General features: G+C 60.3%; 94 protein-coding genes and 2 riboswitches (2 of these 96 only partly in view). Of the genes, 61 read left to right on the top strand and 33 right to left on the bottom strand.

Annotated elements, in window-relative coordinates:
* Window positions 1-447, top strand: the 3' portion of a protein-coding gene (locus AC1RAC_RS02550; protein WP_492616104.1) for a GNAT family N-acetyltransferase. 36 nt of this gene lie to the left of the window's left edge; only the last 447 of its 483 coding nucleotides appear in the window; its start codon lies off the left edge, out of view; it ends in the stop codon at window positions 445-447.
* On the opposite strand, the gene AC1RAC_RS02545 is transcribed toward AC1RAC_RS02550, so the two are convergent.
* Both AC1RAC_RS02545 and AC1RAC_RS02540 read right to left on the bottom strand, forming a co-directional pair.
* The gene (locus AC1RAC_RS02545; protein ID WP_236454447.1) at window positions 431-919 is read right to left on the bottom strand and encodes an HIT family protein; all 489 of its coding nucleotides are present in this window, start codon (window positions 917-919) and stop codon (window positions 431-433) included. The genes AC1RAC_RS02550 and AC1RAC_RS02545 overlap by 17 nt on opposite strands.
* Window positions 920-1,153: 234 nt before the next feature.
* Window positions 1,154-1,672 (bottom strand): Hcp family type VI secretion system effector, encoded by a 519-nt coding sequence (locus tag AC1RAC_RS02540; RefSeq protein WP_034126109.1) that lies wholly within the window; start codon window positions 1,670-1,672, stop codon window positions 1,154-1,156.
* Between the two features lie 469 nt (window positions 1,673-2,141).
* Here AC1RAC_RS02540 and tssA point away from each other — a divergent pair, with 469 nt between their 5' ends.
* The 15 genes from tssA to AC1RAC_RS02465 all read left to right on the top strand — a co-directional run bounded on the left by tssA (window position 2,142) and on the right by AC1RAC_RS02465 (window position 19,480).
* On the top strand, window positions 2,142-3,683 hold the full coding sequence (gene tssA, locus AC1RAC_RS02535) for a type VI secretion system protein TssA (protein ID WP_197900905.1): 1,542 nt from the start codon (window positions 2,142-2,144) through the stop codon (window positions 3,681-3,683).
* Between the two features lie 25 nt (window positions 3,684-3,708).
* Complete coding sequence (gene tssB / locus AC1RAC_RS02530) at window positions 3,709-4,218, top strand: type VI secretion system contractile sheath small subunit (RefSeq protein ID WP_054898526.1); 510 nt, start codon at window positions 3,709-3,711, stop codon at window positions 4,216-4,218.
* Window positions 4,219-4,233: 15 nt separating this feature from the next.
* On the top strand, window positions 4,234-5,712 hold the full coding sequence (gene tssC / locus AC1RAC_RS02525) for a type VI secretion system contractile sheath large subunit (protein ID WP_096144286.1): 1,479 nt from the start codon (window positions 4,234-4,236) through the stop codon (window positions 5,710-5,712).
* Window positions 5,713-5,726: 14 nt separating this feature from the next.
* On the top strand, window positions 5,727-6,128 hold the full coding sequence (tssE, locus tag AC1RAC_RS02520; RefSeq protein ID WP_054898539.1) for a type VI secretion system baseplate subunit TssE: 402 nt from the start codon (window positions 5,727-5,729) through the stop codon (window positions 6,126-6,128).
* On the top strand, window positions 6,118-7,905 hold the full coding sequence (tssF, locus tag AC1RAC_RS02515; protein ID WP_198862093.1) for a type VI secretion system baseplate subunit TssF: 1,788 nt from the start codon (window positions 6,118-6,120) through the stop codon (window positions 7,903-7,905). Before tssE ends, tssF begins: the two co-directional genes overlap by 11 nt.
* Complete coding sequence (tssG, locus tag AC1RAC_RS02510) at window positions 7,869-8,894, top strand: type VI secretion system baseplate subunit TssG (RefSeq protein WP_054898529.1); 1,026 nt, start codon at window positions 7,869-7,871, stop codon at window positions 8,892-8,894. The genes tssF and tssG overlap by 37 nt, the downstream gene beginning before the upstream one ends.
* A gap of 83 nt (window positions 8,895-8,977) precedes the next feature.
* The gene (locus tag AC1RAC_RS02505; protein WP_054898530.1) at window positions 8,978-10,507 is read left to right on the top strand and encodes a sigma-54-dependent Fis family transcriptional regulator; all 1,530 of its coding nucleotides are present in this window, start codon (window positions 8,978-8,980) and stop codon (window positions 10,505-10,507) included.
* A 35-nt stretch (window positions 10,508-10,542) separates the two neighbouring features.
* A complete protein-coding gene (locus tag AC1RAC_RS02500; protein ID WP_034126102.1) occupies window positions 10,543-10,674 on the top strand; it encodes a hypothetical protein in 132 nt (43 codons plus the stop codon).
* A 10-nt stretch (window positions 10,675-10,684) separates the two neighbouring features.
* Window positions 10,685-11,878, top strand: coding sequence for a type VI secretion system-associated FHA domain protein TagH (gene tagH / locus AC1RAC_RS02495; RefSeq protein ID WP_492616103.1), 1,194 nt, complete (start codon window positions 10,685-10,687; stop codon window positions 11,876-11,878).
* A gap of 5 nt (window positions 11,879-11,883) precedes the next feature.
* On the top strand, window positions 11,884-12,369 hold the full coding sequence (gene tssJ / locus AC1RAC_RS02490; RefSeq protein WP_034126100.1) for a type VI secretion system lipoprotein TssJ: 486 nt from the start codon (window positions 11,884-11,886) through the stop codon (window positions 12,367-12,369).
* A gap of 1 nt (window position 12,370) precedes the next feature.
* Window positions 12,371-13,699: a type VI secretion system baseplate subunit TssK gene (gene tssK / locus AC1RAC_RS02485; RefSeq protein WP_492616102.1), complete on the top strand. Its 1,329-nt coding sequence runs from the start codon at window positions 12,371-12,373 to the stop codon at window positions 13,697-13,699.
* 5 nt (window positions 13,700-13,704) lie between these two features.
* The gene (icmH, locus tag AC1RAC_RS02480; protein WP_054898533.1) at window positions 13,705-14,565 is read left to right on the top strand and encodes a type IVB secretion system protein IcmH/DotU; all 861 of its coding nucleotides are present in this window, start codon (window positions 13,705-13,707) and stop codon (window positions 14,563-14,565) included.
* A gap of 15 nt (window positions 14,566-14,580) precedes the next feature.
* Entirely contained in the window at window positions 14,581-17,916 is a 3,336-nt protein-coding gene (gene tssM, locus AC1RAC_RS02475; protein WP_492616101.1) for a type VI secretion system membrane subunit TssM, read from the top strand.
* 2 nt (window positions 17,917-17,918) lie between these two features.
* Window positions 17,919-18,641, top strand: coding sequence for a PP2C family protein-serine/threonine phosphatase (locus AC1RAC_RS02470; protein ID WP_492616100.1), 723 nt, complete (start codon window positions 17,919-17,921; stop codon window positions 18,639-18,641).
* Entirely contained in the window at window positions 18,638-19,480 is an 843-nt protein-coding gene (locus AC1RAC_RS02465; protein WP_080757681.1) for a serine/threonine-protein kinase, read from the top strand. Before AC1RAC_RS02470 ends, AC1RAC_RS02465 begins: the two co-directional genes overlap by 4 nt.
* 8 nt (window positions 19,481-19,488) lie before the next feature.
* On the opposite strand, the gene AC1RAC_RS02460 is transcribed toward AC1RAC_RS02465, so the two are convergent.
* Both AC1RAC_RS02460 and AC1RAC_RS02455 read right to left on the bottom strand, forming a co-directional pair.
* Window positions 19,489-19,818 carry a DUF6388 family protein gene (locus tag AC1RAC_RS02460; RefSeq protein WP_054898536.1) on the bottom strand — a complete coding sequence of 110 codons (330 nt, stop codon included), beginning with the start codon at window positions 19,816-19,818 and terminating at the stop codon, window positions 19,489-19,491.
* 11 nt (window positions 19,819-19,829) lie between these two features.
* Entirely contained in the window at window positions 19,830-20,084 is a 255-nt protein-coding gene (locus AC1RAC_RS02455; protein ID WP_230032401.1) for a hypothetical protein, read from the bottom strand.
* Between the two features lie 344 nt (window positions 20,085-20,428).
* Between AC1RAC_RS02455 and AC1RAC_RS02450 the strand changes: the two genes are divergently transcribed.
* From AC1RAC_RS02450 to AC1RAC_RS02405, 10 genes are all read left to right on the top strand, one after another.
* Window positions 20,429-22,498: an EAL domain-containing protein gene (locus AC1RAC_RS02450; protein ID WP_034126092.1), complete on the top strand. Its 2,070-nt coding sequence runs from the start codon at window positions 20,429-20,431 to the stop codon at window positions 22,496-22,498.
* Window positions 22,499-22,897: 399 nt separating this feature from the next.
* Complete coding sequence (locus AC1RAC_RS02445) at window positions 22,898-23,893, top strand: HOASN domain-containing protein (RefSeq protein WP_054898538.1); 996 nt, start codon at window positions 22,898-22,900, stop codon at window positions 23,891-23,893.
* Between the two features lie 39 nt (window positions 23,894-23,932).
* Window positions 23,933-24,919: an HOASN domain-containing protein gene (locus AC1RAC_RS02440; RefSeq protein ID WP_060764836.1), complete on the top strand. Its 987-nt coding sequence runs from the start codon at window positions 23,933-23,935 to the stop codon at window positions 24,917-24,919.
* Window positions 24,920-24,948: 29 nt separating this feature from the next.
* Window positions 24,949-26,382: an adenylosuccinate lyase gene (gene purB / locus AC1RAC_RS02435; RefSeq protein ID WP_054920866.1), complete on the top strand. Its 1,434-nt coding sequence runs from the start codon at window positions 24,949-24,951 to the stop codon at window positions 26,380-26,382.
* Complete coding sequence (locus tag AC1RAC_RS02430) at window positions 26,382-27,830, top strand: class-II fumarase/aspartase family protein (RefSeq protein WP_492616099.1); 1,449 nt, start codon at window positions 26,382-26,384, stop codon at window positions 27,828-27,830. Before purB ends, AC1RAC_RS02430 begins: the two co-directional genes overlap by 1 nt.
* A 38-nt stretch (window positions 27,831-27,868) precedes the next feature.
* Window positions 27,869-28,942: a class I SAM-dependent methyltransferase gene (locus AC1RAC_RS02425; RefSeq protein WP_014718237.1), complete on the top strand. Its 1,074-nt coding sequence runs from the start codon at window positions 27,869-27,871 to the stop codon at window positions 28,940-28,942.
* 110 nt (window positions 28,943-29,052) lie between these two features.
* A complete protein-coding gene (locus AC1RAC_RS02420) occupies window positions 29,053-29,382 on the top strand; it encodes a hypothetical protein (RefSeq protein ID WP_003191756.1) in 330 nt (109 codons plus the stop codon).
* Between the two features lie 96 nt (window positions 29,383-29,478).
* Entirely contained in the window at window positions 29,479-29,925 is a 447-nt protein-coding gene (locus AC1RAC_RS02415) for a GNAT family N-acetyltransferase (protein WP_034126087.1), read from the top strand.
* Between the two features lie 4 nt (window positions 29,926-29,929).
* Window positions 29,930-30,190 (top strand): hypothetical protein, encoded by a 261-nt coding sequence (locus tag AC1RAC_RS02410; RefSeq protein WP_034126086.1) that lies wholly within the window; start codon window positions 29,930-29,932, stop codon window positions 30,188-30,190.
* 401 nt (window positions 30,191-30,591) lie between these two features.
* Entirely contained in the window at window positions 30,592-30,840 is a 249-nt protein-coding gene (locus AC1RAC_RS02405; RefSeq protein WP_072448397.1) for a DUF1652 domain-containing protein, read from the top strand.
* A 15-nt stretch (window positions 30,841-30,855) separates the two neighbouring features.
* Here the strand turns inward: AC1RAC_RS02405 and AC1RAC_RS02400 are convergent, their stop codons facing one another.
* Entirely contained in the window at window positions 30,856-31,218 is a 363-nt protein-coding gene (locus AC1RAC_RS02400) for an NUDIX hydrolase (RefSeq protein ID WP_060764832.1), read from the bottom strand.
* A 126-nt stretch (window positions 31,219-31,344) separates the two neighbouring features.
* On the opposite strand from AC1RAC_RS02400, the gene AC1RAC_RS02395 reads away from it, so the two are divergent.
* From AC1RAC_RS02395 to AC1RAC_RS02385, 3 genes are all read left to right on the top strand, one after another.
* Window positions 31,345-32,322 carry a Gfo/Idh/MocA family protein gene (locus tag AC1RAC_RS02395; protein WP_054920858.1) on the top strand — a complete coding sequence of 326 codons (978 nt, stop codon included), beginning with the start codon at window positions 31,345-31,347 and terminating at the stop codon, window positions 32,320-32,322.
* 45 nt (window positions 32,323-32,367) lie between these two features.
* Entirely contained in the window at window positions 32,368-32,997 is a 630-nt protein-coding gene (locus tag AC1RAC_RS02390) for a ribonuclease T2 (RefSeq protein ID WP_259284398.1), read from the top strand.
* A 589-nt stretch (window positions 32,998-33,586) separates the two neighbouring features.
* On the top strand, window positions 33,587-34,174 hold the full coding sequence (locus AC1RAC_RS02385; protein ID WP_054920851.1) for a LysE family translocator: 588 nt from the start codon (window positions 33,587-33,589) through the stop codon (window positions 34,172-34,174).
* On the opposite strand, the gene AC1RAC_RS02380 is transcribed toward AC1RAC_RS02385, so the two are convergent.
* The 8 genes from AC1RAC_RS02380 to gloB all read right to left on the bottom strand — a co-directional run bounded on the left by AC1RAC_RS02380 (window position 34,116) and on the right by gloB (window position 44,904).
* Window positions 34,116-35,009, bottom strand: a complete 894-nt coding sequence (locus AC1RAC_RS02380; protein ID WP_054920849.1) for an AraC family transcriptional regulator — start codon at window positions 35,007-35,009, stop codon at window positions 34,116-34,118. The genes AC1RAC_RS02385 and AC1RAC_RS02380 overlap by 59 nt on opposite strands.
* Window positions 35,010-35,044: 35 nt before the next feature.
* On the bottom strand, window positions 35,045-36,646 hold the full coding sequence (locus AC1RAC_RS02375; protein WP_014718252.1) for an ABC transporter ATP-binding protein: 1,602 nt from the start codon (window positions 36,644-36,646) through the stop codon (window positions 35,045-35,047).
* Between the two features lies 1 nt (window position 36,647).
* Window positions 36,648-37,667 (bottom strand): ABC transporter permease, encoded by a 1,020-nt coding sequence (locus AC1RAC_RS02370; protein WP_003190688.1) that lies wholly within the window; start codon window positions 37,665-37,667, stop codon window positions 36,648-36,650.
* A 1-nt stretch (window position 37,668) separates the two neighbouring features.
* Window positions 37,669-38,742 carry a microcin C ABC transporter permease YejB gene (locus AC1RAC_RS02365; RefSeq protein ID WP_034126078.1) on the bottom strand — a complete coding sequence of 358 codons (1,074 nt, stop codon included), beginning with the start codon at window positions 38,740-38,742 and terminating at the stop codon, window positions 37,669-37,671.
* The gene (locus AC1RAC_RS02360; RefSeq protein WP_054920846.1) at window positions 38,743-40,575 is read right to left on the bottom strand and encodes an extracellular solute-binding protein; all 1,833 of its coding nucleotides are present in this window, start codon (window positions 40,573-40,575) and stop codon (window positions 38,743-38,745) included.
* A complete protein-coding gene (locus AC1RAC_RS02355) occupies window positions 40,572-42,401 on the bottom strand; it encodes an extracellular solute-binding protein (RefSeq protein WP_492616098.1) in 1,830 nt (609 codons plus the stop codon). The genes AC1RAC_RS02360 and AC1RAC_RS02355 overlap by 4 nt, the downstream gene beginning before the upstream one ends.
* A 236-nt stretch (window positions 42,402-42,637) precedes the next feature.
* Entirely contained in the window at window positions 42,638-44,038 is a 1,401-nt protein-coding gene (locus AC1RAC_RS02350) for a transglycosylase SLT domain-containing protein (RefSeq protein WP_020301567.1), read from the bottom strand.
* A 98-nt stretch (window positions 44,039-44,136) separates the two neighbouring features.
* Window positions 44,137-44,904 (bottom strand): hydroxyacylglutathione hydrolase, encoded by a 768-nt coding sequence (gloB, locus tag AC1RAC_RS02345; RefSeq protein WP_054920841.1) that lies wholly within the window; start codon window positions 44,902-44,904, stop codon window positions 44,137-44,139.
* Between the two features lie 65 nt (window positions 44,905-44,969).
* Between gloB and AC1RAC_RS02340 the strand changes: the two genes are divergently transcribed.
* Entirely contained in the window at window positions 44,970-45,728 is a 759-nt protein-coding gene (locus tag AC1RAC_RS02340) for a class I SAM-dependent methyltransferase (protein WP_034126074.1), read from the top strand.
* A gap of 31 nt (window positions 45,729-45,759) precedes the next feature.
* Window positions 45,760-46,212, top strand: coding sequence for a ribonuclease HI (gene rnhA / locus AC1RAC_RS02335; RefSeq protein WP_003173571.1), 453 nt, complete (start codon window positions 45,760-45,762; stop codon window positions 46,210-46,212).
* 135 nt (window positions 46,213-46,347) lie between these two features.
* On the opposite strand, the gene AC1RAC_RS02330 is transcribed toward rnhA, so the two are convergent.
* A complete protein-coding gene (locus AC1RAC_RS02330) occupies window positions 46,348-46,653 on the bottom strand; it encodes a DUF2388 domain-containing protein (RefSeq protein WP_060764695.1) in 306 nt (101 codons plus the stop codon).
* Between the two features lie 202 nt (window positions 46,654-46,855).
* Here AC1RAC_RS02330 and dnaQ point away from each other — a divergent pair, with 202 nt between their 5' ends.
* The 3 genes from dnaQ (at window position 46,856) to AC1RAC_RS02315 (ending at window position 51,048) form a co-directional block, all read left to right on the top strand.
* Window positions 46,856-47,596, top strand: coding sequence for a DNA polymerase III subunit epsilon (gene dnaQ / locus AC1RAC_RS02325; RefSeq protein ID WP_164919366.1), 741 nt, complete (start codon window positions 46,856-46,858; stop codon window positions 47,594-47,596).
* A gap of 606 nt (window positions 47,597-48,202) precedes the next feature.
* The gene (locus AC1RAC_RS02320) at window positions 48,203-50,458 is read left to right on the top strand and encodes an Orn/Lys/Arg family decarboxylase (RefSeq protein ID WP_054897499.1); all 2,256 of its coding nucleotides are present in this window, start codon (window positions 48,203-48,205) and stop codon (window positions 50,456-50,458) included.
* 20 nt (window positions 50,459-50,478) lie between these two features.
* Window positions 50,479-51,048 carry a GNAT family N-acetyltransferase gene (locus AC1RAC_RS02315; protein WP_019820276.1) on the top strand — a complete coding sequence of 190 codons (570 nt, stop codon included), beginning with the start codon at window positions 50,479-50,481 and terminating at the stop codon, window positions 51,046-51,048.
* Between the two features lie 99 nt (window positions 51,049-51,147).
* On the opposite strand, the gene AC1RAC_RS02310 is transcribed toward AC1RAC_RS02315, so the two are convergent.
* The gene (locus tag AC1RAC_RS02310; RefSeq protein ID WP_492616097.1) at window positions 51,148-52,056 is read right to left on the bottom strand and encodes a LysR substrate-binding domain-containing protein; all 909 of its coding nucleotides are present in this window, start codon (window positions 52,054-52,056) and stop codon (window positions 51,148-51,150) included.
* A gap of 183 nt (window positions 52,057-52,239) precedes the next feature.
* Between AC1RAC_RS02310 and AC1RAC_RS02305 the strand changes: the two genes are divergently transcribed.
* Window positions 52,240-52,578, top strand: coding sequence for a hypothetical protein (locus tag AC1RAC_RS02305; RefSeq protein ID WP_060772654.1), 339 nt, complete (start codon window positions 52,240-52,242; stop codon window positions 52,576-52,578).
* 49 nt (window positions 52,579-52,627) lie between these two features.
* Here the strand turns inward: AC1RAC_RS02305 and AC1RAC_RS02300 are convergent, their stop codons facing one another.
* A complete protein-coding gene (locus AC1RAC_RS02300) occupies window positions 52,628-52,864 on the bottom strand; it encodes a hypothetical protein (RefSeq protein WP_054897503.1) in 237 nt (78 codons plus the stop codon).
* Between the two features lie 227 nt (window positions 52,865-53,091).
* Between AC1RAC_RS02300 and AC1RAC_RS02295 the strand changes: the two genes are divergently transcribed.
* On the top strand, window positions 53,092-53,649 hold the full coding sequence (locus AC1RAC_RS02295; RefSeq protein ID WP_003190705.1) for an NADPH-dependent FMN reductase: 558 nt from the start codon (window positions 53,092-53,094) through the stop codon (window positions 53,647-53,649).
* Window positions 53,650-53,772: 123 nt separating this feature from the next.
* Here the strand turns inward: AC1RAC_RS02295 and poxB are convergent, their stop codons facing one another.
* The 7 genes from poxB to metH all read right to left on the bottom strand — a co-directional run bounded on the left by poxB (window position 53,773) and on the right by metH (window position 68,651).
* Window positions 53,773-55,497 carry a ubiquinone-dependent pyruvate dehydrogenase gene (poxB, locus tag AC1RAC_RS02290; protein WP_054897504.1) on the bottom strand — a complete coding sequence of 575 codons (1,725 nt, stop codon included), beginning with the start codon at window positions 55,495-55,497 and terminating at the stop codon, window positions 53,773-53,775.
* Window positions 55,498-55,575: 78 nt separating this feature from the next.
* Window positions 55,576-56,808 (bottom strand): NADH:flavin oxidoreductase/NADH oxidase family protein, encoded by a 1,233-nt coding sequence (locus tag AC1RAC_RS02285; RefSeq protein ID WP_034126069.1) that lies wholly within the window; start codon window positions 56,806-56,808, stop codon window positions 55,576-55,578.
* Window positions 56,809-57,025: 217 nt separating this feature from the next.
* Window positions 57,026-57,520, bottom strand: a complete 495-nt coding sequence (locus AC1RAC_RS02280) for a DUF934 domain-containing protein (protein ID WP_003190711.1) — start codon at window positions 57,518-57,520, stop codon at window positions 57,026-57,028.
* Entirely contained in the window at window positions 57,504-59,162 is a 1,659-nt protein-coding gene (locus AC1RAC_RS02275) for a nitrite/sulfite reductase (protein WP_003190712.1), read from the bottom strand. Before AC1RAC_RS02275 ends, AC1RAC_RS02280 begins: the two co-directional genes overlap by 17 nt.
* A 524-nt stretch (window positions 59,163-59,686) precedes the next feature.
* A complete protein-coding gene (locus tag AC1RAC_RS02270; RefSeq protein ID WP_034126066.1) occupies window positions 59,687-59,905 on the bottom strand; it encodes a DUF2970 domain-containing protein in 219 nt (72 codons plus the stop codon).
* Between the two features lie 52 nt (window positions 59,906-59,957).
* Entirely contained in the window at window positions 59,958-64,802 is a 4,845-nt protein-coding gene (locus AC1RAC_RS02265; RefSeq protein WP_492616096.1) for a dermonecrotic toxin domain-containing protein, read from the bottom strand.
* Between the two features lie 138 nt (window positions 64,803-64,940).
* Entirely contained in the window at window positions 64,941-68,651 is a 3,711-nt protein-coding gene (gene metH / locus AC1RAC_RS02260; RefSeq protein WP_181125337.1) for a methionine synthase, read from the bottom strand.
* A gap of 167 nt (window positions 68,652-68,818) precedes the next feature.
* Between metH and AC1RAC_RS02255 the strand changes: the two genes are divergently transcribed.
* Together AC1RAC_RS02255 and AC1RAC_RS02250 are read left to right on the top strand one after the other, a co-directional pair.
* Window positions 68,819-71,110, top strand: coding sequence for a fatty acid cis/trans isomerase (locus AC1RAC_RS02255; protein WP_236280128.1), 2,292 nt, complete (start codon window positions 68,819-68,821; stop codon window positions 71,108-71,110).
* An 82-nt stretch (window positions 71,111-71,192) separates the two neighbouring features.
* Complete coding sequence (locus AC1RAC_RS02250) at window positions 71,193-72,215, top strand: acyltransferase family protein (protein WP_054897511.1); 1,023 nt, start codon at window positions 71,193-71,195, stop codon at window positions 72,213-72,215.
* A gap of 17 nt (window positions 72,216-72,232) precedes the next feature.
* Here AC1RAC_RS02250 and AC1RAC_RS02245 read toward each other — a convergent pair whose 3' ends face one another.
* Complete coding sequence (locus tag AC1RAC_RS02245; protein ID WP_371262631.1) at window positions 72,233-73,039, bottom strand: SET domain-containing protein; 807 nt, start codon at window positions 73,037-73,039, stop codon at window positions 72,233-72,235.
* Between the two features lie 3,759 nt (window positions 73,040-76,798).
* Between AC1RAC_RS02245 and nfuA the strand changes: the two genes are divergently transcribed.
* A complete protein-coding gene (gene nfuA, locus AC1RAC_RS02240; RefSeq protein WP_003190728.1) occupies window positions 76,799-77,383 on the top strand; it encodes a Fe-S biogenesis protein NfuA in 585 nt (194 codons plus the stop codon).
* 191 nt (window positions 77,384-77,574) lie between these two features.
* Here the strand turns inward: nfuA and cobM are convergent, their stop codons facing one another.
* From cobM to AC1RAC_RS02220, 4 genes are all read right to left on the bottom strand, one after another.
* Complete coding sequence (cobM, locus tag AC1RAC_RS02235) at window positions 77,575-78,321, bottom strand: precorrin-4 C(11)-methyltransferase (protein ID WP_096144266.1); 747 nt, start codon at window positions 78,319-78,321, stop codon at window positions 77,575-77,577.
* Between the two features lie 70 nt (window positions 78,322-78,391).
* Window positions 78,392-78,784 (bottom strand): cobalamin biosynthesis protein, encoded by a 393-nt coding sequence (locus AC1RAC_RS02230; protein ID WP_034126059.1) that lies wholly within the window; start codon window positions 78,782-78,784, stop codon window positions 78,392-78,394.
* The gene (locus AC1RAC_RS02225) at window positions 78,781-79,485 is read right to left on the bottom strand and encodes a CbtA family protein (protein ID WP_054897515.1); all 705 of its coding nucleotides are present in this window, start codon (window positions 79,483-79,485) and stop codon (window positions 78,781-78,783) included. Before AC1RAC_RS02225 ends, AC1RAC_RS02230 begins: the two co-directional genes overlap by 4 nt.
* A gap of 11 nt (window positions 79,486-79,496) precedes the next feature.
* Entirely contained in the window at window positions 79,497-79,685 is a 189-nt protein-coding gene (locus AC1RAC_RS02220; protein ID WP_003190735.1) for a CbtB domain-containing protein, read from the bottom strand.
* Window positions 79,686-79,782: 97 nt separating this feature from the next.
* Window positions 79,783-79,995, bottom strand: a riboswitch (cobalamin riboswitch).
* 41 nt (window positions 79,996-80,036) lie between these two features.
* Window positions 80,037-80,236: riboswitch (cobalamin riboswitch) on the top strand.
* A gap of 93 nt (window positions 80,237-80,329) precedes the next feature.
* On the opposite strand from AC1RAC_RS02220, the gene cobW reads away from it, so the two are divergent.
* The 4 genes from cobW to AC1RAC_RS02200 all read left to right on the top strand — a co-directional run bounded on the left by cobW (window position 80,330) and on the right by AC1RAC_RS02200 (window position 86,969).
* Window positions 80,330-81,391, top strand: coding sequence for a cobalamin biosynthesis protein CobW (cobW, locus tag AC1RAC_RS02215; RefSeq protein WP_054920821.1), 1,062 nt, complete (start codon window positions 80,330-80,332; stop codon window positions 81,389-81,391).
* A 2-nt stretch (window positions 81,392-81,393) separates the two neighbouring features.
* Window positions 81,394-85,155: a cobaltochelatase subunit CobN gene (gene cobN / locus AC1RAC_RS02210; RefSeq protein WP_492616095.1), complete on the top strand. Its 3,762-nt coding sequence runs from the start codon at window positions 81,394-81,396 to the stop codon at window positions 85,153-85,155.
* 153 nt (window positions 85,156-85,308) lie between these two features.
* Window positions 85,309-86,313: a magnesium chelatase ATPase subunit I gene (locus tag AC1RAC_RS02205; RefSeq protein ID WP_492616094.1), complete on the top strand. Its 1,005-nt coding sequence runs from the start codon at window positions 85,309-85,311 to the stop codon at window positions 86,311-86,313.
* Between the two features lie 53 nt (window positions 86,314-86,366).
* Window positions 86,367-86,969: a vWA domain-containing protein gene (locus AC1RAC_RS02200; protein WP_492616093.1), complete on the top strand. Its 603-nt coding sequence runs from the start codon at window positions 86,367-86,369 to the stop codon at window positions 86,967-86,969.
* Window positions 86,970-87,137: 168 nt separating this feature from the next.
* Here the strand turns inward: AC1RAC_RS02200 and AC1RAC_RS02195 are convergent, their stop codons facing one another.
* Complete coding sequence (locus AC1RAC_RS02195) at window positions 87,138-88,085, bottom strand: DUF1853 family protein (RefSeq protein ID WP_492616092.1); 948 nt, start codon at window positions 88,083-88,085, stop codon at window positions 87,138-87,140.
* Window positions 88,086-88,229: 144 nt separating this feature from the next.
* On the opposite strand from AC1RAC_RS02195, the gene AC1RAC_RS02190 reads away from it, so the two are divergent.
* From AC1RAC_RS02190 to pepN, 6 genes are read left to right on the top strand one after another with little or no spacing between them, the layout of a single operon-like run.
* Entirely contained in the window at window positions 88,230-89,120 is an 891-nt protein-coding gene (locus tag AC1RAC_RS02190; protein WP_003217892.1) for an NAD(+) kinase, read from the top strand.
* Window positions 89,117-90,091, top strand: coding sequence for a metallophosphoesterase (locus AC1RAC_RS02185; RefSeq protein ID WP_161793215.1), 975 nt, complete (start codon window positions 89,117-89,119; stop codon window positions 90,089-90,091). Before AC1RAC_RS02190 ends, AC1RAC_RS02185 begins: the two co-directional genes overlap by 4 nt.
* Window positions 90,088-90,957: a rhomboid family intramembrane serine protease gene (locus tag AC1RAC_RS02180; protein WP_072448435.1), complete on the top strand. Its 870-nt coding sequence runs from the start codon at window positions 90,088-90,090 to the stop codon at window positions 90,955-90,957. The genes AC1RAC_RS02185 and AC1RAC_RS02180 overlap by 4 nt, the downstream gene beginning before the upstream one ends.
* 14 nt (window positions 90,958-90,971) lie before the next feature.
* Complete coding sequence (locus AC1RAC_RS02175) at window positions 90,972-91,232, top strand: YeaC family protein (RefSeq protein WP_005788688.1); 261 nt, start codon at window positions 90,972-90,974, stop codon at window positions 91,230-91,232.
* Window positions 91,229-92,059: a DUF2797 domain-containing protein gene (locus AC1RAC_RS02170; RefSeq protein WP_003190752.1), complete on the top strand. Its 831-nt coding sequence runs from the start codon at window positions 91,229-91,231 to the stop codon at window positions 92,057-92,059. Before AC1RAC_RS02175 ends, AC1RAC_RS02170 begins: the two co-directional genes overlap by 4 nt.
* 13 nt (window positions 92,060-92,072) lie before the next feature.
* A complete protein-coding gene (pepN, locus tag AC1RAC_RS02165) occupies window positions 92,073-94,730 on the top strand; it encodes an aminopeptidase N (RefSeq protein WP_492616091.1) in 2,658 nt (885 codons plus the stop codon).
* 137 nt (window positions 94,731-94,867) lie between these two features.
* On the opposite strand, the gene AC1RAC_RS02160 is transcribed toward pepN, so the two are convergent.
* Genes AC1RAC_RS02160 through AC1RAC_RS02150 form a run of 3 tightly spaced genes read right to left on the bottom strand, consistent with a single transcriptional unit; the run spans window position 94,868 to window position 98,151 of the window.
* Window positions 94,868-95,710: a metal-dependent hydrolase gene (locus tag AC1RAC_RS02160; protein ID WP_034126050.1), complete on the bottom strand. Its 843-nt coding sequence runs from the start codon at window positions 95,708-95,710 to the stop codon at window positions 94,868-94,870.
* Between the two features lie 15 nt (window positions 95,711-95,725).
* Entirely contained in the window at window positions 95,726-96,616 is an 891-nt protein-coding gene (locus AC1RAC_RS02155; protein ID WP_492616090.1) for an SDR family NAD(P)-dependent oxidoreductase, read from the bottom strand.
* Window positions 96,613-98,151 carry a flavin-containing monooxygenase gene (locus AC1RAC_RS02150; protein ID WP_492616089.1) on the bottom strand — a complete coding sequence of 513 codons (1,539 nt, stop codon included), beginning with the start codon at window positions 98,149-98,151 and terminating at the stop codon, window positions 96,613-96,615. Before AC1RAC_RS02150 ends, AC1RAC_RS02155 begins: the two co-directional genes overlap by 4 nt.
* Window positions 98,152-98,437: 286 nt before the next feature.
* Here AC1RAC_RS02150 and AC1RAC_RS02145 point away from each other — a divergent pair, with 286 nt between their 5' ends.
* The 10 genes from AC1RAC_RS02145 to AC1RAC_RS02100 all read left to right on the top strand — a co-directional run bounded on the left by AC1RAC_RS02145 (window position 98,438) and on the right by AC1RAC_RS02100 (window position 112,071).
* Complete coding sequence (locus tag AC1RAC_RS02145; protein WP_054897524.1) at window positions 98,438-99,436, top strand: alpha/beta fold hydrolase; 999 nt, start codon at window positions 98,438-98,440, stop codon at window positions 99,434-99,436.
* Between the two features lie 307 nt (window positions 99,437-99,743).
* Window positions 99,744-101,024 carry an alkane 1-monooxygenase gene (locus AC1RAC_RS02140; protein ID WP_072448440.1) on the top strand — a complete coding sequence of 427 codons (1,281 nt, stop codon included), beginning with the start codon at window positions 99,744-99,746 and terminating at the stop codon, window positions 101,022-101,024.
* Window positions 101,025-101,149: 125 nt separating this feature from the next.
* Entirely contained in the window at window positions 101,150-101,644 is a 495-nt protein-coding gene (praA, locus tag AC1RAC_RS02135; protein ID WP_014718292.1) for an alkane oxidation protein activator PraA, read from the top strand.
* Window positions 101,645-101,778: 134 nt separating this feature from the next.
* Window positions 101,779-102,264, top strand: coding sequence for an alkane oxidation protein activator PraB (gene praB / locus AC1RAC_RS02130; RefSeq protein ID WP_014718293.1), 486 nt, complete (start codon window positions 101,779-101,781; stop codon window positions 102,262-102,264).
* A gap of 142 nt (window positions 102,265-102,406) precedes the next feature.
* Complete coding sequence (locus AC1RAC_RS02125) at window positions 102,407-103,852, top strand: outer membrane protein transport protein (protein ID WP_492616088.1); 1,446 nt, start codon at window positions 102,407-102,409, stop codon at window positions 103,850-103,852.
* A gap of 213 nt (window positions 103,853-104,065) precedes the next feature.
* Window positions 104,066-106,576: an acyl-CoA dehydrogenase gene (locus AC1RAC_RS02120; protein ID WP_492616087.1), complete on the top strand. Its 2,511-nt coding sequence runs from the start codon at window positions 104,066-104,068 to the stop codon at window positions 106,574-106,576.
* Between the two features lie 227 nt (window positions 106,577-106,803).
* On the top strand, window positions 106,804-108,147 hold the full coding sequence (locus AC1RAC_RS02115; protein ID WP_127880603.1) for a 3-oxoacyl-ACP reductase: 1,344 nt from the start codon (window positions 106,804-106,806) through the stop codon (window positions 108,145-108,147).
* A 3-nt stretch (window positions 108,148-108,150) separates the two neighbouring features.
* A complete protein-coding gene (locus AC1RAC_RS02110) occupies window positions 108,151-109,041 on the top strand; it encodes a MaoC/PaaZ C-terminal domain-containing protein (protein ID WP_492616086.1) in 891 nt (296 codons plus the stop codon).
* Window positions 109,038-110,336: an acetyl-CoA C-acetyltransferase gene (locus AC1RAC_RS02105; RefSeq protein WP_492616085.1), complete on the top strand. Its 1,299-nt coding sequence runs from the start codon at window positions 109,038-109,040 to the stop codon at window positions 110,334-110,336. Before AC1RAC_RS02110 ends, AC1RAC_RS02105 begins: the two co-directional genes overlap by 4 nt.
* A 31-nt stretch (window positions 110,337-110,367) precedes the next feature.
* The gene (locus AC1RAC_RS02100; RefSeq protein ID WP_440841744.1) at window positions 110,368-112,071 is read left to right on the top strand and encodes an AMP-binding protein; all 1,704 of its coding nucleotides are present in this window, start codon (window positions 110,368-110,370) and stop codon (window positions 112,069-112,071) included.
* 113 nt (window positions 112,072-112,184) lie between these two features.
* Here AC1RAC_RS02100 and AC1RAC_RS02095 read toward each other — a convergent pair whose 3' ends face one another.
* Window positions 112,185-113,300: a Gfo/Idh/MocA family protein gene (locus AC1RAC_RS02095; protein ID WP_440841746.1), complete on the bottom strand. Its 1,116-nt coding sequence runs from the start codon at window positions 113,298-113,300 to the stop codon at window positions 112,185-112,187.
* 440 nt (window positions 113,301-113,740) lie between these two features.
* On the opposite strand from AC1RAC_RS02095, the gene AC1RAC_RS02090 reads away from it, so the two are divergent.
* Complete coding sequence (locus AC1RAC_RS02090) at window positions 113,741-114,778, top strand: WD40/YVTN/BNR-like repeat-containing protein (protein ID WP_492616109.1); 1,038 nt, start codon at window positions 113,741-113,743, stop codon at window positions 114,776-114,778.
* Between the two features lie 18 nt (window positions 114,779-114,796).
* Window positions 114,797-115,343 carry the beginning of an efflux RND transporter permease subunit gene (locus tag AC1RAC_RS02085; protein WP_057974813.1) on the top strand. It continues 1,829 nt past the right edge of the window, so only the first 547 of its 2,376 coding nucleotides appear in the window; its start codon is at window positions 114,797-114,799; the stop codon falls past the right edge of the window.

Here is a 115,343-nt window from a genome sequence, read left to right as displayed (position 1 = left end):
GAGCGTGCGTTCGAGATTCGACGCGAGGCCATTCGCGGCCAATGCATTGGCGCCTACAGCGCTGAGCAAATGGTGCTCTGGACCCGAGGTCACGCCAGCGATGGCTACAGCGTGTTGATGGAAAAACAGTTCTACATGGGCTGGCTGAATGACGAGCCTGTCGCCACCGGTATGCTCGATCTTGCCGACGGTGAAATAGGGGCCTTGTTTGTATTGCCTGCTTACATGGGGCAAGGCCTTGGCAAGGCAATGCTTGCTCATCTGGAAGGCGTGGCACGCCAGCAAGCGATTGAACAGGTTGTGCTGGATGCGACCTTGAATGCGGTAAGTTTTTATAGAGCGTGCGGGTATGTAGGCGATGAGCAAGCGGTGTATCGCTCTCCGTCCGGGTTGGTGCTGGCGTGTGTGCCGATGGTGAAGCGGCTGCGGGTTATGAGCCCCGCTTGAATGCAGCGCGCAATTGCTCGATCACCTGCGCCACCCCTGGCCCTTGAACCTGCGGCGGGGTTAGGCTCTCGCCAAACTCTCGCCATACAAACAGGGTCAGTTCAGCGCCATCGGTCAGGGGTTCGAGGGGCGGCGTACCGAAAGCGTACAGCGAGCGGTAGCGTTCGTCCTGCCAGAACGCTCGCTCCACCCAGTCATAGACAGGAATGAAGTGAAAGTGCAGCGGGAAACCCGGCATATGTCCGTAGCGGCTGATATATAGCCACTTCGGCTGGAGCTGGGCTTGCATCACTCGTTGGATGTTGGCGAGCAAACCGCCCATTTCGGCCAGTGCGGCTTCTGGCATGTCAGCGAGGGAGTCAACCGGTACCTTGGCGCCAAGCATCAGGTAGCCCGGCAGCTTCGACGCCAGGTGGTGGTTGAGCTGCCAGTGCTCGGTCTGGTGAAGGATGAAGGCCGGGTCGATGTGCATACGCGCGCGTCCGTGTGGGCGGGAGCGCCAGGATAACAAAACTGCGGGCTTGCTCGCGAAGGCGGCCTGATAGCCGACCAGATGTCAGATCAGACCGCGTACATATCCGTTATTCAGGTAACGGCCACCTAGGGTTCCGCAATGGCGGCGGCTCACTTTGCAAAAGCGGCAAATCAAGCAAAACGCTCTTGCCCCACTACTCGGCACCTCGTTAGCGGGGCCCTATCGCCCTGCTTAGCCGCCGGCCACTGGACTGCGCCAGTCGTCCGAACCGGACGTCCCGGCGACCTCGTGAGTCCAGATGATCTTGCGATAGCTGAAGTGCACGTCCTCCAGATGGGTGAAGTGGGCGTTGTCGGGGTCCTGGCAGTTGGGCATGCGCGATTGGATGTCCACGATGGTCGCGCCTTCCAGTTCAATGGTGAAGTAGTGCTCCAGGGTCCCGGAGGAAGAGTTGCGCAGCCATTCCAGCCGGCAGGACACTTCTTCGCCGGTAGTCAGGGCGCTGAACAGCAAGGGTGAGGATTTATCGAAAACCTTGCTGATCATCAGCGGTTTGTGCACGCGCTGACCGGTTGGCTGGCCGGATTGCGGGTCGCGAGGAATGATCACCTGGTGGGCAAATGCTTGTACCAGTATCTGGTCCTCATGACCTTCCTGATAAATGCTGCCTACCGAGTCCTGAGTAAATGTGCCTGCCGTAATCAAACCTTGTTTGACACCGGTGATGGAGAGATACGCGGGTGTTGGCATGACGGGTTTCCTTGCCTGATTGAGTAGGTATTGCCGAACAGCAAAAGCGCTGAAGGGGCAGAGGCCTATAACAAGAAGCGTGCCTGAAAGTATGAAAGCCAATGAAATAAAGACCAAGGCGGCTCTGTGTTCGTTTGTTCAGAGCTTATTGTCGAGCGGTAGGTGGATTTCAGCGCTATTAGTTTCACGCCTGCGCGCACTTAGTTGCTCATGCCCTATAAGTTGTAAATGCGCGGCTGTCGGAGATAAAGCGTGGTTTTTTCCGATGAAGAGGTGCGCAAATAGTTGCGCATTCCTTTATTTGTTGGGTGTGTAGGACGTTTCTTAAGTTCCGTTCCGTTACTTGCTGATTGTTTTTGTCGTGGCTAAGGTTCACTCACTTCGATGAGTTTTGAATGGAAGTTCAAGGGCGTTTCGACAATGGCGTTAAGTCCTCCTATTTACCTCGGACGGATGTGTGCAACTCAAAATGGCTTATTCAGAAGAACTTTATGTTCATTACCGCAAGCTTGCACGGACAGCATGTTGCTCAAGCAGTTTTGTTGGTAGTGACGTGCGTTTTTCGAGCGAGTTTGAAGCGCTGGAGGCCGAGCTTGGCAAAGCCCAGTCTATCCATGTTGCGGGCCAGCCGGATTGGCAGAAGGTCAGCGAAATCAGCGAGCATTTGCTGCGTGATCACTCCAAGGATCTACGCGTCGCCGTCTGGTTGGTCTGGGCCCTGTATCAACGTGATTCATTTGCCGGATTGCTGGCCGGTCTCGGTTTGCTGCGTGACCTGTGTGAACTCTATTGGGAGCAGGTTTACCCTGGCAAGCTACGAACCCGTGCTGCGGCGTTTGGCTGGCTGGTGTCGCGCCTTGAGCAAGCATTTGCACTCAACCCGTCGCTCAGCGATCAACGGCCTTTATTCCAGGCCCTGTTGGAACACCTGGCATGTCTCGACCAGCTATGGGGCGAACAACTTGGAAGCGATGCACCTTTGCTGCTGCCGATTCGCCGGCAATTGTCGGAGCGCTTGGCGCAGGGTGTATCCGAACCTGGCGGTGTCGCGAACGTCATTGCCCAGGTCAAGCAGACGACCCAGTTGCTGAGTCCCGGGCAACCGATCAACAACGAAAAAGACGCGCACAGACTGCTGCGCACTTTACAGGAGCAGGCCCGCCCGTTATGTGCCTGGTGGTTGCGCCAGGACGCAACCGACCTGCGTGCCTTGCGCCTGGGTCGAACCTTGGCGTGGTTGATGCTCGTCAATTATCCCGACGCCAACAGTGAGCGAGTAACGGCGTTGCGCCCGTTGGTCGCGGACAAGCGCAAGCGCTATCAAGAGCGTCTCAGCCAAGGCCATCACGCCGATCTGTTGCCTGAGCTTGAGGTAAGCCTGGCGGGTGCGTTGTTCTGGTTGGATGGTTTGCGCATGGTCTGGGAGTGCCTGGACGCCTTGCATGCAAACCTGGCCATGACTGAACTGGAGATGCATTTGGCTCTGCTGCTGCAGCGCCTGCCGCACCTGCCTGAATATCGGTTCAACGACGGCACCCCCTTTGCCGACCCTGCGACAGGTGAGTGGATCGCGCTGCATGTGATGCGTCACGTGCACAAGCCCGAGCCCTCCCATGTTGTCGCCGACAGTCACACGCAGCCCTGGGAGACCACATTGCAAGCGGTGATGCCTTGCCTGCGAAAGGACGGCCTCAAGGCAGCAGTGGCCGTACTCAAGCAAGGGCTGCAGGCGGCGTGCGGTGATCGAGCGCGCTTTCATTGGCGCCTGGCGCTGGCCAGGTTGTGCGTGGCGGCTGGCAAGCATGAGCTGGCCAGGCTTCAGCTGGAAGAACTCGACCTTCAATTACAGCGCACAGGTCTGGAAAGTTGGGAGCCGGCGCTGACCTTGCAAGTCGGCAAGCTTCTGTACCGCTGCTATGAGCTGTTGCCACAAACCCAGCCCATATGCGACTGCAAAGACGCACTGCATCGCAGGTTGTGCCATTTCGATCTTGAAGCAGTACTTGAATAGCGCCTCATCAAAAAGGAAAAGCACCATGGCCAAAGACGGTTCGGTAGCCCCCAAGGAACGTATCAATATTACTTTCAAACCCGCTGTCGGTGGGGCCCAGGAAGAAGTCGAACTGCCGTTGAAGCTGCTGGTGCTGGGAGATTTTTCCCAGCGTGCGGACCATCGCAAACTCGAGGATCGCAAGCCCATCGGTATCGACAAGCACACCTTTGACGAGGTGTTGGCCAAGCAAGCCTTGAGCCTGACGCTGAGCGTACCCAATCGCCTGCAGGATACCGCTGATGTGGAGGAGTTGCCGATCCAGGTGCAGATCAACGTCATGAGGGACTTCAACCCCGCAAACCTGGTCGAGCAGATCCCGGCGTTGCAAAAGCTGATGGCATTGCGTGAAGCCCTGGTGGCGCTCAAGGGGCCGCTGGGGAACACGCCGAACTTTCGCAAGGCTATCGAGCAGGCATTGGCCAATGACGACTCCCGCGCTCGAGTCCTGGCCGAACTGGGGCTGGACAGCCCTCAAGCATTGCCGTTTCAGTAAAGGGACACTGACACCATGAACACGATTGAACACAGCTCGAAACTCGTACAAACCACCGAAACCTGCAGCATCCTCGATAACATCATTGCCCAGACCTTGCTCAGTGCCGACGACGAGGCTTACGGCATCGCCAAGCGCGGCGTGTCGGCGTTCATTGCAGAGCTGGTGAAGCCACATAACTGTGATGAGCCGGTAAAGAAACACCTGGTCGACCGCATGATTGCCGAGATCGATACCAAGCTCAGCCAGCAAATGGATGAAATCCTGCACCATCCGGACTTCCAGGCACTGGAGGCTTCATGGCGAGGCTTGCAGTTGCTGGTCGAGCGCACCAATTTTCGCGAAAACATCAAGATCGAGCTCTTGAATGTCTCGCGCCAGGACCTCCTGGACGACTTCGAAGACTCATCGGAGATCACCCAGTCCGGGCTTTACAAACATGTCTACAGCGCTGAATACGGCCAGTTCGGCGGACAGCCGGTGGGCGCAATCATTGCCAACTACTTTCTCTCGCCCAACGCACCCGACGTGAAGCTGATGCAGTACGCATCCAGCGTCGCCAGCATGGCCCACGCGCCTTTTATCGCCGCTGCCGGGCCCGGGTTCTTCGGTTTGGAAAGTTTCACCGGGCTGCCGGACCTGAAGGATCTGCGAGATCATTTCGAAGGTCCGCAATTTGCCAAGTGGCAAAGTTTCCGGCAGAGCGAAGACGCCCGTTATATGGGCCTTACCGTACCGCGCTTTCTGTTGCGTACCCCGTATGACCCCCTTGAGTATCCAGTCAAGACCTTTGCCTACCAGGAGAATGTGGTTAATAGCCACGAGCATTACTTGTGGGGCAATACCGCGTATGCCTTTGCCACCCGCCTGACCGACAGCTTTGCGCGATTTCGCTGGTGCCCGAACATTATCGGCCCGCAAAGCGGCGGAGCGGTCGAGGACCTCCCGCTGCATCACTTCCAGAGCATGGGCGAGATCGAAACCAAAATTCCTACCGAGGTGCTGGTATCGGACCGACGCGAATACGAGTTGGCACAAGAAGGTTTCATCGCCTTGACCATGCGCAAAGGCAGCGATAACGCGGCGTTCTTTTCCGCCAGCTCCGTGCAGAAGCCAAAATCCTTTGGTATCAGTGAGGAGGGCAGGGCCGCAGAGCTGAATTACCGGCTGGGCACCCAATTGCCTTACATGATGGTAGTCAACCGCTTGGCGCACTACCTCAAAGTGCTGCAGCGCGAGCAGTTGGGCGCATGGAAAGAGCGCACAGACCTGGAGCTGGAACTCAACAAGTGGATTCGCCAGTACGTGGCGGACCAGGAAAATCCTAGTGCCGAGGTACGTGGGCGGCGCCCGTTGCGAGCTGCACGCATTGTCGTCAGTGATGTCGATGGCGAACCTGGCTGGTACCGGGTCAACCTGACTGTGCGCCCGCATTTCAAGTACATGGGGGCAGATTTCACTTTGTCCCTGGTCGGTAAGCTGGATAAAGAATGAGCAGAGGCTACGGCATGCCAGAGCACGGCAGCCTTTTCGAACGCCTCGAATGCGGTGCGTCGCCCCCGGAGGGCGGGGCGGCGTCCATTGCTGCCCATCTGGGGAAAATGCTCAGCACTCGCGCGGGCAGTGTCAAGACATTGCCTGATTATGGGCTGCCGGACCTCAATGACATGCGGCTTAGCTTGCATGAGTCCTTGAGCCAGTCGCGTCTACATATCGAGCGCTTTATCCAGGCCTATGAACCGCGGTTGACGAATGCACGTGTCAGGCTGTTGCCGGGGGCGCGTGAATCCCTGGAGTTGGCGTTTGCCATCGAGGCTGAGCGGGCCATTGACGGCATCCTGCAGCCCGTGGTGTTCCACGCCCGCCTCACGGATGCCGGGCGGGTTGAGGTTTTTACCGATGACGCTTGACCGATATTTTCAAAGCGAACTCAGTGCCCTGCGCCAACTGGGCAGGCGTTTTTCAGAGCGCAATCCCGCCCTGGCGCCGTTTCTCGCCGAGGCTGGCCAGGACCCGGATGTCGAACGCTTGCTGGAGGGTTTTGCCTTTTTGACCGCGCGCCTGCGCCAGAAGCTGGATGACGAACTGCCGGAGTTGACGCATTCGTTGATGCACTTGCTCTGGCCTCATTACATGCGGCCGATACCGGCCTTCAGCATCCTGCAATTCGATCCGTTGAAACGCGCTGGTCCCGGTGTTCGAGTGGGTCGGGACACCGCCGTGGAAAGCGCCACCATCCACGGCGAGCGTTGCCGGTTCCGTACATGTTACGCCACCGATGTCATGCCCCTGCAACTCAGTGGCCTGGAATACCGGAGCCAGGGCGAAGGGGCCCGTCTGGATTTGCACCTGAGCATGAGTGTCGCAGGTAACTTCAGCGAGTTGGCATTTGATTCACTGCGCTTGCACCTGGCCGGAGATCCTTATGTCAGTCAGGGCCTGTATCTGAACCTGTTGCGTCATCTCGATGGGATCTGCCTGCTGTTACTGGATCACGACGGTATGCCGATCATCGCCAGCGATGGCATGCCCGTGATGCTACGGCTTGCTGCTGACCAGGTTCGGCCGGTGGGATTCTCCAAGGAGCAGGCGTTGATTCCTTATCCGCAGAATGCCCTGGGGGGTTATCGACACCTGCAGGAGTACTTTGCTTTTCCCGAGAAGTACCTGTTTGTCGACGTTGAAGGTCTGAGTGTGCTGCACACGCTGTCTCACGAGCTGCTCCGGCAGGCGCATGGCATGGTAATGCGCTTTGAACATCGCACTTACGGCCGTGAACCTCAGCGTCCCACCCTGGACAACATAAAGTTGTATTGCACGCCCATCGTCAACCTGTTCAAGCAGGATGCGATTCCTATTCGCCTGGATGGAAAGCAGGATGAGTACCTCTTGGTGCCCGGGGAATATACGCCGGGTAATGCCAGCGTCTTTTCCGTGGATCAGGTCACTGGGTGGCGCCCCGGTGGCTTGGGCTATCAAACCTACGTGCCGTTCGAGTCGTTTGAGCATGACTGCGACACTGAGCCCCTGGCGGCACCGCCCAGCTACAGCATTCGCCAACGCTCGTCGGTTCAACATGCCGGGCTCGATACCTGGATGGGGTTTGGCAACCGCCGCGAACGGGGCCATGAAACCTTGTCGGTCGAACTGACCTGTACTAATTGCAACCTGCCGCGCCAACTGCGTGCGGGTGATATCAATCTGCCCGGTGAGCAGACGCCGGAGTCGTTGACGTTCCGCAACATCACCGCGCCAACGGCGAGCTTCGCACCACCACTGGACCAAGACTATCTGTGGAAGCTCATCAGCAACATGTCGCTCAACTATTTGTCGTTGACCGATATCAATGCCTTGAAAGTGATTCTGGAGTCCTACGATTTGTCGCGTTATTACGATCGCCAGGCCCTGAAGGTCAGCCAGAAAAGACTGGGCGCCTTGCTCTCCATCCGCCAAGAGCCAGTGGATCGCCTGCACCGCGGGCTGCCCATCCGAGGCGTGCGGATCGATCTGACGGTCGATTCCCAGGGCTTTGTTGGCCAGGGCGACCTGTTTGTATTCGCTTGCGTTCTAAATGAGTTTTTTGCGCTTTATGCCAGCCTCAATTCGTATCACGAGTTGCGGGTCATCAGCACACAAGGAGACGTGTATCTATGGCCATCCCAGATGGGACAGCAACCCCAGCTCTGACTCAACTTTGTCGCGTTATCCGTGAGTTCACGTTGTTTCAGGCGGTTCTGCAGGTTATCGAGCATTTGCGCGAGGCCCATCCGCTTTTAGATGACGACGCGCTGTACGACCAGTTGGAGTTCCAGGCCAACCCTGGTCTCGGGTTTGCCGCGCACGATATTGACCGGGTGGAGTTCTTTATGGAACAGGGCCAATTGCGCGCACGCCTGCGTCTGAATGTGTTGGGGTTATTCGGTGCGGGGTCACCACTGCCCGCGTTTTATGGTGAGCAGGCATTCGCCGAGCGCTCGGGTGGCAACCCGACTCGGGATTTCCTCGACCTGTTCCACCATCGGCTGCACCGGCTGATGCTGCCGATCTGGCGCAAGTACCGCTATCGGGCGTGTTTCCGGGCAGGTGCCAACGATAGGTTTTCCGAGCAGATGTTTGCCTTGATAGGGCTGGGCGCAGCTGCGATACGGGGCGTTTGCCAAGTCGATTGCAAGCGCTTGCTGCCTTACCTTGGCTTGCTGAGTTTACGGGTGCATTCGGCGGCGTTGATCGAGTCGGTCCTGCGTTACTACTTCATGCACGAGGCGTTGTTTCTAGAGCAATGGGTTGCACGTACGGTCGAGGTCTGCCAGACGCAGCGCAATCATCTGGGGCGGGCCAATAGTGCTCTTGGCGATGACCTGGTTCTGGGGCACCGCATCGCTGACCGCAGTGGCAAGTTCAGGGTGCATGTCCGGGCGCTGTGCTGGGAGCGTTTCCACGATTTTCTGCCCACCGGAAGTGCCTACCAACCACTGCGTTCGCTGGTGCGCCTGACCCTGCGGGACCCCTTGGACTACGACCTGAGCCTGATGTTGGCGCAGGGCCAGATCAAGGCCTTGCATATTGGTGAGAACACAGTTTGCCGCCTGGGCTGGACCACTTGGCTGGCGCATGAACAGGCCGATGGCGTGGTCACGCTGACCCACAATTCATCAGGGATTAATGACCATGACTAATGCGGACCTGCAACAACTGATCGGCGCGCTGTCGGCAAGACCGACACAGTGCTGGCCCTGGCGTGTTTCGACGAGTGCAGCCCATGACCGATAACCTGCTTGGTAAAGAGGCCGACCCGCTGGTTTATGTCGACGCGCTGTCTGCCTGTTTCACACGCTTGGGGTTCGAGCGCGATGAACATTCGTTACTTGAAGGATGCGTTACCGGGGCGGCACGGCTGAGCCAGTGTGAGCTCAGCCAATTGTATCTGCTGGACGAAGTGACCGGCCGGCTTGAACTGACCGCTCAACATATGGCCCAGATACCATCGCTCTCCGTTGCGCCTGCGTGTCCCGATCAGTCCCACCAAGGGCTGCTGCACGCAACCTTGAACCAGGGCTCCGTCCTGAGTCTGGAGGATGTGCAAGACAGTGGGTATGACACCCGCTTCCTCCCGGCAATGGCGATACCCTGGCGTGCGCTATTGATCGTGCCGCTGCTCAGCCGATGCAAACGTATGACCGGTGTGCTGGTCTTCGCCCGCCAGCAGTCGGTCCAGTTGCGAGTCTACGCCTCATCCTTGGGGCATTTGGGCAGCTTCGCCTTGAATCAGTTACTCGCACTGCGCGATATCCAGCCCATCGTTGGCACAAAGCGCAGATGCGACAAACCGTTGGCTGGAACATATGGCTTGATTGGCACCAGTGCGGCAATGGAGCAGGCGTGCCGGCTGATCAGTAAAGTGCTGCACACGTCTTATACCGTGCTGCTGCACGGTGAGACCGGCACTGGCAAGGAAGTGGTGGCCCGCGCCATCCATGCCGCCGGGCCGCGCAAGGCCAAGGCCTTTGTCGTGCAGAACTGCGCAGCGTTCCCGGAAGGGTTGCTTGAAAGCGAACTGTTCGGCTACCGAAAAGGCGCGTTCACTGGCGCCGAGCGCAATCACGCGGGGCTGTTCGACGCTGCGCATGGCGGTACGTTGCTGCTGGATGAGATCGGCGATATGCCGCTGTCACTGCAAGCCAAGTTGCTGCGGGTATTGCAGGAGGGCGAGGTTCGCCCACTGGGCGCCAGTGCAGCCCATAAGGTTGATGTCCGCATCATTGCTGCCACCCATCGCGACCTCGCGGCGATGGTTGCCGAGGGGCGCTTTCGCGAGGATCTCTATTATCGGCTTGCTCAGTTTCCCATCACTCTACCGGCCCTGCGCGAGCGAGACGGCGATGTACAGCAACTGGCGCGCTATTTCACGGACAAGGTTTGCGAAGCGCTGGAAAGGTCACCTGTCGATTGGTCGAATACCGCCCTTGATCAACTTTCCAGCCACAGCTTCCCCGGCAACATACGCGAGCTCAAATGCCTGGTGGAGCGCGCCGTGCTGTTGTGTGACGACAGCGTGATCCGACCGGAGCATCTGGCGCTGCCAATGACACTGACGCCAGCCGCTACCGATGAAGCGACCCTGCGCCAGCGCATGGAGCGAGTGGAGCGCACGTTTTTGCTCGATTGCCTGCACAAGAATCGCGGTAATCGCACCCGTACGGCACGGGAGCTAGGGGTTGCCCGGCGTACGCTGCTCTACCGTCTTGCCCGCTTGAACATTCCCTTTGGCGATGCCAGGGAAGAACGCTGAATGACGCACCTTATTTTCACTATGGGAGAAAGCCGATGCCTGATCGTCCATGGCACATCGTCGTGCTTGTACTGTTTTTGCTGGGTGGCTGTAACGCCAACTATGTATTCGATGACGCTGAGTACCATCCTGTGGGTGATCCACAGGCGATCACTCGTGGCCGCTGAATGGAGGGTCATGAAGATGCAGCTTGTGTTTGAGATCTGCGCGCCCGAGAGCGAAAAGAACGTGCCCCTGGACCGCAAAGTGTTTGACGTGAGTGGTGGCGTGATCGGCCGCGGCTCGGAATGTGATTGGGTAATACCTGACGCCAGCCGCGTGCTCTCCAGCCACCATGGACTGGTCGCCTACCGCGAGGGCCGCTATTTCCTCACGGATATCAGCCGCAACGGAATCAGGGTGGCAGGGAGTCATGAGCGCCTGCGCAAGGGGCACGCGCGATTGATCAGTGATGGCGAAGTGTTCGAGCTGGGAGCGTTGGCGATACGTGCGCGCTTGCTGGAGCCACCGCAACCTGCTGGCGGCCTGCAGGCCGCCTCGGCAGTAACGATCCCTGAAGACGCCTTCCTCTCGCTGGGCCCTTCGCATCAGTTGGACGTTGATTGCCGTATGCATGCCTTTTCGCAGGATCTGGAGGCATTGAACGAGTCCGCCGATGAGCAGCAAGTGTGGACGGATCGCTACGGGGCTGACCGGGAGCACGTGGTCTTCCCACGTCGGGAAGAACCCGCGGTAGAGGTTGCTACGGTACAGGCGGCGATGACTGTGCCGACTGATGAAGAGTTCTGGCCACAATTTGCAGCAGCCTTGGGCCTGGACCTGAATACGCTCGATCAACCGGGTCGGCAAGCACTGGCGATCAAGGTGGCGCGCTTATTTCGCCTGACGATCGAAGGGTTGCAACAAAGTTTGCGCACCCGTGACGAATTGAATAACGAGTTGGATACAGCGCCGTTCGGCAGCCATGGTGTGGGCCTTAATCCCTTGAAAGCGTGTAGCGACATCGATGCTGCGGTAGCTGCGATGTTGGATATAAGTGCGTTAGGCCAGATGCCCGCTGTACGGGCTATCACCCAGGCTCACCGGGAACTGCAAGCGCATCAGGTCGCAATGTTGGCCGCCTGTCGAAGCACCTTGCGCAACGCCCGTGCGGCCTTTGAGCCCAGCTATCTGTTGGGATGCTTCGAGTCCTCGGGCAAGTCGGTCGGGTTTTTCTCGGATGGTGGGCATTGGCGTGCGTACCAGCGTCATTACCAGCGTCTGGTGGCGCAAGAGCGATTGAATGATCGTCCTTTGGGGGGCGACTTCGCCAAGGCCTATGAGGAGCAGGTGCGCCTGATCTCCAGCCTGCATATTGATTTTCCAGGATAATGCTCATGTACCGAGTCACCCTTGCTTTGCTGTTGCTCATGTTCGGGCTATTGACAGGTTGCAGCGCCGCCTCGCCTTTTTCTAAGCTGACCAAGCTAGACATGGCGCTGACCGCCAGTGAACTCGTCAACCCGGATCTGCATGGCCGCCCCTCGCCAGTTGTGGTGCAGTTGATTGAACTGCGCCAGGGCGTCGCTTTTGAACATGCCGACTTCTTCGGTCTGTATGGCAATGCGCAGCAGACGCTGTCCAAGGACTGGGTAAACAGCGACGAACTTGAATTGCGCCCTGGGGACCGCCTGGGGCTCAAGCTTCGTATCGGACCTGACAGTCGTTTCGTGGGGGTGCTGGCGGCTTATCGAGACCTGCCCAATGTCCAGTGGCGGCTACTGATCCCGCTGACCGTGCAACAACGTAACCGTGCTGATCTGGTATTGGATCAGACCGGTATACGCGTTGCTGGCTCACTCGCCGGCCTGGAGGCGCAGTGACATGCAGGCTCAGAAAGTTATCTGGCAAGAAGGCATGCTGTTGCGGCCACAGCACTTGCAGCACAACGACCGTTATTATCATCAACAACTCACCCAGACGCGCTTGTTGGGCAGTGATACCTGGGGCTTGCTCACGCTGGAACTCAATTTGCAGTACCTCAAGCTGGGCAAGCTGGTGGTCAACCAGGCCAGCGGCGTTTTGCCGGACGGTAGCCTGTTTGAGTTGAGCCCCGGCATGGAACCTCTGGTGTTGCAGGTACCCACCGACACGGGCAGACAAGGCGTTTTCCTGGCGCTCCCGTTGGCCAGTGGCAGTCACCTTGAAGTTCGCCAGCCAGGACAGAGTGATGTGCTGGCACGCTACGTCAGCTGCGAAGTGGAAGTGGGAGATGCCAATGCGGGTGTGGATACGCGTTGCCGGATCAACTGCGCACGTCCCGACTTACGTCTTCTGTTGGGCGAACACCCGCATGACGAGCACTTCGTCAAACTCAAGATCGCCCAGGTACTGGACGCCACCGACGAGGGGGGAGTGAACCTGGATACAACGTTCATCCCTACGTTCATTTTCGTGCAGGAGCATGGGTACGTGGCGTCGTGTCTCAAGAAGGTGATCGGCTTGCTTGTCAGCAGGGGCGATGCCATCGCTGCACGTATTCGTGGCGAGAGCACGACCGCAGGCACACAAATCGCTGACTTCCTGATGCTGCAAGTAATCAATCGTACCGAGCTGGAGCTACGCCACTGCGTGAGCCAGGCCCGGGTGCGGCCCGAAGCAGTGTTCCGTGCGCTGGTGTCGCTGCTCGGTGAGTTATCAACGTTCGCCAGTGACAGTAAGCGTGCGCAGTTGAACGTTCATTACCAACACGGTGATCAGGGCGCCAGTTTTCGTGGGCTGATGGAGCAGGTGCGCTTGGTGCTGTCTGTGGTGTTGGAGCAACAGGCGATCAAGTTGGCTTTGCAGCCGCGCCAATATGGCGTCCTGGTATGCCCAGTCAGCGAGTTGAAATTGCTTGGTACGGCCACCTTCATTTTGGCGGCCACTGCGCAGTGTGAGGCGCAGGAACTGCGCCAGCGTCTGCCGGCACACCTGAAAGTCGCGCCGGTTGAGCGCATACGTGAATTGGTCAACCTGCACTTGGCCGGTATCAAGGTCACGTCGTTGCCAGTGGCGCCGCGACAGATTCCATTTCACGCCGGCAAGACCTACTTCATGCTCGATATGAGCGCTCGTGATATCGCACAACTGGAGCAGTCAGGTGGTTTCGCTTTCCACGTAGGAGGTGAGTTCACCGGGCTTGAACTTGACTTCTGGGCCATCAGGAATTGAACGCCATGGAAAGTGAATGCACTCAAGATGAAAAAACCGTCTTGCTTGACCGGGAAAGTCATGGGCCTGCCCAAGGACCATTAACGGACTTCCCGTCGCCGCCGCGTTATGAGCAGTTGGAAGATCGGATGATCTACGCCGGCCTCAGGCTCGATACGCAAAGCTTCCAGGTTGGGCTCAACCCTATAGTCGACGCAGCCTGGGCGGTATTGTCCGAGGTTGTAGGGCTCAGGCGCTGCTCTGGCCGTGAAAGTTGGGACACGCTCAACGAGCGGTTGTCGTTGGCTGTCAATCAATTTGAAACCCACGCTTTGCAGGGCGGCGTGGAAAGCAGCCAGATAATATCGGCGCGTTATGTGTTGTGCAGTGTGATTGACGAGGCGGTCTTGATAACTCCGTGGGGGGCGCAGAGCGAGTGGTCGAAAAAGAGCCTGTTGAGCCGCTTTCATAACGAAACCTTCGGGGGCGAAAAAGTTTTCCAACTGCTGGAGCGGCTGTCGCGCGACCCCCTCAAGCACCTGGCGATGCTGGAGCTTTTGTACCTGTGTCTATCTTTGGGGTTCGAGGGCAAATACCGGGTCATGGAGCGGGGCGCGTCACAACTTGAGGCTGTTCGTGATGCCTTGTATCGCCAGATCAGGCATGTACGTGGGGAACCGCTGAAGGCGCCGCTACTGCCTGCCATACAGGGGAAGGACCCGCACAAGCGGATCCGTGTCATTCCCGTCACTTGGTGTGTGGCATTCACCCTGAGCTGTTTGTTGGCTCTGTATACAGGATTTGCCTGGGTACTGAGCAAGGAGCGATCGAATGCACTGCAACCCCTTCAATTCTCGGCGTCGGACCTGATTCGTACGCCCTTGTAAACGCTGGAGCAATGAATGAGCGCATTCTTCAAGAGGATGGGCGCCGTGCTGGGCAGGGTTTGGGTTTGGAGCCTTCTGCTGGCGCTTTCCTGTGCGGCACTCGTGTGGTTTTTAGGGCCGCTGTTGGCAGTGGATGACTATCGTATCTGGCAGGGGACGACTGCTCGCCTGCTTACCATCAGCATCGTGTTTTTACTGTGGGGGCTGGTGATAGCGCTTACGGATACTGGTAGTGCTACCAGGCGCCAAAGGCCCCCGCGTCAGCAGCCGTTGAAGTGGGTCGAGGATGAGCGCCGTCAGGTAAGCGTTCGATTCAAAAACGCTGTGCATCTGCTGAAAACATCCAGCCATTATGGCGTGCATAACGCACGGTGGCGCCATGATCTGCCGTGGTACCTGTTGATCGGCGAGCCGGGCAGTGGCAAAACGCAGTTACTGGCTGCCGCCGGCTTGCCGTTGGCGCTCGACCCTGCCCAAGGGCGACCAATGGGCAGTAGCACTCATTGTGAATGGTACTTTGCCGCCGCAGGCATACTCGTCGACACGCCGGGGCGCTACCTTACCCAGCCTGACAGCTCAGTGGATGCCGCAGGTTGGGCAACCCTGCTCAATCTGCTCAGATGGCGGCGCCGAGTGCGTCCGCTGAATGGTGTAGTGGTGACGCTGTCGGTCGACACGTTGTTGAGCATCAACGAGTACGACCTGGATCATCACGCACGCCGTGTGCACTCACGTTTGCAGGAGATTCAGCAGACGTTGCATGTGGATGTGCCGATCTACCTGGTTTTGACCCAGGCCGATCGGTTGTCGGGATTCGCTGAGTTCTTCGACCTGCCCCACGCAGAGAGTGCTGACAGCTTGCTTGGGCAGCACTTGGACGCCCATGTCGAGGATACTGACACTACGCAGGTTCGCCGGGCGGTCGAGCGATTGTTACAGCGCTTGAATAGTGAGCTGATCGGGCGATTGCACCAGGAGCGCAATGTCGAGCGCCGGGGGCTGATGCTGGGATTCCCCCAGCAGGTGGCACGAATAGGTGAACGCGTGAATCTGTTCGCTGAAATGGCGTTTTCCTCTCATCGCTACCAACCCATCAATGGTCTGCGAGGGATTTTCCTGACCTGCGCCGATGGCCGGCACCCGCGATTTGTGCAGGGCCTGTTCAGCCAGGCAATCTTTGCCGAAGCCGACCTCGCTGGCTTGCAGGCCGAGGAACGACAGCGAATCCGTTGGCGCCAGGGGTTGCAAGCGATGGCCGTAGCCTTGGTTATTGGCGGTGTCGGCGGGCTGTGGTGGCACAGTTATGCCGTCAACCATCAACGACTGGCGCAGTTGGCGGCACTGGTAGCTCTCCCGCCGCTTGGCTCGCAAGCCAGCGATGACAGCACGGCGCTGTTGGCGCTGTTGGATGCGCGGCTGGCGGCGACCCGGGTTTTTCCCAGGTCGGCAGATGTGCGCCTGGTCGAGCACGTTGGGCTGTATCAGGGCGAGCTGAGTCGGCCCAGTGTCGAACACGCCTATGAGCAGGCACTGCACCAGCAATTGCTGCGTTGGATAACCGCCCAACTGGACGAGCAGGTATATGCCAGCCTGGGAGATCGGGACCGGCTATTGGACAATCTGCGCGTGTATTTGATGCTCAACTTGCGCGAGCGCCGTGAGACTGCTTGGCTGGCACAACATATGGCGAGCCTCTGGTCGGAGCGTTTTGCCGGGGACATGTCGACACAAAAGCGCCTGAATGATCACTTTGCGCGGCTGCTTGAGCGTCCGTTTGTCGGGCCGCTCAACGAGGAACGGGTGGCTCAGGCTCGCGAAGCACTGAGGGGCGAGTCATTGGCCGACGTGGTGTATCGGGTACTGCGCGAACAAGCCCGCGATCTGGAACCCTTGCGCCTGGCCGAGGGCAATGTATTCGCTGGTATCGCCCCCTCCGTACCGGGTTTCTATACCAAAAGGTATCTGCAGTACTTTGAGACGCAGGGTCCACGGTTGGTTGACACCATTGCCCGGGATAACTGGGTGCTCGGTGAGGGTACCGATCTGGGCCATCAAGATTTGAGTCGGCTGATGGCGCAATTGCAGCAGCGCTATTTCAGTGAATATGCCGATGCCTGGAGCGATGTTCTCGGCCGTATCACGCTGCAAGAGACCGACAGCCTACGCCAGGACGCCGAGCAGCTCATGAGCCTGACTTCGGCCCAGTCCCCTTTGATTCGGTTGTTGCAACAGTTGCGTGAAAACACGCGTTTGCTGCCAGGTCATGAGCTGCTCGATAAAGCAGTGCAACATCCCGCAGACGTGGCCAAGGCGGCGCTGGTGGCTGGGACTGATGCTGCGCGGCGGGCGCTGCAACAAAAATTCGAGCCTTTGCATCAATTGCTGGATGAGCAGAACAACCCCGGAGCAGAGCTGACCCAGGCTTTGCGTCAGTTGGATGAACTGCACTTGCAACTGACGGCATTGAACCGTGACAGCGCACCCGAACAGGCAGCCTTCCTGCGTGCCCGGCAGCGTATGGAGGGGCAGCAGGATGTGCTGGGTAGCCTGCGTGATGCCGCTGCGCGTCTGCCGCTACCCGTTGCCGGCTGGCTTGAGGGCCTGGCCGACGAGAGTTGGCGGCATTTGCTGGAGCAGGCCTATGTGCACGTCAACCAACGCTATCAGAGCGATGTGCGTAGCCCTTACGCCAAGGCAATTGGACGACGTTACCCGTTCCATGCCAACGCGAGCAATGACGTAGCCCTTCATGATTTTCAGGAGTTCTTCAAGCCACGAGGGGTGATGGCGCGCTTTTATGAGACCTACCTGCGGCCTTTCATCAGTGTCGACGGCACTCGCTACCGATTGCGTGGGCTGGATGGCCAGAGCTTGCCGGTTTCGCGTTCGCTGTTGGAGCAATTGACAAAAACCCAGGCCATACGCCGCGGTTTTTTTACCGAGGACACGGAGGAGTTATCTGTGCGGTTTACCGTGGCGCCCTACAGCCTGGACCCATCGATCAGTCGTGCGATTCTGCGCGTGGGTGACCAGCAATTGGAATATCGCCACGGTCCCATCGTGCCCGTGGCGTTCCGTTGGCCCACCGATGCAGACAATGGGCGCAGCAGTCTCGTCCTGGAGAAAGGCACCGAGCAGCGACCCTTGGGAATCGAGAAGAACACAGGGGCTTGGTCACTGTTCCGGTTTCTGGACCAGCTGCAGAGAGAACCCGCCAGTGGGCAAAATGCTCAGGTTTTCAAGGCAGACCTCGCCGGCCTGCGCGTCAATTACCTGCTGACCAGCCAACGCACGCCTGTCCCGTTTGATGTGGATACGTGGCGCACCTTTCGCTTGTCGGAGCAACTGTGAAGATGGCAGCCCCCTGGCGCAGCGCTGGTCGTACACAGCAGGGGCAGGCGCGGCTGCGCAACGAGGATGCATTCCTGGACGACCCGCGCCGCAGCTGCTGGGCGGTTGCGGATGGCATGGGCGGGTATCGCAACGGGGATTTCGCCAGCCAATGGGTAATCAGGCAGTTGGCAGCCGTGTCGGCTCAGGGCAACCTCGATCAGCGTATCCAGGCCGTTCGCAGTTGTTTGCAGGGCGTCAACCAAGGGTTGAGGCGTGCATGGATAGAACCTGGTGCACCTGCTGACGCGACGATGGGCAGTACCGTAGTTGCACTGCTGCTGGAGAAAGGCCGGGCGGCTTGTCTCTGGGCGGGAGACAGTCGCTGCTATCTATGGCGCGGGCAGAGTCTCTACCAATTGTCGAAGGACCATTCGTTGCTGCAGCGGCTCATGGACGAGCGTCACCTCAGTGCCGCGCAAGCCCAGGCCTACCCCGATGCCAGGGCCTTGACCCGAGCCGTGGGCGCGGGTTCGCGGTTGCACCTTGAGGCATTGGAACTCAGTACCCGCCCAGGGGATGTATTTTTATTATGCAGTGATGGTTTGTATCAGGCCCTCAGCCATGTGGACCTGGGACGAGCGTTGAGTATGCAAACGCCCCAGCAGGCAGTGGAACGGCTATTTGTAGGGGCGTTGCGCAGGCCGGTACATGATGACCTGACCGCGGTTGTCGTGCAGCCTTGAGCGCGTCGCCACAAGCCTTGCGTCTGCTGGTTGGGCGTTATCACCTTGAGCATGTCTTGGGCAGAGGGGGTATGGGCGTTGTGTACCGTGCGCGCGACCTGCTGCACGAGCAATTAGGCGAGCGCTGTTCGAACGTGGCGCTCAAGCTGGTGGACGAATCCATTTCCCAATGTCCCGATGCGCATGTGTTGTTGTACAACGAGTTTGCGTTGACCCGCAGCCTTCGGCACGACCGCGTGGTACGGACGTTCTCGTTCGAAGTCGACACACACAGCCAGGTCGCGTTCTTCACCATGGAGTTGTTGCAGGGGCTGACCCTGGACCGTCTGCTGCTGGAATGCCCTTATGGGTTGCCCTGGCGCGAACTGCAACCCATCGCCGTGCAGTTGCTGGATGCCTTGGTCTACACCCACCAGCAAAACGTGCTGCACGGTGACGTCAAACCAGCCAATGTCATGGTGGGCGAGGAGGGCGTGCGCTTGTTCGACTTTGGGCTGGGCCATGCCGCCGGGCAGGCTGGGGTGGGTTTGCCGAGTGTCAGCCGCAGTCGTTTCAATGCCTGGACACCTGCCTACGCAGCCCCGGAACTGTTGGCCGGCGGGGCGTTGACCGCGGCCGCCGACTTGTACGGCGTGGCCTGCATCCTATACGAACTGGCCCATGGCAAGCGCGTTGGCGAACGTTGCGCAATGGACCGGCTGTCCCGGCCTGCGCAGTTGCCCAGGCATTGCTGGGCGGCGTTACAGGCTGCGCTCGCGGTGGACCCGCAGCACCGAAGCATAACGGTCGCCGAGTTGCGCCAAGTCATGGGGCGCAACCGGCCACGCTGGCGCTTGTAGGGAAGAGGTCAAACGGCCAAGCCGTGCAACTGGCAGTACTCCAGCCAGTCCATGCCCGCCATCTGTGCGACTTCTTTATGCACTTCACGGCGCTGGGCCTCGAAGACTTCGGTGGAATCGGCCGTCAGCTTGAGGGTCAATTCCCAGGCGAACAGCTGTTGCTGTTCAGCGTGTGCCTCGAAAGCCTCATGCAGGCGTTCAGCGCGATACTGCGCCAGGGTTTCGCCCCTGGCCTGGGCTACCAGCGGGTTAAGACTGTCCAGCTCGGCAGCGACCTGCGGTTGTTCGCGCAGAAATCTGTCCAGTGCAAGCTGATAAGTATCGTTAGGCGTCGACACAGATAGACACCTTAACGAGAAGGATGAGAGCTGCTATCGGACGTGCGTGCGTTGAGGTGATGGCGGGCACGCTTGCGCGACCTGCGTCGCATCCAGTTCTGCAACGGCGCCAGCAAGAAAAACATCAGATAGGCGATCAGCACCAGCGTCAGGTCTACCCAGGTTTCAGCCACAGGCCCGGTAAACAATTCAATGACGTTCTTGATCACAAACAGCAACACCACGCTGCACAACCACAGCACAATGGTGACGAATAGAGGACGCATGTTACTTGAGCGCTTGTCTTGCATAGTGAGGTTCTCTCCTTTGGCCTGTTGTCGTTCCAGGCAAGATTCCCTGAGTGCGTACCCATTATCAGACAGGTTGTAACATCGTTTAACACGCACAAACCGTGCGGATGATACCGACTCAGACAGCCTTAGGGGATGATTCAAGTCAGAAAGTTCGATAAATCTGTAGGGATTTAGTCTAGCAGCCAGGCATTCACTGGTAAAAAGCCGGGCTGGGGCGGGGATAAAGGCTTTCGCTTCGGCTATCAGGGCGTGTAGCGTTAGCGGTGTTTCCGGCCGCTGATCTTCAGCGGCAGTCGGTGACAGGCAGAGGACGGCCCATGGCGCACACCCTGTTCAAACTTTTCCTGACCCAGCGCCTGGCGGTCCTGGCCAGCACGGAGTCGTTGCGTGCGATTCGTGAGGGGCTGCTGTGGATTCTGCCGTGCCTGTTGGTGTCCGCCGGCTTCCTGATTCTGTCCGAATGCGCCCTGGCGCTGGGGTTCGATCCCCAAGTGGTGAGTTTCCTGGCGGGGTTGCATAAACAGATCAGTTCGGTGATCCCACTGCTGGTCGCGGCCTCCATCGGTTATATGTTGGCGATTCAACACCGTCTGCCACAGCTGCCGGTTGCCTTCCTGTGCCTGGCCCATGTGGTGGTCGCCACCTTCGTGCTGCGTGATTACCCGCGTGCTTCGGCCACGTTCCTGCTGTTTATTGCCATTGCTTCGCCCTTGATCAATGTGCCTGCCATTGCCTGGCTGCACCGCTTTCGCTGGACACGCCTGGTCAACCAAGACCTGGTCGGCCATAACCTCAAGGGCACCATCAACATGGTGATACCCGGCGCACTCACGGCCTTGTCGTTGGTGACGGTGTTGTCGTTGCTGCTGTTGATACCCCATGTGGCGCAAATCCAGGGTCCGCAGGTGCTTGATGCGTTGCAGACGCCTTACGGCAGCGGGTTGTTTGTGACACTGATGAATTCGCTGCTGTGGTTCTTCGGCATTCACGGCGTGTATGCCATGCAGCCGCTATTCGATGCCCTGGACCAGGCCGTGGCGCTCAATGGCGCAGCGTTGGCGGCGGGGGAGCCGGTGCTGTACTTGCTCAATAACGGCTTGCTGGGCAGTTTTGCGTTTATCGGTGGTTCGGGGGCAACCTTATGCCTACTGCTGGCGATCCTGCTGTTTTCCAAAAGCCAGTCCATGCGCTTGCTGGCGGTAGCGAGTTTGCCGTTGTCGTTATTCAATGTGAGCGAGGTGCTGTTGTTCGGTTTGCCGATCATCCTCAACCCGCGCCTGTTTATACCGTTTCTACTGGTACCGGCGTTCAACGCGATGGTGGCTTTGATGGTGGTACAACTGGGCTGGGTGTCGCCGGCGGTGGCCAGCGTGCCGTTTACCGCCCCGGTGCTGCTCAATGCATACCTCAGCACCCACGGCGACGTGGCGGCGGTGGTGTTGCAGATCGTTCTGCTGGGGGCCGGGACGCTGGTGTATGCGCCCTACGTGAGAGCGATTCATCGCCAGTCCAGCGATGGCGGCACGGTGTATCTCAAATCTTTGGACATGACCTTTCGCGGCCTTGAGGAAAAAGGCCGTCTGCTAGAGTTCGACCCGGTGCTGGCCACCCACCAGACATTGGCCCGCCAGGCGGCTGAGTTGAACCGCATCCAGCAGATCAGCGATTACGAGTTCTATCTTGAGTTTCAACCCCAGGTCTCCACCCGCACCGGTTTGTGCACCGGGTGCGAGGCGCTGATGCGCGCCCGGGACAGCCAGGGCACGGTGCATTCGCCGTGGGAGTTCCTGCAATGGCTGGCGCACGCCAGGCTGATGCCGGACGTGGATGTGTGGGTGGCATCCCAGGCCGTGCGCCAGTATCAGAAATGGCAGAAGATGGGTTTTGAACTGCCGATGACCATCAATATTTCCAGTACCACACTAAAGGACGCCGCCTATGGCGACCGCCTGGTGGAAATTCTTGGCCAGGCCCGTGGGCAAGTTTCAGTGGAAATTACCGAAGACGCGCTGGTCAGCGACATCCCGGCCACCCGCCAGACCATCCAGAAGTTGCAAGCCATGGGGGCCAAGGTCTATCTGGATGATTTTGGCACTGGGTTTTCTGCGTTGAGCTATCTGCATCAGTTTCCTGTGGATTTCATCAAGATCGACCGCAGTTTTGTGGTTGCCCAGCACGACCCTAAAGGCGCCCAGGTGCTCACCGGTATGTTGCGCTTCTGCGAGGCCCTGGACCTGGGCGTGGTAGTGGAAGGGGTCGAGACGGCTGAGCAATTGGCCTTTTTGAGTAACGGGCCTGAGTTGTTTATCCAGGGCTGGTATTTCAGCAAGGCACTGCCTGGGGATCAGTTGCCGCGCTTTGTGCTTGAGCGCAGGGCGTTGGTCTGATGACCGACCCTATCTACCTGGCACCCCGATCCAACTGTGGGCGCTGGCTCGCCGGCGACGACCATAGGTAACTACACAACTTTGGTGCGACGCTGGACCTGTGGCGAGTGAGCTTGCTCCCGTGACGGACTGACAGCCGACGCTGATCTAACTGACGCACCGCGATCTAACTGTGGGAGCTGGCTTGCCTGCGAAGACGGCCTGACAGCCGATACAGTTGGATCGTGTACATATCCATTCCTGCGGTAACGGCTAATTGGGGCTCCGCCCTGACGCCATCACCTCCCATCGCCAAGCCTTGAAAGAATTTTCCTACAGGTGTTGACCTTGCCACTACGGGAACCTTTAGGCTTTTTTCCGAGTATGTCCCACCACAAAAACAAGATTCAGGGGTTATCAATGGATACTGCTACCCTGCAACAACGCTCGGATTCCGATCTGTTCACCACCGCCTCGCGGCTGATGACGAATGCCTTGGAACCCGGCGCCAACTACACCCAGGTCATCCGCGCGCTGGAAGCGCTGCTCGCACTGACTCGGCAAGGCCTGGCGGGAGACGCTGGCGCCTACGCGCACTACCAGTCAGCCCTGCTGCAACTTCACATTCCAGGTGACCCGCGCACCGAGCCGACCCGGCGCTGGATGGCCAGCGAGGTCTACCGCGTCGAAGATGAGTTCGCCGCCGACGTGCCGGGCTTCACCGCGTTGCCGGTGGAGGAGTTCCGTCAACAGGTCGACGCTGAAATCGCCGCACGCAGCCGGGTCAACCACCCGATGTCGGTACACCTGTTCCAAGGTACGCCGCCGGTGCAGGATGTGCGCTTCTTCCTGGAGCATCACTGGACCCGTTCCTACAACTTCTACAGCCTGCTGGCCGAACTGGCTTTTCGCTTCGAAGCCATCGAGGACGCCTCGGTGTTTTACCGCAACCTGTACGGCGAAGCAGGGGCTGAGACACCGGAGCGTTCGCACCCGGCGATGCTCGCCCATCTGATGGAGTATTTCGATATTCCGCTGGCCATCGACTTTCCCGCGCTGCATCCGCTGGAAAAGGCCTACCTGAATAATCGTATTCGCTGTGTGCGCCACACGGATGTCGCCTGGGGCCTTGCGCTGCTGTATGCGGTGGAGTCTGTCAGTTGCGTCAACCATCGGCGCATCTACGAGCTGTTGCAGCGCCTCGACGTTCCAGAGCAGCCCAGCGAATTCCACCGTTTGCATGGCACCCAGGATGAGATCGACACCGAGGAAATGTGGGCACTGATTGCCAAGTTCGCCAGCGAGGAGGGCTTTCAGCGCACGTTCATGCGCGCACTCAAGCGCCACTTCGAAATCAACAAAGCCTACTTCGACAGCCTGTGGCAGCAGATGCAGGCCCAACGCCTGTCTGCCTGAACGGCCTGCGATCCGAAAACAAAAATAATGGAGCACATGATGAGCCCACGTAATTTTTCCCTGCCGCAATTGCAGAATATTCACACGGCCGAAGCCCGTCTGTTGGCGGAAGCCTTGAAGCCGGACGCGACGTTCAATCGCATCGAAATTGCTGCCAATATGCTGCGCGCCCTGTGCGAGACCGGCCAACGTGGCGACGCCGCGAATGCAGCGCAGTGCCAGCAATTGCTGTACATCCTGTCGCTGAGCGATGACGTGGCCACCGCCTCGACCCGGCGCTGGCTGGCCAATGCCGTCTATAGCGTACAAGAGCGTTTCATGCCGTCAGCCGACCTGGCATCCCCCTTGTCCGAGGCCGGTTTCCAGCAACGCCTGGAAGAGCAGATTGCCGCGCAGTCGCGGGAAAACCATCCGATGTCGCAGTATGTGTTTGAAGGCAAAGCCTCTCGCGAGCAACTGCAGGTGTTTTTGCGTCACCAGTGGTTCCGCACGTACCGCCTGTACCGGGATGCCGCCGACCTGCTGGTCAACCTGACCGACGTGGACGAAGCGGCCGCCCTGGCGCGTTATCTCTACGGCGAGTTGGGCGAAGAAGACGAGCGGCGCTCCCACCCCCGCCTGTTAGCCAAGCTGCTTGCCGCCGTGGGCCTGAATGCCGATTTCGAGGCGCTCTCGACGATGCCCGAGGAAATCGCCTACCTCAACAACCGCGCACGCTGTTTCCGCAACCCCGATGTCGGCTGGGGCCTGGCGGTGTTCTACATCACCGAACTGGTGGTGCCGGGCAACCACGGCAAGCTGTACAACGCCCTGCGCAACGCGGGCTTGAGCCAGGATGACGCGGAGTACTACGAAGTGCATATCAGCCTGGTGCCGCCGCGGGCCAAGCGTGAATGGGCGCTGATCTCACGGCGTATTCCGGACCTCGGGTTTCAGAATGCGTTCCTGACGTCTTTGGCCGAGCACTTCCGGCTGGAGCGGGCTTATTACGATGCAGTCTGGGAAGAAGTACAACGCGTGAAGTAGCCCTCCCTGGACAACCCGAGTAACCCGACATGCCAAGTCATATCACTGAATCCCGTATCCACGGGGGCGCTTACTCGTCCCCGGAATTTGCTGCGATCTTCTCTGATGCCAATCAGGTGCAGAAGTGGCTCGATGTTGAAACAGCGCTGGCGGCGACCCAGGCGCAGATGGGCCTCATCCCCCACGAGGCCGCCCGGGAGATCGCCCGGGTAGCCAGCGTGGAACTGCTGGACCTCGACGCGTTGGGGCGCGAAGGCCTGGAAACCGGGCACATCCTGGTGCCGACCCTGCGCGCATTGCAGGGGTTATGCGCCGATGGGCTGGGCGAATACGTGCATTACGGCGTGACCACCCAGGACATCCTCGACACCGGGCTGATCCTGCAAATCCGCGATGCCTGGGGCCTGGTGGTGCAGCGTTTGCGCGGGATCCGTGGGCATCTGCTCACGCTCGCCCTGCGCCATAAGCACACGCCGATGGTCGCCAGGACCCATGGTCAACACGCTTTGCCCACCACGTTTGGCTACAAGGTGGCGGTGTGGGTCGATGAGATTGATCGACACCTTGAACGCTTTGAAGAAGCCTACGCCCGGGTGATGGTCGGCAACCTGACCGGCGCCGTGGGCACCCTGGCCGGGCTTGGCCCGCAGGGTTTGGAAGTGCAGCGCCGTACCCTGGAAAGCCTCGGCCTGTCGGCACCGTTGAGCAGTTGGCACAGCGCCCGCGACCGCATCCTGGAAGCCGCGTGGTTGCTGGTGCAGGCGTCGGCGACGTTGGGCCGTGTCGCCAATGAGATCTACCACCTGCAGCGCACCGAGATCGACGAAGTGCGCGAGGGGCGGCGAGCCGGGCAAGTGGGAAGTAGCACCATGCCCCACAAGCAAAACCCATCGACGGTGGACCTGATCAGCGCGCTGTCGCGGCTGGTGCGCGCGCAGATGGTTGCGCTGACCGACGCCGCTTTCCAGATGCACGAGCGTGACGGCACCACTTGGCGCATCGAATGGGCGGCCTTACCCGAGCTGTTCATTTACGCCGGTGCGTTGCTCGCTCGTATGGAAGGCTTGCTGCAGGCTGGGCTGCAGGTGCGTGAAGCGCGCATGCGCAGCAACCTGGACTTGCTGGGCGGGCTGATCCTGTCGGAGCGCGTGATGCTTGCGCTGGCGCCTCGGTGTGGCAAGCAGACGGCCCATCATCTGGTGCACGACATCGCCCTGCAGGCCCAGGACGCGGGCGTTTGCTTTCGCGATGCGCTGCTTGGCGACCCTCGGCTGCGCGGTTGTTTCAGCGCGCAAACGCTCGACGACTTGCTTGACCCGACAGCCTACACAGGGCTGGCGGCCGAGATGGTCGATCTGGTGGCAACTAAAGCAAGACCTCGCGCTTCAGGCGATGGCGCTGAGGCGGTGATGGCAACCCAAGGCAATACCAGTCAGTCCCTGTACGCTACGGAGGGTATGTGATGGATGCGCAAACATTGGAAGTGACAGCCCGTGCGTCTTGCACCGCACGTTCGGACCACCCGGGCTTTGATCATGACGGCGAGCAATGCCGCCACGAACACAGCCACATCCTCGATTCGAAAACCCACGGTTCGGGTTATGCCGGCCCGCAGAGCCGCAAGATCTTCTGCAGTCATTGTCGCCTGCAACGTTGGCTGGACGTGGAAGCTGCGCTGGCCATGGCCCAGGCCGATGTCAACATCATCCCGCGCGAGGCGGCCCTGGAGATCGAAAAGGCCGCGTTGCTATCGGGCATCAATGTGCGCCAACTGGCCGAGGGCGTGGCTGCCACTGGGCATTCGCTGATGCCATTGCTGAGCGCCCTGCAAAAAAATTGTAGCCCCAGTGCCCGTGAATACGTGCATTACGGCGCTACCACCCAAGACATCCAGGACACCGCCCAATCCCTGGAGATGCGCGATGTGCTTGATGCGATGGATCAGGCCCTGGAGACTTTGCTGGGCAAGTTGTCGACCCTGGCCGATGCGCACCGTGACTCGCTGATGGTCGCCAGGACCCACTCGATTCCCGCTTTGCCGACCACCTTCGGGCTGAAGGTCGCCGGCTGGATCGATGAGCTGTTGCGCCACCGGCAGCGCTTGGCCGAAGCCCGCCAGCGTGTACTGGTGGTGCAACTGTTCGGCGGGGTCGGCACCATGGCGGCGTTCGGCCCGGACGCCATGCCGATGCTGGATCGTTTTGCCCAGCGCTTGTCGCTGCAAGTGCCCCTGACGGGCTGGCATGTGTCCCGTGACCGCGTTGCGGAGTTCGTCAGCACCCTGGCCATGGTCACCGCCTCGTTGGCCCGCGTAGCCGATGAAATCCGTACGCTCAATCGTTGGGAAATCGCTGAAGTGGAAGTGGGCTGGAGCGACCAGCAGATCGGCAGCAGCACCATGCCGCACAAACGCAACCCCGAAGGCTGCGAGCAGGTGGTGGTGTTGGCACGGCTGGCCAAGGCCCAGGTCATGCTCGCGCTGGACGCGATGATTCTTGAGCATGAGCGCGATTACCGCGGTACGCGGTTGGAGTGGTGCGCGGTCGCGGACGTTTCCCACTATGCACTGATGGCGCTCTCGATTCTGACCGAGACCATCGATGGGCTCACCGTGAATGTGCAGAAAATGGAAGGCACCGCCCAGGCCTATGGCGATGCCATCTGCACCGAAGCGGTGGTGTTCGAAATGGCGCGCAAGCTGGGCAAGAGCAGCGCCTACCAGATCATCTTCGAAGTGTCCCAGGCCAGCCAGCGCAATCACGTGTCGATCCGCGAGGCAATCGAGGCCGATGCGCGGGTGCTTGCGGTCATGAATGACGGCGCCCTGGCCCGGCTGTTCGAGCCCCGTACTCACTTGGGCATGTCCGACCGCATCGTTGACAACGTGCTGGCCAAACTCGCCGGCCACTGATCCCTTAACAGATTTGCATATTCATCAAGGAGCGACAGATGTCCAACGTTATGGAAGTTGATAAAGCCAAGGTCCAGCAATTTTCGGCGCGCATCATGGAGGATTACGGCAACACGCTGCGCGGCGCCATGCTCTACATCGGCGACCAGCTCGGTTTGTTCAAGGCTTTGGCCGACGGCCAGGCGGTGACCCTGGAAGAGTTGGCGCACAAGACCGGCTACAACGCACGTTACTTGCGCGAATGGCTGGGCAGCATGGCCACCGGCAATTATGTGACCTACGACGCGCAAACCCGCCGTTACCAAATGCCCGCCGAGTTTGTGCCGGTGCTGGCCGATGAAGACTCGCCGTATTTTGCCGGTGGCATTATCCAGCTGAGCGTGCCGTTCGTGAGCATGGCGCCCAAGGTCATCGAGGCCTTCCGCCATGGTGGTGGTTGCGCTGAAGAGGCGTTCCCGCTGGAAACCTGGAAAGGCATGGAGCGCATGACCATGCCCTGGTACAAGCACTACCTGGTCCAGCACTGGATTCCATCCCTGGACGGCGTCGAAGAGAAGCTCAAGACCGGCGGCAGTGTGCTGGATTTCGGCTGCGGTGCGGGCCTTGCAGCGATCACCATGGCCAAGGCCTACCCCGAGGCGCGCATTGTCGGCTGCGATTTCCACCTGCCTTCCATCGAGTTGGCGCGGGCCAACGCCGAGGCGGCTGGTGTGGGTGACCGGGTGCAATTCGAGGTGAACGACTCCGATGCCTTGCGCGGCCAGCAATTCGACTTCGTGACCACCTTTGTGGTGATCCACGATGCCACCGACCCTCAGCAGATGCTCAAGGATTTGCGCGCCGCCACGGCCGAAGACGGTACCTACCTGATGGTGGAGCTCAACCTGTCCGAGGAACTGCACGAGAACATGAACCTGTTCGGGCGCGTCATGTACCCGCAGAGCACCCTCTATTGCATGACCTGTTCGCTGTCCCACGGTGGGGCAGGGCTGGGGGCGTTCATGGGCGAGAAGCGTGCCCGCCAGATGGCTGAGGCAGCCGGGTTCAGCCGCTTTCGTAAAGTGCCTTCGCAGTGGCCACCGATGCCGGCGCTGTTCGAACTCAAGCCTTGATAGGAAGCATCCGCGAGTCGCTTTGCGCAGTAAGGCAATTTAATGGCCCCTTTGTAACAAAATCCTCGCCAAAATCACTTCTATTTTCAGGTGGTTAGGTGAGGATGCAAATGCGCTCTGTGGGAATGATGCTGATTGCCTGCTCCCTGGCCGGCGGCGCGACTGTCGCGCAGGCCAGGGAATTGCGCGAGGGTGACAAGTACATGTGCAGTTGGGGCGCAGGCACGGCCGCCAGGGCCCAGGAGCTAAAGTTATCCGGCGTTTCGCTATACGCGGCCCGGCAGAAGATCCAGACCCTCAAGTTCAGCAAATCGTGGATGCGCATGATGGCCATGGGCATCACCGAGCAGACCTATGACAGCCGCTCAAGGCTCAAGCCCGAGGCGATTCGTCAAAGCTTTTACCAGGATTGCCTGCGCTACAAGGTCGCGCGCAAGTAATCCGTAGCCCGCACCAGCCGTGGGGCCTTTACAAATCCACGACAAACCCCGTGTGAGTATTTGCATACAATTGCGCACTTCTTGATGGAGGCGGGTATGCAAGTGCTGATTCGAACGGCGACACCTGATGACGTCGACACGTTGTGCGCGATTCGCACCTCGGTGGTGCAAAACCACCTGAGCCTTGAACAGATGGCTGGCCTGGGGATTACCCCGCAGGTATTGAGCGATACGTTGCGTGCAGCACCTTGCGGCTGGATCGCGGAAGTGGACGGCCAGGCGGCGGGGTTTTCCATGGTCGACCTGGATGAAGGTGAAGTGTTCGCAATGTTCGTGCTGCCCTCGCACGAGAAGCTTGGGCTGGGCCGTCAACTGATGGCGGTGGCCGAGGCGGCCCTGTTTGAGCACCACGACACGCTCTACCTGGTGACTGATGGGCGTGATGAAATCCGCGCCAATGGGTTCTATCAGCGCCTGGGCTGGTCCGTAGTGGGGCCGGTCGATGGTGATGACGTTCGTTATGAAAAGAGCAGGGCGCCATAAGGCCATGAATGCCCCAGAGCCTCCATCGTCCAACGGCTTGCGCTACCTCGCGGTGGGTGTGCTGGGCATCGCCGTGCTGCTGGGGTTCTATTTCATTCAACTCAACGCCAAGGTCGACCGCCAGCGCGAAGAGGCGGCTGAACGCCTGACGCTGTGTCGTCATCTGGAGGCCGTGGTGGGCGCCACTGCTTCCAGTCGTGAGGCCCTTCAAGAAACATGCAGGCAGTTAAGTGAACAGTTACTTGAAAGCGCTACGCCCGATTAATAACCATTTTTTATACAGGGACTTACTGTCGTTACTTGCACCAAAAAGTAGCACGACTACTGCCTTCTACCTTAAAAAATATGTGGTTATTGAATGACTTACGACGCTTTCAATCCGACGAAAGGATTAAAATAATCTTGTTACATGTTTTTACAATCGCTACTATAGCCGGGCGTTCACCTCCCACGGTTTATGCATTTTTAAATCCCAAGTTTCCATCAGCTACTTGGGATTTTTTTTGCCCGCGATTTAATCTCGGCCTGTCGTTCATTGCCGGTGACGCCCTACTAAAGTGAGGGCTGGCTAACACTTTTGCATTAATTGTCCGGCGGCCGGCAAAACCTTATCTATGCTGCTTGCATCACCTCAATCGGGTAGAACCCAGGGACGGGGGGCTGATCATGATTTCCATCACCGAATTCAACCGCATCATGGCCTCAGGCTTCCTGCCGCTTGCGTGTGAGTGCTGCCTCAATAGTGACGGCTCGCTGCGCATCTGCGTGTTCGAGCCTGCGTCCGGTCGTGTCGACTTGCTGCTGACCCGCGTATCACCCGAAGGCCTGGACAGCATCCGTGCCATCTCCAACCTGATTGGTGAGTTGCGTACCGAGATAAAGGCCGGGCGCCGTGGGTTTGCTGCGGTAGGTTAACGGCCGTCCAGCGCGTCAGAGGCGCCGCAGGAAGGATTTGACGATGTGGCGGGTAGCGTCTGTGGTATCCAGCTCGTCCACGGCGCTGTAGGCGTACCACTGGCAATCGACAATCTCATTGCACGGCCGCGCCTCGTCGATATTGACCACCGAGGCCTCGAACACATGATGGACGGTGTCGCGGGCCTTGAGCTCCTGCAGGTACAGCAAGCCGTCCACGTTTAAACCGGTTTCTTCTTCCAGCTCGCGTTCCGCCGCGCCTACCGGGCGCTCGTGCGCTTCTACTTTCCCGCCGGGCAATGCCCATTTTGATCTGGCCTTGCGTACGAAGAGGATGTGCCCCTCACGTTCGCAAATGACGGTCGCCCTAATTTTCATCGAATGTGCCCCCGCGCCGGATGAATGTCATAAAAGTGTAATGCAATTGTCATGCTAAGTGGTTATGGCGCGCCAGGGCCGGTATGTGGATACTGCCCGATTGACGAATACGACCGAGGACATTAGATGAAGACCATACGCTGGGGCATGATCGGCTGTGGCAGTGTCACTGAATTGAAGAGTGGACCGGCTTTCTATAAAGCGCCAGGTTCGGCATTGGTCGCGGTGATGGGGCGGCGTGCCGAGGCGGTGCGCGATTATGCGGCGCGCCATGGCATTGCCCGTTGCTATACCGATGCCCAGGCCTTGATCGATGACCCCGAGGTGGATGCGGTCTACATCGCCACTCCGCCCGACAGTCACCTTGAGTACGCCCTGAGAGTGGCCGCGGCGGGCAAACATTGTTGCGTCGAAAAGCCGATGTCGCTGAATGCTGAACAGAGCGCGTTGATGCAGCGCACATTCGAGCGTGCCGGGCTGCATCTGTTTGTCTCCTACTATCGGCGTTCATTGCCACGCTTTCAGCAAGTGCGCACCTGGCTGCAGGAAGGCCGTATCGGTGAGTTGCGCCACCTGACCTGGACCTTGTGCAAACCCGCTGCCGTAACAGACTCCGACGCCACCAATTGGCGCACCGATCCGGCCATTGCCGGTGGCGGTTACTTTGCCGACCTGGCGAGCCATGGGTTCGACCTGTTCCAGTACCTGGCCGGGGACATCGTCGAGGTCTCAGGCTTTTCGGCGCGACAGGCTGGGCGCTACGCGGCAGAAGATGCCGTGACGGCCTGCTGGACATTTGCCAGCGGTGCATTGGGCATGGGCTGCTGGAATTTTGTGGCGGACCGACGCGAAGACCGGGTCGAACTGATCGGCAGTCGCGGTCGTATTCAGTTTTCGGTGTTCGAGGACCAGCCGCTGCGTCTTGAAGGCGAGACCACCGAGGTGTTGGACGTGCCGTGTCACACCCATATTCAATGGCACCACGTCCTGAACATGAACGCGCATATTCGTGGCGAGGCCGAGCATCCGTCGCTGGGCATCGAAGCGCTGAAGACCGATATCATCTTGGACAAGGTGTTACACCGTTACTCCCAGCATCCCTAGGCGTGGCAATAGCGTAAGGCTTTACTCTTTTAAAGGAATACCGGGATGAAATACTGGATGGTGATGTGGCTGCTGATGGCCACCGCGGCAACGGCGGCGCCACGCAGCCAAGGGCAGGCGGGTGAGTTTGATTTCTATGTGCTATCGCTCTCGTGGTCACCCACGTTTTGCCTCACGCACCCAGGCAACGAGCAATGCTCAGGTAAAGGCTACGGCTTTGTGCTGCATGGTTTGTGGCCGCAATACGCGCGGGGAGGGTGGCCGGCGTCCTGTACACCGCAGACGCGCTTGAGCGCGGCAGAAATGGACAAGGGCGCGGCGCTGTTTCCCACCCGCACGCTGCTCAAGCATGAGTGGGCCAAGCATGGTACCTGCAGTGGGCTGGAGCCGTTGGAGTATCTGGAGAAGACCGATGTGGCGCTCGGTGCGGTTGCCATTCCGCAGCAACTGCAGCCGTTCAATACGCCGCCGTCATTGCGGGCCAACGAGATCGAGGCGCTGTTTCGCGAGAGCAACCCACGCATGGGCAACCACGGTATGGCGGTGATCTGCAAGGGCAAGGTGCTGTCGGAAGTGCGGGTGTGCCTGACCAAGGATCTCGCGTTTGCCGGTTGCCCGCGCAGTGTGAAGAGCCAGTGTCGGGGGGGCGATATTCGTATTCCCACCCAGCGCTGAGAGGTGCCCTGGATCCCACTATGAAAGCTGGCTTGTTGGGTCGCCGTATCGCTGCGATCGCGGCGTGCCAGCCGATGGCTATCTACCTGACGCCCCCGCGATCCAACTGTGGGAGCTGGCTTGCCTGCGAAGACGACCTCACAGTCGACACCGTAATACCGAGTACCTATCCATTCCTGCGGTAACGGCTACTTAGGGTTCCGCCCTGACGGCGTCTCACTTTTGAAAAGCCGGAATGCCGGCCCAGACAAAAGTAAGCAAAACGCTCTTGCCCCACCACGTTACCCACGAATTCAAGCCTGCGTTCGGCCAGCGTGGTTTAACGGGGCGCCTGAGATCAAGATCACAAGCAGATCAAGATCAAGAGCGGCTCGCTTCGCATCGTGGTTACCTGTGGGCGGCACATTTGACATCTCTGTCGATTGAACGGCCGCCATCGCAGGCAAGCCAGCTCCCACAGTTTATCGCGGGGGCACTAATCAGATCAGCGTCCGTTTCTGAAGTACCCAGGGGCATTTTCTTCAATACCCTCGTGTCCCTGCGCGGTACCGTGATCTAAACCTCGTTTGGGATCACAAAAGGAACTGCAATGAGCTTGATTCTCTCCATGGCCGCCTTTGCCCTGGCCACGTCCATCACGCCGGGACCGGTGAATGTGGTCGCTTTAAGTTCTGGCGCACGTTTTGGTTTCGTCGCCAGCCAGAAACATGTCTTCGGCGCCGCCGTGGGTTTTACCTTGTTGTTGGTGTTGATCGGCCTGGGGTTGCATGAAGTATTGGTGCGCTGGCCGATCCTGATTCAATTGATCCGCTGGGGCGGCGTGGCGTTCTTGTTGTATATGGCTTGGAAGCTGGCGGTGGATGATGGCCGTCTGGACGCTGACGGTGCGCACTCCGCGCCGTCGATGTTGTATGGCGCGATCATGCAGTGGCTCAACCCGAAAGCCTGGCTGGCGTGTGTGGCAGGCATGGGGTTGTTCGTGGCCGATGGCGATGCGGCGCAGGTATGGTTGTTTGCCGTGCTTTACCTGGTGATCTGCTACCTGTCGGTGGCGTGCTGGGCGTATGCGGGGACGTTTTTGCGCCGCTACTTGAACAACCCCAAAGGTGTGCGCCTGTTCAACCGCTCAATGGCCGCGTTGCTGGTGGCCAGTGTGGGTTATTTGCTGATGGCTTGAGGTTCTCGCGGTATTGCCCCGGCGTGGCCGCGAAGTGTTGTTTGAAGGTGCGCTGGAAGTGCGCCTGGTCGGCAAAGCCCGCGGCCAGGGCGACGTCGGCAATCAGTGCGCCATTGCGCAGTTGGCTGCGGGCGAACTGGATGCGGCGGTTGACCATGAAGGCGTGGGGCGTCAAGCCGTAATACTGCTTGAATGCGCGGATCAGATAAGACGGCGACAGTTCAGCGGCCTGGCAAATGTCTTCGAGTTTCAAGGCCTGTGTGCAGTGGGCGCGGATGTAGTCGGCGGCGCGTTCCAGTTTGTGGTTGACCTCGCGTACCGGCGTCAGTGAAGGATTCAGGCGCTGTTGCACCTCGGTGAAGTAACTCACTAGCGCACTCTGTTTTTGCAGCAGTTCGGCCTGCTCATCCACTAGCGTGCGGTACAGGTCAAGCAAGCCGTGGTACAGCCCGGTGTCGCGAGTATGGGGTGTGTCGAATGGCCGGTAGCCCTGGTCGGTACTGAATCCCAGCTGGTATTGCAGGTCGGTCAGCCACGGCGTGTCCAGGTACAGCATGTGGTAGGACCAGGGCTGGTCATGGATGGGGTTGCACGCATGCACATCGCCTGGGTTCATCAGCACCACGGTGCCGGCGCTGATTTCGAAGGTGCGCGCGCCGTAGTGGTAATAGCTGCAGCCGGTGGTGATCGCACCGATGGAAAAATGCTCATGGGCGTGCCGGGTGTAAGTGACCTTGCGCCCGTCGGCGATGGTGCGCGCTTCGATGAACGGCAGGCGTTCGTCGCGCCAGAAGCGCGGCGTGTCTGCGGGACGGGCGATTGGGCTGAGCGACATGGCGTTATTTCTCCTGCATTTGCACCCGCGTGCCGTCAGGCCGGCACCAAAAAAGCCGCCTTGAGCAACTGCCGGGTATAGGCATGTTGCGGGTCAGCAAAAATAGCCTGGGCATCGCCTTGCTCCACCACCTGGCCTTGCTTGACCACCATCAACTGGTGACTCAGCGCCTTCACCACTGCCAGGTCATGGCTGATAAACAGGTAGGTCAGGTTGTACTTGGCCTGCAAACCACGCAGCAACTCTACCACCTGGCGCTGTACCGTGCGGTCCAGGGCCGAGGTGGGTTCGTCCAGCAGGATCAGGCGCGGCTTGAGCACCAGCGCTCGGGCGATAGCGATGCGTTGGCGCTGGCCGCCGGAAAATTCATGGGGGTAGCGATGCCGGGATTCGGGGTCCAGGCCCACTTCCTTGAGCGCCGCGATAATCGCCGCTTCCTGTTCGGCGGGCGTGCCCATCTTGTGGATACGCAGGCCTTCGCCAACGATCTCGCTGACGCACATGCGCGGGCTCAGGCTGCCGAACGGGTCCTGGAACACGACCTGCATTTCCCGGCGCAACGGGCGCACCTGCTGTTGGCTGAGGCGGTCCAGTTGCTGGCCTTCGAAGCGAATCCCGCCCTGGCTGCCGATCAGGCGCAAAATTGCCAGGCCCAAGGTGGACTTGCCCGAGCCACTTTCGCCAACGATGCCCAGGGTTTGGCCCTGGGGCAGGCTGAAGTTGATGCCGTCCACAGCCTTGACGTAATCGACGGTATTGCGCAAAAAGCCTTTCTTGATCGGAAACCAGACTTTCAGGTCGTCCACTTCCAGCAGCGGAGGGCCGACATCATTGTTGGCTGGCCCACCACTGGGCTCCGCCGCGAGCAATTCCTGGGTGTAGGGATGCTGGGGCGACTGGAACAGTGTCTCGCAATCGGCCTGTTCAACGATGCAACCTTGCTGCATCACACACACACGATGGGCGATGCGCCGTACCAGGTTGAGGTCGTGGCTGATCAGCAGCAGCGCCATGCCCAGCCGCGCCTGCAGCTCCTTGAGCAATTCCAGGATCTTCAACTGCACGGTGACATCCAGCGCCGTGGTCGGCTCGTCGGCAATCAACAACTCCGGCTCGTTGGCCAGAGCCATGGCGATCATCACTCGCTGGCGCTGGCCGCCGGACAGCTCGTGAGGCAACGCCTTGAGGCGTTTGTGTGGCTCGGGGATACCCACCAGCTCCAGCAATTCCAACGTGCGCTGGGTGGCGACCTTGCCGGTCAGGCCCTTGTGCAGGCCGAGCACTTCGTTGATCTGCTTTTCGATGGAATGCAGCGGGTTCAACGAGGTCATCGGCTCCTGGAAGATCATCGCAATGCGGTTGCCGCGTATATGCCGCAGGGTTTTCTCTTTGAGCGTCAGCAGGTCTTGCCCTGAATACTCGATAGTGCCAGACGGATGCCTGGCCAACGGGTAGGGCAGCAGGCGCAGGATCGAATGGGCGGTGACCGATTTGCCCGAACCGCTTTCACCCACCAGCGCCAGAGTTTCGCCGCGCTTGATGTCGAAGCTGACGTGGTTGACCACCCGGTGGTGATGCTCGCCGGTGACGAATTCGACACTGAGGTCGCGGATTTCGATCAGATTGTCCGGATTCATCTCATTTCCTCGGGTCGAACGCATCGCGAGCGGACTCGCCGATAAACACCAACAAGCTCAACATGATCGCCAGCACCGCGAAGGCACTCATGCCCAGCCACGGCGCTTGCAGGTTGGACTTGCCCTGGGCCACCAGCTCACCCAGCGACGGCGAACCTGCCGGCAGCCCGAAGCCGAGAAAGTCCAGGGCGGTGAGGGTGCCAATGGCGCCGGTGAGAATGAAGGGCAGGAAGGTCATGGTCGAAACCATCGCGTTAGGCAGGATGTGGCGAAACATGATCGCGCCGTTCTGCATGCCCAGCGCCCGCGCCGCGCGCACGTACTCCAGGTTGCGCCCGCGCAGGAACTCGGCGCGCACCACATCCACCAGGCTCATCCAGGAAAACAGCAGCATGATCCCCAGCAGCCACCAGAAGTTGGGTTGCACGAAGCTGGCCAGGATGATCAGCAGGTAGAGCACCGGCAAGCCGGACCAGATCTCCAGGAAACGTTGCCCGGCCAGGTCGACCCAACCGCCATAAAAGCCCTGCAAGGCGCCGGCAATCACGCCGATGATCGAGCTGAGTATGGTCAGGGTCAGGGCGAAGAGCACCGACACGCGAAAGCCGTAGATCACCCGCGCGAGCACATCGCGCCCCTGGTCATCGGTGCCCAGCAGGTTGACCGAGGACGGCGGCGCCGGGGCCGGGACTTTCAGGTCGTAATTGATGCTCTGGTAGCTGAACGGAATCGGTGCCCACAAGGTCCAGGCATCCTTGGCTTTCAGCAGCTCCTGGATGTACGGGCTCTTGTAGTTGGCTTCCAGCGGGAATTCACCGCCGAAGGTAGTCTCCGGGTAGCGCTTGAGCGCCGGGAAGTACCAGCCGCCGTCGAAGTGCACCGCCAGGGGCTTGTCGTTGGCGATCAACTCGGCGCCCAGGCTCAGCACGAACAGCACCAGGAACAGCCACAGCGACCACCAGCCACGCTTGTTGGCTTTGAACCGCTCGAACCGGCGGCGATTGAGGGGGGACAGGTTCATCTCAATGCTCCCGGCTGGCAAAGTCGATACGTGGATCGACCAGGGTGTAGGTGAGGTCGCCGATCAGTTTCACGATTAGCCCCAGCAGGGTGAAGATAAACAGCGTGCCGAACACCACCGGGTAGTCACGGTTGATCGCCGCTTCAAAGCTCATCAGGCCCAGGCCGTCGAGGGAGAAGATCACCTCCACCAGCAACGAGCCGGTAAAGAAGATGCCAATGAAGGCCGAAGGGAAACCGGCGATCACCAGCAGCATGGCGTTGCGGAACACGTGGCCATACAGCACGCGGCGATTGGTCAGGCCCTTGGCCTTGGCGGTGACCACGTACTGCTTGTTGATCTCGTCGAGAAAGCTGTTCTTGGTCAGCAGGGTCATGGTCGCGAAGTTGCCGATCACCAGGGCGGTGACGGGCAGCGCCAGGTGCCAGAAGTAATCGAGGATCTTGCCGCCCCAACTCAACTCCTCGAAGTTGTTGGAGGTGAGCCCGCGCAAGGGGAACCAGTCGAAATAACTGCCACCGGCAAACACCACGATCAGCAGAATCGCAAACAGGAACGCCGGTATCGCGTAGCCGACGATGATCGCCGAGCTGGTCCACACATCGAAATGGCTGCCGTGGCGCGTGGCCTTGGCGATCCCCAGGGGGATGGACACCAGGTACATGATCAGGGTGCTCCACAACCCGAGGGAAATAGACACCGGCATCTTTTCCTTGATCAGGTCGATGACCTTGGCGTCCCGGAAAAAGCTGTCACCGAAGTCCAGCTGGGCGTAGTTCTTGACCATGATCCACAAGCGTTCCGGCGCCGACTTGTCGAAGCCGTACATCTTTTCGATTTCCTTGATCAGCGCCGGGTCCAGTCCCTGGGCGCCACGGTAGCTGGAACCGGCCACCGCGACTTCGGCGCCGCCGCCAGCAATGCGGCTGGTGGCGCCGTCGAAGCCTTCGAGCTTGGCGATCATCTGCTCCACCGGGCCGCCGGGAGCGGCCTGGATGATGACAAAGTTGATCAACAAGATCCCGAACAGCGTGGGAATGATCAGCAACAGGCGGCGAACAATATAGGCCAGCATTTAATCGCCTCCGCTCGCCGCATCGGCGCGTGTGTCCAGGGGGACGGCAGGTGTGACGTCGGGTTTGCTCCACCAGGTCGCGGTGCCGACGTCGTAGCGTGGCGAGACCTTGGGGTGGCCCAGGTGGTCCCAGTACGCGACGCGAAAGGTCTTGATGTGCCAGTTGGGAATCACGTAGTAACCAAACTGCAGCACACGATCCAGCGCCCTGGCGTGGGCGATCAGGCTTTGCCGCGAACCGGCGTCGATCAGCTCTTCCACCAACTGGTCGACCGCGGGGTCCTTGAGGCCCATGTAGTTGCGGCTGCCGGGCTTGTCGGCGCTGGAGGATTTCCAGAACTCGCGCTGCTCGTTTCCCGGCGAGGTGGATTGCGGGAAGCTGCCCACCAGCATGTCGAAGTCGCGCGAGCGCAGGCGGTTGACGAACTGTGAGACGTCCACGCGACGAATCACCAGGTCGATGCCCAGGTCTGCCAGGTTGCGCTTGAACGGCAGCAGGATGCGCTCGAACTCGGTCTGGGCCAGCAAAAACTCTATGGTCACTGGCTTGCCGGTGCTGTCGACCATTTTGTCGTCAACAATCTTCCAGCCCGCTTCCTGCAGCAGTTGGTAGGCCTCGCGTTGCTGGGTGCGGATCATGCCGCTGCCGTCGGTGTGGGACGGTTCGAATGCCTGGGTGAAGACTTCGCCAGGGATCTTGTCGCGCAGCGGCTCGAGAATCGCCAGCTCGTCCGGACCGGGTAGGCCGGTGGCGGCCATTTCCGAGTTTTCGAAATAGCTGCGGGTACGGGTGTAGGCACCGTTGAACAGTTGCTTGTTGCTCCACTCGAAATCCAGCAGCAGGCTGATGGCCTTGCGCACCCGCACGTCCTGGAACATCGGCTTGCGCATGTTGAACACAAAACCCTGCATGCCGGTGGGGTTGCCGTTGGGAATTTCTTCCTTGATCAATCGGCCTTCTTTCACCGCTGGAATGTTGTAGGCATTGGCCCAGTTCTTGGCGCTGAACTCCAGCCAGTAGTCGAACTGCCCGGCCTTCAAGGCTTCCAGGGAGACAGTGCTGTCGCGGTAGTAATCGGTGATGCGGGTATCGAAGTTGTAGAAGCCCTTATTGACCGGCAGGTCCTTGGCCCAATAATCCTTGACCCGCTCGTAGCGAATCATGCGGCCCGGCTTGACCTCGGCCACCTGGTAAGGCCCGCTGCCCAAGGGGATTTCCAGGTTGCCCTTGGAAAAATCCCGGCTGGCCCACCAGTGTTTGGGCAGTACTGGCAACTGCCCAAGGATCAACGGCAACTCGCGGTTGTTGGTGCGCTTGAACTTGAACAGCACGCGCAACGGGTCTTCGGCCACCACCTCATCGACGTCGGCGTAGTAGTTGCGGTACAGCGGGTTGCCTTCCTTGATCAGGGTCTGGAAGGTAAACACTACGTCTTCGGCGCGTATCGGGTGGCCGTCATGGAAGCGCGCTTCGGGGCGCAGATAGAAGCGCACCCAGCTGTTGTCCGGGGCTTTTTCGATCTTGCCGGCCACCAGGCCGTATTCGGTGATGGGTTCGTCCAGGCTTTGCATGGCCAGGGTGTCGTAGATCAGTGGCAGGTTGTCTGCCGGTACGCCCTTGCTGATATAGGGGTTGAGGCTGTCGAAGCCGCCCATGGCCGATTCGCGGAAGGTTCCGCCCTTGGGGGCGTCGGGGTTTACATAGTCAAAATGCTTGAAGTCGGCGGGGTACTTGGGGGGCTCGTTGTAGAGAGTCAGCGCATGCTGAGGCGCGGCGTGCGCCGCGGTGCACAGCAACAGGCTGGCGAGCAGGGTAGTACGCAAGGACATCATTGGGCTTTCTCCGAAGCTTTCAGCCACCATGCGCTCAGGCCCAGGCTGTAGGGCGGCGTGGTGACGAAGGCGAACCGGTTGCGGTACGCCAGGCGATGATAGTTGAGGTACCAGTTGGGAATGCTGTAGTGCTGCCACAGCAGCACCCGGTCCAGGGCGCGGCCGGCAGCCAGTTGTTCTTCGCGGGTCTGCGCCGCCAGCAGTTGGTCCAGCAGGTGGTCGACCACCGGGTTGGCGATACCGGCGTAATTCTTGCTGCCTTTGATTGCGGCCTGGCTGGAGTGGAAGTACTGCCACTGCTCAAGGCCGGGGCTCAAGGTCTGGTTGAGAGTCATCAGAATCATGTCGAAATCGAATTGATCGAGGCGCTGTTTGTACTGTGCGCGGTCAACGGTACGCAAGCGGGCGTCGATGCCGATGCAAGTCAGATTTTCGACATAGGGTTGCAGGATGCGCTCGAGGTTCGGGTTGACCAGCAGGATTTCCAGGCGCAGCGGTTGCCCGTCCTTATCCAGCAGGCGCTGCCCTGACAGTTTCCAGCCGGCCTCGCTGAGCAGGGCCAGGGCCTGGCGCAGGGTTTCGCGGGGAATGCCACGGCCATTGGTGTGCGGCAGACTGAACGGTTGGGTAAACAGCGCGGCCGGCAGTTGGTCGCGGTAGGGCGAAAGCATCAACCACTCATGGCCCACGGGCAGGCCGGTGGCCGAGAATTCACTGTTGGGGTAATAGCTCACCGAACGCTTGTAGGCGCTGCTGAACAGCGTGCGGTTGGTCCATTCAAAATCGAACATCAACCCCAGGGCTTCACGCACCTTGGCCTGGCTGAACGCCGGTCGCCGGGTATTCATGAACAGGCCCTGGCTCTGGGTGGGGATCTGATGGGCGATCTGCGCCTTGATCACATCGCCGCGGTTGACCGCCGGGAAGTTGTAACCGGTGGCCCAGTTCTTGGCCTGATGCTCGATATAAAAGTCGAATTCACCGGCCTTGAAGGCTTCAAAGGCCACGTCGCTGTCGCGATAGAACTCCACTTCGACCTTGTCGTAGTTATAGAAACCCTGGTTGACCGGCAGGTCTTTGCCCCAGTAATCCTTGACCCGTTCAAACACCAGTTGCCGCCCAGGCGCAACCTTGGTGATGCGGTAGGGCCCACTGCCCAGGGGCGGCTCGAAGGTGGTGGCCTTGAAGTCACGGTTTTTCCAATAGTGCTGGGGCAGCACCGGCAACTCGCCCAGGCGCAGGATCAGCAAGGGGTTGCCGGCGCGCTTGAACACAAAGCGGATACGGTGAGGGTTGAGGATATCGACCCGGGCCACTTCCTGCAGGTTGGTGCGGTACTGCGGGTGGCCTTCGGTCAGCAGGGTGCGATAGGAAAACGCCACGTCATCGGCGGTGATCGGCTTGCCGTCGTGAAAGCGTGCTTCGGGGCGCAGGTTGAACACCACCCAACTGCGGTCTTCGCTGTATTCCACCGATTGGGCAATCAGGCCATAGCTTGAGGTGGGTTCATCGCCCGACGGCGCGTATTGCCCGGTGCCCACCATCAAGGGCTCATTGAGCTCGTTGACGCCGTACTGCAGGAAGTTGGCGGTGGAAACCGGGCTTGAACCTTTGAAGGTGTAGGGGTTGAGCGTATCGAAGGTGCCAAATGCCATCACCCGCAATGTCCCGCCTTTGGGCGCTGCAGGGTTTACCCAATCGTAATGGGTGAATTTGGCCGGGTACTTGAGTGTGCCGAACTGCGCATAACCGTGGCTTTCGGTGATCGTCGCGTTCGCCGCAAAGCTCAAGGCCAGACTTATTAGTAGAAGGAGGGGACGCTTCAAGTCAGAGATCCGATCCAGGCGGCTTGGGCTTTATGATCGGTACAGTAACAGCTTGTTCCGGTTGGAAAAAGGCTGTCGGGAAGGCCATTTTGCGGACTGCAAGCTATTGGACGGTGTGAAGGTCAAATGTGGGAGCTGGCTTGCCTGCGATAGCATCACTGCGGTCTGACTGATAGACCGAGGTGCCTGCATCGCAGGCAAGCCAGCTCCCACACAAGCCAGCTCTCCCCGAGGTATTAGCGCGGCCCGGAAACCACCAGCATCTGCCCTGGTTTCAATGCCTGGCCGGTGCGCGGGTTCCAACGCTTGAGATGTTGCATCTCGACGTTGAAGCGCTTGGCCACCATGTACAGCGAGTCACCTTTCTTGACCTTGTACTGCACCGGTTTTTTCGCCGCGACTTTACGCGTGTCCTGCATCACCAGGGTCTGGCCGACCTTGAGGGCCTGGCCGTTGAGCTTGTTCCAGCGCTGCAGGTCATGCACATCGACCTTGTTGGCCTTGGCGATCAGCGTGAGGTTGTCGCCACTGCGTACCTTGTAGCTGCGGGTACGCCCTGCGACCGCCTTGGTCTCGACTTCGTCGAATACCGGCTTCTTGGGGCGCATGCTCAGCAATTCTTCCGGCTTCATCGTCGAAAGGGTGCTGGTCAGCAGTTGGGCCTTGGAGGTCGGCACCAGCAGATGCTGGGGGCCATCCAGGGTGGTGCGTTGTTTCAAGGCCGGGTTGAGCTGAAACAGTTCGTCTTCGTCGATCTCGGCCAGCGCGGCAACCCGTGACAGGTCCATGCTTTGCTTGACTTCAACGACCTCGAAGTACGGCGTGTTGGCAATCGGGTTCAGGTTGACGCCGTAGGCTTCGGGCGCCAGTACTACCTGGGACAAGGCCAGGAACTTGGGCACATAGTCCTTGGTTTCCTGAGGCAGGGGCAGGTTCCAGTAGTCAGTGGGCAGGCCGAGCTTTTCGTTGCGCTCGATTGCCCGGCTGACCGTGCCTTCGCCGGCGTTATAGGCCGCCAGGGCCAGCAGCCAGTCGCCGTTGAACATGTCATGCAGACGCGTCAGATAGTCCAGGGCGGCGGTGGTGGAGGCCGTGATGTCGCGGCGGCCATCGTAGGCGCGGGTCTGGCGCAGGTTGAAGTAGCGCCCGGTGGAGGGAATGAACTGCCACAAGCCCACCGCATCGCTGCGCGAATAGGCCATTGGGTTGTAGGCACTTTCAATCACTGGCAGCAGCGCCAGCTCCAGGGGCATGTTGCGTTCTTCAAGGCGCTCGACGATGTAATGAATGTAGAGGCTGCCGCGTTCGCCGGCATTCTCCAGAAAGGAGGGGTTACTGGCGAACCACAGGCGCTGTTGCTCGATGCGCGGGTTGACGCCGACACCGTCCTGCAATTGAAAGCCCCGACGCATGCGTTCCCAGACGTCCTGGGGTACTTCGGGGCTGGGCTTCTCTGATAGCCAAATAGGTTTTTGCTTGATCTTGGCAGCAAGATTCGGTTTGGGTTGCACGGTGGATTGTGCAGCGTAATTGGTCGATTGGCAGCCCGCCAGAGTCGCGGAAACGGCCACCGCCACGGCTTGAGCCAGGCGGGTCAATGCGTCTGAAGAAATGGATTTACGAATAGATGACGACATTGGCTGGAAGTAAGTTCCGGGCAAAAATGTCGGGCGATTCTAGAAAGCGCTTTGGTTCCGGTCAACCATTCAGAAATTACGTATCAGATTGCATCTGGTTAGAACTTATCTTTCCAAGCCCTCAAGCTAGCAAACACCTCGGCCCCAGAGCGGTTGTCGCGGCCGTTCCGTTCGTCCGCTTTTTGTTTAACGGATGTTTCAGCGGTGCGCAGAAAAGGGTTAGTACGTTTTTCCAGGGCCAGGTTGGAGGGCAGCGTCATCTGGCCACGGGCGCGAAGTTGGGCGACATTTTCCACCCGTTCGGCGATGTCGGCATTGTGCGGTTCCACGGCTTGGGCAAATTTCAAGTTACTTTGCGTGTATTCGTGGGTGCAGTACACCTGCGTATCGGCTGGCAGGGCGGCCAGGCGTTCCAGAGAGTTGTACATCTGTTCGGGTGTACCTTCGAACAGGCGACCGCAACCGGCGGCGAACAAGGTATCGCCACACAGCAATACGCCTTGGTGATAAAAGGCGATGTGGCCGAGGGTGTGGCCTGGCACGGCGTACACGTCGAAGTCCCAGCCCAGCACGCGGATATGGTCGTTATCGTGCAAGGCCACATCCCGCGCCGGGATCTTTTCGTTGGCAGGGCCATAAACCTTGGCGCCGGTGGCATTTTTCAGTTGCTCGACACCGCCTACATGATCATGGTGATGATGGGTAACCAGTATGTCGCTGAGGCGCCACTCGGCATTCTGCTTGAGCCAGGCCAGCACTGGCGTGGCATCGCCGGGGTCGACCACGGCGCAGCGCTGGGTCGTAGGGTCTTGTAACAACCAGATGTAGTTGTCGGTAAAGGCGGGTAGGGCACTGATCTGTATCATTCTTCGATTCGCCAAGCTGAACACATTGGTGCATCTTAGAACGTCTAGGCGAGTTGGAGAATGCAATGACTGATAAAGCGTTCGCCCAGGCCGATCCTGAGTGGCTGGCCCTGATCAGCGCGGCCCGCGAATGGTTGTCCGGGCCGATTGGGCAGTTTTTGCTGGAAGAAGAGCGGCGCATGCTCGAAGACGAGCTGGGCCGGTTCTTTGGTGGCTACCTGGTGCATTACGGACCGTCGGCCGACACGCCTCCATCGGCGCCGCAGGTGCAACGCAATGTGCGCCTGGGTGCACCGTTGCCGGGCGTGGAGATCGTCTGCGAGGAACAGGCCTGGCCCTTGAGCGAACACGCCGCCGATGTGGTGGTGTTGCAGCACGGCCTGGATTTCTGCCTGTCACCCCACGGTTTGTTGCGCGAAGCGGCGAGCAGCGTGCGCCCTGGTGGCCATTTGCTGATTGTCGGCATCAACCCCTGGAGCAGTTGGGGCCTGCGCCGTGTGTTCGCCCATGACGGACTGCGCCAGGCGCGTTGCATCGCGCCATCACGGGTGGGCGACTGGCTCAACCTGCTGGGCTTCGCGCTGGAGAAACGCCGCTTCGGGTGCTATCGTCCGCCGCTTGCGACTGCCAAGTGGCAGGGCCGTCTGGCCGGTTGGGAACGCCGGGCAGGAGCCTGGCAGCTGTCGGGTGGCGGCTTCTATTTATTGGTCGCACGCAAGATCGTGGTCGGGCTGCGACCGTTGCAGCAAGTGCGCCGCGAGCCGATCGGCAAGCTCGTGCCGATGCCGTTGGCCAAGGTCAACCGCGAACAAGGCGAACCGTAAAACCTCTTTTTGATTTCAGGCCGAATAACCGATGACCGATAGCGTAGAACTCTTCACCGATGGCGCCTGCAAAGGCAACCCGGGCCCAGGCGGCTGGGGCGCCTTGCTGGTGTGCAAGGGCGTGGAGAAGGAACTGTGGGGCGGCGAAGCCAATACCACCAATAACCGTATGGAATTGATGGGCGCCATTCGCGGCCTCGAAGAACTCAAGCGGCGTTGCAACGTACTGCTGGTGACCGACTCGCAATATGTGATGAAGGGCATCAACGAGTGGATGGTCAACTGGAAAAAACGCGGCTGGAAAACGGCGGCCAAGGAGCCGGTCAAGAACGCCGACCTGTGGCAATTGCTCGATGAACAGTGCAACCGTCACGACATCACCTGGAAATGGGTACGCGGGCACATCGGCCATCCTGGCAACGAGCGCGCCGACCAGTTGGCCAACCGTGGCGTGGATGAAGTGCGCGGCTACAAGCAGAGCTGAATCAGCGACACCGCAGCGGCCGTTCGAGCCGCTGCTTCACCGCCGCCATTGCGTGTGGCGAATCTACCAGCACGGCATTGAGCTTCAGGCAGGCATACTTTGGCCTGATCACAAAGATTCCGTGAGTGTTGTCGCTTACAGAGCCAGGATTGCACGGGCGAGTTGTTCGTCCGTGCATCGCAGGTCCACTCTTGTCTGGCGAATATGCCGCAAGGCTGACTCCAACTGGACACCGTGTATTGCACCTTCGCTTGCGACAAACGATGCGGCATCGGCCTTGGCCGCCAGCACAATCTTGTCGTCCTTGAAGCTGCTGCTGGTGCCGCCCGTGGCACTCATCGACAGGCTCACCAAGGCGTCAGTGGTCATCACGAAACTGGTGGCTTGCGCACCGGCAGCGCTGAACAGGCAGGGGATGAACAGCCATTTCAGGTTGAACATGAGTCAGTGAATTCCGTATCTGGAGGAGGCGCGCAGGTTAGCGACGAGGGACGTAGAAAACCGCAGCAAGTTTGCGAAACCTTGTAAATAACTGTTGGGTGTCCACCGGTGATTGGGTGCCATGGGCGCTTCGTTTACAGAGCGTGCTAATATCCCGCCCCTTGAACTGTACCAAACCGTTGAGAGCTGAACCCTGATGGCCATCCGATCTGTTGTACTCGATACCGAAACCACCGGCATGCCGGTGACCGATGGTCACCGGATCATCGAAATCGGCTGTGTCGAACTGATGGGGCGCCGCCTGACCGGCCGCCACTTCCACGTCTACCTGCAACCGGACCGCGACAGTGACGAGGGCGCGATTGGCGTCCACGGCATCACTGACGAATTCCTCAAGGGCAAGCCGCGCTTCGCCGAAGTGGCCGATGAGTTCTTCGAATTCATCAATGGCGCCCAGTTGATCATCCATAACGCGGCGTTCGACATCGGCTTCATCAACAACGAATTTGCCCTGATGGGGCAGGCCGACCGTGCAGACATCTCCCAGCACTGCACGATCCTCGATACCCTGATGATGGCCCGCGAGCGTCACCCGGGCCAGCGCAACAGCCTTGATGCCTTGTGCAAGCGCTATGGCGTCGACAACTCCGGCCGTGAACTCCACGGCGCCTTGCTTGACTCCGAGATCCTGGCCGACGTTTACCTGACCATGACCGGCGGGCAGACCAGCCTGTCCCTGGCCGGTAATGCATCCGATGGCAGCGGTTCGGCTGAAGGTTCGGGCAACCGCCCTTCGGAAATCCGCCGCTTGCCGGCTGATCGCAAGCCGACGCCGATCATCCGCGCCAGCGAGCAGGACCTGGCCGAGCATGCGGCGCGGCTGGAGGCGATTGCCAAGGCGGCCGGTGCGCCGGCGTTGTGGACTCAACTCACCCAGCAATAACCGCTCATGTAGGAGCAGGCTTGCAGCCATGGGTACTTACACAGTTGCATCTGTGGCGAGGGAGCTTGCTCCCGTGACGGCCTGCCAGCCAACACCTATCTACCTGACGCTGCGCGATCAAACTGTGGGAGCTGGCTTGCCTGCGATAGCGGCCTGCCAGCCAACGCCTATCGACCTGACGCCCCGCGATCAAACTGTGGGAGCGTGCTTGCTCGCGAATGCGGCCTGACAGTCAACACGGTTGGATTGGGTACATCTCCATTCCTGCGGTAACGGCCACTTAGCGTTCCGCTCTGACAGCGGGTCACTTTGGAAAAACCGGAGTGCCGGCCCAGCCCACCGACATTTGGATCGCGGAGCCTCAGGTAGATAAGTGTCGGCTGGCAGGCCGTCATCGCAGGCAAGCCAGCTCCCACAGTTTGATCGCGGGGTGTCAGGTAGGTATGGCCCAGCTGGCAGGCCGTCACGGGAGCAAGCTCCCTCGCCACAGGTTCAACGCCGTACCGACGGTTATGCAGGTACCTCTCGACCACCTGTGAAATCTTCATTCGCCACTTTTGCTTCCAGCTTCTACCCTTGTGCAAAGCCTCCGGAGTAAGAGTGCTCATGTACAAAGACCTGAAGTTCCCTGTTCTGATCGTGCACCGTGACATCAAGGCCGACACCGTTGCCGGTGACCGGGTTCGAGGCATCGCCAGGGAGTTGGAACAAGAGGGCTTCAGTATTTTTTCTGCGGTGGACTACGCCGAGGGGCGGCTGGTGGCCGCTACCCATCACGGTCTGGCCTGCATGCTGATTGCCGCCGAAGGCGCCGGGGAAAACACTCATCTGTTGCAGAACATGGTGGAGTTGATTCGCTTGGCGCGCCTGCGCGCACCCAACCTGCCGATCTTTGCGCTGGGCGAGCAAGTCACCCTGGAAAACGCGCCCGCCGATGCCATGAGCGAGCTCAACCAGCTGCGCGGCATTCTTTATCTGTTCGAAGACACCGTGCCGTTTCTGGCGCGCCAGGTCGCCCGCGCCGCACGCACGTACCTGGATGGCCTGTTGCCGCCGTTCTTCAAGGCGCTGGTGCAACACACCGCCGATTCCAATTATTCCTGGCACACCCCCGGTCATGGCGGTGGCGTGGCCTATCGCAAAAGCCCGGTGGGGCAGGCGTTTCATCAGTTCTTCGGGGAAAACACCCTGCGCTCTGACTTGTCGGTATCGGTGCCCGAACTGGGCTCGCTGCTCGATCACACCGGGCCCTTGGCCGAAGCCGAGGCCCGCGCCGCGCGCAACTTTGGCGCCGACCATACGTTCTTCGTGATCAACGGCACGTCCACCGCCAACAAGATCGTCTGGCATTCCATGGTGGGGCGCGATGACCTGGTGCTGGTAGACCGCAATTGCCACAAGTCGGTGTTGCATTCGATCATCATGACCGGCGCGATCCCGCTGTACCTGTGCCCGGAGCGCAACGAGCTGGGGATCATCGGCCCGATCCCCCTGAGCGAATTCAGCCCTGAGTCGATCCGCGCCAAGATCGACGCCAGCCCCTTGACCCGTGGGCGACCACCGAAAGTGAAATTGGCGGTGGTGACCAACTCCACCTATGACGGCCTGTGTTACAACGCCGAACTGATCAAGCAACAACTGGGCAACAGTGTCGAGGTGCTGCATTTTGATGAGGCCTGGTATGCCTACGCCGCCTTTCACGAGTTCTTCGCCGGGCGTTATGGCATGGGTACCTCGCGCACGCCGGACAGCCCCTTGGTGTTCACCACCCACAGTACGCATAAGTTGCTGGCGGCATTCAGCCAGGCGTCGATGATCCACGTGCAGGACGGCGGCGCACGGCAACTGGACCGTGACCGCTTCAATGAAGCCTTCATGATGCATATCTCCACCTCGCCGCAATACAGCATCATCGCGTCGCTGGATGTGGCTTCGGCAATGATGGAAGGCCCGGCCGGGCGCTCGCTGCTTCAGGAAATGTTCGACGAGGCCTTGAGTTTCCGTCGCGCCCTGGCCAACTTGCGCCAGCATATCGCGGCCGAAGACTGGTGGTTTTCCATCTGGCAGCCACCCTCGGTCGCGGGCATTGACCGGGTCGCCACGGCGGATTGGTTGTTGCACCCTGGGGATGAGTGGCATGGCTTTGGCGACGTGGTAGAGGACTACGTGCTGCTGGACCCGATCAAAGTCACGCTCGTGATGCCTGGCCTCAACGCCGGTGGGGCCTTGAGCGAGTGTGGGATTCCCGCTGCAGTGGTCAGCAAGTTCCTCTGGGAGCGCGGGCTGGTGGTGGAGAAGACTGGGCTGTATTCGTTTCTCGTGCTGTTTTCCATGGGCATTACCAAAGGTAAATGGAGCACCTTGCTCACCGAGCTGCTGGAGTTCAAGCGTAGCTACGATGCCAATGTCAGCCTGGCCACTTGCTTGCCGTCGGTGTATGCCCAAGGCCCGGCACGCTATCAAGGCCTGGGGCTGCGCGACCTTTGCGACCAGTTGCACAGCTGTTACCGTAGCAATGCCACGGCCAGGCACCTCAAGCGTATGTATACGGTATTGCCGCAAATCGCGATGAAACCCGCCGATGCCTACGACCAGTTGGTCAGGGGCGAGGTGGAGGCGGTCTGCATCGATGCCTTGGCAGGACGCATCGCTGCCGTGATGCTGGTGCCTTACCCTCCGGGCATACCACTGATCATGCCCGGCGAACGCTTCACCGAGTCAACCCGTTCAATCATCGATTACCTGGCATTTGCCCGCACGTTCGATAGCAGTTTCCCCGGTTTTGTCGCGGATGTGCATGGGCTGCAACACGAAGATGACGGCAGTGGCCGTCGTTATACCGTCGACTGCATCAAGGGTTAAGGAAGTCTATGCAAGCTGTAATGAACCCGAAGTATCCAGGGCTCAGTGTGCGAGTCGCCGACGAAGGTTTTGATGCCTATGTGTGGGGCAATGATTTCAGCTTTGAAGTCAGTGCCTATGGGGTGCCGCAAATGGGCCAGCGCGTCGAACAATGGCCGGTGGAAAAAGTGCTGCCGTACCGCAAGTGCTATGGCATCGACCCGGAAGAGTTCGCCAGTTTCCGTGATGCCGCCGACAGCTCGATCTTCATGGCGTACCTGGATGACCGCGCAGTGGGGCATATCGTGGTCAGCACCAACTGGAACGGTTTCGCCCATGTTGACGAGTTGGCTGTGGCGTTGCCGGCGCGCCGACATGGCGTGGCCAAGTCGTTGTTGGACGTGGCGCAGTTCTGGGCTCGCAAGAAGAACCTGCCGGGCATGATGCTTGAGACCCAGAACAACAACCTCGGCGCCTGTCGCCTGTATGAGCGTTGTGGCTATGTAATGGGTGGCATCGATCAACTGCGTTATCGCGGGATTGACCCGCAAACCCGCGAGGTCGCGATTTTCTGGTATCGGTTGTTCAAGGCGCAAGTGGAGGCTGTCTGACCCCTGTAGGCGCGAGCTTGCTCGCGAAAAACGCCAAGGCGCCGCGTTACATCAGCATGAGCGTGTGATTGTTCACGTTCTTCGCGAGCAAGCTTGCTCCTATAGGGGCTTGGTGTCGTTGCCAAGCAGGCTTTCGGCTTTCTGGATGACGATCTCCAGCAGCGCATTCAATGCCGGGGAGGGCGCAGCGTCTTTCAAGGTCAACGCATACAGGCTGACCACTATCGGTGGTGACACCGGGCACGCATCAAGCCCGGACTCGCGTGCACCCAAGGCGGTGAACGGGTCGACAATCGCCAGGCCTTCTCCGGCTTCCACCAGGCCGCGCATCATCGGGTAGGTTTGTACGCGCGTCTGCACCACGGGCATCGGCCGTAGGGCATGCAGCTTGGCGTCCAGCAAACGGCTGAGCGGATCATGACCTTCAAGGCCGATCAACGACTGGCCGGCCAACTCCTGCAGCGCAATGTATTTTTGCTTGGGCTTGAGCCAGCCATGGGGGGCCAGCAACTGCAATTTGCCTTGGCCCAGCACAGTGCTTTTGATCTGTGGATGCTCAGGGTCATGCAGGCTCAGGCCCACATCGGCTTCATGCAACAGCAGGCTGTTGATGATCTCGCCAACTGGCCGGCTCGACAGGTTGCACGGCATGTCCTGGAAGCGTCGACGCAGCGCGGCAATGCTCTGCGGCAACAGCTGGTTGGCCAACGGCGGTGTGCAGAGGGCGCGCAGGGGCGGAGCATGATGGTGTTTCAAGCGGCTGGCAAGGCGTTGCAACGGCTCCAGGGCTTCATACAGAGTTGTGATTTGTGCCTGCAATTCCAGGGTTTCCCGGGTGGCCTGCAAACGCCCGCGCACGCTGGCGAACAGCATGAAGCCCAATTGCTGCTCAGCGTCCTTGAGAGTGGCGTCTACTTCGCCCACGGGGAGTTGCAACCACTCGGCGGCGGTGCCGAGGTGGCCGGTCTGCAAGATGGCCTGAATCACTTCGATATGACGTAAACGCATGGCCGGAGTCTATGTGCAGTGCGCAGGGGATTCAATGGCGCAGGCCTTCGTGCGCAAAAAAGACTGCCGGGGTCGTCCCGGCCTATGGCGCTCAGCCAGGACCCCATTAGAATGGCGGGTCCGATCAGCAACGACCCCTGCCGGTTTCCCGGTACTTAAAATAAAAAACAGGTCTGGTCTCATATGCCTCTACCCTCGACGTTCTTCGGGGTAACGGCCAAGCAACTCGTGGTCATGGTGACCGTGGGAGGCCTGGCGGCTTACTTCTTCAATCATCAGGATGAACCGACGCCGGACAATCTCGCACTGGAAGCCTTTATTCGCTCCCAGCAACAGGTGGGCGAGCAAGTGGGCGCAGTCGTGGGGATCACCCTGGTCAGGGAGGTGGAGGCTTACCCCGCGTACAATGCGGCAGGTTACAAGCGTTCGATGTTTACCGTGCAAGGGGAGCACGGCCAGGTGCTGGTGACGCTCAAGCAAGACGAGCAGGGCATAGAGGTGACGCAGATCCGCCGCCCATGAACGTCCCCAGCCCAGCCGCCAGGACTGAGCAGGTGAACAAGGCAAGCGCTTACGATGCCAGAGTGGTTTCGGACTCGCGCACGAGAATGGTGCCCGACTGGATCAGTTTGAATTCATCACCTTCCAGCTTTTCTACACGGTCGCCAATGGCCAGCTTGTAGGTCGTGGTGGGCGTCGATCCGGGCAGGTCGCCTTGCGCCGGGTTGGATTCCTGAAACTCATGCACCGAATAAACGCGGCCTTCCGCGTCTCTGGCATGAAACTGTCCAACAAGTACTGCAGCCATCTGTTTAGAACCTCTGGAGATAAACACTCGATTAGCGGTTCTGTAGACCGTCAGGGAGCGGGGTAGTTTACCTATAAGAAAAAAATACTATTCGCTGATATTTTCAGACGCTTCCTACGCAAGTGCTTGCACGGAAAACGGCGAGGGAATCCGCACAACCCTCTGGTGAACGCGTCGCGAAGCCTCTATAACTACAAGCTCCTTTATTCAGAAGTCGGGAAACCTCAATGAGCAAGGTCTACACGATTGCCGTCCTGGTGGGCAGCTTGAGAAAAGAGTCGATCAACCGCAAGGTCGCCCTGGCCCTGGCCGAACTGGCCCCAGCCAATCTCAAGTTGAACATTGTTGAAATCGGCGACTTGCCGCTCTACAACGAGGACATCGACGGTGCAACTCCGCCCGCAGCCTACAGTACTTTCCGCAAACAAGTGAGTTCATCCGACGCGGTGCTGTTCGTCACCCCCGAATACAACCGCTCCGTGCCGGCGGCCTTGAAAAATGCCATTGACGTGGGCTCGCGCCCATACGGACAGAGCGCCTGGAGTGGCAAGCCGGGGGCGATCATCAGCGTGTCGCCGGGTGCCATTGGCGGCTTTGGCGCCAACCACCATTTGCGCCAGTCCCTGGTGTTCCTGGATGTGTGGTGCATGCAACAGCCGGAAGCCTATCTGGGCGGGGCAGGCAGTGTGTTCGATGAGGCGGGGAAGGTGTCGGACAAGACCAAGCCGTTCCTGCAGGCATTCATCGATGCCTACGGCAAGTGGGTGGAAAAGCAGAAAGGCTGAAATTAGCCCGGCACCTGTAGGAGCGAGCTTGCTCGCGAAAAACTCGACGACAACGCGTTCATTCAGGATGTCAGCGTTACCGTTAGCGATCTTCGCGAGCAAGCTCGCTCCTACAGTAGGGGGTTATCGCAACCAGTTGGTGCGTGCCAGTTCGATAACCTCATCGCCACGCCCGCTCATCACCGCCTTGAGCATGTACAGGCTGAACCCCTTGGCCTGTTCCAGCTTGATGCTCGGCGGCATCACCAGTTCCTGAGTCGCGGTCACCACATCCACCAACACCGGGCCATCGTGGGCCAGGGCTCGGCGCAGTGCCGGCTCCAAGTCTTCGGATTGCTCCACACGTATGCCCAAAATGCCCATGGCATTGGACATGGCCGCGAAGTCCGGGTTTTTCAGCTCGGTGCCGGTGTCCAGGTAACCCGCAGCCTTCATCTCCATCGCGACAAAGCCCAGGGACGAATTGTTGAACACCACGAGTTTGACCGGCAATTGCAGTTGCGCCAGGGAAATGAAATCCCCCATCAACATGGTGAAACCACCGTCCCCGGACATCGAGATCACCTGTCGTCCAGGGAACGCCGCCTGAGCGCCGATAGCCTGAGGCATGGCGTTGGCCATCGAGCCATGGTTGAACGAGCCGATCAGCCGGCGCTTGCCGTTCATCTTCAGATAACGCGCCGCCCACACGGTGGGTGAGCCGACATCGGCGGTAAAGATCGCATCATCATCGGCCAGTTCGCTGAGCAAGCGCGCCACATACTGGGGATGGATTGGCCGGCCGGCCTTGGACGGTTGCGCCAGGTCATCCAGGCCTTGGCGGGCTTTTTCGTAGTGCTTGAGGGAGGTTTCGAGGAAGCTGCGATCGGTCTTGCGGGTCAGGCGCGGCAACAGCGCGTCGATGGTTTCACTGACGTCGGCGGCGATGCCCAGGTCCAGGGTCGCACGGCGCCCCAGGGCTTGGGGGTTGCGGTCCACCTGGATGATCCTGGCGTCGGTCGGGTAGAACTGGCGATAAGGGAAGTCGGTGCCGAGCATGACCAAAGTGTCGCAATCGAGCATGGCGTGGTAGCCGGAGCTGAAACCGATCAGGCCGGTCATGCCGACGTCGAACGGGTTATCCCACTCCACGTGCTCCTTGCCCCGCAGTGCGTGCACCACCGGCGCGCCGAGGGCGTCGGCCAGCGCCACCACTTGATCGTGGGCACCGGCACAGCCGCTGCCACACAGCAGGGTGACTTTCTCGCTGCTCTGGAGCATGTCGGTGAGGCGCTGCAAGTCCTGCTCAATCGGCACGGTGCGCGGTGCGTGCAAGGCCGGCCACGGCTTGAGCTTATCTTCCACCTCCAACAGCGACACATCCCCCGGAATCACCACCACCGCCACGCCTCGGTTGAGGATCGCCGAACGCATGGCACGGTGCAGCACCTGAGGCATCTGCTCGGGGTTGCTCACCAGCTCGATAAAGTGGCTGCATTCCTTGAACAGCTCCTGGGGATGGGTTTCCTGAAAGTAATTCAGGCCAACCTCCGAGGACGGAATTTGCGCGGCAATCGCCAGCACCGGCACATGGTTGCGATGGCAATCGAACAAACCATTGATCAAATGCAGGTTACCCGGCCCGCAACTGCCGGCGCACACCGTCAACTCGCCGGTGGCCGCCGCTTCGGCACCGGCAGCGAAGGCGGCGACCTCCTCGTGGCGCACATGCATCCACTCGATGCTGTCCATGCTGCGCAGGGCGTCGGTCAGGCCATTGAGGCTGTCGCCGGTGAGCCCCCAGATACGCTTGATACCCGCTTGTTCCAGGGTGGTCGCCAACTGCTGGGCCAGGTTGATTTTCGCCATGAGGAACTCCAATCGTCAGTGAGGTTGAAAAACTGCTGATCAGTAGGGGACAGTTCAATCACGGCGAATGCTCCGCCATTAATGTGAAGATTGCGTCATGCTCGCGCGATACTGCCGCGTACGCCGCGCGATAAACCACTGGTCACAGGCCAATGCCAGCCAGGGCGCAACGTTGGGGTTGGGCAGACGGCCACGGCTCAGGCGACGCATCTGGTCGCGCACCACGGCGAGGGTGGCGAGGGCGGCCAGCGGTTTGCGCTTCCATTCCATGGGCCGCAGTTGTGGGTTGAGGTCGCGACCTTCACGCCACTGTTTGATCAGTTGCGGCTCCAGGGTAAGGGCGGTGGCGATGCCGGCCATGGCGATGCCGCTGTCCAATACTTGCTGGACCACCGGCAAGCGGCGAATACCTCCGGTCACCATCAGGGGCATGGTGGCGATGCTCGCCATTTGCGTGGCGAAATCCAAAAAGTAGGCTTCACGGGCCAAGGTGCGGCCGTCCCGCGCTTCACCTTGCATGGCCGGCGCTTCATAGCTGCCGCCGGACAACTCAAGCAAATCGATCGGCAGTGTATTGAGCATTTCCACTACAGCGCGTGCATCGGTCTCATCGAAGCCGCCGCGCTGGAAGTCTGCGGAATTGAGCTTTACCGACACACAAAATGAAGGGCTGACATTGGCCCGCACGGCACGGATGACTTCTAGCAGCAGGCGTGCCCGGTTTTCAAGGGAGCCGCCCCAACGGTCGGTGCGATGGTTGCTCAAGGGCGAGAGGAACTGACTCAACAAATAGCCATGGGCGCCGTGGATCTGCACCCCGGTGAACCCGGCTTGCTCGGCCAGGCGGGCGCTGGTGGCGAAGCGCTTGATGACGTCCTGGATGTCGTCTTCGGTCATGGCCTTGGGTTTGGCGAACATCTTGGAAAAACTGCCCACATCCAGCGCAATAGCCGAGGGTGCCAACGCTTGTTGACCGAGGTTGGCCATGGTCTGGCGGCCCGGATGGCTGAGCTGTACCCAGAAGTGCACACCTTTGGCCCGGGCTACGTCGGCCCATTCACGAAAACTGGCCAGGTGTTGCTCGTTTTCCAGCGCGACACCGCCAGGGCCGGTCATGGCGCGGCGGTCGATCATCACGTTACCGGTCAACAGCAGGCCGGGCTCGCCGTCGGCCCAGGTCTTGTACAGCTGCTTCAATGCTTTGGACGGTGCCTGATGCAGGTCCGCCATATTCTCTTCCATCGCGGCCTTGGCGATGCGGTTGGCGATGACTTGGCCGTTGGGCAGTTGCAGCGATTCGAACGGTGACATGGGTTAACTCCTGAGCAGGGGAGGTCTCAGGCTAAGCTTAAAGTTAACTTTAATGTCAAGCGGCAGTCGATCACACAGGATTGACGGGCGACGGAACTGTAGGAACGAGGGGGACGCCCAGTTCTTGCTCGCGAAGAACGCGAGGGCGCCACTACAGCCAGGCGACCTGCGTTATCGTTCAGGTTTTTCGCGAGCTCGCTCCTACAGGGACAAGGTGTCAGCGGCGGCGGAACAGCGGCAGGGGTTCATCGGTGGCCGCTTGATAGGTCACCGAGAAATCCTTGAGACTTTCCAGCGCTTCGTACGGGTCTTTGTCCGCGCGCAAGGCGAAGGCATCGAACCCGCAGCGGTGCAGGTAGAACAACTGGTCACGCAGCACGTCGCCAATGGCCCGCAGTTCACCCTTGTAGCCATAACGGTCACGCAGCAGGCGGGCGTTGGAGTAGTTGCGCCCGTCGGTGAAGGCCGGGAAGTTCAGGGCGATGACCTGAAAATGCTGCACGTCATCACCGATTTCTTCGGCTTCTTCATCGGCGTCCAGCCATACACCCAAACCGCCGTCGCGGGCCTTGAGGGCGTGGCCGTGCTCGCGCCACAGGGCCAGCGGCACGATCAGGTCGTCGCAGTTGGAGATGCCGTCGAAGCTCGCGTCCTTGGGCAGCAGGTGCCAGGTTTCGTCGACGACTGCGTTGTTCTTAATGATTCGCTGCATAGACACGCTCCTTGAACAGGTCGATGCCGATGCGCTGGTAGGTGTCGATGAAGCGCTCATCTTCGGTACGCTGTTCGATATACACGTCGATCAGCTTGCCGATCACCTCTGGCATGGCTTCCTGGGCGAAGGATGGGCCGAGGATCTTGCCCAGGCTCGCATCGCGGCTGGCGCTGCCACCCAGGGACACTTGGTAGAATTCTTCGCCTTTCTTGTCCACGCCCAGGATGCCGATGTGGCCGACGTGGTGGTGACCACAAGCGTTCATGCAACCGGAGATGTTCAGGTCCAGCTCGCCGATATCGAACAGGTAATCCAGGTCGTCGAAACGGCGTTGGATCGACTCCGCAATCGGGATCGACTTGGCGTTGGCCAGGGAGCAGAAGTCGCCGCCCGGGCAGCAGATGATATCGGTCAGCAGGCCTATGTTCGGCGTAGCAAAGCCGCCTTCGCGCAGTTCGCCCCACAGGGTGAACAGTTGGCTCTGTTCAACGTCCGCGAGAATGATGTTCTGCTCGTGGGAGGTGCGCAGTTGGCCAAAGCTGTAGCGCTCGGCCAGGTCGGCGACCGCGTCCAGTTGCTTGTCGGTGATATCGCCAGGTGCAACGCCGGTGGGCTTGAGCGACAGGGTCACTGCCACGTAGCCCGGCTTCTTGTGCGCCAGGGTATTGCGCGTGCGCCAGCGGGCGAAGCCTGGGTGTTGCTGGTCGAGTGCGGCCAACTCGGCGTCCTGATTGCTCAGGGCCTTGTACTCAGGGTCGACGAAGTGCTTGGCGACGCGGTGCACTTCGGCTTCGGTCAGGGTGGTCTGGCCGCCGCGCAGATGTTCCATTTCGGCATCGACTTTCTGGGCAAACACCTCAGGGGTCAGCGCCTTGACCAGGATCTTGATCCGGGCCTTGTACTTGTTGTCGCGACGGCCATAGCGGTTGTAGACCCGCAGGATGGCGTCGAGGTAGCTCAACAGGTCCTGCCATGGCAGGAACTCGTTGATGAACGCACCGACCACCGGCGTACGACCAAGGCCGCCACCCACCAGCACACGGAAGCCCAGCTCGCCTGCAGCGTTGTACACCGGCTCCAGGCCGATATCGTGGACTTCGATGGCGGCGCGGTCCGAGGTCGAGCCATTGATGGCGATCTTGAACTTGCGTGGCAGGTAGGCGAACTCAGGGTGGAAGGTAGTCCACTGGCGCACGATTTCGCACCACGGCCGTGGGTCGATCAACTCGTCGGCAGCGACGCCGGCAAATTGGTCGGTGGTCACGTTGCGCAGGCAGTTACCGCTGGTCTGAATGGCGTGCATCTGCACGGTAGCCAGTTCAGCCAGGATATCCGGCACATCTTCCAGGGCCGGCCAGTTGAACTGCACGTTCTGGCGGGTGCTGATATGGGCATAGCCTTTGTCGAAGTCGCGGGCGATCTTGGCCATCATTCGCGTCTGGCGCGACGTCAGTTGGCCATAGGGCACGGCCACCCTCAGCATCGGCGCAAAGCGCTGAACGTAAAGGCCATTTTGCAGGCGCAGAGGGCGGAACTCTTCTTCGCTCAGTTCACCTGCTAAGTAGCGTCGGGTCTGATCACGGAACTGCTTGACGCGGTCCTCGATGATGCGCTGATCGTATTCGTCGTATACGTACATATAGGTCCTGTTCTCGGCAAATCTGCGCGCACGGCCGCGCACTCCCAACGGAGCCGGCGCACGATACCAGTTTGCGTATATGCGCAAAAGTGATGTTTGGGTATATGCACATAACCAAACTGACTAATGAGAACAGTTATCGCGATACCCACATTTGTCATGGGGGCAAAACTGGTCTTTACTGTGGACGAGTCTTAGTGCAGTCACCTATAAAACCGACAAGAGGCGATGCGATGAGTAATTCCACCAAAGCCCGTAAACCTGACAGTACCGTTGATGCCTGGGCCATTTTGTTTCTGATTATTCTCGTGGTCGGCACCGCTGTATTTTGGGTCAGCCACCAGTAATAAAACCGTTGATTGAGCAGCGATTGGTTGTCGAGTAGCCAAGATGATAGCGGTCGATATTCAAGGTTTATCTGAGCGCCTGCATTTGTCAGCGCCGCCAGCGCCGGTGGATTCCGTGCGCTGGCGGTCGTTGGCAAACCGGCGTCCTGTTTATGCGTTCAGTCTGCATCGGCGGCGTTAAACACCGGCCAGGTACAGCACCAGCTTGACGATGCCAAACAGCGTCAACGCAAACACCACCGTGAACGCAACGCCCAGGATCACAAAGTGGCTGGGTTTGCCATGGGTGAAATCGCGGGCGCGATTCTTGCCGCTTTGCACACCGAACGCGGCGGCCGTCACGCTGTGCAGCATCTGCCGGAAGGTCGGTGGTTTGTCATCGATTGGATCGTCCATAAACCCCTCGTCAACAAGGTTCTCATGCAGAGTATAGACAGTCTGTCGAGGCTCATTTGGAAGCCAGTACCTCCAACCCCAGGAATAGCCGCTGATCAAGCGGTGGCTTGATCTCGGCTTTCTCCAGGTTGACCACGGCGCGGTTGTCGGCACGCGCCTGTTCAATCAGTTCCCGGCGCGTATATCGCTGTTCACTCGGGGTTTTAAGGTGACCGAAATCAGGTTGGGAGGGCGCTTGATCGACGGCCGAATAATGAAAATGCGCGTACCACAAAACATTGTCCTTTCCCTTTATACCCGCCCTGATTTTGCTTTTATCGCGTACTGCATACTCGGTGAGAAAGTCACCGGCCTTCAACGGCACGCGGCTCTTCACCAGGTTGATATCGACAAAACCGTGTTTCCACAAGTAATCGACGTGGGAGGCTTTGGGGCGTTGCAACTTGTACCCTTCGCTGCAACGCTCACGTGCCTGTTGCGTTGCCTCGGCCGCCAGGCTGCGGTACTGATCGATCAACGTGCGAGCGCCGGGATCGTTGGCGTGATCGCGCTGGAGTTCTTCGGCAAGGGTTGTGAATTTCGCTGCGTGCTGGGTCAGTATCACATCCCACTCAAGGGGATCGAGGCTTTCCAGTCGGCCCGGGTCGCGTAACTTTCGTTGTTGGAAGGCGATGCTGCTGTCAATGCCGGTGCGCTCGTCCCTGACGGTTTGCGCCTGTGCTTCTATGGTTTTCAGCGAACGCTTGATTGCCGTCGGCGCGGGCGCTGAGGGCCCGACCTCTTCAACCACGTTCCATACACCTTCGCCGGGGTGTTCAAGGTAGGTGGCGAGGGTTTTTCCGGTGAGCGGGTCCTTGATATCGACGAAGTTACCCGGTGTGTCGCGCTGGGTAGGGCGCACTTCACCCACCAGGGTCCTGCGGTCACGGGTCTTGATCACTCTTCGGTTCGGTGCTTTCTGCCGTGTGATGCGCTCGGGCGTTGGCAGTGGCGCGAAGCCTTCTTCCACCAGAATCAAATTGGCCAACTGCGCCTCAAGGCTGGTGCGGGCATAAGCCAGATAGTCCAGAAACGGTTGGCGATGCTCCTCGCGAATGAAGCCGGAATTCATTTCAGCCAGCGACGTGACAGCGTTTTCCAATTGCTCATATCGCTCCAGAACGTCCTTGAGGACGTCGATCTGCTCTCGGGCCGAATAGCCGGTAGTGGTGAGCATTTCCGTATGCGCCATCAAGCTGGTTGCGGTTCTCTTGTCGGTCAGCTCGCGTACGAATGGAAATTCCGTTGGGTTGCGCGAGTCATTCATGCGATTGAACACCAAGTCCATGAACACCAGCAGGGCGTGCTGTTTGATCGCGACCGAGCGGATGTTTTGATCAGAGGGCTTGCCTTGCAAGAGTATCTGGCGCAGGGCCGGGTCTGCCTCTTTGAGTAACGTCTCGATCTTTTCAGCGGGCTCGACCATTTCCGTAAGCGCGGCAAGCTGGCGTTTTTTGGTGATGATGTAGTCGTCGTAGGCGCCGCTGATGTTTTGCGGCAGCTCCCGTGATGCGCGGGCGCTGAGTTCAGCGTCGGTTTCGCCACGATCGGTTTCCAGGGCGTCTGCCATTTTTTGCGACACCGATTCGTAGATGCCTGCCCAGAAGTCAAAATTGCTTTTGCTTGCCCTGTTTCGCTCCCTTACATAAGTGGGGTCAGTCCTGTCGACAGCCATCAGTTCGCTGGTCTTGGCTTCGACTTTTTTCATCAGCGTCATTACCTCGCGGCCGTACTGCTGGAAGTTATCGAGGGCGATATTCCACTGCGTCCTGGCTTGGGCCGCCGCGACGCGCCGTTTCTCATGACGGATAAGAACTTCTGCGTGCAACTTCGGTATGTTCGCGGAACTGGCCAGCAATAACCAATCCTTGCGCAGGCTTTTGCTTTGTTCAACAAGTTGGGCACGGGCTGCGTTCAGAGTGCTTTGTAGCGAAAGCGAAGTGGGTATCAGCGAGAATATTTCGGCATTCAGTGCTTGCAATTCGGCCTTTAATACACCCAGTTTTTCGGCACGTTCCTTCTGCCATTTACTCAAGCGTTCCCGGGGCATTCCGCCCTCCAGCCTGGCGTGAGTGTCCAGGCGCCAGTGCCCCTGGTGGTCGCTTATCAGCTTGAAACCGGGGTGTTGCGGATATTGCGGGTGTACCAGATAGACCTCGTTGAATCCCGGCACCACATTGACCTGGAACAGCAACCCGCCGAGGCTGGCGTGCCAGGTGCCATTTATGCGGTAAAGGCCTTTGAGCGGGCCGCTGCCTTGCGCAGTCGGCAAGGGTTCAGGCCATGGCACATTGATGTCCAGCATCGCCCTCAGTCGTTCGCTTGCGTGTGGGCTTGCCAGCGAGCGAATGAAGTCCAGGGCGGTGTGGCCTGATGCCGGGGGTTCTCCCGGCAATGACACTGCGCCAGAACGTATCACTGGCGCATCCTGTGGTGGCGGCAGGCCTGGTGCACGGCGCCAGGTTTCAAGGCGCAACGCGCTGTCGGTTGCACTCGGTGGCGACAACGGTTTGGCAGAAGGCGATGCGCCATGCAGCAACACCATCGCAGTATTGAGCAGCAGATCAATCAGCGCCAACTCGCGGGTGGTGGGATCGTTGCTGTCCAGGCCCGCCAAGTCCTGCTCCAGGCTGGCAACCAGCACCAGGAACCAGCCGGCCAACATGGCTGGGCCCTGTACCAAGGGCAGCAGCAGTGTATTGAACAACAACCAGGCACCCTCCATCACAATGGCCCATCGGCTTTCGGTGTTGGAGATCGACTCGCGGTCCGCCAGGTCGACCAGTGCCCGTGCGGTGCTGCCAAACAGATGGTTGGGCAGTTGGCCGTTGAGCTGGGACTGGAGCCATTCACCGGCGCCGTCATCGACGGCCAGGGTCGCGGGCGCTGGTTTCTCGGGTCGGTTGAACTCGTCGCCGGGCAAGAAACGGATGAGGTGCGGCTCTTTGATGCCGCCGTGTGCATAGATGGGGCGCGCCTTGTCCGACAGCCAGGTCAGCACGCTGTCCTGCAACGCACCCGGTTCGGCGATGGCCTCCAGCAGCGCCTGGCGCGTGGGGTATTCGTTGAGGGACTCGGCGTACAGCGGTCGGTACAGCAAGTGTGGGCCGACCTGGGAGTCGCGAGGCTCAATGATAAACATATTATTCACTTCGTCCGGCGTGGCCCCGGCTTTACGGCACAACGCCAGGGGGCGCAGGACGATTTCCTGATCGTTGACGAGTCTGAGCGAAGGCGTTTCTCCCATGAGCGCCTTGACATACTGATAACCCGTCACGGTCATGCCATGCTGCTGGCGGACCTTGAATTCCAGCGCCTGCATCGGCAGATGAGCCTTCAGTTCGCGAGTAAACAGCAACTCGCGGCGACGCGCCTCGACGGTATCGGACAGCAGCAGATCTTTGAGGGCATTAGGGTAGGTGGTGCCGATATCGACGCGCTGGATCAGGCCGTTGCTGCCCATCAGATAGTCTTCATTCAACCAGCCAGGCAGTGGCGTGGCTGTTGTGGAAGACAGCTTCAACGTACCTTTGGGCTTGCCGGCCAGATTCTTCAGGGCCAGCTCCGTCAGCGACATGCGCACGTGTTCGATGATTCCCGCGCCGCCCGGATAACCTGCCGCTACCGCAAAGTCCAACAGCACCGCATCAGGGTCGAAATCGCCGTGATCGGTTTGCATCTGCTTGCGCAATGCGCTGCGGCTGAATGTGTGGATGTTTTCAATACCCTCGTTGAACGATCGCCCCTGGTTTTTTTGCAGAGCATGCGCCATATCCTGCAAGTGGCGGTGATAGGCGAAACGATCCGCGGGCTCGGCTTGCTTGAGCCATTGCGGCAGTTGCTGGCTCACAGTGCCAAGGCGCTCGGTGTCGGGCAACTTGATGTCGGTAAAATACCTGGCCGGGTTGGTGATCATGTCCAGGCGTTGATCGAGTTCTTTTTCGTCTTGCCCCTGGAACGATAGGGCTGCCAGGTCTTCGAGTTGTTGGTTGAGGATCAGCCCGGCCTGTTGTTCAAACACGTTGGCGGCAGTTTCGTTGCGTTGCCAAGTGAGGCTGTCGAACTGAAACTCGCGTTGCATCCTGCTCCCCCAGGCCTGGCTGAACGCCTCCAGCGAATCAAACGCCTGGATTGCGCCGGCTACGCTGTAGAGCAACACCTGTTTATCGCGTACCAATAACAGGTCCGGGGTCAATACCCGCACCGTCTTGCCGAGGCGGGTGAGTGTGCTCTCTATGAAATATACATAGGTGGCGGGTGAGGAACGGGGCAGGCGCTCACGTTGCGCTGGCCAGGCGGCGACTACCGCCAGCATATCGCGCTGCACGTCGCTCAGCGGTGACTGGCTGGCCGCAGTGGCAATCATCTGACCATTGAGAAACTCTGCAAGCCACTGCCAGCGGCTGTTGCCATGATTGTCGACCTGGCTCCAATAGTCGGCCAGATCGTGTTGCATGTACAAGTAAAGGGACGCGGGAAATTCGTCAAGAATCTGGGCGACCACCTGCATGTCGAGCGGCTGGCCATCCCCGGTCTTGAGCGCGGCGGGGGGCTGTGTCGTGAGGAAGTACGGACGCTCGCGTACGGCGCGCAGGTCAAGTAACTGTGGGTTCAGTACATGGGCGACAGCCACCTCCATGAGTGCGGGGTAGGTGTATTCGCCATTGGGCTGAGGGCTGGCAAGTTTGACCGCAAGCCAGTCGAGGTCCAGCGACGGGTAGTGCTCCAGCATCCGGCTGCGCAATGCCTTGAAGACGACGGAATACAGCGCCGGCCGCGTAGCGAAGCGCTCATGCACTGCCTGGGCGGGCAGTTGGCGAAAGGCTGAGTTTGACGAGGGAGTATTGGGTTCGGTCATGATGACATGCGTTTCCTGTATAAAACCGGTTGTGCTGAGCTGCCGGTTCAGCGGACCGAGAATCGGTCCGACACAGGAAATCGCATTGAGTCATCGTAGGTGCGGTAAACGGTTACCGCAGCCAGTAGCAGCGTTACCTCAGTTGTCGTAGCCCAGATTCGGCGCCAGCCAACGCTCCGTCACGCTCAGGTCCTGGCCTTTGCGTGCCGTGTAGCTGGTGACCTGATCCTTGTCGACCTTGCCCACGGCGAAGTACTGCGCCTGTGGGTGGGCAAAATACCAGCCGCTGACCGCTGCCGCCGGGAACATTGCGTAGTGCTCGGTGAGGAACACGCCGCTGCGACCAGCGTGCATTTCGCGGGCTTGGGGGTCGAGCAGTTGGAACAGCTGGGCTTTTTCGGTGTGATCCGGGCACGCCGGGTAGCCGGGGGCAGGGCGGATGCCGCTGTATTGCTCCTTGATCAGCGCCTCGTTGTCCAGTTGCTCGTCCTTGGCGTAGCCCCAGTGTTCTTTACGCACTTGCTGGTGCAGCCATTCGGCGCAGGCTTCGGCCAGGCGGTCGGCGAGGGCCTTGACCATGATCGAGTTGTAGTCATCGCCCGCGTCCTGGTAAGCCTTGGCCACTTCCTCGGCACCGATGCCGGCGGTGGTGATGAACCCACCGATGTAATCGGTCACGCCGCTGTCCTTGGGGGCGACGAAGTCGGCGAGGGAGAAGTTCGGTTTGCCGTCGGTCTTGATGATCTGCTGGCGCAGGTGGTGCAGCCTGGCAATAGGCTGGCCGTCGTCGCCGTAGACTTCCAGGTCGTCATCCTGCACTTGGTTGGTCGGCCAGAAACCGAACACCGCACGGGCGCTGATGAGTTTCTCGTCGATCAACTTCTTGAGCATTTCCCGGGCATCGGCATACAGCGCGGTAGCCGCTTCACCTACCACCTCATCGGTGAGGATGCGCGGGAACTTGCCGGCCAGGTCCCAGGAGATGAAGAACGGCGTCCAGTCGATGTACTCGGCCAGGACGTTGAGGTCGATATTGTCCAGTACCCTGGCGCCGGTAAAGGTTGGCACCACCGGGGTGTAGCTGCTCCAGTCGAACTGCGGCTTCTTGGCGATTGCCGCCGGATAGCTCAGGCGCTCGGTGCGCGCACTGCGGTTGGAGGTGCGCTCACGTACGTCGATGTATTCCAGGCGGGTCTTCTCGACGAAACCGGCCTTCAATTCCTTGGACAGCAACTGGGTGGCCACGCCCACGGCGCGGGAGGCGTCGGTGACGTAGATCACCGCGTCGTTGCTGTACTTGGGCTCGATCTTCACCGCCGTATGCGCCTTGGAGGTGGTGGCGCCACCGATCATCAGCGGCAGGTGGAAATCCTGGCGCTGCATCTCGCGGGCCACATGCACCATTTCATCCAGGGACGGCGTGATCAGGCCGGACAGGCCAATGATGTCGCATTTCTGCTCCTTGGCCACCTGCAGGATCTTCTCCGCCGGCACCATCACGCCCAGGTCGACAATGTCATAGCCGTTGCAACCCAGCACCACGCCGACAATGTTCTTGCCGATGTCATGCACGTCGCCCTTGACCGTGGCCATCAGGATCTTGCCCTTGGCTTCGGGTTTGTCGCCTTTTTCCAGCTCGATGAACGGAATCAAGTGCGCCACCGCCTGCTTCATCACCCGGGCGGATTTCACTACCTGGGGCAGGAACATCTTGCCGGCGCCAAACAGGTCGCCAACGATGTTCATGCCCGACATCAACGGGCCTTCGATCACTTCGATCGGGCGTGCGAACGACAGGCGCGACTCTTCGGTGTCTTCGACGATGTGCGTGGTGATGCCCTTGACCAGCGCATGTTCCAGGCGCTTGTTGACCTCCCAGCCGCGCCATTCCTCGGTCTCGGCTTCCTTGACGCTGCCGTCGCCCTTGTACTTGTCGGCAATCGCCAGCAGGGCGTCGGTGCCCTCGGGTGTGCGGTTGAGTACTACGTCTTCGACGGCGTCACGCAGCTCGGCGGGGATCTGGTCGTAGATCTCCAACTGGCCGGCGTTGACGATACCCATGGTCAGGCCCGCACGGATCGCATGCAGCAGGAACACCGAGTGGATCGCTTCGCGCACCGGGTTGTTGCCGCGGAACGAGAACGACACGTTGGACACGCCACCGGAGGTCAGCGCATACGGCAGTTCGTCGCGGATATAGGCACAGGCGTTGATGAAGTCGACGGCGTAGTTGTTGTGTTCTTCGATGCCGGTGGCGACCGCGAAGATGTTCGGGTCGAAGATGATGTCTTCCGGCGGGAAGCCCACTTCATTGACCAGGATGTCGTAGGAGCGCTTGCAGATTTCTTTTTTGCGCGCTTCGGTGTCGGCCTGGCCGGCTTCGTCGAACGCCATCACCACCACTGCCGCGCCGTAGCGCTTGCACAGCTTGGCGTGGTGAATGAACTGCTCTACGCCTTCCTTCATGCTGATGGAGTTGACGATCCCCTTGCCCTGGATGCACTTGAGGCCCGCTTCGATCACTTCCCACTTGGAGGAGTCGATCATGATCGGTACGCGGGAGATGTCCGGCTCGCCGGCGATCAGATTGAGGAAGGTCACCATGGCCTTCTTCGAATCCAACATGCCTTCGTCCATGTTGATGTCGATCACCTGGGCGCCGGCTTCCACCTGCTGCAGGGCGACTTCCAGGGCTTCGGTGTAGTTGTCTTCGCGGATCAGGCGGGCGAACTTGGCCGAGCCCGTGATGTTGGTACGTTCGCCGACGTTGACGAACAACGAACTGCGGTCGATGGTGAAAGGCTCCAGGCCCGACAGGCGGCAAGCCTTGGGAATATCCGGGATCGAGCGCGGCGCGTAACCGGCCACAGCCTTGGCGATGGCTTCGATATGCCCAGGCGTGGTGCCGCAGCAACCGCCGACGATGTTCAGGAAGCCGCTTTGGGCGAATTCTTCGATGACCTTGGCGGTTTCTGACGGCAGTTCGTCGTACTCGCCGAATTCGTTGGGCAGACCGGCGTTGGGGTGCGCCGAAACGTGGGTGTTGGCCTTGTTCGACAACTCTTCCAGGTAGGGGCGCAGCTCGCTGGCCCCCAGGGCACAGTTCAAACCGACCGAGATCGGCTTGGCGTGCGCCACGGAGTTCCAGAACGCTTCGGTGGTCTGGCCCGACAGGGTACGGCCGGACGCGTCGGTGATGGTGCCGGAGATCATGATCGGCAGTTCCACGCCCAGTTCCTCGAACACCCCTTGCACGGCGAAAATCGCGGCCTTGGCGTTAAGGGTGTCGAAGATGGTTTCGATCAGGATCAGGTCGGCGCCGCCTTCGATCAGGCCCTTGGTGGCTTCGGTGTAGTTTTCCACCAGCTCATCGAAGGTCACGTTGCGGTAGCCGGGGTTGTTCACATCCGGCGACAGCGAGCAGGTACGGCTGGTCGGGCCCAGTACACCGGCGACAAAACGCGGCTTGGCCGGGTTCTCGTGGGTTTTGGCGTCGGCCACCTTGCGCGCCAGGCGTGCGCCTTCCACGTTCAGTTCATAGGCCAGTTCTTCCATGCCGTAGTCGGCCATGGAGATACGCGTGGCGTTGAAGGTGTTGGTTTCAAGAATGTCGGCGCCGGCGTCCAGGTAGGCTTTTTCAATGCCGCCGATCACGTCCGGGCGGGTCAGCACCAGCAGGTCGTTGTTGCCCTTGACGTCGCTTGGCCAATCGGCGAAGCGTTTGCCACGGTAGTCCTGCTCCTCGAGCTTATAGCTCTGGATCATCGTGCCCATGCCACCGTCCAGGATCAGGATACGTTCCTTGAGGGCTTGGTGAAGGGCTTGCAGGCGAGCGCTACGATCGGGCATGGGACTACTCTGGTCAGGCATTACGGAGGGCGTGAATCATAGCAAACCTGTGCCGATTTGGAGCATGTCCGGGTTGTGCATGAATATCGCTCATGTTGCTGGCGGTCATGGCCCGGTAGAATCACCGCCATTTCACAGACCGCACGCCTTGAATCGGGACCCGATACATGTCACTTCGTTTGATCGTCAGCGCCGTCCTGGCCTTGATAGCCAGTACTGCGCAGGCAGAGGGTCCCGCTTCGGCGATTTCCTATACCCGCGATATCCAACCGATCTTCACCGAGAAATGCGTGGCCTGCCACGCCTGCTACGACTCCGCCTGCCAGCTCAACCTGGGGAGCGCCGAGGGCGCCGCACGCGGGGCAAGCAAAATGCCGGTGTATGACGGCGAGCGCAGCCAGGCCACGCCAACTACGCGGTTGTTTTATGACGCATTCGGTAAGCAGGCGTGGCAGCAGAAGGGCTTCTATTCGGTGCTGGACGCCCAGGGCAGCCAGGCTGCGCTGATGGCGCGCATGCTGGAGCTGGGGCACAACGCGCCGCTGGCGCCCAATGCCAAGCTGCCCGACAACATTGTGCTGGGGCTCAACCGCGAAAATATGTGCGCAACGCCCGGAGAGTTCAATGCCTATGCCGGCGCTCACCCCAAGGAAGGCATGCCGCTGGCGGTCACCGGCCTGACCGATCAGCAGTACCAGACTTTGCAACGCTGGCTGGCCTCCGGCGCGCCGATTGACGAGCAGGGCCTGGCGCCGAGCGCCAGGGAAGCGTTGCAAGTGCAACAGTGGGAAAACCTGTTCAACCAGCCGGGCGCCCGGGAAAGCCTGGTGGCGCGCTGGCTGTTCGAGCATTTGTTCCTGGCGCATATCTATTTCGAGAACGGCGAGCCGGGGCATTATTTCCAGTGGGTGCGTTCGCGTACGCCCAGTGGCCAGCCGATTGACCTGATCGCCACCCGCCGCCCCAACGACGACCCCGGCACCCAGGTGTACTACCGCCTGTGGCCGGTGCAGGGCGTGATCGTGCATAAAACCCACATCACTTACCCCTTCAGCGCGGCGAAGATGGCGCGGATCAAGGCATTGTTCTACGCCGCCGACTGGCAAGTCACGGCCTTGCCAGGCTACGGCCCCGGCAGCCGCGCCAACCCGTTCGCGACATTCGAAGCCATCCCGGCTAAAGCGCGTTACCAATTCATGCTCGATAACGCTGAGTACTTCGTGCGTACCTTCATTCGCGGGCCGGTGTGCCGTGGGCAGATCGCTACGGACGTGATCCGCGATAACTTCTGGACGCTGTTCCAGGACCCCGACCATGATCTGTACGTCACCGATGCGCGTTATCGCGGCCAGGCCACGCCGTTGCTGGCCATGCCCGGGCAGAATGACGATGTGGGCAGCGTGCTGAGCCTGTGGCTGGCCTATCGCGACAAGCGCAACCAGTACGAAGCCTTGCGCCGTGACAACTATGCAGACCTGCCGGCGCCGAGCTGGTCGACATTGTGGGCGGGCAATGACAATGCCTTGTTGAGCATTTTCCGCCATTTCGACAGCGCTTCGGTGACCAAGGGCCTGATTGGCGAGGTCCCGCAGACGATGTGGCTGTTCGACTACCCACTGCTGGAACGCACCTATTACCAGTTGGCGGTGAATTTCGATGTGTTTGGCAACGTCTCGCACCAGGCCCAGACCCGCCTGTATTTCGACCTGATCCGCAACGGTGCCGAGCAGAACTTCCTGCGCCTGATGCCCGCCGACACCCGCGAAGACTTCATGGACGACTGGTACCAGAACAGCGGCAAGCTCAAGCTGTGGCTGGACTACGAAGCGATTGACGATGACAAGGCCAGTGGGTTGCACCTGAGCGAAAAAGACCCCAAGCGTGACTTCGCCAACCAGTTGCTGACCCGCTACGGCCATTTGAACGCCAGCCCCGACCCGATCAACCGCTGCAGCGGTGCGTTCTGCTCCCGCGACGGCATCGACCCGGCCTTGCAGGATGCCGAACAAGCGCTGAGCCGCCTGACCTCGCGGCCGGCCGCGGGGCTCAAGGTGATCGAGCAATTGCCCGAAGCCACGATGCTGCGCATCGAAACTGCCAGTGGCAAGCGCGAGGTCTACAGCCTGCTGCGCAACCGTGCCCACAGTAACGTGGCGTTCCTGCTGGGAGAGGCGTATCGCTATCAGCCGGGCCTGGACACTGTGACCATTTACCCTGGCGTGCTCAGCAGCTACCCGAACTTCATGTTCAATATACCGGCCCGGCAAGTGCCTGAGTTTGTCGCGCTGATGGAGCAGGCCAAGGACGCCAAGAGCTTCGAGAAAATCGTCGACCGCTGGGGTGTGCGGCGCAGCCATCCGTTGTTCTGGCAGTATTTCCACGACTTGTCGCAGTACATCCGCGAAACCACGCCGGTGGAAGAGGGTGTATTGGACATGAACCGCTATGAGAACCTATAACGAAGTGCATTGATCCGGTCATTTCTCCATGTGGGGCTGAAGCAGTCGGATATTTACCTACAGATTGGAAAGGGGTAGGCCGATGCTGATTTCAGTGCAGTTGTTGCGCGCGTTGGCTGCATGGGTGGTGGTGGGTCACCATGTCATGCAGCTGTTTTTCAACTTCGAGGCCCACAACGCCTTCGAGGACCTGTTGGTCGAAAAGGGCGGCGCCGGGGTGGACGTATTCTTCGTCATCAGTGGCTTGGTGATTTTCCTCGCGAGCGCCGATAAAGCGCTCACGCCCTGGCGCTTCATGCTGATGCGCGTGGCCAGGATTGCTCCGGCGTACTGGTTCTATACCGTGCTTTTGGCTGTGCTGGTCACGGTCATGCCCTGGATGTTTCCAGACGTTCAGCTAGAACTGGGTCATGCGCTCCTGTCGATGCTCTTTATTCCCGCGCAAAACCCGGCGGGCTACGGCGTGTATCCACTGCTGGATGTGGGCTGGACACTGAATTTCGAGATGCTGTTCTACTGCCTGTTTGCTGTTGCGCTGCTGGTGCGTGAAGCCTATAGGCTCTGGGTGGTGGCGGTACTGCTGTATCTGCTGTGCTACGTCATTGGCCCCGCCTTTGACTTGGCCGATGGGTTTTACCGTAATGACATTGCTCTGGAATTTCTCATGGGCATGGCAATCGGCATACTTTACCGCCGCGGTCTGTGCCGAGCCAGGCCTTGGCTGGCGTTGCTGGGTGTCGTCGCGGCATTGGCAGCGATTTACCACGGCGCGGATGTACCCCGAGTATTGGAATGGGGAGTGCCCAGCGCCGTGTTAGTGATCAGTTGTGTGGCGCTGGAGCCTTACTTCCATGGTTCGCGCTTGATAAAACTGCTGGGGGACTGCTCCTACTCGGTCTATCTGCTTCACGTACTGGTGCTGTGTGCTGGGCGCTGGGCCATCGAACACAGGGCAATAGACCCCTACGCAATGATACCGGTGTGCATCGCCGTCATTGCGCTGGGCGCCTTGGCCAGTTATCAAGTGTTGGAGCAGGCTACGCATCGCAGGCTCAAACATTGGTTTGGCATTGATGATGCGTTACCCATAAGGCAAAAGCATTAGGACTGCTGTTTGGCGGCTCAGGGCCTCACGTACTTCCAGTAGGCTTTCCCATAGTCCATCAGCAACTCGGTCCCGGCAGGGATGTCCCGCCAAGCGACTATAAACACCATGTATTTGCCTACGTACAGGGCGCCGACATTTTCGATGCCAACGTCGGGCAGGTTGGGCACCTTGACCGCATTGATCAGGCTCAGCGTATTGCTGTTACCGTGGCCGCTGATAGTCGCGCCATGAGTGTGGGTTTGGAATAAGTACGTGCCGACGGCCGCTTCACCTTTTTCCAGTATCTCGGTATTGAGCGAGGCTTGATTCAAGTGCACCTTGCCGGTGTACGGCCCAATGACATCAAAACGTTTTATATCGGTTCGGGCCACCACCGACAGGCCACGCTCCGGGCCCTCGGCCAGTTTCCTGACCTCCAGCAGTCGATCGAGTCTGCGATGATGGTTGCCTTCTTTAGAGATCCAGTCGCGGATACTCTTGGTTGCAGCCTCTTTGACTTCGACGTGTTGCAGCCCTGTGAACTCGTCAAAAAACTGGTTGGCGTCGGTGATCTCTATGTTTTGCAACGGACCTTCAAGTTCAAGGGTCAAGCTGCGCCTGACGTCGTTGGGGTCTTGCAGAATTGGCGCATTATTGTTGATTTTATGATCAAAAGACGCGGTGATTGAAGTGGATCGGCGCCGCGTGGTTGCGGTGTCGTCCTCCAGGCGCGGACGTTTTGAGCTGCTTGCGGTGGGCGGCGCAGGCCGCTTCCTGGCCACAGGCTCGTCCAGCGGGCTTCTTTGTCCGAACAGCCACCTTTCTCTACCGGCGCGGGTCATGCTGCCATTGTCATTGACGTAGTTGCTCCAGATAACCGGATTGAGGTTGTTCTGCTCGACAAATGCGTGCATGGACACCCTTGAATTGGGGGCGTTGTAGTGCTTGTTCCACTCTTGCAGGTGTTCGGGTTTCAGGTCGTCGAATTGTTCACCCCTGGCGTATTTGGCCAATACCTTGCCTGCCGCTCTATAGGTGCCATCAAGGTTTACATGCTCGGCAAGGGCCACCGGGTCCAGGTTATGGTCGGCGGCGAAGCCCTCAAGGGTGAGGTTGTTGCGCTCGCGCTGGGACGCCTTGCTCCAGTGCTCCATATGCTCGTAAGTGACGCTGGTGCGGGCGGTTCCCGCGCGGTCTAGCATCTTTAGCCCCCGAGGTGTCAGGGTGTTGCGGCTGTTGACGAACTGCCGAAAGGCGCTGGGGTCCAGGTTGTAAGTGCTGACGAACTTGTCCATGGTTTTTTTCAGGGCGTCTTCACTGGCTTCGGTCCATTTCAACAGCACTGAGGGCGTTACAACGCTTGGCGCATCCGGCGCGCCGCCCGTGAGCTTGATCGGGCCTGAATACCAATGACCGGGTTCCACCGACGACAGCGTGATCGACAAATCCCGGTTGGTCCTCGGATTGACCAGCACGATAGAAAAGCTGTTGTCGGCGCCCGTGGCGGCCTCCTGAATGAACCCATAGGAGTTGTCGCGGATCTGGTACACCGCGATTTTGCCCTTGTCATCGACATTACAGATGAACTTCTGGTTGTAGTCCGCCCGGGAGAAGATACCGCGCGCGTCGGGCTTGAGGCCTCTGATCAACTCTGGGTCAACCGCGTACTGACGGATCAACGGGCTGCTGTTGCTGATGACCGTGATCGGTTCTCTAAAACGCGGCCCGAAGGCTTGGTTGGACGCGGTATCGATCAAGCGATAATCCGGCGCCTCGAGGCTGCCGACGTTGCGCATTGGGACATTGGCGAAGCCGTCCACGGTAAACAGTTGATCGCCCGCCTGCAGCGGCTTCCAGCTGTCAGGGTCGACCGAGCGCATATGCCTTGCGGCGATCGCCCCATCTCGCAGTTGGGCGATACCCCGTTGTGCATGGCGCATCAGTTTGTGGCCCAGCTTGAGCAAACCAAAGCGCGCGAGCCTGAGCAGGCTTGGGAGGGCGGCCAGGGGGTTGAGTTCCTGGAGTGTGGCGATCACCAGTTTTCCGGTCAGTTTCGCCAGTTTAGGCAATGCCAGGCGTAGCCCGGTTTTACCCGCCTGGATGAGCAAGCGAGTCGAGCCAGCCACATACCGCCCCACCGGCAGCGCGAAAGCCACGATGTCGATGAACAGGCTGGCGACGCCGGATTTGATGCGCTGAGGATCGCCGGAAGCGATGTCGTCGATGCCGCCCCAGAACGGCACAAATATCTTGCCCCAGAACGCCAAGTCTTCGAGTACCTCAGCGGGGATGTCTACTTCCCGTGTGGCTTTACGGGTTTTTTCCAGCAGGGCCTGTTCGTCGCAGAAAAACAGCTCGCGGGCAATCATGCTCGCCAGGGTTTCACTGCGCGGCGCATACAGCGTGTTGGGCGCGAACGATTGGATACGCGGCCCTGCGTCGATGGCAGGCAGTGTCTCGCCGACTTGTTCAACGATCAACTCGGCTTTTTTGCCTGGTCTGGGCGCTTTGTTCTCGCGGTAGGCCTCTTGATCAAACGGTACTTCGGTAGCCAGCCTGTACTTGTCCCAGCTCATGGCGTCGCGTAGCTCTACCACTTTGCCGTTTAGCGGTAGGCTTTGCAGGTCTTTACGTCGACGCAGCAGACCGGCGAAGGGGAATACCTCGATGTAAATGGCATGGAAGGGCGAGCGGGTCTTGACGATGCGTAGGATAAAACCTGTCCGGTAACGAATGGCATCGGTCTTGGCTTTGGTTTCATATTCGATGGGCACCTTTTTCAGGGCCTCTCTTAATGAATACACGGTGATCTCGTCCTGATCCACATTCAGAGTCGCGCTGCCCAGGTGGGCAAGCAGTGATTGGATTAAGGTCTTATAGGCGTTTCTCGGCACCTGGAGGGCTTCGTGAAAGGCTTTGTCGTACTCCGTGTCCGAGGCAAAGCGCCAACGGCTGGGCAGTTTGAATTTGAGGTTCTGAACCGCGTTGAACAACTCATATTCATGCTGCTCCAGTGCAGTGACGGCCTGGGTGAGCTCGTCGCGGGAGTGGCCTGACGATCGGCTGGCGATCAGGCCGTTGGCCTGTGCCCATTGCACGGTGGGGCCCAATTTGGCCGCTGCAACCAGTGCCTGTTGTTTGATGTCATCGCCACTGGCGCGAAAGTGTTCCGCCGCCAGGTTGAGCAATTGTTCGAAACTCATGTGACGTGATGAACCAGGTGCAATCGTTTCGGCTAGCAGAAAGCCGCTTCTGAAATTGACCCATGTACTGGTGGCAGCGTAGGGCAGGTCATCGGGAATATCGGCCACCCACACTTCACTGGCGACATTGGCCTTGATCACGCACACGGCCAATAGCGCTGCGTCAGTGCTGATCGACAAGTCGTGGTGATAGCGGCTGATCAGGTTTTGGCGGATCGCCTTATAAGATGCCCCTGGCGAGATGAATAACTTCAATTCGTTATCCACCGGCGAGTCGGGGTTGGGGATGATCGTCAGCCACAGCGCGCGCCATAGTAATTTCACCCGTACCGGGTCTGGGCAGATTTCGTCCTGTTGGCTGCCATACCAGTCCAAGGCCTTGGCGATCCGTTCGCCCAGCGCCAGGTTATCGGGGCTATTGAGCAATTGCTCAAGCAGCACGGTGGGGGTGGTGGTGAGCATGTCTTGCTGTGAGGCGGTAAATGTTTCGGGCAATACATGACGGAACAGCGATTGACGTGTTTGTGTTTCGATCTGGCGGATAACCTCTTTGATTTTCTGGTCGGCAGGCGCATCCAGCAAGTGCTGCAAATCGCTGAGGTCGCCTTCGTGTCCGAGTTTTCTCAGAGTGTGGTGTTCCTGCAAGCCAGCGAGAACCGCTTTCCACTGTTCGCGGGTTTTGGGCTGTGCCGGGATGATCGAGTAATACTTGAGCACCAGGTCAAACCGCACCGAGCCATCACTTTTAAGGCCGTTACCCACACGCCGGTTGATATCCAGCAACACGTCGGCGTCGATGTACCAATAGGTGGGTATATGGCGCAGGATCACCGAATGGTCGGCGATGCTGAACGTCTCGGCAGGGTCGGGTATCGGTGCGCGCACGCTGCTGAGCATGGTGGAGAGCAGGTCGTAAAGAAAGTCCCGGCCGAGAATGGAAGCATCTGGTTCGGGCTTTTCCCGCAAGAACTGCTGAAAGTCTTCATCGGCTTCCAGCTTTGCCAAGACACGAAAGGCTTCCTTGCATTCGCGATGCAGTTCGCTGTTGTGCGGCGGGGAGTAGTACACCTCGGCGGCGGATGCCGTCAGCGAGCTTTGTGCCGTCACGAAATCAATCAGATGGTCCAGATGCGCTTGCTGTTCCGGCAAACCCTTGAAATAGAAACTCTGCAACGCGTTATTCATTCAATCCTCACAATCCGTAGTCGAAGAGGATTCACTCTATTGAGCCGGGTTTTGCGGGGGGGCTATATAGGTAGGCACAGGTTTTCGCAGAAATGGCCAGGTGTCACGATGCGTCAGGTCAACAGAGACAAGTCTTTCCCGACAAAAATACTAGGACTTTGTACCTGCGTAATAATTTGGCGTAAACTGCGGGCAAGCCTGTGAGGAGTTTCCATGACTGCCATAACCATTACCGACGCCGCCCACGATTACCTGGCTGACCTGCTGTCCAAGCAGAACACCCCAGGTATCGGCATCCGCGTCTTTATCACCCAGCCCGGCACCCAGTACGCCGAGACTTGCATTGCCTACTGCAAGCCCGGCGAAGAAAAGCCTGAAGACACTGCCCTGGGGCTCAAAAGCTTCACCGCGTATATCGACGCCTTCAGCGAAGCCTTCCTGGACGACGCCGTGGTCGACTACGCCACCGACCGTATGGGCGGCCAGTTGACCATCAAGGCCCCCAACGCCAAGGTGCCGAACGTCAACGCCGACAGCCCGGTCAATGAGCGCATCAACTATTACCTGCAAACCGAGATCAACCCGGGGCTGGCCAGTCATGGCGGCCAGGTGAGCCTGATCGACGTGGTGGATGACGGTATTGCCGTACTGAAGTTCGGCGGCGGCTGTCAAGGCTGCGGCCAGGCGGACGTAACCCTGCGCGAAGGTATCGAGCGCACCCTGCTCGAACGCATCCCGGAGCTCAAGGGCGTACGTGACGTGACCGACCACACGCAGAAAGAAAACGCCTACTACTGAGCAAGGTGTTCACTGCGAGCATAAAAAACGGCGCCCCGTGAGCGCCGTTTTTTTATGCGCTCTTTGTAGGAGCGAGCTTGCTCGCGAAAAGCGTCAACGATAATGCATGCTTGCTGAATAAGCGCGGCGCCTATGGGGTTTTCGCGAGCAAGCTCGCTCCTACGGGGATTAGGGCAAGCCACCCCACATAATCAGGGTCTGTAAAGGTGGGCATGCCCGGCCCGATACAGCGACGACTCGCCGAAACTGTCGCTGGCCAGCACCCGGCCCACCACAATCAGCGCCGTGCGCCGGAACCCCTTGGCTGTGACCTTGGCGGCAATATCTGTCAGGGTGCCGACAACCCAATCCTGATCCGGCCAGGTCGCTCGGTGCACCACGGCAATTGGGCAATCAGCGCCATAGTGGGGCAGCAGTTCGGCGACGATCTTTTCCAGGTGATTGACCCCCAAGTGAATCGCCATGGTCGTACCATGGCGGGCCAGGCTGTCGAAGCTCTCACCGGGCGGCATGTTGGTTTTGTCGGCGTAGCGGGTCAGGATCACGCTCTGGGCGATGTCCGGCAGAGTCAGCTCGGTTTCCAGCAACGCGGCGCAGGCCGCTACTGCCGTAACCCCGGGAATGATCTGAAAAGGAATACCCACTTCCCGCAAGTGGCGGATCTGCTCGCCAATCGCGCCATACAGGCTCGGGTCGCCCGAGTGCACCCGCGCCACATCCTGGCCTTTGGCATGGGCCGTCTTGATCAACTCCATGATCTGTTCCAGGTGCAGCTCGGCACTGTTGACCACCTGGAACGCCTGATGACCTTCCAGTACGGCGGCGGGCACCAGCGAGCCGGCGTAGATGATCACCGGGCAACTGCGGATCAGTCGCTGGCCTTTGACGGTGATCAATTCCGGGTCGCCGGGGCCGGCGCCGATAAAGTAGACGGTCATGGAGAAGTCCTGTTCAGAAACGCGTGAGCATGAACACGGCTCATGCTCAAAAGCGGCAATTATCGGGATTTTAGCCCGCGCAGGCCAATGCAAGGGTCGCCTGTGCGCTTTTCTGGCGGGTGATCAGCAGGCGCGCGGGGCCGTTGGACAGGTGCTCGGCCAGGGCCAGGGCGGCGCTTTCGGCCACCCCATAACAGCCGGTATGGGCAAACGCCAGCGTTGAGAGATGACTTAGCCGATGCTCATAGTCCGCCAGTCGCTCGGCGCTGAAGCACTGCAAGGGCAGGTTCAACCGCTGGGCCAGCGCCAGCAGCCCAGGTTCATCGCGCTTGCGATCAATGCTTGCCAGCGCAGTTATGCGTGAGCGATCAATGCCTGCCGCGGCCAGGGCTCCGTCCAGCAACGCCAGCAGGCTGTGAACCTCACAGCCACGCTGGCAGCCCAAACCGACAACCAGCATCATGCCGAGTATTGGTCGTCGCCGTTGCGGCGGAACAACCAGGCGCTGATCAGGCCCAGGGCCAGCCAGAAGGCGACGTTGGTCAACTGCGAGGCGATCTTGAACTGCGCTTCGAGCGCCTCCGGGGCCAGCATTGAATGTACCTCAGGTTGCGGAGCGCCGATGACGTGGGGTACGGCAAGGATCGCCAGCCCAAGGCCTTTCAACAGCCAGTTGCGGCCGAACACGATCAGCGCCAGGCCGGCGGCGGTGGAGGCTGCGGTACCGATCCACCAGGTCTGGCGTAGCGTCAGGTCAGCCGCCGCAGTGCCCGGCAGTTCCGGTGGCAGGCCCAGGGTGGGTGCCAGTACAAAGGTCGCGTAGCCGGCCAGGCCCCAGAGCAGGCCTTGGGCGATGCGGGTCGGCGCACGCAGCGTGTAGAGGCCGGCGAGCATCAGTGCAAAGCCTACGGCCACCACCAGGTTGCCTCCAGTGGTGGACAACACACGCTGCCAGCCATCTTCCGGCTCCCAGGCTTGGGCATCGTGGCTGTGGGCAGCAGCGCCAGCGGCGTGCTCGTGCACCACTTCAGCGGCTGGCGGGGCTTTTTCAAAGCTTTCCGCCTGCAGGATTAGCGGTGCCACCCAGAAACTTTGCAGCAGGGTCAGCAGCAAGGCAGCCAAAAGCCCAGTGAACCCTGCGGTTTGCGCAATACGCTTGATCATGTCGGCAGCTCTCAATGGCACGGGAACGCGGCGCTGTGGCGGGTATCGTGGGCGGCGTTGTGCACCGCCTCGATATGCGAGAACCCGGCGAAATACACCAAACACGCGCCGAGTATCGACGCACCGATGGCGGCGGTCAGGCGTTGGCTGAGGGTGGCGGTGCTAGTAGCGGTGTGCGAAGTGCTGCTGATGATCGACATGGCGCGTCCCTTTCAGGTGTCAGGGTGAAACGAGCGCATGAAAACCCCACGCGCCAGGCACGCAGGGTTCTGAACAGCGCCCGCCCACCGCGGGTTTGTTATCTGAATTTTTCGGGCCGGTCTCCGGGCTTGCGAGGGGCGGCTCTTGAAAGAGTCCTCCTGAAAGCATCGCCTTCCCATGCAAAAGCACAGTGGCCGTGACGCTTCGCTCGCTTACCGTTGCGGGGGCAGCACCGGACTGGTCATAGGTCTATGACGCACCGGTTTCCCGTTTCACCCTGTGAAGGGCACCCGAAACAAGGCGTGTAGGAGAGCATGGGCCGGGACGGTAGTCAAATGCTGCAAGCCACTGTAGCCTTGCACCTTCGAGGTTCTTCGGCCCAGGCCGAAGCTAAGAAGGGAACGCGGTTCAAGCCGCGGCTGCCCCCGCAACTGTGAAGGGTTCAGTTGACTGCCACGCCACTGCCGATAGGGCGGGAAGGCGCAGTCAGCGTTGGTCGCAAGACCTGCACACCCCAAGCCAGGAGACCTGCCTCGCAACCGATTTTCCAATTCAACCGGGCGGGGTGATCCGGTGACGAAATCCGCTGCTGCGCGCTGCCGCAGGGCCTGTCGTCCCGTATGCCCGCCCCAAAGGGCATCCGATGAAAACACTGGCCAAACTCCCCGTCACCATCGTTACCGGCTTCCTTGGCTCGGGCAAAACCACGCTGTTGCGCCATATGCTCGACAACGCCCAGGGCCGTCGCATTGCGGTGATCGTCAACGAGTTCGGCGAGCTGGGCATCGACGGTGAAATCCTCAAGCAGTGTTCTATCGGTTGCACCGAAGAAGAGGCCAATGGCCGCGTCTACGAGCTGGCCAACGGTTGCCTGTGCTGCACCGTGCAGGAAGAGTTCTTTCCGGTGATGCGCGAACTGGTCGCCCGTCGCGGTGACCTGGACCATATCCTCATCGAAACCTCGGGCCTGGCCCTGCCCAAGCCGTTGGTGCAAGCCTTCCAGTGGCCGGAAATCCGCAGCGCCTGTACCGTTGACGCGGTGATCACCGTAGTCGACAGCCCAGCCGTGGCCGCCGGTACCTTTGCCGCCTTCCCGGACCAGGTCGACGCCCAGCGCAAACTCGACCCTAACCTGGACCACGAATCACCCTTGCACGAACTGTTCGCCGACCAACTGGCCAGCGCTGACCTGGTGATCCTCAACAAATCCGACCTGATCAGCGCCGAAGACCTGGCCCGCGTGCGCCTGGAAGTCGCCGAAGAACTGCCGCCCGCGGTGAAGATCATCGAAGCCAGCAGCGGTCGTCTGCCCCTGGACGTGCTGATCGGCCTGGGCGCCGGTTCCGAAGAGCATATCGACGGGCGTCACAGCCATCACGACCATCACCACGAGGGTGAAGACGACCACGATCACGATGCCTTTGACTCCATCTCCATCGACTTGCCCCAAGCCGATGAGGCGCTGCTGCTCGACGCCCTGACCCAATTGGTGGTGCAGCACGGCATCCTGCGGGTGAAAGGTTTCGCCGCGATCCCCAACAAACCGATGCGCCTGCTGATCCAGGGTGTGGGCACGCGCTTTGACAAACACTTCGACCGTGCCTGGGGCGCTGACGAAGCACGCACCACGCGCCTGGTGCTGATCGGCCAGGAACTGGACGCCGCTGGCCTCGAAGCGCAATTGCGCGCTGCCCTCAGCGTTTAACCATGCACCTGCTCAGGACCCAACCCGGTGGTTTCGTCGCGGACGACAATATTGCCGACCTTGGCCAGACCCCCGCTGAACTGGTGATCCTGTGCAGCGGCGACTCCAGCCTGGCGCTGCTCGCCGAAGCCGCCCAGCAATTGCCCGAGGATTACCCCAGCCTGCGCCTGGCCAACCCGATGCAGGTGCAGAACCATGCCTCGGTCGACCTGTACGTGGACGAGGTATTGCGCCACGCCAAGGTCATCCTGCTGTCATTGCACGGCGGTATCGGGTATTGGCGCTACGGCATCGAGCGCCTGGTGGAGTTGGCCGAACGCGGCGTCACCCTGATCCTGGTGCCGGGTGACGACCGTCCGGACCCGGAACTCAGCGGCCTGAGCACTGTTGCTGCCGAACACCGCGAGCGCCTGTGGCACTTCCTGCGCCAAGGTGGCCTGGGCAATGCCCTGGATTTTTATCACTGCCTGGCCAGTGCCCACCTGGGCCGCGACTATTCCTGGGCCGAGCCGCAAGCGCTGCCGCGCACGGCGATCTATCACCCGCACAACGCCAATGCCCGCCTCAATGACTGGCAGGCCGATTGGCAGCCCGATTGGCCTGTGGCTGCGGTGCTGTTCTACCGCTCCCATTTACAGGCTGCCAATACCGGTTTTATTGATGTGTTCTGCCAGCGCTTACAGGCGGCGGGCCTCAACCCCTTGCCTATCGCGGTGGCCAGTTTGAAAGAACCCGGCTGCCTCTCGGTGGTCGAGGACCTGTTGGATGACGTGCAAGCCGCGGTAATTCTGAACACCACCGGCTTTGCCCAATCGAGCCCGGAAGCGCCGCATTTGCGCCCGTTTCGCCGCAATATCCCGGTAATCCAGGCGATCTGCGCCCAGGACAACCAACCCGGCTGGCAGGCCAGCGAACAAGGCCTGGGGCCCCGCGACCTGGCGATGCACATTGCCTTGCCGGAGCTTGACGGGCGCATCATCAGCCGGCCGATCAGTTTCAAGGACCTGGCCTGGCGCAGCGAGCGCAGCCAGTCGGACGTGGTGTGCTACCGCGCAGCGCCCGAACGCATGGATTTTGTCGCTGAGCTGGCACGCCGTTGGGTCGAGTTGGCGCGGGTGCCCAATGCCGAGAAACGGATTGCGTTGATCCTCGCCAACTACCCGACCCGCGACGGTCGCATCGGCAACGGCGTAGGCTTGGACACCCCTGCGGCAGCGCTGAATATCCTGCGCGCCTTGCAAGCCGAGGGCTACCCGGTGGCGGAGCGGCTGCCCGACAGCGGCACCGCGCTGATCCATGAACTGCTCGGCGGCGTCACCAACGATCTCGACAGCCTCGACCTGCGCCCCTGCCATCAAAGCCTGAGCCTTGTGGAATACCAGGCGATGTTTGATCGTTTGCCGGCCTCCAATCGCCAGGCCGTGCTGGAGCGTTGGGGCGCGCCGCAAAACGATCCGATGTGCCGCGATGGCCGCTTGATGGTCGCCGGCCTGCGCCTGGGCCTGACCTTTGTCGGCATCCAGCCGGCCCGGGGTTACCAGGTAGATGCCAGCGCGGTGTACCACGACCCGGACCTGGTGCCGCCCCATGGCTACCTGGCGTTCTATTTCTGGCTACGCCATACCTACCGCGCCCACGGCGTGATCCATGTGGGCAAGCACGGCAACCTGGAGTGGCTGCCCGGCAAAGGCGTGGGCCTGTCGGAGCACTGCTGGCCGGATGCATTGCTGGGGCCGCTGCCGAATGTCTACCCGTTTATCGTCAACGACCCGGGTGAGGGCGCCCAGGCCAAGCGGCGCACCCAGGCGGTGATCATCGACCACCTGATGCCACCGCTGACCCGCGCCGAAACCTACGGCCCGCTGCGTGACCTTGAGTTATTGGCCGACGAATATTACGAGGCGCAATTGCTCGACCCGCGCCGTGCGCTGGAGCTGCAAAAAGACATCCTCAAGCTGGTGCGCGAAACCCGTATCGACCAGGAGCTTGAACTGGGCAGTGAGGCGGACGCGGCGGTGTGGCTGCCGCGCCTGGATACCTACCTGTGCGACTTGAAGGAATCGCAGATCCGCGATGGCCTGCATATCTTTGGCGAGTCGCCCGAGGGCCGTTTGCGTATCGACACCTTGCTGGCGCTGTTGCGCATTCCCCGTGGCGATGGCCGGGGCCCGCAGTCGAGTCTGCTGCGTGTGTTGGCCAAGGCATTCGACCTGGGGTTTGATCCGCTCGATTGTGCACTGGCCGAGCCCTGGACGGGGCGGCGCCCGTTGGTGTTGCAGAAGATTGACGATCAGCTGTGGCGTACGGCCGGGGATACCCGTGAACGTCTGGAGTTGTACGCGGCGCGCTTGATCGAGCAGGCGTTGGAAGGCCCCATCGAACAGTTGGAAGAGCCCGGCTGGCAGGAGGTGAAGTCGGTGATCGAAAGCCTGCGCATTGTCGTCGCGCCACGCCTGGATGCATGCGGCCCCGCAGAGATGCGCGGCTTGCTCGATGCCTTGAATGGGCGTTTCGTCCCGGCCGGGCCCAGCGGTGCGCCGAGTCGCGGTCGGCTGGATGTGCTGCCTACGGGGCGTAACTTCTTTACCGTGGACGTACGCAACCTGCCAACCACCACGGCGTGGCGTCTCGGTTTCCAGTCGGCCAACCTGATTCTTGAGCGGCACCTGCAAGACCATGGCGACCACCTGCGCCAGCTCGGCCTGTCGGTATGGGGCACCGCGACCATGCGCACCGGCGGTGACGATATCGCCCAGGCCATGGCGCTGATGGGCGTGCGCCCGGTATGGGCCACTGGCAGTCAGCGGGTGGACGATTTCGAGATCCTGCCGATCAGCTTATTGGACCGTCCGCGTGTGGACGTGACCCTGCGCGTGTCCGGGTTCTTCCGCGATGCGTTTGCCAACCTGATCCGCCTGTTCGATGCGGCGGTGCAGGCGGTGGCGGCCCTGGATGAACCCGACGACATGAACCCGCTGGCCGCCAAAGTGCGCAGTGAACGCCAAGCATTGCTTGAGGCGGGCCTGGATGAAGGTGCCGCGGCCAAGCAGGCCGGCTGGCGCATTTTCGGTGCCAAACCGGGTGCCTATGGCGCAGGCGTGCAGGGCGCGATTGACGGGCGCTTGTGGCAGAGCCGCGAGGACTTGGCCGAGGTCTACCTGAACTGGGGTGGCTACGCCTACGGGGGGGTTGACGAAGGCACTGCGGCCCGCGAGCAATTTGCCCAGCGTTTGAGCCAGGTGCAGGCGGTGTTGCAGAACCAGGACAATCGCGAGCACGACTTGCTCGACTCCAACGACTACTACCAATTCCAGGGCGGCATGCTGGCCGCCGTGGAAACCCTGAGCGGCGAAAAGGCCGCCAGCTACCATGGCGACCACAGCCAGCCGGACGTGCCGAAAATCCGCACCTTGAAGGAAGAGCTCAACCGGGTGATCCGTTCCCGTGCGGCCAACCCCAAGTGGATCGAAGGTGTGAAGCGCCATGGCTATAAAGGCGCGTTTGAAATGGCCGCGACTGTGGACAACCTGTTCGCCTTCGACGCTACCACCGCGCTGATTGACGATCACCAATACGCCTTGCTCGCCGATGCCTACCTGTTGGACCCTGACACCCGTGCCTTTGTGCAACAGCACAACCCCGATGCCCTGCGCGACATGACCGAGCGCATGCTCGAAGCCCAGCAACGTGGCTTGTGGCAGGCACCGGGGGCGTACCGCGAAGCCTTGGAAAACCTGTTGCTGGACATAGAAGAAGACAGCTGAGTGATCATTCCCGCGCTCCGCTGATCGTTCCCACGCTCTGCGTGGGAATGCAGCCCGTGACGCTCTGCGTCACAAGAACGGACGCCGAGCGTCCAGCTAAGCGTTCCCACGCGGGAGCGTTGGAACGAGCTATTAAGTAGAAGAAGACAGCTGATGACTGATACTCCCCATTTCCCGCTGTCCGCCGTGGTCGGCGCCGACGACTTGAAACTGGCACTGTGCCTGGCCGCCATCGACCCGAAGATCGGCGGCGTGCTGATCGAAGGGCCACGCGGCATGGCCAAGTCGACCCTGGCCCGTGGGCTGGCAGACCTGCTGGCCAGCGGTCAGTTTGTAACCTTGCCCCTGGGGGCGACCGAAGAGCGCCTGGTCGGCACCCTGGACCTGGACGCAGCACTGGGCGAAGGCCGTGCGCAATTCTCCCCGGGTGTGTTGGCCAAGGCTGACGGCGGGGTGTTGTACGTGGATGAAGTCAACCTGCTGGCCGACCACTTGGTGGATCTGCTGTTGGACGTAGCCGCCAGCGGCACCAACCTGATCGAACGCGACGGGATTTCCCATCGCCATGCGGCGCGCTTTGTACTGATCGGCACCATGAACCCGGAGGAGGGCGAGTTGCGCCCGCAGTTGCTCGACCGCTTCGGCTTCAACGTGGCCTTGAGCGGGCAGACTCTGCCCGCCGAGCGCGGGCAGATCATCCGGCGTCGCCTGGATTTCGACACTGACCCGGCAGCGTTCTGCGCGCAGTGGGCGCCAGCGCAAGCTGCCTTGCGCGAACGCTGCACCCTGGCACGGGCACGGCTAGACAGTATCGCCCTGGATGACCAGGCGTTGTCCCGCATCACCGAGCGCTGCTTTGCCGCAGGGGTCGACGGCCTGCGTGCCGACCTGGTCTGGTTGCGTGGCGCCCGTGCCCATGCGGCTTGGCGTGGCGCCGCTGCTATCGAGCAGGAAGATATCGACGCGGTGGCGGAGTTCGCCTTGCGCCATCGCCGCCAGCAGCAAACCCCGGCAGGCGCGCCGCCCCAGCCGGATGACGGGCCGTCATCGTCACCCTCTGATACCTCGCCCGGCCAAGGCCAGTGGGGCGATATGCCCGCACCCGCCTTGCCCACGGGCGCCCGCCGCGATGTACCCACCTGGCCAAAAAAGCTCTAGGCATCCGCCTCCGAGCTGACACGGGGGCGGATGCCCGGCCCCAGGCGGGGCGATTGAACACTGGCCGGCAGGGCAAGGCCCGCAGCGCACAGCGCGGGGCGATCAATTGGCCGGGCACGTTGCTGGGTGGGCGGCCGCAATGCCGTGAGGACCTGCTGTTCCACCTGCGCAGCCGGTCGGCTCCCGAACTGTGGTTGGTGATAGTCGATGCCTCGGCGTCTACGCGGCGCCATGGGGCATTGACCGATGCCAAGGGGTTGTTGGCCCAGCTGTTTGACGACGCTTATCGGCAACGGGCGCGCATGGCGTTATTGACGGCCAGCGGGCAATCGCCGAAGTGGCAGGTGCAAGGTTTGAAGGCGGCGAAAGGCTTGTCCGATTGGTTGGAGCAGTTGGGGGCGGGCGGGGGCACGCCGTTGCTGGCTGCGCTGACCGAGGCGGGGCATTGGTTGGCGGCGCGACGCAAGCGCTATCCCGCCGAGCAACAGAAGCTACTGGTGGTGACCGATGGGAGGCTCAAGGCGATTGGTGCGCTGCCGCGATTGGAGTGTCCAGGCATGTTGATTGACATCGAGCGTGGGCCGATCAGGTTGGGGCGGGCTGAGGAATTGGCGGTGGGGTTGCAGTTGGAGTATCAGCACATCGATAAGCTGTAGCGCCTGGGCTATCGCCATCGCAGGCAAGCCAGCTCCCACATGGAATCGGCGCTGCGGTCAATTCTGTAGGAGCGAGCTTGCTCGCTCCTACAAAAGGCAAGCCAGCGGCGCGGTCAAACTGTGGGAGCTGGCTTGCCTGCGATTAGGCCCTCAAACACCCCACACCTATCAGCCTGTCCCCGGCACATTCGGCCAAAGATCAGCCACCAGAAACAACCGCTCGGCTTCCTCCCACTCCTCACCGTTCGGCACCATGCGCACCAGCAACTGCGCCGGGGCCATTGGGTCTAGCTCTGCCAGCCAACCTTGCATCTGCACCTCACTCCACACTTCATCGGCCGGGTAATGCGCGGGCGCCAGCCAGGCATGGCGGGGCAGGGGTTGCCAGCGGCCCGCCGGGCGGGTGCTGACAAAGTCTGTCCAGTCGCGCTGATGCAACCAGCGCCCACGCAGATGCTGCGGGTGTGCGCCTAGGGGGGAGAGCGCCGCGCCGGGCCAGGGGTAGAGCAGATAGCCACCGAGCCACAAGTGCGCATCGAACGCTTGGATATCCAGCGCCGCCAATGCCTCGCGGCTTTCTGCCCGCGCGGAGATTGGCAATTGATGCTCGGCCAGATGCGCGAGTTTGCGGTCCAGCCGATCATGGCAGCCAGGCCCCAGCCATTGCGTAGCGTCCTGGCCGTTGCCGTCCTGCGGGCCGAGGTAGAGTTTGATCGCCAGTTCCAGGTGGTGCACCCCATCGCGGTCGCGCAGCAGCATGTCCAGTTCGCCCAGCGTGTGCCCGGCACGGCGGATCGGCAGGTTGGCGGCCAGCAACTCCACACCCGGCGCCTGCTGCACCGCAAATTGCCACAAGCGCTCGTAGTACAGGCCCAGGCGCCGGGTACGTGACAGGCTCAGCCACTGCTGCAACGCGCTGCTGTCCTGGTCCAGATGGCGTAGCCAGGCTTCGAGTTGGTGAGGGGCTTGCACCCAGTCACTGCCCGCCAGCGGATGGCGCTGCGGCCAAGGCGTCTGCGCCAGCATCGGCGGCGCGAGCATCACCCACGCCAGGTCGCGCACCTCGGGATGGCGCAGTTGGCGGGGCAGGGTGTGCAAGTCGGGGAATGGGGTCATGGTCCGAGCATAGCCTTTTCAGCGCGCAGAAGGTGCCTGAGAACCATTGTCATCAAGGCTTGGCGGCGACAAAGGATTTTGCCTGAGACGGCCTTTCGCCCATAATCGCTCTTTTTGCCTCACCCCAGATCCCGCAGGAGCCCCATGGAGCAATTTCGCAATATCGGCATTATCGGTCGCCTGGGCAGTACCCAGGTGTTGGACACCGTCCGCCGGCTGAAGAAGTTTCTGCTCGAGCGCCACCTGCATGTGATCCTCGAAGACACCATCGCTGAAATCCTCCCCGGCCACGGCCTGCAAACCTCGTCGCGCAAGATGCTCGGCGAGGTGTGCGACATGGTCATCGTGGTCGGTGGCGATGGCAGCCTGCTCGGCGCTGCCCGGGCACTGGCGCGGCATAACGTGCCGGTGCTGGGCATCAACCGTGGCAGCCTGGGCTTTCTGACCGATATACGCCCCGATGAGCTGGAAGTCGAAGTGGCCAAGGTGCTCGACGGCCATTACCTGGTGGAGAACCGCTTCCTGCTGCAGGCCGAAGTGCGCCGCCATGGCGAGGCGATCGGCCAGGGCGATGCCCTCAACGATGTGGTGCTGCACCCGGGCAAATCCACGCGGATGATTGAGTTCGAACTGTATATCGACGGCCAGTTCGTGTGCAGCCAGAAGGCTGACGGCCTGATCGTCGCCACGCCTACCGGCTCAACCGCGTATGCGCTGTCGGCGGGAGGCCCGATCATGCATCCCAAGCTCGATGCCATTGTGATCGTGCCGATGTACCCCCATATGTTGTCCAGTCGGCCAATTGTGGTCGATGGCAACAGTGAGCTGAAAATCGTGGTGTCCAAAGACATGCAAATCTACCCGCAAGTCTCCTGCGACGGGCAGAACCATTTCACCTGCGCCCCCGGTGACACCATCACCGTGAGCAAGAAGGCACAGAAGTTGCGCTTGATCCACCCGCTGGATCACAACTACTACGAAGTGTGCCGCACCAAGTTGGGCTGGGGCAGCCGCTTGGGAGGTGGAGGCGACTGATGCTCGATCCCGCGCGTAGCTACGACCTGATTGGTGACGTGCACGGTTGCGCTCATACCCTTGAGCACTTGCTCGACCAATTGGGTTACCACAAGCAGGGCGGCACTTGGCGCCATCCGTCACGCATGGCTGTGTTCCTGGGCGATATCATCGACCGTGGCCCACGCATCCGTGAGGCGCTGCATATCGTCCACGATATGACCGAGGCCGGCCAGGCGCTGTGCATCATGGGTAACCACGAGTTCAATGCGTTGGGCTGGACCACGCCGGCCCCGCCGGGCAGTGGCAAGCAGTTCGTGCGTGAGCACAACCCGCGCCACGCCCGCTTGATCCAAGAGACCCTGACGCAGTTCGAACACCACCCGGCCGACTGGCACGACTTCCTCGGCTGGTTCTACGACATGCCGCTGTTTGTCGACGCCGGGCGTTTTCGCGTAGTGCACGCGTGCTGGGACGACAGTTTTATCCAGCCGCTGCGCGCCACCTTCCCGGACGGCTGCATCGACCAACACTTCCTGCAAGCCGCCGCCGTACCGGGCAGTTTTGCCTGCAATGCATTCGATCGCCTGTTGCGCGGCACCGATATGCGCCTGCCCGATGGGCTCACCCTGACCGGTGGCGATGGCCTGACGCGGTCGTTCTTTCGCACCAAGTTCTGGGAAGACGACCCCAAGACCTACGGCGACATCGTGTTCCAGCCCGACGCCTTGCCAGAGCCGGTGGCACGCACGCCATTGTCGTCCACGCAAAAGAATTCCCTGCTGCGCTATGGCGTCGATGAACCGCTGTTGTTCGTCGGCCACTACTGGCGCAGCGGCAAACCGGCGCCGATCCGCCCGAACCTGGCCTGCCTGGACTACAGCGCGGTGCTGTACGGCAAGCTGGTGGCGTATCGGCTGGACCAGGAAACCCAGCTGGATCCGCGTAAATTCGTATGGGTCGACGTTGAGCGACCAGAGGCCATTCCATGAGTACCGTAGCTGTATTGCGCTTGCCCCTGAGCGTTGACCTGGGTGGTTTCGTCAAGTTGCTGCACCGCATGCAGGTGCCGCACCGCGTCAGCGAGGAGGCCGGTGAACAGGTGCTGTGGGTGCCCGAGGCCATCAGCGACGATGTGCGCGTGTTGTATCAACGCTTCCCCGCTGGCGACCCCGACCAGCAACTGGATATTCCCGAGCAGGCGCCGGTTGCGCGGCCAGGCTTTGTCCAGCAGGTGCGCCACAGCCCAGTCACCGCACTGGTGCTGTTGGCCAGCCTGATTGTGGGTGCGGTGACCCTGCTGGGTGAAAACCTGCAAGCCATGGCCTGGCTGACCTTCCTGCCGTTCCGGGTGCTGGGCGAGTACATCCAGTTCACACCGTTGGCCGACACGCTGGCCTCGGGGCAGTGGTGGCGCCTGGTCACGCCGATGCTCATCCACTTCGGCATCCTGCATCTGGCCATGAACGGCATGTGGTACTGGGAGCTGGGTCGGCGCATTGAAGCGCGCCAGGGCAGCATCAACCTGCTGGGCCTGACCCTGTTGTTCAGCCTGGTCTCCAACTACGCGCAATACGCCTACGGTGGCCCCGGCTTGTTTGGCGGTTTGTCCGGCGTGTTGTACGGCCTGCTCGGGCACTGCTGGATCTTTCAGTTATTGTCGCCCAACCCGGCCTATCGCCTGCCCCGTGGGGTGCTGGTGATGATGCTGGTGTGGTTGCTGCTCTGCCTGTCGGGGCTGGTCTCGATGATCGGTTTCGGCGAAATCGCCAACGCGGCCCATGTGGGCGGGTTGGTCATCGGTTGCTTGACGGGTTTGCTCGGTGGTTTGTACAACCGTCGCAAAGCGTCTCTTTGATAAGGAAGAGCCTTATGTCCTCTTTTGCTGAAATGATCGAAAACATCACCCCGGACATCTACGAGAGCCTCAAGCTCGCGGTAGAGATCGGCAAATGGTCCGATGGCCGCAAGCTCACCGCCGAGCAGCGCGAATTGTCGTTGCAAGCGATGATCGCCTGGGAGATCCAGAACCTGCCCGAAGAGCAGCGCACCGGCTATATGGGCCCGCAGGAGTGCGCGTCCAAGTCAGAACCGGTGGCGAACATCCTGTTCAAGTCGGATGCGATCCATTGATTGAAATTGGTCGCGGTGCAGTCAGCAAAATGTCGGCGCAACTCGGTGAGCCGACCGTTCAATACGCCTTTCGCCTGGGCGACACCGAGGTGCCGGTCAATCCGTTGATCGGCACCCATGTACGCCTGGAATACCTGGGCGCGATTCATTGCAGCCATTGCGGGCGCAAGACCAAGACCAGCTTCAGCCAGGGCTATTGCTACCCGTGCATGACCAAGCTGGCCCAGTGTGACCTGTGCATCATGAGCCCCGAGCGTTGCCATTACGACGCCGGCACCTGCCGCGATCCGGGTTGGGGCGAGACATTCTGCATGACCGACCACGTGGTGTACCTGGCCAACTCGTCGGGGATCAAGGTCGGCATTACCCGTGCTACGCAGTTGCCCACCCGTTGGCTGGACCAGGGCGCCAGCCAGGCGCTGCCGATCATGCGCGTGGCGACGCGCCAGCAATCGGGCTTCGTCGAAGATCTGTTTCGCAGCCAGGTGGCCGACAAGACCAACTGGCGTGCCTTGCTCAAGGGCGACGCGCAATCGGTGGACCTCAAGCAGGTGCGTGATGAGCTGTTTGCCTCTTGCGCCGAGGGCTTGCTGGGTTTGCAGGAACGCTTTGGCCTGCAAGCCATCCAAACCATTGCCGACATCGAGCCGATTGAAATCCGCTACCCGGTCGAGCAGTATCCGACCAAGATCGTCAGCTTCAACCTGGACAAGAACCCGATTGCCGAAGGCACGCTGCTGGGGATCAAGGGCCAATACCTGATCTTCGATACCGGCGTTATCAATATTCGTAAATACACGGCCTACCAGCTCGCCGTGCATCAGTAGAAGGATCCCAAGCATGCGCACCGAACAACCGAAGATGATTTACCTGAAGGACTATCAGGCACCGGACTACCTGATCGACGAGACGCACCTGACCTTCGAGTTGTTCGAGGACCACAGCCTGGTCCACGCGCAGTTGGTGATGCGCCGCAACCCCGAGCGCGGCGCCGGTTTGCCGCCATTGGTGCTCGATGGCCAGCAACTTGAGCTGTTGAGTGTCAACCTGGCCGACCAGCCGTTGTCGGACGCTGACTACCAGCTGACCGACAGCCACCTGACCGTGCAGCCCAAGAGTGAGACCTTCACCCTCGACACCACCGTCAAGATCCACCCGGAAACCAACACCGCCCTGGAAGGCTTGTACAAATCCAGCGGTATGTTCTGCACCCAGTGCGAGGCCGAAGGTTTCCGCAAGATCACCTATTACCTCGACCGCCCGGACGTGATGAGCGTGTTCACCACCACGGTGATCGCCGAGCAGCACAGCTATCCGGTGCTGTTGTCCAACGGCAACCCGATCGCCAGCGGCCCCGGTGAAGACGGCCGGCACTGGGCGACCTGGGAAGACCCGTTCAAGAAGCCGGCGTACCTGTTTGCGCTGGTGGCCGGAGACCTGTGGTGCGTCGAAGACAGCTTCACCACCATGACCAACCGCGAAGTCGCGTTGCGCATCTACGTCGAGCCGGAAAATATCGACAAGTGCCAGCACGCCATGACCAGCCTGAAAAAATCCATGCGCTGGGACGAAGAAACCTATGGTCGCGAGTACGACCTCGACATCTTTATGATCGTGGCGGTCAACGATTTCAACATGGGCGCCATGGAGAACAAGGGCCTTAACATCTTCAATTCCAGCGCCGTGCTGGCCCGCGCCGAAACCGCTACCGATGCCGCCCACCAGCGCGTCGAAGCCATCGTCGCCCACGAATACTTCCATAACTGGTCGGGCAACCGCGTGACCTGCCGCGACTGGTTCCAACTGTCGCTCAAGGAAGGCTTCACCGTGTTCCGTGACTCGGGCTTCTCTGCCGACATGAACTCGGCCACGGTCAAACGCATCCAGGACGTGGCGTACCTGCGTACCCACCAGTTCGCTGAAGATGCCGGCCCCATGGCCCACGCCGTGCGCCCGGACAGCTTTATCGAGATCTCCAACTTCTACACCCTGACCGTGTATGAAAAGGGCTCGGAAGTGGTCGGCATGATCCACACCTTGCTCGGTGCCGAGGGCTTTCGCAAAGGCAGCGACCTGTATTTCGAACGCCATGACGGCCAGGCCGTGACCTGCGACGACTTCATCAAGGCCATGGAAGACGCCAATGGCGCCGACCTCAGCCAGTTCAAGCGCTGGTACAGCCAGGCAGGTACCCCGCGCCTGGCGGTAAGCGAGGCCTACGATGCGGCGGCCAAGACCTACAGCCTGACCTTCCGCCAGAGCTGCCCGCCGACTCCGGACAAGGTCGAGAAACTGCCCTTTGTGATCCCGGTGGAGCTGGGCTTGCTGGACGGGCAGGGCGCCGGCATTGCCTTGCGCCTGGCCGGTGAAGCGACAGCGGGCGACACTTCGCGGGTAGTCTCGGTGACCGAAGCGGAGCAGACGTTTACCTTCGTCGACATCGCTGAAAAACCCTTGCCTTCGTTGCTGCGTGGTTTCTCGGCGCCGGTGAAGCTCAGCTTCCCCTACAGCCGCGATCAACTGATGTTCCTGATGCAGCACGACAGCGACGGTTTCAACCGCTGGGATGCTGGCCAGCAGTTGGCTGTGCAGGTATTGCAGGAACTGATCGGCCAACACCAGGCTGGCCAGCCGCTGAAGCTTGATCAGCGCTTGATCGACGCGCTGCGCACGGTGTTGAGCGATGAAAGCCTGGACCAGGCCATGGTCGCCGAAATGCTCTCGCTGCCGAGCGAAGCCTATCTCACGGAAATCAGCGAAGTGGCGGATGTGGATGCCATCCACGCTGCCCGCGAGTTTGCCCGCAAGCAACTGGCCGACAACCTGTTCGAAGGCTTGTGGCTGCGCTACCAGGCCAACCGCGAGCTGTCCAAGCAAACGCCTTACGTGGCAGAGGCCGAGCACTTCGCCCGCCGTGCGCTGCAGAACATCGCGCTGTCTTACTTGATGCTCAGCGGCAAGCCAGAAGTATTGGCGGCCACCCTGGATCAGTTCGACACCAGCGATAACATGACCGAACGCCTGACGGCGTTGGCGGTGTTGGTGAACTCGCCGTTCGAAGCAGAGAAAGCCCAGGCCTTGGCGGTGTTTGCCGAAAACTTCAAGGACAACCCGCTGGTCATGGACCAATGGTTCAGCGTACAGGCCGGCAGCACCTTGCCGGGCGGGCTGGCACGGGTCAAGGCGTTGATGGAGCACCCGGCGTTCACCATCAAGAACCCCAACAAGGTGCGCGCGCTGGTGGGCGCATTTGCCGGGCAGAACCTGATCAACTTCCATGCGGCGGATGGCTCGGGCTACCGTTTCCTGGCGGACCTGGTGATCCAGCTCAATACGTTGAACCCGCAGATCGCCTCGCGCCAACTGGCGCCGCTGACACGCTGGCGTAAATACGACAGCGCACGGCAGGCGCTGATGAAAGCGGAGCTGGAGCGCATCCTGGGTGCGGGTGAGCTGTCCAGCGATGTGTTTGAGGTGGTCAGCAAGAGCCTGGCGTAAACCTCATTGCTTTATGTAGGAGCGAGCTTGCTCGCGAGGAACTCACAGGCGCCGCGTTCATTCAGGAAGCACGCGTCATCGTTGACGTTTTTCGCGAGCAAGCTCGCTCCTACAGGCGGCAGGATTGATCCCTGGCACTAGGCCGATTCATAGCTGCGGCGCGTGCGCTCTATCTCTTCGACCAACCGGTCAATGCCCGCCAACCGTGCTCGGTTGTCATGATCCCAAGGATGAAAGCCCGGCTTGAAATAATGCAGCCACGGCCGGAACATCCGTGGAAACACCCCCTTGGGCCCATACAAGAACTTCACCATGCGCCACAAGCCCTTCAGCGTGCCGCCCGAAGTGCGGTCGGCAATCAACAGGCGCACGTGAAAATCCAGCACCACCACCCAGAACAGCACGCTGGTGGTCAGCATGGTCCCCGTGCGCAGCAGGTAACGTGCAGGCCCTGGTTTGATCACCCTGTTCCACACATCGAACGCCACGGCTTTGTGTTCGGTTTCTTCCAGGGCGTGCCAGTACCACATCTGCTGGTAACCCTTGAGTGAGTCGCCAAAGCGCGACGGGTCGCTCAGCAGGATTTCGGCGAGCATGGCGGTGTAGTGTTCCAGGGCGATGGTCACCGCCAGGTTGAACGACGGCGGCAGGTGTTTTTTCTGCAGGTCGAGGAAGAACTTCAAGCGTCGGTCAAGGGTGTGCGCCGGCAGGCCGGCCGCTTGCAGCAAGTCGTTATACGCCACGTGTTCACGGCTGTGCATGGCCTCCTGGCCGATAAACCCCTGGATCTCTTTTTTCAGTTCGGCATCATCGATCTGCCCACGGTAGTGGCGCACGCTGTCCATGAAGAACAGCTCGCCCTGGGGAAACAGCAACGACAGGGCATTGAAGAAATGGCTGACCACAGGCCCTTGTTCGTGCCAGTTCTTGATGCGCTCGGCAGGCAAGGCAAAACGGATATCGCGACGGATCGGCAGCATGGTGCGTTCTCCTGTTCAGAGTCGAGGCTCGTCGTTGGTTTCAAACACCGGCGTGCGCGGCTTGGGCGCCATGCGCTTGCTGGCGAACACCACCAGAGCCTGATAGGCCGCCGGCAGGCAACGGGCGAGCAGGTCGAGGAAATAGGCATCGCGGCCAATCAGCACGCGACGCTTGTTTTTGCGTACGCCTTGCAGGATCACTTTGGCGGCCTGGTCAGCGTCGGTAGTGAAGAGTTTTTCGAAATCGGCGCGGGCTTGTTGCTCGCTGTGGATGAGAAAGCCGGTCATGTTCGCGTCGATGCGGCTGCTGCGGCAGATGTCGGTACGAATGCCACCGGGGTGTACACAGGTGGCCGACACGCCGCAGCGTTGCAGGTCGAGTTCCTGGCGCAAGGCTTCGGTGAAGCCGCGTACCGCGAACTTTGTAGCGTTGTAGCCGCTCATGCCGGGCTGGGCGAACAGGCCGAACACGCTGGACGTATTGATGATATGCCCGTCGCCGCTGGCCTTGAGGTACGGCAGGAATGCCTTGGTGCCATGCACCACTCCCCAGAAGTTGATGCCGACGATCCATTCCAGGTCGGCGTAATCCACGCCTTCGACGGTGCTCGACAGCGCCACCCCGGCATTATTGAAGACCAGGTTGACCTTGCCGTGCTCGGCCGCGCAGCGTGCTGCCCAATCGTGCATGGCCTGGCGGTCGGACACGTCCAGCACTTGGGTGGTGACAGTGACGGGCGACAAGGTCGAGGTGCGGATCAGCGCCAGGGTCTGTTCCAGGCCCTGGCTGTTTTTGTCTGCCAGCGCCAGATGACACCCTTCCCGCGCCAGGGCCAGGGCCAATGAGCGGCCCATGCCGGAAGCCGCGCCGGTGATCGCCGCAACGCGGCCGTTGAATGACTTCATGACAGGCTGCCTTCTGTGGTGGAGTGGGGCGTTGCAACCGCTCGCGGCAGGGCGGGCGCCGGCGCCTGGCTGACGCTGTAGTCTTTGAGGGCAAAATGCCGGGTGACCTGCTTGAAGCGCCAGGTCGAACCGGGCCACAGCGTGGTGTTCTTGCCGGTGCGCGGGTCGAGGTACCAGCTCTGGCAGCCGCCGGTGTTCCAGATGGTGCGCTTGAGCTTGTCCTGCAACTGCTGGTTGTAGGCGTGCTCCACGGCGGGTTTGACCTCTACCGTGGTAAGGCGCTGGCGCTGCATGTGTTTCAGGGCGTCGAGGATGTACGCGACCTGAGCCTCGATCATCAGGATCATCGAGTTATGCCCCAGGCCGGTGTTGGGGCCCACGATCAGAAACAGGTTCGGGTAGCCCGGCACGGTGGTGCCTTTGTAGGCATGGGCGCCATCGCGCCAGGCATCCATCAGGTCGATGCCGTCACGGCCGATGATGCAGCCACGGGGCAACGGGTCGCTGGCCTGGAAACCCGTGCCGAAGATCAGGCAATCGGCGGGGTGCTTGATACCGTCGGCGGTAATCACGCCGTCGGCTTCGATGCGCAGTACGCTGTCGGTGACCACCTCGACATTGCTGCGCGAGAGTGCCGGGTAGTAATCGTTGGAGATCAACACCCGCTTGCAGCCGATGGTGTAGTCCGGCGTCAGGGTTTTGCGCAGGGAAGGGCGGGCCACTTGTTTGCGCAGATGACGCAGGGCAATTTTCTGCACCATTTTCATCAGGCGTGGATGCAGGGCAAAGCCCACCACACGGCCTTCCAGCGCCCAGTAAAGCGTAGCGCGCACCAGCTTCTGGGTGAGCGGTACATGCTTGAACAACCAGCGCTCGGCAGCGGAAATCGGCCGATCAGGCTTGGGCATGATCCACGGCGGTGTGCGCTGGAACAGGTCCAGGTGCGCTACCTGCGGGGCGATCTGCGGCACGAACTGGATGGCGCTGGCACCGGTGCCGATCACCGCCACGCGCTTGCCCTTCAAGGAATACTCCTGATCCCACTGCTGGGAGTGAAAGCGCTTGCCCCTGAAGCTGTCCAACCCTGGGATATCCGGCATTGCCGGGCGCGACAAGCCCCCCATTCCCGACACCAGCACCCGTGCGCTGATGTGGCGGCCGTTACTGAAGGTCAGCTGCCAGCGCTGCTGCTGTTCATCAAACACCGCACGTTGCAGGCCCATGCCAAAGCGCAGGTAGGGCGCCAGTTCGAAGCGCCTGGCGCAGTCTTCCAGATAGGCGCGAATCTCGGGTTGCGCCGCGAACTGTCGCGTCCAGTTTGGGTTGGGCGCAAAGGAAAACGAATACACGTGGGACTGCACGTCGCAGGCGCAACCTGGGTAGTGGTTGTCGCGCCACGTACCGCCGAGGGTCTCGGCCTGTTCGGCAATAAAGAAGTCGGTGAGCCCGGTTTCCTTGAGTTTGATCGCCATGCACAGGCCCGCGAACCCGGAGCCAATGATGGCGATGTCGATTGAGTCGCTGGGGGCATTCATAGGGCTGCCTCGTCAATAAAACGCTTGGGCATCGGATGTGCTCCTGTTTTTGTTTTGTCTTTTAGATAGAACACCATTGCAAAGGAAAATTGAATTATTTATTTTAAAAAAGATTTTAAATAATCTACCTGAAAAATTCGCCTACGCTAGGACCTTGTTGCGCATGAGCGATTTGTCCGACGGATGAACGTGGTATGCATGAAGTGAGGTCCAGGGCGTGGACGATGGCTGGGGCCAGATCAATTCCGGTCGGGTCGCCAGCAGCAGGGAAGCAGAGGACCGAGCTATGGCTGTCGAATGGGTTGTCGCTGCGGGAGTGCTGGCAGGCGCCAGTGCTGCGTTGTGGGGCTTGAGTGCCTGGATGACGCGGCGCATTGAAGCGACTGTGCCGATCAACGGGCGTTTCGTCGAGGTGGATGGCGAGCGCTTTCATTATGTCGAAGAGGGCAAGGGCCCGCCGCTGGTGATGATTCACGGGCTGATGGGCAGTAGTCGCAACCTGACCTATGCCTTGTCCGGTCAGTTGCGTGAGCATTTTCGGGTCATCAGCCTCGACCGGCCGGGCTCAGGCTATTCCACCCGGCACAGCGGCACGCCGGCAGACTTGCCGGCCCAGGCGCGACAAATCGCGGCCTTCATCAATACGCTGGATCTGGGTAAACCGCTGGTACTGGGGCACTCCCTGGGCGGCGCGATTGCCCTGGCGCTGGCCCTCGACCATCCCCATGCCGTATCCGGGCTGGTGCTGGTTGCGCCCTTGACTCACCCCCAACGCATGCTGCCGCTGGTGTTTCTGTCTCTGGCGGTGCGCCCGGCCTGGCTACGGCGCTGGGTGGCCCACACCTTGACCCTACCCATCGGCCTGCTGACCAAAGACTCGGTGGTGAAGGGCGTATTTGCCCCCGATCCTGCGCCGCCGGACTTCGCCACCCGTGGCGGCGGTTTGTTGGGCATGCGACCCGACAATTTCTACGCAGCGTCCACCGAGATCAACCGGGTCAACGACCACCTGCCGGAGATGGTCAAGCGCTACTCCCGATTGACCCTGCCCATCGGCCTGATCTACGGGGCGCAGGACAAGGTGCTCGACTTCCAGAAACACGGCCAGGCCCTGGCCAGCAAGGTGCCAGGGCTGAAAATGCAGGTGATCGAAGGCCGTGGGCATATGTTGCCGATCACCGCCACCGAGCGCGTGGCGGCGCTGGTGGAGCAGGTGGCCAAGCGGGCTCGACCCGGCGAGAGCGTCCGGCCGATAAACCCACCTGTCGCCCTGGCGAGCCAGTAACAGTGCCACTTGACTGCGGCGCCTGGCGTTGACGCCTGCCCCTGAGTACCTGACCAAACGGCTGAAAAGAGACTGCTCGGTCACGGAAAAAAGGGCTGGAGAAACTAGTTGACGACCTAACGATTCCGCGCTATTTATTTAAAAAAATTATTTCAATGTGTAATTTGAAATTATTTTTGAAATGCCTAAGAGCGAATAAAATAATGAAAAAAACGCCTTTTATCGCATGGTTGATTTCCCGGAGCAGTCAATGCTCCGTATACCTGTCGTCTGCCTCGTTGCCCACCGAATGCGTTCGGAGGCTGCCATGAACCAGACTCTGGCAGCCCCGCATGTCTGGGCCGACGGCAAACGCCACCTGTGGTGGCTCGGCATCATGCCGCTGGCGACGCCCTTGCTCTCCGGCGCCCTTGCCATCACCACAGGCGTGCAACAACTGTGGTGGGTGGGCGTACTCGTGATCTTCGGCCTGATCCCGCTGATTGACGGCCTGCTCGGCGAAGACGTCAGCAACCCGCCCGAATCTGCGGTCAGCCACCTTGAGTCCCAACGCTACTACCGCTGGATCGTCTACACCGGCGTGCTGTTTGTGATTGCCTCGGTGGTCATCACCGGTTGGCTCGCTGCGGGCGGTATAGACTGGATCATCAACGGCGGCCTGTTGCACGCCACGGCCACCCTGGAACCCTCGAACTGGCTGGCCAGGACCGCCGCGTTCATCACCGCCCGCACTGAACTTCACGGTGCAGTCAGCTGGTTGACTTATGTGGGCATGGCCATGTCCACCGGTGCCGCCACCGGTATTGCCATCAATACCGCCCATGAACTGGGGCACAAACCCAAACCCCTGGAAGTGTTCCTGGCCAAGGTCACCCTGGCGCCGACCTTCTACGGCCACTTCTACACCGAACATAACCGTGGCCATCACGTACGGGTCGCCACTCCGGAAGACCCAGCCAGCTCGCGCCTCGGTGAAAGTTTCTGGGCATTCCTGCCGCGTTCGGTGTGGTTCAGCGCTGTGTCGGCCTGGAACCTGGAGCGCGAACGCCTGCGCAAACTCGGCCTGCCGGCCCTGCACTGGAAGAACGCCGTGCTCAGCGCCTGGATGTACAGCGTGGTGTTGTGGGGCGCGATGATTGCCTGGCTGGGGGCGGCGGTAATTCCGTTCCTGATTATCCAGGGCATCTACGGGTTCTCGTTGCTGGAAGTGGTGAACTACGTCGAGCATTACGGCCTCAAGCGTCAGAAGTTGCCCAATGGCCGTTATGAACGCTGCTCACCGCGTCATTCGTGGAACAGTAATCGAATTGTCACCAATATCTTTCTGTTCCAGTTGCAGCGCCACTCCGATCACCATGCCAACCCCACCCGTAGTTATCAGTCGCTGCGTCACTTTGATGAATCACCGCAACTTCCGTATGGCTACGCCAGCATGATTGTCTGGGCTTATGTGCCGTACTTGTGGCGGCGTCGCATGGACCATCGTGTACTGAATCACTATGCCGGCGATATCAACCTGACCAATCTTCAGCCGTCAAAGCGTTTGAAGTACCTGGAGAAGTACAGCGGTAGTGCCAAGCCGTTTTGAGATGAAGTAAGCCTTCAGGGTGCACTCGGGATCTGTGTACCGCGCAGGTCCTTGTCGCCCGGCGTTTTGAGTGCAAGAACCTGGTTTGACCCTACAACAATAATTTCAAGGGAAGGACGTACACCATGCAAAGTTCTGCCAAGTTCACCGCCCACATCCTGTTGGCGGCCATGGGCCTGATTGCTTACCACCAGGCCCAGGCTGCGCGTATCGAACCCGCTGGCAGTGCCTTCACCGCCCAAGGGCCTATCAGCTTTTCCAAAGGCAAGCTCATCAGTGCCGACTGCACCATCAAGGTAGCCGGCAAGGTTGCAGCCGATGGTTCATCGGTGAATGTCGACAAAGTCGAGTTCGACGGTGGCCTCAAGTGCAGCCGTGTCGAAGCCATCAACTTGCCTTGGGTGTTAATCGCCAAAGATACAAAAAGCGGCTCCATGTCGAAGATCAGCGTGGACGTGCATGCCTTTGGCCTGGGCGGCAAGTGTGGGCCGTCGACGGCCGACGGAACTTGGGATAACGCCACCGGCAAGTTGGAAGCCGCTGATGTTGCGATTGGCGAAGACTGCAAGATCAAGACGGTGTCGATCAAGATGCCGCCCAACTTCAAAGTTGTCGAATAACGCGTTCCGACTGTTGTAGCGGTAAATGCATTGAAATTTGGCTGGAAAGGGAAGTTCTGCAGTTTCACCGTGACCTCTCGATCATGGCCATTACCCCTGGCGAAATGAATCGCCATAACATGTGAGGAAAAACAATGAAAAGCTTGAAAACCCTCGTTTGTGCAACTTCGTTTGCTCTGTGCTTTGGTGCCGCCTCCATGGCGAGCGCGGCTTCCGTTTCTCCAGACGGTCCGTTCTCGACTAATGCCGGTACCATCGTGGTGAAGTCGCCCTCATCCTTTGGTGCGGCAGTGACTTGCGGCATTACCTTTACCGGCAACGTTAGCGGTGGCGTGGCTTCTATCAACGGTGCTTCCTTGACCGGCGGCGGCCTATGCGCACTGCCCACGCTGACTAACCTGCCTTGGGTTCTTACCGCTGCGACGGGCACCACCGGCACCGTGACCAACGTAGGCTACAAAATCTCCTCGATTCCGGCCACTAACTGCGGCCCTACCACCATTGCCGTGGCTTGGACTCCTGGTACCAAAACACTTTCGGCTACCAATCAGTCGCTGACCGGCAACTGCACTGTCGTATCGCTGAATGTTGTTGCCCCGACGCTGACGGTTAACCCGTAAGCATGTGACTCCAGAGGGCTGATCACCCGTTGAAAGGCCGATGCCTCATGCGAGGCATCGGTTGGGCAGGGTACTTACGGTCTGCCTACGGCCACACGACCCACCGGCAGGGGCCGGGCGAAATAATAATAAGGAGCAGCGCATGAATAACAAGAAACAACACGCTCACACGTTACTGGGGTTGGCGCTGTTGGGAGGCTTGATGACCACAGGAAATGTGCAGGCGGGCGGCTTCTCCACGCCAACCTACGGTGCGCCTGGCTGGGGGCGCGCGTTTGGTGGCGGTTCATTGTTCAAGAACGACCCCAGTGCCGCGTACAACAACCCGGCGGCCATGGCGTTCATCGATTCAACCATCGTGCAGCAGACCGTCGATTACGCCCGGATCAAGATCAAATATTCTGGCCAGGCGTATGACCATAACGGTAACCCGGTGACCAATACGCCGGTGCTGGATGATCAGGGCAACCTGGGCGATCCGACGCTGAATACGAATAATGGCGGCCAGGGTGGTTTCACCGCATGGCTACCTACTGGCTTTATGGTCATGCCCATCGGCGACCGTTTTGCTTTTGGCCTGAGCCAAGTCGTACCGCAAGGCATGAAAAGTACGTGGAACGAAAACTCTAAGCTGCGAGATTTCGCCGTTGACACCAAGATCGAGACCATTGGCCTGACAGGCTCCTTGTCATTCAAGGTCAATGATGAGTTTTCCGTCGGTGCCGGTGCCATCGTTCAACGTAGCCAAGGGAACGTCAGCCAGAACGTTGACCTGCTGGCTGCCGCGGATGTCTCTCCCGGTCTGGGAGGCACCGGTTTTCCGACCGGCGTCGGGCATTCCTTGATACGCGTGAAAGTCGACAATATCTCAGTGGGCTGGTTTGGCGGCGTGGTTTGGAAGCCGACGGCGCAAGACACGCTGGGCGTGAATTATCACGCCAAGATCAAAAACAAGATGACGGGCAAGTACGACGTTTATACAGACGCGATTGGCCGTAACGCGATGACCAACCCGATTGGTCCGAACGGCGAAACGCTGGTTGAAATGGCCTACCCTGGTCTCAAACTGTTCCCGGATGGCGCGCATGCCAGTGCTCAATTGGATATCCCGGCGACGGCGGCGATTGACTGGGTCCACCAGTTCAATGAGCGCTGGACGCTGGGCGTGAGTGCCCAGTGGACAGAGTGGTCCTCGTTCAAGGACCTCACGCTCAAGTCACAAGGCTCGACCATCGTTGCCATACCCTACAACTACAAGAACGCGTGGATGACTTCTATCGGCGGCGACTACAAAGCGACCGACGAACTCACCCTGCGTGCCGGCGTGGCTTACGACCAGACACCGACCCGAAACTCCACCCGTGACCCTCGGATCCCCGACGGGGATCGCTACTTCCTTGCGTTCGGTGCAGGTTATGACATCAAGGCGGTACCAGGCCTGTCGGTGGATGCCGCCTACTCGCACCAGTTTGTCGAAAAGGTCAATCTGAAGACCAAGAACGTTGACCGCCTTGGAGGCGCGCAGCTGGACGGCAAAGCTGAATCCTCAGGTGACGTGGTCAGCCTGTCGGCGACTTATAAGTTCTGAGGCGCGTGCAAGGCAGGGCACTCAGCGCATCTGGAGGCCTTGCCATGGCTGTTGTTTTCGGCGACGTGCGTTGATTCCTTCTTTCGTCAGGCTGACCCGGTCAGCCTATTTTTTCGGCAAGGAATTAAATAAAAATTTCAAAACAAAATTTGAATTAATGATTTGAAGTTTGTAGTGTGGTTTCACGTCCTGAATCAAGTAGAGGTCTCCCCCATGCTTATCTGGTTATTGGTGGGTATCGCAGCAGCGATTGCCCTGGCTTACCGACAAGCCGCTGCCGCCCTGTGGCTAAGCGCCGGCATCCTCTGGCTGGCGGTTGGTTACCTGTTCAACGCAGTGGCCGTGCCGGGCATTGCCTTGGCGGCAGTGCTGGTGGTGCTGCCCGCCTTGGTGCTGGCGATCAACCCCCTGCGCCGCAAACTGTTGACCACCAAGGCTCTGGGCCTGTTTCGCACGATCATGCCGGCGATGTCCGATACCGAGCGTGCGGCTATCGAGTCCGGCACCGTGTGGTGGGATGCCGAGCTGTTCAGCGGCAAGCCCGACTGGCAGCGCCTGCTGCAAGCCGCGCCGGCCAGCCTGAGCGCGGAGGAGCAAGCCTTCCTCGACAACGAAGTCGAAACCCTGTGCGACATCGCCAACGACTGGGAAACCACGCAGGTCTGGCAGGACATGTCCCCCGAAGGCTGGCAGTACACCAAGGATGCCGGGTTCCTCGGCATGATCATTCCCAAGCAGTACGGCGGCAAAGGCTTCTCCCACTACGCCCATTCCCAGGTGGTGATGAAGTTGTCGACACGCTGCTCGGCGGCAGCGATTTCGGTGATGGTCCCCAATTCCCTGGGCCCGGCCGAGCTGCTGCTGCATTACGGCACCGACGCCCAGCGCAACTACTACCTGCCGCGCCTGGCACGCGGTGACGACATTCCGTGTTTCGCCCTGACCAGCCCCTATGCCGGCTCGGATGCAGGCGCGATCCCCGACCTGGGCATTGTCTGCAAAGGCATGCATGAGGGCGAGGAAGTACTGGGTTTCAAAGTGACCTGGGACAAGCGCTACATCACCCTCGGCCCGATTGCCACGGTGCTGGGCCTGGCGTTCCGCGCCGAAGACCCGCAGGGCTTGCTTGGCGCGCCAGGTTCCCTGGGCATTACCTGTGCGTTGATCCCCACCTCCCATCCAGGGGTAAACAGCGGCCGGCGTCACTGGCCGTTGAATGCGGTTTTCCAGAATGGCCCAACCACCGGCAAGGATGTGTTCATTCCCTTGGAATGGGTGATCGGCGGCCGCGAACAAATCGGCAACGGTTGGCGCATGTTGATGGAATGCCTGGCGGCAGGTCGGGCGATTTCCCTACCTTCGGCCAACGTCGGCCTGGGTAAAGTGGCGGTGCGCGGTACCACAGCCTATGCGGCGATGCGCAAGCAATTCGGCCTGCCCATCGGCAAGTTCGAAGGTGTACAGGCGCCGCTGGCGCGCATGGCCGGGCATCTGTATGCCTGTGATGCGGTGCGCAAGGTGTCGGTGGCATCCCTGGACGCCGGCGAGAAACCGTCGGTGATCTCGGCCATTGCCAAGTACCACGTCACAGAGCGGGCGCGCATCATCGTCAACGACGGCATGGACATCGTCGCCGGCAAAGGCATTTGCATGGGCCCCAATAACTTCCTCGCCCGTGCCTACCAGCAAAGTCCCATCGCCATTACGGTGGAGGGCGCGAACATCATGACCCGATGCCTGATCATCTTTGGCCAGGGCTTGATTCGTTGCCATCCCTACGTGTTCCGCGAGATGGAGGCGGCGCACAACCCCGACCGGCGCAAGGCCTTGGAAGACTTCGACAGCGCAATGTTTGGCCATGTGAGTTTTGTCGTGGCCAACACCGTACGCGCAGCGGTGCATGCCCTGACCGGCGGGCGCCTGATCGCGGCGCCGGCCAAGACCGACCCGGCGCTGGCTGCCTACTACCGCCAGGCCAATCGGCTGTCGGTGGTGCTGGCGCTGATCTCGGATATTTCCATGGGCGTGCTGGGCGGTGCCCTCAAGCGCAAGGAAAGTATTACCGGGCGCCTGGGGGATATTTTGTCGCAGCTGTACATCCTGTCTTGCGTGCTCAAGCGCTTCGAGGATGACGGTAGGCCCCAGGCGGACTTGCCGCTGGTGCACTGGGCGGCCCAGGACGCCTTGTTGCGCGCCCACGAAGCCTTGGCCGAAGTGCTCGACAACTACCCTTCAAAACCCGCAGCAGCAGTAGTGCGCACCTTGAGCTTTCCGTTTGGCATCCCGCTGCGCAAACCGTCGGACCGCCTGTTGGCGCAGGTGGCGGAGGTGGTGCAGACCCCTGGCGAGACCCGCGACCGTTTGCTGGCCAACTCCTACATCCCACGTGCGGAAGTCGACAAGCTGGCCTACGGCGAATTGGGTTTCCGTTTGCTGCCCCAAGTGGAGCTGATCGAGGCGCGGCTCAAGCCCGCCATCAAGCAAGGTCTGCTCGGCCCGCTGCCGATTTCTGCCACGGCCTTCACCGATTGGCGCGTGAAGGCGCGGGCGCTGGATTTGATCAGCGACGACGAAGACGCCTTGCTGGCGCGCTATGTGGAATACGCCGACCACGGTATCCAGGTGGACGACTTTCCCCAGGACTTTGGTTTGCTGGAGGCTCTGCAGCAGCGTAAGCAGGCGCTCGAGCCGGTGGCCAAACGGCGCAGCGTCCCGGTCAATTAAGAGAAAACCCGGTCCACAGGTGGGAACTGCTTGCCTTGAATACCAGGCAGAAGGCTTTTTGTAGGAGCGAGCTTGCTCGCGAAGAACTCACAGGCGCCGCGTTGATTCAGGAAGCCAGCGTTATCGTTGACGTTTTTCGCGAGCAAGCTCGCTCCTACAGAGGGCGATCCAGTTCCCCACATTTGACCGGTTTATCAGGCAAGAACTGTGTTGTGAGTGGACTCCTTATGAGTGACAGCTACCTTTCGTTCGTCAATTCTCCCTGGGGCCGGCGTCTGGCCCAGGCGGTCGGCTTGCCGCAACCCTTGCCCCTGCAACGGCATCGCAGCGGCCAGGCCGGCCTGGCTAATCCTGTGATCATCGCCGGGGCAGGGCGCCTGGTGGCCTCGGTGCAGCGCGTGTTCAGCGCCACCGACACCGTCGCCGCGAGCCCGGCGACGCTCAAGGCACCGTCCACGGTCAAGGTGCAAGGCGCGGTGTTCGACGCCAGCGGCGTGGCCGACCTGCAACAGTTGGATGAGCTCTACCTGTTCTTTCACAGCAATGCCAAGCGCCTCGGCCAGCATGGTCGAGTAGTGGTGCTCGGCACGGCACCCGAGCATTGCAACGACTTGCCCCAGGCCATCGCCCAACGCGCCCTTGAAGGCTTGGTGCGGTCGCTGGCCAAGGAACTGCGCCGCGCGATCACCGTGCAACTGCTGTACGTGGCGCCGGGCGCGGAAGACGCGCTGGACAGCAGCCTGGGGTTTTTCCTGTCGCGCCGTTCCGCCTATGTCTCGGGGCAGGTGGTGCGCCTGGAAAAACCGGTCGATGGCCATGCCGCCATCAACTGGGACAAACCCTTTGCCGGCAAACGCGCCCTGGTCACCGGCGCCTCCCGTGGCATCGGCCTGGCGATTGCCCAGGTGCTGGCGCGCGACGGTGCCCATGTGGTGTGTGTGGACGTGCCCCAGGCCCAGGAAGCCTTGCAGCAGGCGGCGACCAGCGTGGGCGGTTCGGCGTTGCCTCTGGATATTACCGCCGCCGACACCGCCTCACTGTTGCAAACCCACGTCAGCCAATACGGCGCCTTTGATGTGGTGGTGCACAACGCCGGGATCACCCGGGACAAGACCATCGCCAAAATGACCGAGGCCGCCTGGCGCAGTGTGCTGGCGGTCAATCTCGAAGCGCCGTGGCAGCTCAGTGAGGCCTTGCTCGACAGTCAGGGTTTGAACCCTGGTGGGCGCATTGTGTGCGTGTCGTCGATTTCCGGTATCGCCGGCAACCTGGGGCAGAGCAACTACGCCACGTCCAAGGCCGGTGTGATAGGCCTGGTACAGGGCCTGGCACCGCGTGCGGCAGCCCGGCAGGTCACGGTGAACGCGGTGGCGCCCGGCTTTATCGAGACCCAGATGACCGCGAAGATCCCGCTGATGATCCGCGAAGCGGGGCGGCGCATGAATTCGTTGTCCCAGGGCGGGCAACCCATCGACGTGGCCGAGACCATTGCCTGGCTGGCGCATCCGGCGTCGGGCGGCGTCAATGGCCAGGTGGTGCGGGTGTGCGGCCAAAGCCTGTTGGGAGCCTGACCGATGGACTACGTGACGCAGATTATCGAGCCACCGCCGTCGCGCACGCAGTTATTGCTCGACGGCCTGCGCGCCTTGCGCAAACCCAAACTCGACGGTGCGCCGCCATTGCCTGCAGCACGCCTGGTGCGCAGCGCGGTGGAGCTTTCGTCGGCCGGTATCGCCGCTTACGCACGGGCGTGCGGTTTTCGTCGCGAGCAGGGCGTGCCATTGTCCTATCCCCATGTGCTGGCGTTCCCACTGCACCTCATGCTGCTGACTCGGCCAAGCTTCCCGTACCCGGCCAGTGGCATGGTGCACCTGGCCAATCGCATTTGTCAGCACCAACGCTTGCACGAGAGCCAGGCGGTGCGCCTGGAAGTGTATTGCGAGCGCTGGGTGGCCCATCCAAAAGGGCAGGCCTTGAGTATCGCCACCCGTGCCTACAGCCAGGAAACCCTGGTGTGGGAAAGCGACAGTCTGTATTTGCGCCGTGACGTCAGCAATCCGGTGGGTGAACCCTGGAATGACCCTCTGCCACTGCAGGAAGACGGTCTGTTACGCACCCAGCGCTGGGTACTGCCCGCCGACCTGGGGCGACGCTTTGCCAAGGTCTCGGGGGATTTCAATCCCATTCACACGTCGGTCATCGGTGCCAGGCTGTTCGGCTTTCGTCGCGCCATCGCCCATGGCATGTGGACCCTGGGCCGCGCATTGGCAGCGCAACAGCCGCCCGGTGGCCTGGACCAGGCCGAGGCCCATTGCGACTTCAAATTGCCGATCTTCCTGCCCGGACAGGTCGCCCTGTGGGGCCACCCCGTAAGTGGGCCACGGCGCGAGTTCGAAGTGCGCAATTTCGCCGGGGACAAGCCCCATATGCGCGGGCTATTCATTTGGAAAGAGAGCCAGCAATGAGTGACTACAGTTTTACCCCAGCCCCGACCCGCCGCGTGGCGATTATCGGCGGCAACCGTATTCCATTTGCGCGCTCCAACACGGTGTATGCCCACGACAGTAACCAGGACCTGCTGGTCGCCGCCCTGCAAGGATTGGTGGAGCGCTACAACCTGCACGGCCAACGCCTGGGTGAGTTTGCCGCCGGAGCGGTGATCAAGCACTCACGGGATTTCAACCTGGCCCGCGAGGCGCTGTTGTCCACCACGTTGTCTGCGCAAACCCCTGCCTATGATGTGCAACAAGCCTGTGGCACAGGGCTTGAAGCTGCGCTGCTGGTGGCGAATAAAATCGCCCTCGGCCAGATCGAAGTGGGCGTTGCCGGTGGTGCCGACACCACCTCCGACGCGCCCATTGGCATCAACGAATCCTTGCGCCATACCTTGCTTGCGGCCAATCGCGCCAAAAGCCTGGGCGACAAGCTCAAGGCCTTGATGAAAGTACGCCCATCGATGCTGTTCAAACCGTTGCTGCCGCGCAATGGCGAGCCGCGCACCGGCCTGTCCATGGGCGAGCACTGCGAAGAAATGGCCAAGCGCTGGCAGATCAAGCGCCTGGCCCAGGACGAGCTGACCCTCACCAGCCACCAGCGCCTGGATGCGGCTTATAAACGCGGCTTCTTCGACGACCTGATCAGCCCCCATCGCGGCTTGGCCCGTGACAACAACCTGCGTGCCGATATCAGCCTGGAAAAGCTCGCCGGCTTGTCGCCGGCCTTCGACCGCCAGAACGGCACGCTCACCGCCGGCAACTCCACGCCCCTGACCGATGGCGCCTCGGTGGTGCTGCTGGCCAGTGAAGAATGGGCCGCCGCCAATGGCTGGCCGGTGTTGGCCTACTTGCGCACCGGCGAAACGGCTGCGGTGAATTTTGTCGACGGCACCGAGGGCCTGCTGATGGCGCCGGCTTACGCCGTGCCACGCATGCTTGCGCGGGAAGGCTTGAGGTTTGCCGACTTCGATTTCTTCGAGATCCACGAAGCGTTCGCCGGCCAGGTGTTGTGCACGCTCAAGGCGTGGGAAGACCCGCAGTATTGCCGCGAGCGACTCGGCCTTGACGCCCCCCTGGGCGCCATCGACCGGGCCAAGATGAACGTCAACGGCGGCTCACTGGGCTGCGGCCATCCCTTTGCGGCCACCGGTGGCCGGCAACTGGCGGCGCTGGCCAAGGCCATCCATGAACGCGGTGGCGGTCGCGGCCTGATTTCGATCTGCGCGGCGGGTGGGTTGGGCATCACCGCCATCGTCGAAAAGTAGCGCTATCAAAAACAACAATAAGGACACTGCGATGAACGCTATCAGCCTGGAACACACCGAACGCATTTGGTTGAACACTTACCTGCCCGGCGTGCCAGCGGACATTGACGCCGGGATCGAGGATTACCCGTCGCTGCGCGAAGTGTTCCTGGAGCATCTGGAGAAGTTCCGTGAACGGGTGGCCTACGTCAGCATCGGCACGCAAATGACCTATGCCGATTGGCGCACCCAGGGCATTGCCTTTGCCGCCTGGCTGCAGGACCAGGGCGTGAAGAAGGGCGACCGCGTGGCCCTGATGATGCCCAACTGCTTGCAGTACCCGATCTGCCTGCTGGGCACGATCCTGGCCGGGGCGGTGGTGGTCAACGTCAACCCGTTGTACACCGCCCACGAACTCAAGCACCTGCTCAAGGACAGTGGCGCCGAAACCGTGGTGATCTTCGAAAATTTCGCGCATACCCTGGAAAAAGCCATGGTGGGCAGCAGCGTCAAGCGAGTGGTGGTCGCGGCCATTGGCGACTTGCTGGGCACCTTCAAGGGCGCGGCAATGAACTTCATCCTGCGCAGCGTGCAGAAGCAGGTACCGGCCTTCAGGCTGCCCGGTTCGCTGCGTTTCAACCAGGTGCTCAAACAGGGCAGGGCCATGCACCATTTGCCGGTCAGCCTGCACCGCGATGAACTGGCCTTCCTGCAATACACCGGCGGCACCACCGGCGATGCCAAGGGCGTGATGCTCAGCCATCGCAATATCATTGCCAACCTGCTGCAAGCCAAGGCCTGGGTCGGTGACCAGTTAAACCTGCACAAGCAGGAAACCAACGTGACCTTGCTGCCGCTGTACCACATCTTCTCACTGACGGTGAACTGCCTGATGTTCATGTGCCTGGGCGGGCGCAATATCCTCATCGCCAACCCTCGGGACGTGAAGCGCGTGCAAATGATCCTGCGCAAGGAACGCTTCAATGGCATTGCCGGGGTGAACACGCTGTTCAACGGGTTGCTGGAGAACAAGGAATTTTGTGCACGGGACTTTTCCGACCTGCGCCTGGTGATTGCTGGCGGCATGGCCACCCACACCGCCGTGGCCAAGCGCTGGAAAGAGGTGACCGGGCTGCCGATCATCGAAGGCTACGGGCTGACCGAATGCTCGCCCGTGGTGAGCATCAGCCCTATTGATATTTCCCGCATGCGCGAGATGGAATTCACCGGCAGCATTGGCGTGCCATTGCCCTCTACCTGGGTGCGCTTCGTACGCGAAGACGGCGAACTGGCGGATATCGGCGAGCAGGGCGAGTTGCAAGTACGTGGCCCGCAAGTGATGCAGGGCTACTGGCAACGGCCGAAGGAAACCGCTGAGGTGCTGGATGCCGAGGGCTGGTTGTCCACCGGGGACATCGGCGTGATGGACGCACGCGGGTATATCCGCCTGGTGGACCGCAAGAAGGACATGATCCTGGTCTCGGGCTTCAACGTGTACCCCAATGAAATCGAGGACGTGGTGGCCATGCACCCTGGGGTTGCTGAAGTGGCGGCCATTGGGGTCGAAGACCCAGTGACCGGGGAGAAGGTCAAGATCATCGTCGTGCGCAAGGACCCGAGCCTGACCCAGGAGCAGATTCTTGCGCACTGCCGGGAGTACCTGACGGGGTACAAGCTGCCAAAATATGTGGAGTTTCGCACCACGGAACTGCCTAAGACCACGGTGGGCAAAGTGCTGCGTCGGGCCTTGCGCTGATTGAATGGTTCAGATGACCAAATGTGGGAGCGGGCTTGCTCGCGAATGCGGCGGTTCAGGCACTGAAGGTGCCGACTGACACAGCGTATTCGCGAGCAAGCCCGCTCCCACTTTTAAACCGTGTCCACTTTGACCCAGCGTTCCTCAAGGGCGGCCACTCGAATCGCCGTCGCCAACCGCTCCACCTCCCACGCCGCCTCAAAGTCCGTCCCCTGGTCCCCTTGGCCGGCCAGCGCCATGATCAACTCGTGCACTTCCAACGTCTTCAACTCGTTGTAGCCCAACTGATGCCCCGCCGCCGGGCTGAATGCCGCATAGCCGGGCAGGGCAGGGCCAGCCAGCACGCGCTGGAAGCCGTCCTGGCCGATGCGGTACAGGCGCAGTTCATTCAAGCGTTCCTGGTCAAACGCCAGCGTGCCTTGGGTGCCGCTGATCTCGAAACTCAGATGGTTTTTGTAGCCGTGCTTGAGCCAACTGCTGCTCACCGTGCCACGGGCGCCGTTGGCGAAGCGCAACAGGGCATGCACCTGGTCATCCACGGCAATGGCTTTTGAGGTTGGGCTGCCGGCGGTGGCGGGGCGTTGGTTGTGCACGGTCTGGGTATCGGCACAGACATGGGTCACGTCGCCCACCAGGTAGCGGGCCATTGACAGCAAATGGCTGCCCAGGTCAGCCAGGGCGCCGCCAGCATGCTCCACTTCGCAGCGCCACGACCAAGGGGAGGCCGGGTCCGCCATGAAGTCTTCGCTGAACTCACCTTGGAAACTGATGATCTGGCCCAGTTCGCCCTGGGCAATCATCTGCCGGGCCAGCACGATCATGGGGTTGTGCTGGTAGTTATAGCCGACACGCGTCACCACCCCGGCGGTATGGGCTGCGCGGCGCATGGCGTCGGCTTGTTCGAGGCTGACGGCCAGGGGTTTCTCGCAATACACGGCTTTGCCGGCCGCAATCGCGGCCATGGCCATGGGGTAATGCAAATGGTTGGGGGTGGTGATGGCCACGACGTCGACCTTTGGGTCGTTGATCAGCGCTTGCCAGTCACCATGGGCCTGGGCAAACCCCCAGGCGCTGGCGCAACGCTGGGCGCGTTCGGTGTCGGCATCGGCCAGGGCGGCCAGCTTGAGCTGCACCGGCAGTTCAAATACCGCCCGGGCGTTGTTGAACGCCAGCGCGTGGGCGCGGCCCATGAAGCCTGTGCCGATCAAGCCGATTCCGAGTTCACGCATCGTCGTGGTCCTTTGGATTATTGTTTTCAGGAAGGCTATTAATGGAATAAAAATTCACTAAATTCAATAGATAGAATAAAAATTCATTTCTTCTGATCGTTCCCACGCTCCGCATGGGAATGCCGGCCGGGGCGCTCTGCGCCCCGCTGTTTGCGCGGTGAGGACGCAGAGCGTCAGAGGATGCATTCCCACGCGGAGCGTGGGAACGATCACGTCGATCACGTGGGGCCATCATTTCAGCTGATATAGCTATATTCAGCACATGGCCAAACGCCGCCAGTTAACAAAAGATAACGTAGCGCCGATTGTCAGACGATTCCAAAGCCCGATAGGATGGCTCCTGCTTCCTCCAGGCGCTCTAGATTGCAGGTTTCAAGGTCCTGGCAGAGAAGACGACCTAACAATAATAAATGGGAGAAAGGTCTATGAGTGAGCCTGTCATGGGTTGGGTTGTTTGCCGCCCACGCGCCGCACGCAGGGTTGCGTTGCTGGCCACAGCGCTCTCGCTGCTTGCTGGCAGCGTATTGTCGCTGCCGGTTCTGGCCGCCAGCGATACCTCCGCCGCCGCAGTCTTTGCAATTGAATCCCCCAAGGCCGCCAAAGGCTTGATGATCGACGTGGTTCACGCGGGCAAGCGCCTGGTGGCGGTCGGTGATCGGGGGCATATCCTTTATTCCGATGACCAGGGCAACACCTGGGCCCAAGCCAAAGTACCCACCCGGCAACTGCTCACGGCGGTGTTTTTCATTGATGATCAGCACGGTTGGGCCGTCGGCCACGATGCGCAGATTCTTGCCAGTACCGATGGCGGCGCCACGTGGACCCAGCAATATCAAGACCTCAAACGCGAAGCGCCGTTGCTCGATGTGTGGTTCAACGACGCCAACCACGGCCTGGCCGTGGGCGCCTACGGTGCGTTGATCGAGACCACTGACGCCGGCAAAACCTGGAACGATGTCAGCGAGCGCCTCGACAACGAAGACCAGTACCACCTCAACGCCATCGCCCAGGTCAAGGGCGCCGGCCTGTTTATCGTCGGTGAGCAAGGCAGCATGTTTCGCTCCAGCGACGATGGGCAGACCTGGGAAAAACTCGAAGGCCCCTACGAGGGTTCGCTGTTTGGCGTGATCAGCACCGCACAGCCGCAAACCCTGCTGGCGTATGGGTTGCGCGGCAACCTCTACCGCTCCACCGATTTCGGCAGCACCTGGGAACAGGTCCAATTGAACGCAGCGCGTGGCGCGTTGGAGTTTGGCCTGTCGGGGGCGACCTTGCTGGAGGACGGTTCCATTGTTGTGGTCGGCAACGGCGGCAGCGTGGTGGTCAGCCACGACGACGGCCAGACCTTCAGTGTGTTCAATCGCCCGGACCGTATTTCACTCTCGGCGGTCACGGCGGCCGGCAATGGCAATTTGATCCTCGCGGGGCAGGGTGGCGTGCGGGTTGCCACATCGGCCGGCGCAGAGCTCTCACAATAATAAGAAGGCGGGGATTCAATGAGCAGTCATCACAACGATAAAGCGACCTTTCTTGAGCGTCTGATCTTCAACAATCGCCCGGCGGTGATCGTCATCTGCCTGCTGGTGAGCCTCTTCCTGTTCTGGCAGGCGACCTTGATTCGCCCGTCCACCAGTTTTGAAAAGATGATCCCGCTCAAGCACCCCTTCATCGAAAAAATGATGGAGCACCGCAACGATTTGGCCAACCTGGGCAACACCGTGCGTATTTCGGTGGAAGCCAAGGACGGGGACATTTTCACCAAGGAGTACATGGAGACCCTGCGCCAGATCCACGACGAGGTGTTCTACATCTCCGGGGTGGACCGCTCGGGCCTCAAGTCGCTGTGGAGCCCCAGCGTGCGCTGGACCGAAGTGACCGAAGAAGGTTTTGCCGGCGGGGAGGTCATCCCGCAGAGCTACAACGGTTCGCCGCAGAGCCTCGACCAGTTGCGCAATAACGTGCTCAAGTCCGGCCAGGTCGGGCGGCTGGTCGCCAATGACTTCAAGTCGAGCATCGTTGATATCCCGCTGTTGGAGTCCTACC

It is taken from the genome of Pseudomonas sp. GW823-FHT02F05, assembly GCF_058797315.1.
Note: the sequence above shows the minus strand (reverse complement) of the source record. Positions and strands in the feature narration are given on the sequence as shown.

Coding starts and splice junctions, on each gene's coding strand:
- AC1RAC_RS02545 (WP_236454447.1), bottom strand. CDS start 919: ATGCACATCGACCCGGCCTTCATCCTTCACCAGACCGAGCACTGGCAG.
- AC1RAC_RS02540 (WP_034126109.1), bottom strand. CDS start 1,672: ATGCCAACACCCGCGTATCTCTCCATCACCGGTGTCAAACAAGGTTTG.
- tssA (WP_197900905.1), top strand. CDS start 2,142: ATGGCTTATTCAGAAGAACTTTATGTTCATTACCGCAAGCTTGCACGG.
- tssB (WP_054898526.1), top strand. CDS start 3,709: ATGGCCAAAGACGGTTCGGTAGCCCCCAAGGAACGTATCAATATTACT.
- tssC (WP_096144286.1), top strand. CDS start 4,234: ATGAACACGATTGAACACAGCTCGAAACTCGTACAAACCACCGAAACC.
- tssE (WP_054898539.1), top strand. CDS start 5,727: ATGCCAGAGCACGGCAGCCTTTTCGAACGCCTCGAATGCGGTGCGTCG.
- tssF (WP_198862093.1), top strand. CDS start 6,118: ATGACGCTTGACCGATATTTTCAAAGCGAACTCAGTGCCCTGCGCCAA.
- tssG (WP_054898529.1), top strand. CDS start 7,869: ATGGCCATCCCAGATGGGACAGCAACCCCAGCTCTGACTCAACTTTGT.
- AC1RAC_RS02505 (WP_054898530.1), top strand. CDS start 8,978: ATGACCGATAACCTGCTTGGTAAAGAGGCCGACCCGCTGGTTTATGTC.
- AC1RAC_RS02500 (WP_034126102.1), top strand. CDS start 10,543: ATGCCTGATCGTCCATGGCACATCGTCGTGCTTGTACTGTTTTTGCTG.
- tagH (WP_492616103.1), top strand. CDS start 10,685: ATGAAGATGCAGCTTGTGTTTGAGATCTGCGCGCCCGAGAGCGAAAAG.
- tssJ (WP_034126100.1), top strand. CDS start 11,884: ATGTACCGAGTCACCCTTGCTTTGCTGTTGCTCATGTTCGGGCTATTG.
- tssK (WP_492616102.1), top strand. CDS start 12,371: ATGCAGGCTCAGAAAGTTATCTGGCAAGAAGGCATGCTGTTGCGGCCA.
- icmH (WP_054898533.1), top strand. CDS start 13,705: ATGGAAAGTGAATGCACTCAAGATGAAAAAACCGTCTTGCTTGACCGG.
- tssM (WP_492616101.1), top strand. CDS start 14,581: ATGAGCGCATTCTTCAAGAGGATGGGCGCCGTGCTGGGCAGGGTTTGG.
- AC1RAC_RS02470 (WP_492616100.1), top strand. CDS start 17,919: ATGGCAGCCCCCTGGCGCAGCGCTGGTCGTACACAGCAGGGGCAGGCG.
- AC1RAC_RS02455 (WP_230032401.1), bottom strand. CDS start 20,084: ATGCGTCCTCTATTCGTCACCATTGTGCTGTGGTTGTGCAGCGTGGTG.
- AC1RAC_RS02450 (WP_034126092.1), top strand. CDS start 20,429: ATGGCGCACACCCTGTTCAAACTTTTCCTGACCCAGCGCCTGGCGGTC.
- AC1RAC_RS02445 (WP_054898538.1), top strand. CDS start 22,898: ATGGATACTGCTACCCTGCAACAACGCTCGGATTCCGATCTGTTCACC.
- AC1RAC_RS02440 (WP_060764836.1), top strand. CDS start 23,933: ATGAGCCCACGTAATTTTTCCCTGCCGCAATTGCAGAATATTCACACG.
- purB (WP_054920866.1), top strand. CDS start 24,949: ATGCCAAGTCATATCACTGAATCCCGTATCCACGGGGGCGCTTACTCG.
- AC1RAC_RS02430 (WP_492616099.1), top strand. CDS start 26,382: ATGGATGCGCAAACATTGGAAGTGACAGCCCGTGCGTCTTGCACCGCA.
- AC1RAC_RS02425 (WP_014718237.1), top strand. CDS start 27,869: ATGTCCAACGTTATGGAAGTTGATAAAGCCAAGGTCCAGCAATTTTCG.
- AC1RAC_RS02420 (WP_003191756.1), top strand. CDS start 29,053: ATGCGCTCTGTGGGAATGATGCTGATTGCCTGCTCCCTGGCCGGCGGC.
- AC1RAC_RS02415 (WP_034126087.1), top strand. CDS start 29,479: ATGCAAGTGCTGATTCGAACGGCGACACCTGATGACGTCGACACGTTG.
- AC1RAC_RS02410 (WP_034126086.1), top strand. CDS start 29,930: ATGAATGCCCCAGAGCCTCCATCGTCCAACGGCTTGCGCTACCTCGCG.
- AC1RAC_RS02405 (WP_072448397.1), top strand. CDS start 30,592: ATGATTTCCATCACCGAATTCAACCGCATCATGGCCTCAGGCTTCCTG.
- AC1RAC_RS02400 (WP_060764832.1), bottom strand. CDS start 31,218: ATGAAAATTAGGGCGACCGTCATTTGCGAACGTGAGGGGCACATCCTC.
- AC1RAC_RS02395 (WP_054920858.1), top strand. CDS start 31,345: ATGAAGACCATACGCTGGGGCATGATCGGCTGTGGCAGTGTCACTGAA.
- AC1RAC_RS02390 (WP_259284398.1), top strand. CDS start 32,368: ATGAAATACTGGATGGTGATGTGGCTGCTGATGGCCACCGCGGCAACG.
- AC1RAC_RS02385 (WP_054920851.1), top strand. CDS start 33,587: ATGAGCTTGATTCTCTCCATGGCCGCCTTTGCCCTGGCCACGTCCATC.
- AC1RAC_RS02380 (WP_054920849.1), bottom strand. CDS start 35,009: ATGTCGCTCAGCCCAATCGCCCGTCCCGCAGACACGCCGCGCTTCTGG.
- AC1RAC_RS02375 (WP_014718252.1), bottom strand. CDS start 36,646: ATGAATCCGGACAATCTGATCGAAATCCGCGACCTCAGTGTCGAATTC.
- AC1RAC_RS02370 (WP_003190688.1), bottom strand. CDS start 37,667: ATGAACCTGTCCCCCCTCAATCGCCGCCGGTTCGAGCGGTTCAAAGCC.
- AC1RAC_RS02365 (WP_034126078.1), bottom strand. CDS start 38,742: ATGCTGGCCTATATTGTTCGCCGCCTGTTGCTGATCATTCCCACGCTG.
- AC1RAC_RS02360 (WP_054920846.1), bottom strand. CDS start 40,575: ATGATGTCCTTGCGTACTACCCTGCTCGCCAGCCTGTTGCTGTGCACC.
- AC1RAC_RS02350 (WP_020301567.1), bottom strand. CDS start 44,038: ATGTCGTCATCTATTCGTAAATCCATTTCTTCAGACGCATTGACCCGC.
- gloB (WP_054920841.1), bottom strand. CDS start 44,904: ATGATACAGATCAGTGCCCTACCCGCCTTTACCGACAACTACATCTGG.
- AC1RAC_RS02340 (WP_034126074.1), top strand. CDS start 44,970: ATGACTGATAAAGCGTTCGCCCAGGCCGATCCTGAGTGGCTGGCCCTG.
- rnhA (WP_003173571.1), top strand. CDS start 45,760: ATGACCGATAGCGTAGAACTCTTCACCGATGGCGCCTGCAAAGGCAAC.
- AC1RAC_RS02330 (WP_060764695.1), bottom strand. CDS start 46,653: ATGTTCAACCTGAAATGGCTGTTCATCCCCTGCCTGTTCAGCGCTGCC.
- AC1RAC_RS02320 (WP_054897499.1), top strand. CDS start 48,203: ATGTACAAAGACCTGAAGTTCCCTGTTCTGATCGTGCACCGTGACATC.
- AC1RAC_RS02315 (WP_019820276.1), top strand. CDS start 50,479: ATGAACCCGAAGTATCCAGGGCTCAGTGTGCGAGTCGCCGACGAAGGT.
- AC1RAC_RS02310 (WP_492616097.1), bottom strand. CDS start 52,056: ATGCGTTTACGTCATATCGAAGTGATTCAGGCCATCTTGCAGACCGGC.
- AC1RAC_RS02305 (WP_060772654.1), top strand. CDS start 52,240: ATGCCTCTACCCTCGACGTTCTTCGGGGTAACGGCCAAGCAACTCGTG.
- AC1RAC_RS02300 (WP_054897503.1), bottom strand. CDS start 52,864: ATGGCTGCAGTACTTGTTGGACAGTTTCATGCCAGAGACGCGGAAGGC.
- AC1RAC_RS02295 (WP_003190705.1), top strand. CDS start 53,092: ATGAGCAAGGTCTACACGATTGCCGTCCTGGTGGGCAGCTTGAGAAAA.
- poxB (WP_054897504.1), bottom strand. CDS start 55,497: ATGGCGAAAATCAACCTGGCCCAGCAGTTGGCGACCACCCTGGAACAA.
- AC1RAC_RS02285 (WP_034126069.1), bottom strand. CDS start 56,808: ATGTCACCGTTCGAATCGCTGCAACTGCCCAACGGCCAAGTCATCGCC.
- AC1RAC_RS02280 (WP_003190711.1), bottom strand. CDS start 57,520: ATGCAGCGAATCATTAAGAACAACGCAGTCGTCGACGAAACCTGGCAC.
- AC1RAC_RS02275 (WP_003190712.1), bottom strand. CDS start 59,162: ATGTACGTATACGACGAATACGATCAGCGCATCATCGAGGACCGCGTC.
- AC1RAC_RS02270 (WP_034126066.1), bottom strand. CDS start 59,905: ATGGACGATCCAATCGATGACAAACCACCGACCTTCCGGCAGATGCTG.
- AC1RAC_RS02265 (WP_492616096.1), bottom strand. CDS start 64,802: ATGACCGAACCCAATACTCCCTCGTCAAACTCAGCCTTTCGCCAACTG.
- metH (WP_181125337.1), bottom strand. CDS start 68,651: ATGCCCGATCGTAGCGCTCGCCTGCAAGCCCTTCACCAAGCCCTCAAG.
- AC1RAC_RS02255 (WP_236280128.1), top strand. CDS start 68,819: ATGTCACTTCGTTTGATCGTCAGCGCCGTCCTGGCCTTGATAGCCAGT.
- AC1RAC_RS02250 (WP_054897511.1), top strand. CDS start 71,193: ATGCTGATTTCAGTGCAGTTGTTGCGCGCGTTGGCTGCATGGGTGGTG.
- AC1RAC_RS02245 (WP_371262631.1), bottom strand. CDS start 73,039: ATGACCCGCGCCGGTAGAGAAAGGTGGCTGTTCGGACAAAGAAGCCCG.
- nfuA (WP_003190728.1), top strand. CDS start 76,799: ATGACTGCCATAACCATTACCGACGCCGCCCACGATTACCTGGCTGAC.
- cobM (WP_096144266.1), bottom strand. CDS start 78,321: ATGACCGTCTACTTTATCGGCGCCGGCCCCGGCGACCCGGAATTGATC.
- AC1RAC_RS02230 (WP_034126059.1), bottom strand. CDS start 78,784: ATGATGCTGGTTGTCGGTTTGGGCTGCCAGCGTGGCTGTGAGGTTCAC.
- AC1RAC_RS02225 (WP_054897515.1), bottom strand. CDS start 79,485: ATGATCAAGCGTATTGCGCAAACCGCAGGGTTCACTGGGCTTTTGGCT.
- AC1RAC_RS02220 (WP_003190735.1), bottom strand. CDS start 79,685: ATGTCGATCATCAGCAGCACTTCGCACACCGCTACTAGCACCGCCACC.
- cobW (WP_054920821.1), top strand. CDS start 80,330: ATGAAAACACTGGCCAAACTCCCCGTCACCATCGTTACCGGCTTCCTT.
- cobN (WP_492616095.1), top strand. CDS start 81,394: ATGCACCTGCTCAGGACCCAACCCGGTGGTTTCGTCGCGGACGACAAT.
- AC1RAC_RS02205 (WP_492616094.1), top strand. CDS start 85,309: ATGACTGATACTCCCCATTTCCCGCTGTCCGCCGTGGTCGGCGCCGAC.
- AC1RAC_RS02195 (WP_492616092.1), bottom strand. CDS start 88,085: ATGACCCCATTCCCCGACTTGCACACCCTGCCCCGCCAACTGCGCCAT.
- AC1RAC_RS02190 (WP_003217892.1), top strand. CDS start 88,230: ATGGAGCAATTTCGCAATATCGGCATTATCGGTCGCCTGGGCAGTACC.
- AC1RAC_RS02180 (WP_072448435.1), top strand. CDS start 90,088: ATGAGTACCGTAGCTGTATTGCGCTTGCCCCTGAGCGTTGACCTGGGT.
- AC1RAC_RS02175 (WP_005788688.1), top strand. CDS start 90,972: ATGTCCTCTTTTGCTGAAATGATCGAAAACATCACCCCGGACATCTAC.
- pepN (WP_492616091.1), top strand. CDS start 92,073: ATGCGCACCGAACAACCGAAGATGATTTACCTGAAGGACTATCAGGCA.
- AC1RAC_RS02160 (WP_034126050.1), bottom strand. CDS start 95,710: ATGCTGCCGATCCGTCGCGATATCCGTTTTGCCTTGCCTGCCGAGCGC.
- AC1RAC_RS02155 (WP_492616090.1), bottom strand. CDS start 96,616: ATGAAGTCATTCAACGGCCGCGTTGCGGCGATCACCGGCGCGGCTTCC.
- AC1RAC_RS02150 (WP_492616089.1), bottom strand. CDS start 98,151: ATGAATGCCCCCAGCGACTCAATCGACATCGCCATCATTGGCTCCGGG.
- AC1RAC_RS02145 (WP_054897524.1), top strand. CDS start 98,438: ATGGCTGTCGAATGGGTTGTCGCTGCGGGAGTGCTGGCAGGCGCCAGT.
- AC1RAC_RS02140 (WP_072448440.1), top strand. CDS start 99,744: ATGAACCAGACTCTGGCAGCCCCGCATGTCTGGGCCGACGGCAAACGC.
- praA (WP_014718292.1), top strand. CDS start 101,150: ATGCAAAGTTCTGCCAAGTTCACCGCCCACATCCTGTTGGCGGCCATG.
- praB (WP_014718293.1), top strand. CDS start 101,779: ATGAAAAGCTTGAAAACCCTCGTTTGTGCAACTTCGTTTGCTCTGTGC.
- AC1RAC_RS02125 (WP_492616088.1), top strand. CDS start 102,407: ATGAATAACAAGAAACAACACGCTCACACGTTACTGGGGTTGGCGCTG.
- AC1RAC_RS02120 (WP_492616087.1), top strand. CDS start 104,066: ATGCTTATCTGGTTATTGGTGGGTATCGCAGCAGCGATTGCCCTGGCT.
- AC1RAC_RS02115 (WP_127880603.1), top strand. CDS start 106,804: ATGAGTGACAGCTACCTTTCGTTCGTCAATTCTCCCTGGGGCCGGCGT.
- AC1RAC_RS02110 (WP_492616086.1), top strand. CDS start 108,151: ATGGACTACGTGACGCAGATTATCGAGCCACCGCCGTCGCGCACGCAG.
- AC1RAC_RS02105 (WP_492616085.1), top strand. CDS start 109,038: ATGAGTGACTACAGTTTTACCCCAGCCCCGACCCGCCGCGTGGCGATT.
- AC1RAC_RS02100 (WP_440841744.1), top strand. CDS start 110,368: ATGAACGCTATCAGCCTGGAACACACCGAACGCATTTGGTTGAACACT.
- AC1RAC_RS02095 (WP_440841746.1), bottom strand. CDS start 113,300: ATGCGTGAACTCGGAATCGGCTTGATCGGCACAGGCTTCATGGGCCGC.
- AC1RAC_RS02090 (WP_492616109.1), top strand. CDS start 113,741: ATGGGTTGGGTTGTTTGCCGCCCACGCGCCGCACGCAGGGTTGCGTTG.